104 protein-coding genes, 3 tRNA genes and 2 pseudogenes are annotated in these 114,728 nt (G+C 62.6%); 23 read left to right on the top strand and 86 right to left on the bottom strand.

The window, feature by feature from the left end:
- The coding region (locus CZ322_RS05935; RefSeq protein ID WP_087071181.1) for a UvrD-helicase domain-containing protein at window positions 1–2,471 on the bottom strand (2,471 nt) is incomplete at its 3' end.
- Window positions 2,472–2,633: 162 nt separating this feature from the next.
- Entirely contained in the window at window positions 2,634–4,013 is a 1,380-nt protein-coding gene (locus tag CZ322_RS05930) for an aldehyde dehydrogenase family protein (RefSeq protein ID WP_087070582.1), read from the bottom strand.
- A 147-nt stretch (window positions 4,014–4,160) separates the two neighbouring features.
- Here CZ322_RS05930 and CZ322_RS05925 point away from each other — a divergent pair, with 147 nt between their 5' ends.
- Window positions 4,161–4,715, top strand: a complete 555-nt coding sequence (locus tag CZ322_RS05925) for a DUF981 family protein (RefSeq protein WP_200807176.1) — start codon at window positions 4,161–4,163, stop codon at window positions 4,713–4,715.
- A 183-nt stretch (window positions 4,716–4,898) separates the two neighbouring features.
- On the opposite strand, the gene pflA is transcribed toward CZ322_RS05925, so the two are convergent.
- The 3 genes and pseudogenes from pflA to guaA all read right to left on the bottom strand — a co-directional run bounded on the left by pflA (window position 4,899) and on the right by guaA (window position 10,169).
- Window positions 4,899–5,777, bottom strand: coding sequence for a pyruvate formate-lyase-activating protein (pflA, locus tag CZ322_RS05920; protein ID WP_087070580.1), 879 nt, complete (start codon window positions 5,775–5,777; stop codon window positions 4,899–4,901).
- A gap of 6 nt (window positions 5,778–5,783) precedes the next feature.
- Window positions 5,784–8,171: pseudogene (pflB, locus tag CZ322_RS05910) on the bottom strand (formate C-acetyltransferase); the annotation flags it as partial.
- Window positions 8,172–8,591: 420 nt separating this feature from the next.
- Window positions 8,592–10,169: a glutamine-hydrolyzing GMP synthase gene (guaA, locus tag CZ322_RS05905; RefSeq protein ID WP_087070578.1), complete on the bottom strand. Its 1,578-nt coding sequence runs from the start codon at window positions 10,167–10,169 to the stop codon at window positions 8,592–8,594.
- Window positions 10,170–10,390: 221 nt separating this feature from the next.
- Between guaA and pta the strand changes: the two genes are divergently transcribed.
- Window positions 10,391–12,019 (top strand): phosphate acetyltransferase, encoded by a 1,629-nt coding sequence (pta, locus tag CZ322_RS05900; RefSeq protein WP_180948664.1) that lies wholly within the window; start codon window positions 10,391–10,393, stop codon window positions 12,017–12,019.
- Between the two features lie 130 nt (window positions 12,020–12,149).
- Window positions 12,150–13,325, top strand: a complete 1,176-nt coding sequence (locus CZ322_RS05895; protein ID WP_026428236.1) for an acetate/propionate family kinase — start codon at window positions 12,150–12,152, stop codon at window positions 13,323–13,325.
- A 173-nt stretch (window positions 13,326–13,498) separates the two neighbouring features.
- Here the strand turns inward: CZ322_RS05895 and CZ322_RS05890 are convergent, their stop codons facing one another.
- From CZ322_RS05890 to CZ322_RS05875, 4 genes are read right to left on the bottom strand one after another with little or no spacing between them, the layout of a single operon-like run.
- Window positions 13,499–15,415 carry an FAD-binding protein gene (locus CZ322_RS05890; protein WP_087070576.1) on the bottom strand — a complete coding sequence of 639 codons (1,917 nt, stop codon included), beginning with the start codon at window positions 15,413–15,415 and terminating at the stop codon, window positions 13,499–13,501.
- 39 nt (window positions 15,416–15,454) lie between these two features.
- Window positions 15,455–15,874 carry a hypothetical protein gene (locus CZ322_RS05885; RefSeq protein WP_087070575.1) on the bottom strand — a complete coding sequence of 140 codons (420 nt, stop codon included), beginning with the start codon at window positions 15,872–15,874 and terminating at the stop codon, window positions 15,455–15,457.
- Window positions 15,875–17,575, bottom strand: coding sequence for a sodium:solute symporter family protein (locus CZ322_RS05880; RefSeq protein ID WP_087070574.1), 1,701 nt, complete (start codon window positions 17,573–17,575; stop codon window positions 15,875–15,877). It lies immediately after the preceding gene.
- A gap of 3 nt (window positions 17,576–17,578) precedes the next feature.
- Window positions 17,579–18,598, bottom strand: a complete 1,020-nt coding sequence (locus CZ322_RS05875; protein WP_087070573.1) for a Gfo/Idh/MocA family protein — start codon at window positions 18,596–18,598, stop codon at window positions 17,579–17,581.
- 141 nt (window positions 18,599–18,739) lie between these two features.
- Here CZ322_RS05875 and CZ322_RS05870 point away from each other — a divergent pair, with 141 nt between their 5' ends.
- The 6 genes from CZ322_RS05870 to CZ322_RS05845 all read left to right on the top strand — a co-directional run bounded on the left by CZ322_RS05870 (window position 18,740) and on the right by CZ322_RS05845 (window position 24,753).
- Entirely contained in the window at window positions 18,740–19,108 is a 369-nt protein-coding gene (locus tag CZ322_RS05870) for a GntR family transcriptional regulator (protein WP_087070572.1), read from the top strand.
- Window positions 19,105–19,986 (top strand): ATP-binding cassette domain-containing protein, encoded by an 882-nt coding sequence (locus CZ322_RS05865; RefSeq protein WP_087070571.1) that lies wholly within the window; start codon window positions 19,105–19,107, stop codon window positions 19,984–19,986. The genes CZ322_RS05870 and CZ322_RS05865 overlap by 4 nt, the downstream gene beginning before the upstream one ends.
- A complete protein-coding gene (locus CZ322_RS05860; protein WP_087070570.1) occupies window positions 19,979–20,884 on the top strand; it encodes a hypothetical protein in 906 nt (301 codons plus the stop codon). Before CZ322_RS05865 ends, CZ322_RS05860 begins: the two co-directional genes overlap by 8 nt.
- A gap of 101 nt (window positions 20,885–20,985) precedes the next feature.
- The gene (gene ald, locus CZ322_RS05855) at window positions 20,986–22,125 is read left to right on the top strand and encodes an alanine dehydrogenase (protein ID WP_087070569.1); all 1,140 of its coding nucleotides are present in this window, start codon (window positions 20,986–20,988) and stop codon (window positions 22,123–22,125) included.
- A gap of 4 nt (window positions 22,126–22,129) precedes the next feature.
- Window positions 22,130–24,325: an NAD(+) synthase gene (locus tag CZ322_RS05850; protein WP_087070568.1), complete on the top strand. Its 2,196-nt coding sequence runs from the start codon at window positions 22,130–22,132 to the stop codon at window positions 24,323–24,325.
- The gene (locus CZ322_RS05845; protein WP_087070567.1) at window positions 24,322–24,753 is read left to right on the top strand and encodes a GNAT family N-acetyltransferase; all 432 of its coding nucleotides are present in this window, start codon (window positions 24,322–24,324) and stop codon (window positions 24,751–24,753) included. The genes CZ322_RS05850 and CZ322_RS05845 overlap by 4 nt, the downstream gene beginning before the upstream one ends.
- A gap of 61 nt (window positions 24,754–24,814) precedes the next feature.
- On the opposite strand, the gene CZ322_RS05840 is transcribed toward CZ322_RS05845, so the two are convergent.
- The 4 genes from CZ322_RS05840 to CZ322_RS05825 all read right to left on the bottom strand — a co-directional run bounded on the left by CZ322_RS05840 (window position 24,815) and on the right by CZ322_RS05825 (window position 28,981).
- A complete protein-coding gene (locus CZ322_RS05840) occupies window positions 24,815–25,930 on the bottom strand; it encodes a GuaB3 family IMP dehydrogenase-related protein (RefSeq protein ID WP_087070566.1) in 1,116 nt (371 codons plus the stop codon).
- Between the two features lie 147 nt (window positions 25,931–26,077).
- The gene (locus CZ322_RS05835) at window positions 26,078–27,331 is read right to left on the bottom strand and encodes a lipid II:glycine glycyltransferase FemX (protein WP_087070565.1); all 1,254 of its coding nucleotides are present in this window, start codon (window positions 27,329–27,331) and stop codon (window positions 26,078–26,080) included.
- A gap of 123 nt (window positions 27,332–27,454) precedes the next feature.
- Window positions 27,455–28,111, bottom strand: a complete 657-nt coding sequence (locus CZ322_RS05830) for a response regulator (protein ID WP_087070564.1) — start codon at window positions 28,109–28,111, stop codon at window positions 27,455–27,457.
- 36 nt (window positions 28,112–28,147) lie between these two features.
- Entirely contained in the window at window positions 28,148–28,981 is an 834-nt protein-coding gene (locus tag CZ322_RS05825; protein ID WP_234984479.1) for a sensor histidine kinase, read from the bottom strand.
- Window positions 28,982–29,164: 183 nt separating this feature from the next.
- Here CZ322_RS05825 and CZ322_RS05820 point away from each other — a divergent pair, with 183 nt between their 5' ends.
- Both CZ322_RS05820 and CZ322_RS05815 read left to right on the top strand, forming a co-directional pair.
- A complete protein-coding gene (locus tag CZ322_RS05820; protein ID WP_159455009.1) occupies window positions 29,165–29,914 on the top strand; it encodes an ABC transporter ATP-binding protein in 750 nt (249 codons plus the stop codon).
- Between the two features lie 94 nt (window positions 29,915–30,008).
- A complete protein-coding gene (locus CZ322_RS05815) occupies window positions 30,009–30,671 on the top strand; it encodes a hypothetical protein (protein ID WP_143231863.1) in 663 nt (220 codons plus the stop codon).
- 470 nt (window positions 30,672–31,141) lie between these two features.
- Here CZ322_RS05815 and CZ322_RS05810 read toward each other — a convergent pair whose 3' ends face one another.
- The gene (locus CZ322_RS05810; RefSeq protein ID WP_087070560.1) at window positions 31,142–31,438 is read right to left on the bottom strand and encodes a hypothetical protein; all 297 of its coding nucleotides are present in this window, start codon (window positions 31,436–31,438) and stop codon (window positions 31,142–31,144) included.
- Window positions 31,439–31,564: 126 nt separating this feature from the next.
- Here CZ322_RS05810 and CZ322_RS05805 point away from each other — a divergent pair, with 126 nt between their 5' ends.
- A complete protein-coding gene (locus CZ322_RS05805; RefSeq protein WP_087071180.1) occupies window positions 31,565–32,251 on the top strand; it encodes an exonuclease domain-containing protein in 687 nt (228 codons plus the stop codon).
- A 221-nt stretch (window positions 32,252–32,472) separates the two neighbouring features.
- Here the strand turns inward: CZ322_RS05805 and guaB are convergent, their stop codons facing one another.
- The 3 genes from guaB to glmS form a co-directional block, all read right to left on the bottom strand.
- Entirely contained in the window at window positions 32,473–33,981 is a 1,509-nt protein-coding gene (gene guaB / locus CZ322_RS05800; protein ID WP_026428247.1) for an IMP dehydrogenase, read from the bottom strand.
- Between the two features lie 274 nt (window positions 33,982–34,255).
- Window positions 34,256–36,931 carry a 5'-nucleotidase C-terminal domain-containing protein gene (locus tag CZ322_RS05795; RefSeq protein WP_087070559.1) on the bottom strand — a complete coding sequence of 892 codons (2,676 nt, stop codon included), beginning with the start codon at window positions 36,929–36,931 and terminating at the stop codon, window positions 34,256–34,258.
- Between the two features lie 104 nt (window positions 36,932–37,035).
- Entirely contained in the window at window positions 37,036–39,102 is a 2,067-nt protein-coding gene (gene glmS, locus CZ322_RS05790) for a glutamine--fructose-6-phosphate transaminase (isomerizing) (RefSeq protein ID WP_234984478.1), read from the bottom strand.
- Window positions 39,103–39,455: 353 nt separating this feature from the next.
- Between glmS and CZ322_RS05785 the strand changes: the two genes are divergently transcribed.
- Entirely contained in the window at window positions 39,456–42,437 is a 2,982-nt protein-coding gene (locus tag CZ322_RS05785; RefSeq protein WP_159455008.1) for a LamG-like jellyroll fold domain-containing protein, read from the top strand.
- A 513-nt stretch (window positions 42,438–42,950) separates the two neighbouring features.
- On the opposite strand, the gene CZ322_RS05775 is transcribed toward CZ322_RS05785, so the two are convergent.
- The 3 genes from CZ322_RS05775 to CZ322_RS05765 all read right to left on the bottom strand — a co-directional run bounded on the left by CZ322_RS05775 (window position 42,951) and on the right by CZ322_RS05765 (window position 45,655).
- Window positions 42,951–43,655 carry a hypothetical protein gene (locus CZ322_RS05775; protein ID WP_143231862.1) on the bottom strand — a complete coding sequence of 235 codons (705 nt, stop codon included), beginning with the start codon at window positions 43,653–43,655 and terminating at the stop codon, window positions 42,951–42,953.
- A 608-nt stretch (window positions 43,656–44,263) separates the two neighbouring features.
- The gene (groES, locus tag CZ322_RS05770) at window positions 44,264–44,560 is read right to left on the bottom strand and encodes a co-chaperone GroES (RefSeq protein ID WP_016443059.1); all 297 of its coding nucleotides are present in this window, start codon (window positions 44,558–44,560) and stop codon (window positions 44,264–44,266) included.
- 264 nt (window positions 44,561–44,824) lie between these two features.
- Entirely contained in the window at window positions 44,825–45,655 is an 831-nt protein-coding gene (locus tag CZ322_RS05765; protein ID WP_087070555.1) for an aldo/keto reductase, read from the bottom strand.
- Window positions 45,656–45,747: 92 nt separating this feature from the next.
- Here CZ322_RS05765 and CZ322_RS05760 point away from each other — a divergent pair, with 92 nt between their 5' ends.
- Window positions 45,748–46,989, top strand: a complete 1,242-nt coding sequence (locus CZ322_RS05760; RefSeq protein ID WP_087070554.1) for a class I SAM-dependent methyltransferase — start codon at window positions 45,748–45,750, stop codon at window positions 46,987–46,989.
- A 3-nt stretch (window positions 46,990–46,992) separates the two neighbouring features.
- Here CZ322_RS05760 and tsaD read toward each other — a convergent pair whose 3' ends face one another.
- The 3 genes from tsaD to CZ322_RS05745 are packed head-to-tail and all read right to left on the bottom strand — an operon-like array spanning window position 46,993 to window position 50,279.
- The gene (tsaD, locus tag CZ322_RS05755) at window positions 46,993–48,033 is read right to left on the bottom strand and encodes a tRNA (adenosine(37)-N6)-threonylcarbamoyltransferase complex transferase subunit TsaD (protein WP_087071178.1); all 1,041 of its coding nucleotides are present in this window, start codon (window positions 48,031–48,033) and stop codon (window positions 46,993–46,995) included.
- Between the two features lie 18 nt (window positions 48,034–48,051).
- Window positions 48,052–49,278, bottom strand: a complete 1,227-nt coding sequence (locus tag CZ322_RS05750; protein WP_087070553.1) for an AMP-binding protein — start codon at window positions 49,276–49,278, stop codon at window positions 48,052–48,054.
- A gap of 23 nt (window positions 49,279–49,301) precedes the next feature.
- Window positions 49,302–50,279 (bottom strand): 1,4-dihydroxy-2-naphthoyl-CoA synthase, encoded by a 978-nt coding sequence (locus CZ322_RS05745; RefSeq protein WP_087070552.1) that lies wholly within the window; start codon window positions 50,277–50,279, stop codon window positions 49,302–49,304.
- 118 nt (window positions 50,280–50,397) lie between these two features.
- On the opposite strand from CZ322_RS05745, the gene CZ322_RS05740 reads away from it, so the two are divergent.
- On the top strand, window positions 50,398–51,114 hold the full coding sequence (locus CZ322_RS05740) for an enolase C-terminal domain-like protein (protein ID WP_087071177.1): 717 nt from the start codon (window positions 50,398–50,400) through the stop codon (window positions 51,112–51,114).
- A gap of 55 nt (window positions 51,115–51,169) precedes the next feature.
- On the top strand, window positions 51,170–51,823 hold the full coding sequence (locus tag CZ322_RS05735) for a thiamine pyrophosphate-binding protein (RefSeq protein ID WP_087070551.1): 654 nt from the start codon (window positions 51,170–51,172) through the stop codon (window positions 51,821–51,823).
- 59 nt (window positions 51,824–51,882) lie between these two features.
- Here CZ322_RS05735 and CZ322_RS05730 read toward each other — a convergent pair whose 3' ends face one another.
- The 6 genes and pseudogenes from CZ322_RS05730 to CZ322_RS05705 form a co-directional block, all read right to left on the bottom strand.
- A complete protein-coding gene (locus tag CZ322_RS05730; RefSeq protein ID WP_087070550.1) occupies window positions 51,883–53,241 on the bottom strand; it encodes an isochorismate synthase in 1,359 nt (452 codons plus the stop codon).
- A gap of 68 nt (window positions 53,242–53,309) precedes the next feature.
- Complete coding sequence (locus CZ322_RS05725; RefSeq protein ID WP_087070549.1) at window positions 53,310–53,927, bottom strand: GNAT family N-acetyltransferase; 618 nt, start codon at window positions 53,925–53,927, stop codon at window positions 53,310–53,312.
- A 19-nt stretch (window positions 53,928–53,946) separates the two neighbouring features.
- Entirely contained in the window at window positions 53,947–54,663 is a 717-nt protein-coding gene (gene tsaB, locus CZ322_RS05720; RefSeq protein WP_087070548.1) for a tRNA (adenosine(37)-N6)-threonylcarbamoyltransferase complex dimerization subunit type 1 TsaB, read from the bottom strand.
- On the bottom strand, window positions 54,660–55,187 hold the full coding sequence (gene tsaE / locus CZ322_RS05715) for a tRNA (adenosine(37)-N6)-threonylcarbamoyltransferase complex ATPase subunit type 1 TsaE (RefSeq protein ID WP_257960033.1): 528 nt from the start codon (window positions 55,185–55,187) through the stop codon (window positions 54,660–54,662). The genes tsaB and tsaE overlap by 4 nt, the downstream gene beginning before the upstream one ends.
- Before the next feature lie 50 nt (window positions 55,188–55,237).
- On the bottom strand, window positions 55,238–56,431 hold the full coding sequence (alr, locus tag CZ322_RS05710) for an alanine racemase (RefSeq protein ID WP_087070547.1): 1,194 nt from the start codon (window positions 56,429–56,431) through the stop codon (window positions 55,238–55,240).
- 131 nt (window positions 56,432–56,562) lie between these two features.
- Window positions 56,563–57,318 (bottom strand): annotated as a pseudogene (locus CZ322_RS05705) (NAD(P)H-hydrate dehydratase); the annotation flags it as partial.
- On the opposite strand from CZ322_RS05705, the gene coaA reads away from it, so the two are divergent.
- Window positions 57,243–58,316, top strand: coding sequence for a type I pantothenate kinase (gene coaA / locus CZ322_RS05700; RefSeq protein ID WP_412459460.1), 1,074 nt, complete (start codon window positions 57,243–57,245; stop codon window positions 58,314–58,316). The pseudogene CZ322_RS05705 and the gene coaA sit on opposite strands and share 76 nt — an antisense overlap.
- A 111-nt stretch (window positions 58,317–58,427) precedes the next feature.
- On the opposite strand, the gene glmM is transcribed toward coaA, so the two are convergent.
- From glmM to CZ322_RS10465, 5 genes are all read right to left on the bottom strand, one after another.
- Complete coding sequence (glmM, locus tag CZ322_RS05695) at window positions 58,428–59,774, bottom strand: phosphoglucosamine mutase (RefSeq protein WP_087070546.1); 1,347 nt, start codon at window positions 59,772–59,774, stop codon at window positions 58,428–58,430.
- 380 nt (window positions 59,775–60,154) lie between these two features.
- Complete coding sequence (gene rpsI / locus CZ322_RS05690; protein WP_016443070.1) at window positions 60,155–60,643, bottom strand: 30S ribosomal protein S9; 489 nt, start codon at window positions 60,641–60,643, stop codon at window positions 60,155–60,157.
- Window positions 60,644–60,687: 44 nt separating this feature from the next.
- Window positions 60,688–61,131 (bottom strand): 50S ribosomal protein L13, encoded by a 444-nt coding sequence (rplM, locus tag CZ322_RS05685; RefSeq protein WP_087070545.1) that lies wholly within the window; start codon window positions 61,129–61,131, stop codon window positions 60,688–60,690.
- A 364-nt stretch (window positions 61,132–61,495) separates the two neighbouring features.
- Window positions 61,496–62,920, bottom strand: coding sequence for an LssY C-terminal domain-containing protein (locus CZ322_RS05680; RefSeq protein WP_200807175.1), 1,425 nt, complete (start codon window positions 62,918–62,920; stop codon window positions 61,496–61,498).
- Entirely contained in the window at window positions 62,883–63,248 is a 366-nt protein-coding gene (locus tag CZ322_RS10465; protein WP_459543378.1) for a hypothetical protein, read from the bottom strand. The genes CZ322_RS05680 and CZ322_RS10465 overlap by 38 nt, the downstream gene beginning before the upstream one ends.
- A 634-nt stretch (window positions 63,249–63,882) precedes the next feature.
- On the opposite strand from CZ322_RS10465, the gene CZ322_RS05670 reads away from it, so the two are divergent.
- Entirely contained in the window at window positions 63,883–64,734 is an 852-nt protein-coding gene (locus CZ322_RS05670; protein ID WP_180948666.1) for an ROK family protein, read from the top strand.
- A gap of 171 nt (window positions 64,735–64,905) precedes the next feature.
- Here CZ322_RS05670 and rplQ read toward each other — a convergent pair whose 3' ends face one another.
- From rplQ to rpsJ, 30 genes are all read right to left on the bottom strand, one after another.
- Window positions 64,906–65,493 (bottom strand): 50S ribosomal protein L17, encoded by a 588-nt coding sequence (gene rplQ / locus CZ322_RS05665; RefSeq protein ID WP_087070544.1) that lies wholly within the window; start codon window positions 65,491–65,493, stop codon window positions 64,906–64,908.
- Between the two features lie 29 nt (window positions 65,494–65,522).
- Entirely contained in the window at window positions 65,523–66,524 is a 1,002-nt protein-coding gene (locus tag CZ322_RS05660; protein WP_087070543.1) for a DNA-directed RNA polymerase subunit alpha, read from the bottom strand.
- 190 nt (window positions 66,525–66,714) lie between these two features.
- A complete protein-coding gene (gene rpsK, locus CZ322_RS05655; RefSeq protein ID WP_016443077.1) occupies window positions 66,715–67,125 on the bottom strand; it encodes a 30S ribosomal protein S11 in 411 nt (136 codons plus the stop codon).
- 29 nt (window positions 67,126–67,154) lie between these two features.
- On the bottom strand, window positions 67,155–67,529 hold the full coding sequence (gene rpsM / locus CZ322_RS05650) for a 30S ribosomal protein S13 (protein WP_026428270.1): 375 nt from the start codon (window positions 67,527–67,529) through the stop codon (window positions 67,155–67,157).
- A 126-nt stretch (window positions 67,530–67,655) separates the two neighbouring features.
- A complete protein-coding gene (rpmJ, locus tag CZ322_RS05645) occupies window positions 67,656–67,772 on the bottom strand; it encodes a 50S ribosomal protein L36 (RefSeq protein ID WP_016443079.1) in 117 nt (38 codons plus the stop codon).
- A 19-nt stretch (window positions 67,773–67,791) separates the two neighbouring features.
- On the bottom strand, window positions 67,792–68,013 hold the full coding sequence (infA, locus tag CZ322_RS05640; protein WP_016443080.1) for a translation initiation factor IF-1: 222 nt from the start codon (window positions 68,011–68,013) through the stop codon (window positions 67,792–67,794).
- Window positions 68,014–68,283: 270 nt separating this feature from the next.
- On the bottom strand, window positions 68,284–69,108 hold the full coding sequence (map, locus tag CZ322_RS05635) for a type I methionyl aminopeptidase (RefSeq protein WP_087070542.1): 825 nt from the start codon (window positions 69,106–69,108) through the stop codon (window positions 68,284–68,286).
- A gap of 8 nt (window positions 69,109–69,116) precedes the next feature.
- Window positions 69,117–69,692 (bottom strand): adenylate kinase, encoded by a 576-nt coding sequence (locus CZ322_RS05630; protein ID WP_026428272.1) that lies wholly within the window; start codon window positions 69,690–69,692, stop codon window positions 69,117–69,119.
- A 71-nt stretch (window positions 69,693–69,763) separates the two neighbouring features.
- Window positions 69,764–71,059: a preprotein translocase subunit SecY gene (secY, locus tag CZ322_RS05625; RefSeq protein WP_026428273.1), complete on the bottom strand. Its 1,296-nt coding sequence runs from the start codon at window positions 71,057–71,059 to the stop codon at window positions 69,764–69,766.
- A 300-nt stretch (window positions 71,060–71,359) separates the two neighbouring features.
- Window positions 71,360–71,836: a 50S ribosomal protein L15 gene (gene rplO / locus CZ322_RS05620; RefSeq protein WP_087070541.1), complete on the bottom strand. Its 477-nt coding sequence runs from the start codon at window positions 71,834–71,836 to the stop codon at window positions 71,360–71,362.
- Window positions 71,836–72,018, bottom strand: a complete 183-nt coding sequence (gene rpmD / locus CZ322_RS05615) for a 50S ribosomal protein L30 (RefSeq protein WP_026428275.1) — start codon at window positions 72,016–72,018, stop codon at window positions 71,836–71,838. The genes rplO and rpmD overlap by 1 nt, the downstream gene beginning before the upstream one ends.
- Complete coding sequence (rpsE, locus tag CZ322_RS05610) at window positions 72,018–72,722, bottom strand: 30S ribosomal protein S5 (RefSeq protein ID WP_026428276.1); 705 nt, start codon at window positions 72,720–72,722, stop codon at window positions 72,018–72,020. Before rpsE ends, rpmD begins: the two co-directional genes overlap by 1 nt.
- 23 nt (window positions 72,723–72,745) lie before the next feature.
- Window positions 72,746–73,117: a 50S ribosomal protein L18 gene (gene rplR, locus CZ322_RS05605; protein ID WP_016443087.1), complete on the bottom strand. Its 372-nt coding sequence runs from the start codon at window positions 73,115–73,117 to the stop codon at window positions 72,746–72,748.
- Window positions 73,117–73,653: a 50S ribosomal protein L6 gene (gene rplF / locus CZ322_RS05600; RefSeq protein ID WP_026428277.1), complete on the bottom strand. Its 537-nt coding sequence runs from the start codon at window positions 73,651–73,653 to the stop codon at window positions 73,117–73,119. Before rplF ends, rplR begins: the two co-directional genes overlap by 1 nt.
- A gap of 18 nt (window positions 73,654–73,671) precedes the next feature.
- On the bottom strand, window positions 73,672–74,070 hold the full coding sequence (gene rpsH, locus CZ322_RS05595; RefSeq protein ID WP_026428278.1) for a 30S ribosomal protein S8: 399 nt from the start codon (window positions 74,068–74,070) through the stop codon (window positions 73,672–73,674).
- A 54-nt stretch (window positions 74,071–74,124) separates the two neighbouring features.
- Window positions 74,125–74,310 carry a type Z 30S ribosomal protein S14 gene (locus CZ322_RS05590; RefSeq protein ID WP_016443090.1) on the bottom strand — a complete coding sequence of 62 codons (186 nt, stop codon included), beginning with the start codon at window positions 74,308–74,310 and terminating at the stop codon, window positions 74,125–74,127.
- Window positions 74,311–74,312: 2 nt separating this feature from the next.
- Window positions 74,313–74,864 (bottom strand): 50S ribosomal protein L5, encoded by a 552-nt coding sequence (gene rplE, locus CZ322_RS05585; RefSeq protein ID WP_016443091.1) that lies wholly within the window; start codon window positions 74,862–74,864, stop codon window positions 74,313–74,315.
- Entirely contained in the window at window positions 74,861–75,202 is a 342-nt protein-coding gene (gene rplX / locus CZ322_RS05580) for a 50S ribosomal protein L24 (RefSeq protein WP_016443092.1), read from the bottom strand. Before rplX ends, rplE begins: the two co-directional genes overlap by 4 nt.
- Window positions 75,202–75,570, bottom strand: coding sequence for a 50S ribosomal protein L14 (rplN, locus tag CZ322_RS05575; RefSeq protein ID WP_016443093.1), 369 nt, complete (start codon window positions 75,568–75,570; stop codon window positions 75,202–75,204). Before rplN ends, rplX begins: the two co-directional genes overlap by 1 nt.
- A 157-nt stretch (window positions 75,571–75,727) precedes the next feature.
- A complete protein-coding gene (gene rpsQ / locus CZ322_RS05570) occupies window positions 75,728–76,003 on the bottom strand; it encodes a 30S ribosomal protein S17 (protein ID WP_026428279.1) in 276 nt (91 codons plus the stop codon).
- 11 nt (window positions 76,004–76,014) lie between these two features.
- The gene (rpmC, locus tag CZ322_RS05565; protein WP_016443095.1) at window positions 76,015–76,242 is read right to left on the bottom strand and encodes a 50S ribosomal protein L29; all 228 of its coding nucleotides are present in this window, start codon (window positions 76,240–76,242) and stop codon (window positions 76,015–76,017) included.
- Complete coding sequence (gene rplP, locus CZ322_RS05560; protein ID WP_016443096.1) at window positions 76,242–76,658, bottom strand: 50S ribosomal protein L16; 417 nt, start codon at window positions 76,656–76,658, stop codon at window positions 76,242–76,244. Before rplP ends, rpmC begins: the two co-directional genes overlap by 1 nt.
- Before the next feature lie 3 nt (window positions 76,659–76,661).
- Complete coding sequence (rpsC, locus tag CZ322_RS05555; protein WP_087070540.1) at window positions 76,662–77,489, bottom strand: 30S ribosomal protein S3; 828 nt, start codon at window positions 77,487–77,489, stop codon at window positions 76,662–76,664.
- The gene (rplV, locus tag CZ322_RS05550) at window positions 77,489–77,869 is read right to left on the bottom strand and encodes a 50S ribosomal protein L22 (RefSeq protein WP_016443098.1); all 381 of its coding nucleotides are present in this window, start codon (window positions 77,867–77,869) and stop codon (window positions 77,489–77,491) included. The genes rpsC and rplV overlap by 1 nt, the downstream gene beginning before the upstream one ends.
- Window positions 77,870–77,903: 34 nt before the next feature.
- Entirely contained in the window at window positions 77,904–78,185 is a 282-nt protein-coding gene (gene rpsS / locus CZ322_RS05545; protein ID WP_026428282.1) for a 30S ribosomal protein S19, read from the bottom strand.
- 14 nt (window positions 78,186–78,199) lie between these two features.
- Window positions 78,200–79,036 carry a 50S ribosomal protein L2 gene (gene rplB / locus CZ322_RS05540; RefSeq protein WP_026428283.1) on the bottom strand — a complete coding sequence of 279 codons (837 nt, stop codon included), beginning with the start codon at window positions 79,034–79,036 and terminating at the stop codon, window positions 78,200–78,202.
- 33 nt (window positions 79,037–79,069) lie between these two features.
- A complete protein-coding gene (rplW, locus tag CZ322_RS05535; protein ID WP_016443101.1) occupies window positions 79,070–79,381 on the bottom strand; it encodes a 50S ribosomal protein L23 in 312 nt (103 codons plus the stop codon).
- Window positions 79,381–80,028, bottom strand: coding sequence for a 50S ribosomal protein L4 (gene rplD, locus CZ322_RS05530; protein ID WP_087070539.1), 648 nt, complete (start codon window positions 80,026–80,028; stop codon window positions 79,381–79,383). The genes rplW and rplD overlap by 1 nt, the downstream gene beginning before the upstream one ends.
- A gap of 2 nt (window positions 80,029–80,030) precedes the next feature.
- Window positions 80,031–80,696 carry a 50S ribosomal protein L3 gene (gene rplC, locus CZ322_RS05525; protein WP_016443103.1) on the bottom strand — a complete coding sequence of 222 codons (666 nt, stop codon included), beginning with the start codon at window positions 80,694–80,696 and terminating at the stop codon, window positions 80,031–80,033.
- A gap of 11 nt (window positions 80,697–80,707) precedes the next feature.
- A complete protein-coding gene (gene rpsJ / locus CZ322_RS05520; protein WP_016443104.1) occupies window positions 80,708–81,016 on the bottom strand; it encodes a 30S ribosomal protein S10 in 309 nt (102 codons plus the stop codon).
- A gap of 294 nt (window positions 81,017–81,310) precedes the next feature.
- Between rpsJ and CZ322_RS10335 the strand changes: the two genes are divergently transcribed.
- The 3 genes from CZ322_RS10335 (at window position 81,311) to CZ322_RS05510 (ending at window position 84,054) form a co-directional block, all read left to right on the top strand.
- Window positions 81,311–81,442 (top strand): hypothetical protein, encoded by a 132-nt coding sequence (locus tag CZ322_RS10335; RefSeq protein ID WP_257960040.1) that lies wholly within the window; start codon window positions 81,311–81,313, stop codon window positions 81,440–81,442.
- A gap of 84 nt (window positions 81,443–81,526) precedes the next feature.
- The gene (locus CZ322_RS05515; protein WP_087070538.1) at window positions 81,527–82,951 is read left to right on the top strand and encodes an aldehyde dehydrogenase family protein; all 1,425 of its coding nucleotides are present in this window, start codon (window positions 81,527–81,529) and stop codon (window positions 82,949–82,951) included.
- Between the two features lie 2 nt (window positions 82,952–82,953).
- On the top strand, window positions 82,954–84,054 hold the full coding sequence (locus CZ322_RS05510; protein ID WP_087070537.1) for a zinc-binding dehydrogenase: 1,101 nt from the start codon (window positions 82,954–82,956) through the stop codon (window positions 84,052–84,054).
- 23 nt (window positions 84,055–84,077) lie between these two features.
- Here CZ322_RS05510 and CZ322_RS05505 read toward each other — a convergent pair whose 3' ends face one another.
- From CZ322_RS05505 to CZ322_RS05430, 16 genes are all read right to left on the bottom strand, one after another.
- Window positions 84,078–84,791, bottom strand: coding sequence for an HAD family hydrolase (locus tag CZ322_RS05505; protein ID WP_159455007.1), 714 nt, complete (start codon window positions 84,789–84,791; stop codon window positions 84,078–84,080).
- Window positions 84,792–85,047: 256 nt separating this feature from the next.
- On the bottom strand, window positions 85,048–86,238 hold the full coding sequence (gene tuf / locus CZ322_RS05500) for an elongation factor Tu (RefSeq protein WP_087070535.1): 1,191 nt from the start codon (window positions 86,236–86,238) through the stop codon (window positions 85,048–85,050).
- Between the two features lie 104 nt (window positions 86,239–86,342).
- Window positions 86,343–88,469: an elongation factor G gene (gene fusA, locus CZ322_RS05495; protein WP_026428289.1), complete on the bottom strand. Its 2,127-nt coding sequence runs from the start codon at window positions 88,467–88,469 to the stop codon at window positions 86,343–86,345.
- Window positions 88,470–88,511: 42 nt separating this feature from the next.
- A complete protein-coding gene (rpsG, locus tag CZ322_RS05490; RefSeq protein WP_016443110.1) occupies window positions 88,512–88,982 on the bottom strand; it encodes a 30S ribosomal protein S7 in 471 nt (156 codons plus the stop codon).
- Window positions 88,982–89,356 carry a 30S ribosomal protein S12 gene (rpsL, locus tag CZ322_RS05485; RefSeq protein WP_016443111.1) on the bottom strand — a complete coding sequence of 125 codons (375 nt, stop codon included), beginning with the start codon at window positions 89,354–89,356 and terminating at the stop codon, window positions 88,982–88,984. Before rpsL ends, rpsG begins: the two co-directional genes overlap by 1 nt.
- Before the next feature lie 302 nt (window positions 89,357–89,658).
- Window positions 89,659–93,546, bottom strand: a complete 3,888-nt coding sequence (locus tag CZ322_RS05480) for a DNA-directed RNA polymerase subunit beta' (RefSeq protein ID WP_087070534.1) — start codon at window positions 93,544–93,546, stop codon at window positions 89,659–89,661.
- A gap of 45 nt (window positions 93,547–93,591) precedes the next feature.
- Entirely contained in the window at window positions 93,592–97,089 is a 3,498-nt protein-coding gene (rpoB, locus tag CZ322_RS05475; protein ID WP_026428291.1) for a DNA-directed RNA polymerase subunit beta, read from the bottom strand.
- 437 nt (window positions 97,090–97,526) lie between these two features.
- Entirely contained in the window at window positions 97,527–98,615 is a 1,089-nt protein-coding gene (locus tag CZ322_RS05470; RefSeq protein ID WP_159455006.1) for a GNAT family N-acetyltransferase, read from the bottom strand.
- 428 nt (window positions 98,616–99,043) lie between these two features.
- Window positions 99,044–99,433, bottom strand: coding sequence for a 50S ribosomal protein L7/L12 (gene rplL / locus CZ322_RS05465; protein ID WP_026428293.1), 390 nt, complete (start codon window positions 99,431–99,433; stop codon window positions 99,044–99,046).
- Between the two features lie 182 nt (window positions 99,434–99,615).
- Entirely contained in the window at window positions 99,616–100,137 is a 522-nt protein-coding gene (gene rplJ / locus CZ322_RS05460; protein ID WP_026428294.1) for a 50S ribosomal protein L10, read from the bottom strand.
- Window positions 100,138–100,492: 355 nt separating this feature from the next.
- Window positions 100,493–101,824, bottom strand: a complete 1,332-nt coding sequence (locus CZ322_RS05455) for a glycosyltransferase family 39 protein (RefSeq protein WP_087070532.1) — start codon at window positions 101,822–101,824, stop codon at window positions 100,493–100,495.
- A 174-nt stretch (window positions 101,825–101,998) separates the two neighbouring features.
- Window positions 101,999–102,700 carry a 50S ribosomal protein L1 gene (gene rplA, locus CZ322_RS05450; protein WP_087070531.1) on the bottom strand — a complete coding sequence of 234 codons (702 nt, stop codon included), beginning with the start codon at window positions 102,698–102,700 and terminating at the stop codon, window positions 101,999–102,001.
- 175 nt (window positions 102,701–102,875) lie between these two features.
- Window positions 102,876–103,310 carry a 50S ribosomal protein L11 gene (gene rplK, locus CZ322_RS05445; protein WP_016443119.1) on the bottom strand — a complete coding sequence of 145 codons (435 nt, stop codon included), beginning with the start codon at window positions 103,308–103,310 and terminating at the stop codon, window positions 102,876–102,878.
- Between the two features lie 237 nt (window positions 103,311–103,547).
- Window positions 103,548–104,399: a transcription termination/antitermination protein NusG gene (gene nusG / locus CZ322_RS05440; protein WP_087070530.1), complete on the bottom strand. Its 852-nt coding sequence runs from the start codon at window positions 104,397–104,399 to the stop codon at window positions 103,548–103,550.
- 42 nt (window positions 104,400–104,441) lie between these two features.
- The gene (secE, locus tag CZ322_RS05435; protein ID WP_016443121.1) at window positions 104,442–104,681 is read right to left on the bottom strand and encodes a preprotein translocase subunit SecE; all 240 of its coding nucleotides are present in this window, start codon (window positions 104,679–104,681) and stop codon (window positions 104,442–104,444) included.
- 55 nt (window positions 104,682–104,736) lie between these two features.
- A tRNA-Trp gene (locus tag CZ322_RS05430) sits at window positions 104,737–104,809 on the bottom strand.
- Between the two features lie 195 nt (window positions 104,810–105,004).
- On the opposite strand from CZ322_RS05430, the gene CZ322_RS05425 reads away from it, so the two are divergent.
- Complete coding sequence (locus tag CZ322_RS05425; RefSeq protein ID WP_159455005.1) at window positions 105,005–106,219, top strand: pyridoxal phosphate-dependent aminotransferase; 1,215 nt, start codon at window positions 105,005–105,007, stop codon at window positions 106,217–106,219.
- Window positions 106,220–106,355: 136 nt separating this feature from the next.
- Here the strand turns inward: CZ322_RS05425 and phoA are convergent, their stop codons facing one another.
- Window positions 106,356–110,132 (bottom strand): alkaline phosphatase, encoded by a 3,777-nt coding sequence (phoA, locus tag CZ322_RS05420; protein ID WP_087070528.1) that lies wholly within the window; start codon window positions 110,130–110,132, stop codon window positions 106,356–106,358.
- 195 nt (window positions 110,133–110,327) lie between these two features.
- Window positions 110,328–111,662, bottom strand: coding sequence for an aminoglycoside phosphotransferase family protein (locus tag CZ322_RS05415; RefSeq protein WP_234984476.1), 1,335 nt, complete (start codon window positions 111,660–111,662; stop codon window positions 110,328–110,330).
- A gap of 126 nt (window positions 111,663–111,788) precedes the next feature.
- Between CZ322_RS05415 and CZ322_RS05410 the strand changes: the two genes are divergently transcribed.
- A complete protein-coding gene (locus CZ322_RS05410; protein ID WP_087070527.1) occupies window positions 111,789–112,808 on the top strand; it encodes an adenosine deaminase in 1,020 nt (339 codons plus the stop codon).
- On the opposite strand, the gene CZ322_RS05405 is transcribed toward CZ322_RS05410, so the two are convergent.
- The 4 genes from CZ322_RS05405 to CZ322_RS05390 form a co-directional block, all read right to left on the bottom strand.
- On the bottom strand, window positions 112,805–113,971 hold the full coding sequence (locus tag CZ322_RS05405) for a UDP-N-acetylmuramate dehydrogenase (protein ID WP_087070526.1): 1,167 nt from the start codon (window positions 113,969–113,971) through the stop codon (window positions 112,805–112,807). The genes CZ322_RS05410 and CZ322_RS05405 overlap by 4 nt on opposite strands.
- A 176-nt stretch (window positions 113,972–114,147) precedes the next feature.
- A complete protein-coding gene (rpmG, locus tag CZ322_RS05400) occupies window positions 114,148–114,318 on the bottom strand; it encodes a 50S ribosomal protein L33 (RefSeq protein WP_016443127.1) in 171 nt (56 codons plus the stop codon).
- 39 nt (window positions 114,319–114,357) lie between these two features.
- Window positions 114,358–114,431, bottom strand: a tRNA-Met gene (locus CZ322_RS05395).
- A 27-nt stretch (window positions 114,432–114,458) separates the two neighbouring features.
- Window positions 114,459–114,531, bottom strand: a tRNA-Thr gene (locus tag CZ322_RS05390).
- Window positions 114,532–114,728: the final 197 nt, after the last annotated feature.

Genomic DNA, 114,728 nt, shown 5'->3' with positions numbered 1-114,728 from the left:
CCCGCCGCGCTAGGTGCGCCCGCTGCGCCTGAGGTGCCTCGGGTGCCGCTCGAACCGCCAACCGCGGAGCCACCCGAACCGTCGGCAGCAGGATGCGCACTACCGGCGGAATCCGCCCGGGAGGCCGAGCCCGCCGTGGCGGGCACCCCGAGTTTCCCGGGTTTGAATGTACCTGAGCCGATGACAGGCCCGGCGTCGTCGTCAAAGAAAGAAGGCGCGCGCCGCTCACGGCGCCCCCACCCGTAACCGGAACCAATGCCGGAACCAATACCACCACCGCGCACCAGATCCTGGGAGGATTGTTCCCGGCGCCAGTTAATAAGTTCGGGCGGGATTTCTTCAATGAAACGCGAGGGCGGGAATTCCTGGGGCGCCCCCCACGAGGAGCGCGCTGCCGCGCGCGAAATATAGAGGCGTTCGCGCGCGCGGGTGAAAGCCACGTAAGCGAGGCGGCGTTCTTCGGCGAGTTCGCGCCGATCATCCAGGGAACGCATATGCGGGAAAGTGCCGTCTTCCAGGCCGGTCACGAAAACAACCGGGAATTCCAGACCTTTGGCAGTGTGAACCGTCATGAGAGTGGTTTCCCCTTCGGATTCGCTCCCCTCGGGAAGCCGATCCGTATCCGAGACGAGCGAAATCTGATCGAGCCACTCCCCCAGCCCGGCATCCGGATTCTGGGCGGAGAACTCTACCGCCACCGCGTGTAATTCGGCCAGGTTTTCCACCCGGCTGAGATCCTGCGGGTCTTTGGATTCTTGCAGCACGGCCAGGTACCCGGATTCATCCATGAGGTAATCGAGGATATCCGCGGGTTTGCCGCCCGCGGCGGCATCCTGACGCGCCGTTTCGAGGATGCGAGCCAGATCGGCGACGGCGCTGCGGGCCCGAGCCGTCAACCCCGCAACTTCGCCGCGCTCCGGGCAGGGGGTAGCCACATCGGCCACCGCGGCACCGAAGGAAATATTCCAGCGTTGGGCGTGGGTGGCCAGGTGGCCCTGCGCGGTATCCCCCACCCCGCGTTTTGGTTCATTAATGATGCGGCGCAGCGAGACGGTATCATCCGGATTGGCCACCGCGTGCAGGTACGCGAGGGCATCCTTGATTTCTTTGCGCTCATAGAAGCGGGTGCCGCCGATGACCCGGTAGGGAATCCCGGAGCGCACGAACATTTCTTCCAGGGCCCGCGCCTGGGAATTGGTGCGGTAAAACACCGCCACATCGCCGTAACGCACCCCGCTACTATCCCGGAGCCGGTCAATTTCCGTGACGACGAAATGGGCTTCGTCGCTTTCCGAATCAGCCACGTAGCCGGTGATCTTTTCCCCGCTCCCCGAATCCGTCCACAGCTTTTTCGGCCGGCGCCCTTCATTATGGGAAATGACGGCATTGGCGGCAGAGAGAATATTCTGGGTGGAGCGATAGTTTTGCTCGAGGACCACGCTGGTGGCATCCGCGAAGTCCTTCTCAAAATCCTCAATATTGCGGATGGTGGCCCCGCGGAAGGCGTAAATGGACTGATCGGCATCGCCCACCACGGTGAGCGCGGAGCCTTCCGGGCCCTGCCCGGCCAGGGTGCGTACCAGGACGTACTGGGCGTGGTTGGTGTCCTGATATTCGTCCACCAGAATGTGGCGGAAGCGGGTGCGGTAGCGCTCAGCTATATCCGGGTGGGAGGTGAGCACCTCCACCGTGCGCATAATAAGATCATCGAAATCCAGCGCATTGGCGCGCTCGAGGCGATCCTGGTAGGCGGCATAGGCCTGGGCCAGCACCTGGCCGTCCCTATCGGTTGCGGCCGCGGCCTGCGCGGCTGGGGTGACCAGTTCATCCTTGAGATTGGAGACCTGGCGGCTGAGCATTTTGGGCGGGTAGGCCCGAATATCGATGTTTTCTTCCCGGCACACCATGGTCATGAGGCGCTGGGAATCCGCGGCATCGTAAATGGTGAAGGTGGAACGCATCCCGAGCGCGCGGTGTTCGGCCCGCAGAATCCGCACGCAGGCAGAATGGAAGGTGGAGATCCACATGCCGCGGGCCAGGCCGCCGAGCATCCCTTCCAGGCGTTCGCGCATTTCCCGCGCCGCCTTATTGGTGAAAGTGATGGCGAGGATATTGGCCGGGTGAGCCTGCCCGGTGGCGATGAGGTAGGCGATGCGCGAGGTGAGCACCCGGGTTTTACCCGAGCCGGCCCCGGCGACCACGAGCAGCGGGCCACCGCTGTGAATCACGGCTTCCCGCTGGGCGCTATTGAGGCCGGTGAGAATACGCGCCGCCGCGCCCGAGACCTCCGCCGCGCCCGAAACCTCCGGCATGCTCGCAGCCGCCGCCCCGCCCTGACCTGTAGGCACACTTTCAGCGGCCTGAGCCGGCGCGGGCACACCCGGGCGCCGCCCCACGGTAGCCCCGGCTTGCTGGGCGGCCGCCACGCGTTCCCGCAGCCGCGCGATTGTTGCTTTGTACGATTCCTCCATAGCCCTTCTAGGGTACGACACCACCCCGACACAAAAAACGCCCCCGAGCTTCGCGTTGCTCTCACTCCGGGCACCGGCCGAAGGCATGCGGCACCTACCTGCCCGGCCGGCCCCGCGCCAGCTAAGCTGCGCCGTCGTACCACCTAAGCTGCGGCGTCGTACCTATCGCGCCGGATGGACCCGCACCGCATGCTCGTTCGTGAAGGCGCGCAAGCCCCAGGCACCCTCCTCGCGACCGTAACCGGAACGATTAATCCCACCAAAAGGCCAGGTGGGCGCCGATTCACGGTGCTTATTGATAATGGTCATACCGGCCGCGAGCCGCGCCGCGAAACGCTGCGCCTTCTCCAGATCCTGGCTCCACACCGAGGACTGCAAACCATAAGCGGTGCTATTGGCCAGCTTGAGGGCTGCTTCCTCATCCGCCGCCCGGTAGAGCGCCACCACCGGCCCGAATAATTCGTTGCGAGCGATATCGTGGTCCGCGGGAATATCGGTGAGCAAGGCCGGGGTCATAAAAGCGCCCGGCCGGTCAATTTTGTGACCTCCGTAATGGCGGTGCGCTCCAGCGGCGACGGCGCTCGCCACCCGCCGCACCACCTCGTCCCTGGCGGCAATCGAGGACAGCGGCCCCATATCCGTGGCCGGGTCATCATAGGGACCCACCACGATGCTCGCGATCTCCGCGCGGGCCGCCGCGAGGAATTCCTCGAAAACGCTATCCAGCACGATAATGCGCTTATTCGAGGTGCAGACCTGCCCGGCGTTGAACACGCGCGTGCGCACCGCCGCGCGGGCCACCGCCGTGATATCGGAGGCGCCTAGCACCACCATGGCATCATTGCCGCCCAGCTCCAGGAGGGAACGTTTCGTGTACTTCCCGGCCAGCTGCGCAACCGAGGATCCCGCCCGCTCCGAGCCGGTCAGCGATACTCCTTTGACGCGCGGGTCCGCCAGGACTTTCTCCGTATCCGCAATATCCAGGTAGATATTCTGGTACACCCCATCGGGCAGGCCGGCCTCGCGCAGCAGCGCCTCGAACGCGGCCGAGGAACGCGGGCAGATCTCCGCTTGTTTCATGAGAATCGTATTGCCGACCATGAGTTGGGGCAGCACGAAGCGGGCGATCTGGGAATAGGGGAAGTTCCAGGGCATGATGCCCAGCAGCACGCCCAGCGGCTGGTGGAGCACGTAGGTGGGGATGCCATCGCCGGCATCCAGCGTGGTGGGTTCCAGGTAGCGCGGGGCGTTATCGGCGAACCAGTGGGCGTGCTGGCTGACGGTGGCGAGCTCGGCGGCGCCATCGCGCAGCGGTTTGCCCATTTCCCGCCCGATAATATCGGCGAGCTCAGCCGAGCGTTCCGTGATGAGCTCCCCGAAGCGGTGCAGGACAGCGGCGCGGGTGGCCATCGGGGTATCCCGCCAGCTGGTGAAGACATCCCAGGAAGCGCTGATCACGCCGGGGATCGCGGCGGCGGGCAGGGAGGGGAAGCGTTCTTCCACCTCGCCGGTATTGGGGTTATGCACGCGGTAGTGAGTCATGAGTCTAGCCTACTGTGTTGCGGCCCACTGTGCCGGGCGAACCCGGCTATCATGGGGACATTAGTCCTAAATTGAGAAAGGAGTGGTGAACGTGGGAGATTTCTTCACCGGGGAAAGCGCCCCGGGAATGATTGATTGGGATTCTTCGTGACCGGCCTGATCCAGACGCTCACCGGCCTGCACATGTCCCTCACCTGGCCGCTGGCCGCCGGCGGCTTCCCCTTCGACAATATTATCTTCGGGGAAACCTGCCTCGGCTTCGGCGTGCTCCTGCTGGCGGCGAGTTTCATCCTGTGGAAGCGCGGGGATCGCATCCTCGCATCCAGCTCGCCCTTCCACACTTTCGCGCGGATCGCCCGCCCGGTCTCCATTTTCGCGTTGGCAATGGGCTTGGCGCTGCTGGCGATTATGTGCGCCGGGATGGTCTATCAGTTCTTCGCAGCCCCTCCCCAGGAACCGATTTCCGGGTCCTTCGCGGCCTACCCCTGGCTGGAGTCGATTGCTCTCTCCGCGGTCTTTGGCCTGGCCGGTGTGGGTGCGATTCTTTTCTTCGCCGCGGTGCGCCCGGACGCCCGCGGGCAGGTGCGCGGCGGCGTGGTCAGCGCCGCCTACTGGTGCCTGGTCATCAGCGGGGTCATCTTCATGCTCTTCGGTGCCATGAACTTCTATACCCATATCGGGCTCGTGGTCAATACCATGTAGCGCCGCCACGCCGGCGCGCGGCCCGGTGAAGCTGCGGCCGCCCGCGGTGGCCGCAGCGGCGTCGTCGTACTTCACGTTTGTGGTACGACGACGCAACACCGTTCCATCAGCACACCACGCAAGCACGCACACAAAAGGGCCGCATCCCTTTCGGGACGCGGCCCTTGGCGTCATCCGTAGCGTTTAGAAAGCCGGGGTGTTCAGCCCCAAGCGCCGGAAGTGCTCCCGCGCTTCTTCCACGGCTTGTGGTGACGGCGGTACGACGTCTTCCAGTTGGTAGTCATAGCCAAGTGAATGCCACTTGTCTCGCCCCATCTGGTGGAACGGCAGAACCTCAACGCGGCTCACCGCGTTCTTCCACCGTGCAACGATCTTCGCAACGTTCTCCACGTTCTCCGGATCGTCTGTCAGCCCGGGCACGAGTACGAAACGTACCCAGATTTCCTTGCCCGCGGCAGCCAATCGATCACCAAAATCAATGGTCGGTTGCAGTTCGCGGCCGGTCGTGCGCTTATATACTTCCTCGGATCCCGATTTCACGTCGAGCAACACCATGTCGATGTAATTCATCATTTCGTCGTCGACGTTACGGCCGAGATAACCGGAGGTATCGATACACGTATGGATTCCCATTTCTTTGGCGCCGCGAAGCACGGTCTTGAGGAAGGCGGGCTGCATTAAGCATTCGCCACCCGAGATCGTGATTCCGCCGCCCGTCGCCTTGAACATGCGACGGTAGCGCTTCCAGCGCCGCAGCAATTCATCGGAATCCACCGGCTGACCGTCCTTCATAATGAAGGTGTCAGGGTTATGACAGTACAGGCACCGCAGGGGGCACCCTGCCATGAAGACTGTCATTCGGGTCCCGGGCCCGTCCACCGCGGTCACAAGTTCCCACGAGTGGACGGAACCGAGGGTTCCCTCGCGCATCTTGCGAAGCCGTTCTTTGCGTTCGATGTCGTCGAGGACATCGATGCCTCCCAGACCGGCCCCCTGCAACCGACCGGTCGGCGCTTCGAAATCTTGAAGGCCGACCGGTGCTAGTCGCAACTCAGCAGACAATGGTTATGCCGAGTGATGGAAGGTACGCGACAGAACGTCGAGCTGCTGTTCGCGGGTCAGCTTCACGAAGTTCACGGCGTAGCCGGAAACGCGAACGGTCAGGTTCGGGTACTTCTCGGGGTGATCAATCGCGTCCTCGAGGGTGGAGCGATCCAGCACGTTGATATTGGCGTGGTACAGACCCTGCACCCCACCGTTATCTTCGCGAGCAGCCTTCATCGACTCGAGACGCTCTTCGTAGGTCTTAGCCATTTTTTACCTTCTTTTCTTTGTTGGGGGTTGAATCTTAGAGTTTTAGTCTTCTTCAGCCATGAAGCCGGCGTCCATAATTCCGACCAGGTTCTTGACCTGCTCTTCCTTATTGCGGCCGAGGCCAGCCGGCGTAATGGTATTCGTCAAGGAAATACCATCGAGGGCATCCTTGTAATCCAGCTTACCAACGGACATCATGGACGCCACCATACCGTGGGTATCCATGCCGTTCTCCGGGTTCGCGCCCGGGGAGAACGGGGTGCCGGCCTTGTGGCCGGACGGGAAGGAACCCGTGGCCTTGCCGTACACCACGTTGGAGGTAATGGTCAGCACCGACTGGGTCGGGATGGCGTCGCGGTACATCGGGATCGCCTTGATCTTCGACATGATGGTGTGAACCACGGTTGCCGCGATGTCATCAGCGCGGTCATCATCATTACCGTAGATCGGGAAGGTGCCTTCCGTCTTGTAATCGACAACGAGGCCGGTCTCATCGCGAACCGGGTAGACCTTCGCGTACTTGATCGCGGAAAGCGAGTCCGCCACGATGGACAGGCCGGCAATACCGCAACCCATGGTACGGATGATCTCCGAATCGTGGAGAGCCATCTCCACCGCTTCGTAAGCGTAGCGGTCATGGCAGTAGTGGATGATATTGAGAGCTTCAACGTAGGTGCCAACTACCCAGTCAAGCATCTCTTCGTACTTCTGCCAGACTTCGTCGAAGTCGAGCGGGCCATCGCCTTCGAGCGGGGTGAACAGACCCGGTTCGGTCACCTGCTTGCCGGTCATCTCATCGCGGCCGCCGTTGATGGCGTAGAGCAGGGCCTTAGCGGAGTTCACACGAGCCCCGAAGAATTGCATCTGCTTGCCCACCCGCATCGGGGAGACGCAGCACGCGATGGCGGCGTCGTCGCCCCACTGGTTACGAATCTGTTCGTCAGATTCGTACTGGATGGACGAGGTTTCGATGGAAATGGCCGCGCAGAATTCCTTGTAGCCTTCCGGAAGCGCCGGATCCCAGAAAATGGTGATATTCGGTTCCGGAGCCGGACCCAGGTTACGCAGGGTCTGGAGCAGGCGGAAGGAGGTCTTGGTGACGAGGGTACGCCCGTCATCACCGAAGCCGGCATCCGACCAGGTGGCCCAGTAAGGATCACCGGAGAAGATCTGATCGTAATCGATGGTGCGCAGGAAGCGGACGATACGCAGCTTCATGACGAGGTTGTCAATCATTTCCTGCGCGTCGGTTTCCGTAATGGTTCCGGCGGCCAGATCGCGCTCGAAGTAAATATCGAGGAAGGCGGAGAGGCGGCCAATGGACATGGCCGCGCCGTCCTGGCTCTTCACGGAAGCGAGGTAGCCGAAGTACAGCCACTGCACGGCTTCGCGCGAATTCTTCGCCGGGCCGGAAATATCGAAGCCGTAGATCTCACCGAGGGTCTTGAGCTTCTTCAGAGCCTTGATCTGCTCGGCGTGTTCCTCACGGAAACGAGCCCAGTGCTCGGAGAAGGGCTGATCGGCCACGGAATCCTTCATGGCCTGCTTCTCTTCGATGAGCTTATCCACACCGTAGAGGGCCACGCGGCGGTAGTCACCAATAATGCGGCCACGGCCGTAAGCATCCGGAAGACCGGTAATAATGTGCGAGGAACGGGCCGCGCGAATACGCGGGGTGTAAATATCGAAGACCGCGTCATTGTGGGTCTTGCGGTAGCGGGTGAAGATCTTCTTGATCTCCGGGTTGACTTCCTTGCCCGCTTCCTTGATGGCGGTTTCCACCATGCGCCAGCCGCCATTGGGCATCATCGCGCGCTTGAGCGGAACATCCGTCTGCAGGCCGACGACGACGTCGTCGTCTTCGGAAATGTAGCCGGCGGGGAAAGCGTCAATATCGGCCGGGGTGTCGGTGTCGACGTCGTACACGCGACGGCGGCGCTCCTCGGAGAGGTAATTTTCCTCAAGAGACTCCCACAGCCGGGTGGTCTTCTCCGTCGGGCCGGCCAGGAACGAAGCATCCCCTTCGTAGGGGGTGTAGTTCTTCTGGATGAAGTCACGAACGTCAATGGCTTCATTCCAGATGCCGGACGTGAAACCCGCCCAGGCTTCCTCTGTTGGGGTATCGGTAGCAGTGCGCTCCATGTGCGTCTAACTCTCCTTGTGTCGTGTCAGTACCCGTTATTATCCAAGCATAAAGCAATTTGCAAGCGGAACGGATGTTCCGTAAGAAATTGCCGCACGCTTGCGTCCGCACCGTATCCACGCCTTCGCGTGAATCGCTACGGCACCGAGGTAACAAGTCCTGATTCTTTTACCTGTTGTCCGTATCAATCGGTCAGGCACAAGCGACTCTCGATTGTATTGTCCGGCACGGGCGGCGGGCGTATATCACTCGCTGTCCGCGCCTACATTTATCCTAACGCGCTTGCGTGAAAAAACATTCCCAGACACGTGAGATGAGCGGCGCACATTCCCGCGACGCCCCCGGCGGGCGCGCCGATACGCGACTTCACGTCGCCACCCCTCTCACATGTGTGAGGAATCACTTTTTAACTGCGAATGTTACTCCCATTCAATTGTTGCCGGCGGCTTGGAGGTCACGTCCAGAACCACGCGATTAACTTCCGCCACGGAGTTCGTGATGCGGTTGGAGATATGGGCGAGCACATCGTAGGGAACCCGGGCCCAATCGGCCGTCATCGCATCTTCGGAGGAAACCGGGCGCAGCACGATGGGATGCCCGTAAGTGCGGTGGTCACCCTGCACGCCCACGGAATGCACCTCGGCGAGCAGCACCACCGGGCACTGCCAAATCTCAGCATCCAGCCCGGCCGCGGTGAGTTCTTCGCGGGCGATGGCATCGGCTTCGCGCAGGATACGCAGGTTATCTTCAGTGACTTCACCGATCACGCGGATCGCCAGGCCCGGCCCCGGGAAGGGCTGGCGGGCCACGATTTTCTCCGGCACGCCCAGTTCGCGCCCGATGGCACGCACCTCATCCTTGAAGAGGCTACGCAGGGGCTCGATGAGTTCGAAATTCATATCTTCGGGTAGGCCGCCCACATTATGGTGGCTCTTAATATTGGAGGCGCCTTCTCCCCCACCGGATTCCACCACGTCCGGGTAGAGGGTTCCCTGGACAAGGAATTTCACATCTTCCCCGCCGCCGAGCTTATCTACCAGCTGACGCTGCGCGCTTTCGAAGGAGCGGATAAATTCGCGCCCGATAATCTTGCGCTTTGTTTCCGGATCGCGCACGCCGGCCAGCGCGGAGAGGAAGCGCTGGGATTCATCAATGGTGAAGATGCGAATGCCGGTGCTTTCCGCGTAATCGCGTTCTACCTGCTCGCGTTCGCCGGCGCGCAGCAGCCCGTGGTCAATAAAGAAGCAGGTGAGCTGGTCACCAATCGCTTTGTGCACGAGCGCCGCGGCAACCGAGGAATCCACCCCGCCCGAGAGCGCGCAGATCACCTGCGCGGAGCCGACCCGCTCGCGAATCTGAGCCACCTGCTCATCAATGATGGAGGACGGAGTCCAGTTCGGGCTAATTCCCGAGCCTTCGTAGAGGAAGTTTTCCAGAGCGGCCTGGCCGCGCTGGGAGTGGAGCACTTCCGGGTGCCATTGCACGCCGAAGAGCCGGCGCTTGCGATCTTCAAAAGCGGCCACCGGGGTTTCATCGGTGGCGGCCGTGACGGTAAAGCCTTCCGGGGCTTCGCTCACGGCATCCCCGTGGCTCATCCACACGATTTGCTTATCTTCCAGGCCGGCGAAGAGGCAGGAATCGCCGGCGGTGCGGGCTTCGGTGCGCCCGTATTCGCGGGTGCCGGTACGCCCCACGCGCCCGCCCAGGGCCTGGGCCATCGCTTGGAAGCCGTAGCAGATACCGAGGATAGGCACCCCGGCCTCAAAAATGTCCTTATCGATTGCGGGCGCACCTTCCGCGTACACGGATGCCGGGCCGCCGGAAAGGATAATGGCCGCGGGCTTTTTCGCCAGCATATCCGCGGCGGACATGGTGTGCGGAACAATTTCTGAATAAACGTGTGCTTCACGAACGCGCCGCGCGATGAGCTGAGCGTACTGCGCACCAAAATCGACAACAAGAACCGGGGAATTATCGCTGGTATTCACGCTGTTCATTCTAGTGATTAAAACGCGCCGGCGCCTACTGGGAGCCGGCCCGCACCCGGAAGGGTTCTAGGACCTTCGTCACCGGATAGGAACGACGACGCCCACCCGCCCGCGTGGACCTGAGCTGGGCATGCACATCAGCTCGCAAGATGTGAGATTATTTGAAGGGATATCCCGGCGTGGATACGCCTATTTTTTCAAGGGTCCTCACGGGCCGGAAGGATAAGAAAGTGACCTACAGCGTATATTTCACCGCGGTAGAAGGTAATGCGGGCACCCAGGCGGTGGCCAGCGCCTACGTTGATGTACTCACCTCTACTTACAAGAACGTCGGGGTGTTCCGGGCGTTCACCAACGGAAATATCGAAAATGACTCCGCCTTCCTTCAGCTGCTCGACCAGGTTGGCCGCGGCGAGGATCGCGATATTGCTTGGGGTTCGAGCCGGCAGGCCTACGTGGCTGACGAAGAAGAAGCCATGACCCAGCTGGTGAATCGCTACACCGATTACGCCCAGAATTTCGATGCGGTTCTCATTCTCGGCATTCTGGATGGGGATCCCATTAATCCCGGGATGCTTTCGCGTACCGGCCGCACCATCGCCAACCTGGGCACCACCGGCATCGTCGCCGTGTCAGCGGCTCAGCGCAGCGCCGCGCAGGTGGAGGTTGTTGCCCAGCTTTCCGCGAAGGAAATCAAGGATCGGTACGGCACCCTGAGCGCCCTCATTGTTATTGACGCTGATGAGAACGTCCCCACCACCATGCGTGACCTGGGTATTCCTACTATTTATCTACCCGATGGCGAGGCGCGTTCCTTCACCGATAAGGATCGGGCCACCCTCGTTGCCGCGATGGAAGAGGAATCCTCGGTTATTACCCCGCTGTCCTTCCAGGCTTCCCTGGCGGCCCGGGCCCGCAAGGCAAAGAAGCGCATTGTTATGCCGGAGGCCGAAGATGACCGCATTCTGCTGGCCACCGCCCAGATTCTGGCCCGCGATATCGCGGATATTACCCTGGTTGGGGATAAGGATGAGGTTCTCGCCCGCGCCGCTGAGCTTGGCGTGGATGTCTCCGGTGCGGAAATTATTTCGATTGATGATCCGGAGCGGGTGCGCCGCTACGCGGAGAAATTCGCTGAATTGCGCGCCAAGAAGGGCGTGACCTACGAGCAGGCCGTGGAGAAGATGAAGGATCCTTCCTACTACGGCACCATGATGGTCTACATGGGCGATGCCGACGGCATGGTTTCGGGTGCGAACCACACCACCGCAAATACCATCGTTCCCTCCTTCCAGACCATCAAGATGAAGCCCGGCACGAAGACGGTTTCCGGTGCCTTCCTCATGCTCATGGATGATCGCGTCTACGTGTACGCCGATTGCGCGGTCAATACCAATCCCACCCCGGAAGAGCTGGCCGGCATCGCTATTGATTCGGCCCGCACCGCCCAGCAATTCGGTATTGAGCCGCGCGTGGCCATGCTCTCCTACTCTTCGGGTACCTCCGGCAAGGGCCCGGATGTGGATGCGGTGCGCGAAGCCACGGAGCTCGCGAAGAGCCTGGCACCCGAGGGCGTGCTGATTGACGGCCCGCTCCAGTATGACGCTTCGGTGGATGCTGCGGCCGCGAAGAAGAAGCTGCCGAATTCCCCGGTGGCCGGCCGCGCCACGGTTTTCGTTTTCCCGAACTTGAATGCCGGCAATATCGGCTACAAGGCCGTGCAGCGTTCTTCGGGCGCGGTCGCCGTGGGCCCGGTGCTCCAGGGCCTGAATAAGCCGGTGAATGATCTTTCCCGCGGCGCGCTCGTGGAGGATATCGTCAATACCGTGGCGATTACCGCGATCCAGGCGCAGGAATAACCAGCACCAACCGGAAACAACCTGCAATTCGCGGGAATCCGCAGGCATGAGCCGGAACAACCCGTATCCGGCATTACACTGAAGTTATAGGGGTGGGCCTCCACCCGGTCACAGACACAAGGAGATCATTTTGTCCGTTCTCGTAATTAATTCCGGCTCCTCCTCGATCAAGTACAAGGTCGTGGATCCCGAATCGGGTGAGGAACTCGCCTCGGGCCTCGTGGAGCAGATTGGTCTGCCCTCCGGTCACGTCAAGCACGAACACGGCGAGGACGTGCGCGAATGGGAAGGCCCCATTCCCAACCACGAAGTCGGTATGGAGAAGGTGCTCGAGTTCTTCGACGCCGCCGGCCCGTCCCTGCATGATGGCTCCATTCGCGCCGTCGGGCATCGCGTGGTCCAGGGTGGTAAGTACTTCGATGGCCCGGCTCTTATTACCGATGCGGTGCGCCAGAAGATCGAAGAGCTCCAGCCGCTCGGCCCGCTGCACAACCCGCCGGCCCTGGAGGGCATCAAGGTGGCGCAGCGCCTGCTGCCGAATGTCCCGCACGTGGCGGTTTTCGATACCGCGTTCTTCCAGAGCCTTCCGGAAGAAGCGGCACGCTACGGTCTCAACCGCGAGATTGCCGATAAGTATGAGATCCGCCGCTACGGCGCGCACGGCACCTCGCACCAGTATGTTTCCGGTGAGGTAGCGAAGATCCTGGGCCGCGATGATCTCAAGCAGATCGTGCTGCATATCGGTAACGGTGCCTCGGTGTCCGCGGTGGATTCGGGCCGCGCGGTGGAGACTTCCATGGGCCTGACTCCGCTGGAGGGCCTCGTTATGGGTGGGCGCACCGGCGATATTGATCCGGCTGCCGTCTTCCACCTGGCTCGCCAGGCGAAGATGTCCATTGATGAGATAGATAAGCTCTTCAACCGCCAGTCCGGTATGGCCGGTCTGACCGGCTCTTCCGATCTGCGCGATGTGCACGCGATGGTGGAGAAGGGTGATGAGAACGCGAAGGAAGCGGTAGATATTTACGTCCATCGCATCGTCAAGTACATCGGCTCCTACACCGCGATTCTTGGCGGCCTGGATGCCCTGACCTTTACCGCCGGTGTGGGTGAGAATGACGATATCATCCGCAAGGAAGTCCTTGACCGCCTGGCTCCCTTCGGTGTCAAGTACGACGCCGAGAAGAACGCCACGCGCTCGAAGAACGCGCGGGAGATCTCCACGGAGGATTCCACGGTGCATGTGCTCGTGGTCCCCACCAATGAGGAGCTGGCCATCGCCCAGCAGGCTATGACGCTCGTCTAAGCACGCGCCCGTTATTTTCGGGTACGACGACGCAGTGGGGGGAGCAACCGTTCCGGTTTCTCCCCCCACTTATTGGGCTACGTGGTGATTGAGGAGTGATTGCTAGCCGAGGCTGGCCCCCATATCCGGGGCTGAGGCTGGCACCTATTTTCAGGACCGGGGCGACTAACTAGCTATTGGTTTTCGGGGGCCGGGGCTGCGACCCGCTTCCGGATGAGGGTAATGAGCTCGGGAAGCACCGTGTAGAGGTCTCCGACAATTCCGTAATCGCAGAATTCGAACATTTCCGCTTCGGGATCATTATTGATCACCACGATGACTCCGGAATCCGTGACTCCCGCGGTGTGATGCGGCTGGCCGGAAATACCGATGGCGATATACAAATCCGGGGCGATAACCGTGCCCGAGAGCCCCACGTAGGAATCGCGCGGGAGCCAGGCATCCCCTTCGGCCAGCGGGCGGGTTGCGCCTTCCGCGGCATCGAGCACCTCGGCGAGTTCGTGGAAGAGCCGCAGGTCCTCCTTGGCGGCGAAACCGCGGCCGGCACCGACCACCCGGGTGGCGGTGGCCAAGCGCCGTTCGGACACATCTTCCGATTCGGCTGCCGTGATCCGCGCCGGCGCTATCGCGCCGGCCGGAGCCGCCACCTCAGCTACCGAGGTGCTGCCAGCACCCGCCGCATCACCAAAGCCCGAGGCAGCTCCAGCACAAGCCGCCGTACCGGGCAGCGAACCGATCACGCCCACGAAGGTTACTCCCGCGCGCGCGTAGGTTTCCAGGGAAATAGCCCCGAAACGCCCGCTGACCACGTGTTCGGCGCTGACTTCGCGCACGTCGGTGAGGATGGGCCAGCCGCGCCGGCCGGCGATCTCCCCGCCCAGCGCGCGTTCGCTTGGCTCATTGGGAACCAGCACAATATCCCCGGGCTGGGCATCCACGAGCTCCGTGAGCGCGGCGCTCAGGGCCTCGGCCGGCGCATCACTCGGGTGCGTGATGACCTGCACGCTGGTGGCATCCGGGAACGCGGGCAGCTGCGCGCTGTCTCCCGCTTCTCCTTCGGGAACGAGGGCGATCACGTGAACCGCGTCGTAGCGACGCAGGGCCGGAAGGAAAGGCGAAATAGTCGCGCCGGCGCTAATAATCCACACCGCGTGTTCCGGAGCCGAACCGGTGGAGGAAGAAGCTTCCGCGCCCGAAGTACCAGCGGCGTGAGGGGCGGCGTCGTCGCCAGAAATAACGGGGGCGCCGGTGCTCGCGTTGCTAGCGATTCCGGTGGCAGCGATTCCGCCGGCAGCGTCGCCAGAAATACCCGTGGAACCGGCGTTCGGCAGCAGGCCGCGCCGATCCAAGATCCCGACGAGTTCAGCCACGGCGCCGGGGCCGTCGAGGATTTGGTGGAGGCGGCGCTGGACGGGCGGAACCGCGCGCGCGATGGGGTCGAGGGTGCGCCCTTCCATATCGCCGAGGTCGGCGGCGGTGAGGAGCTGGGCGGGTTTCTTGGCGGCGTCGAGGATATCTTTCATGGCCGGGACTTTGACGGCCGCGGCGTCGGAGGTGACCGCGATGACCACAGGGCCGGCCACGCGCACCTCGCGGCGCTGCCCGCCGGTGTGCTGGGTAAGGAGGAGTTCCTCCCCTGCGGTGCGAATCGCGGAAACATCCTGGAAAGACGGCCAGCCCAGCGCCCCGGCGATCACACCGGAGACCATTTTCGAGCCTTCGTCGGTGGAACCCGGGCCGGTGATAAGCGCTGTGATGGTGCCGTCGCGCTGCACTACCCGCGCCAGGGCTTCGCCCACCGCGGTGGAATTCCAGCTGGTGGTGGCATCATCACTCACCACGAGCAGGCGGTCCGGGCCTTTGGACAGCGCGTTTTTGCGCAGCGCCGGGGTGCCGATGGAGTCGGGGCCCAGGGTGATACCCACAACCTCGGTGCCCAGGGAGTCGCCGAGTTCCCGCGCTGCCCGCATGGCAACGGCGTCGTCGTCGCTAATGGAGAGGCGCGCGCCGCTCCAATCCACCACACCGGAATCCAGTACGTGCGCTGAACGTGGATCGCCGGCAATTTTGTAGGCAACCGCAATGGTCATAAGTGTCCCCTGACGTAGGCGTTAGGCTTGCACATAATCTTAGCTCTCCCGCGGCGCGGTGGGCTGCGCATCCTCATCGGGCAGGCGCGAGCCGAGCGCTTCGGAGAGCACCTGCGGGGCGGCGGCGCTGCGGCCGGCAAAGAAGAGCGCCACGATCATCATGGCCAGGCCGGTCCACAGGTTGAGGTTGATGCCCGCGGCTTTGGCCAGGTCCTCCTCGGTCACGAAGAAGAGCCCGTAGCCGGCCAGCATCGTTCCGAAAACCCCGAACATGATGGCGATCCAGGTGCGCAGGTCGAAAAGCGAGAGCCGCCCGAGGCGCGCCTCGGGGAGGTGCGGCGCCGGCGCCGAAGCGGACTCGCCGCCCGCTGCACCCGCGTGGCCCGATTGCACGGGCGCCGAAGCTGGCGCGGCGCTCCGCCGAGCTGCGTCGTCGTTCATAGATTCGTATCCCTTCATTTACAGCACCACATTGAGGACCGTGCACACCGCGAGCACCGCGATGCCCAGCGGCACCGGTTCTTCCCACCAGTGCAGTTTTTCGCCGGTGAGGGCGCGTTCGCGGGCTTCGGCCACCCGGGCTTCGTGCAGTTTCGGGGCCGGCTGGGCGCCCTTAATATCCATCTTGACGCGCCCCCACACCAAGCCGTCGAGTTCCTCGATGGGCTTGGGGCGCGTGACCTTCGTGACGAGCACCGACACGATGAAATCGGCAATAAAAGCGACACCGGAAGCCGTGAAGGAAGCCGCCTGGGAAGAATTGAAGTCCAGCAGCCCGTTCGCGTAGCCCAGCTGGATAAACCCGGCTCCGGCCGCGCCGGCCACCAGGCCCCACAGCCCGGCCTGCGGGCTCATGCGCGCCCAGAACATTCCCATAATGAAGGTGGCGAAAAGCGGGGCGTTGAAAATGGACTGCAACATCTGGGTGTAGTCCTGAATATTGGAGAATTCCGCCGCGATAAAGGCCGCCCCGATGGCGATAAGCACCCCGATAATCGTCAGGCGGCGCCCGATTTTAATGTAGTAGGTGTCCTTGCGGCCCGGGCGCACGTACGTTTCCCAAATATCGTAGGTGACCACGGTATTGAAAGAAGAAACATTCGCCGCCATTCCAGCCATAAAGGCCGCGATCAGCCCGGCCAGCGCCATGCCCAGCAGCCCGTGCGGGAGCACCTCCCCCATAAGCGCCGGGAAGGCTTCGTTATGCGTGATCTCGCCGGTGTGCAGCTGCGGGATGAGAACCGCGGCAATCAGCCCGGGCACGATAATAATGAGCGGCAAGAACATTTTCGGGATCGCCGCGAGGATCGGGGTCAGGCGTGCGGAACGCATATCTTTGGCGGACAGCGCGCGCTGCACCTCGGTGAAATTTGTGGTCCAATACCCGAAGGAATTCACGAAGCCCATCCCCAGCAGCAGCGCGATCCAATTCCCGTACGGGTTCGTGGTGTTCCCGAGTCCGGTTCCGCCCCACACATCCAGGCCGTTCGGGCCGAGCACCTGGGTTTCGTTGAGGGCGTTGACCAGCCCGGCCGGTCCGCCCACCCGCGCCAGCCCGGCGATGGTCAGCGGGGTGAGCACCGCAACGATGAGCAGGAATTGCAGCACCTCGTTGTACATGGTGGCGGTGAGCCCGCCCATCACCGTGTAGACCAGCACCACGCCGGCCGCGATAATAATCGAAGCCCACAGCGGCACCCCGATAAGCACATTAATGAGGAGGGCGAGGGCGAAAAGATTGATGCCGGCCACCAGGATGGTCGCCACCGAGAAAATCACCGATTGGTAGAGGTGGGTGGGCCGGTCGAAACGCAAACGCAGGTATTCGGGAACCGAACGGACCCGCGAGCCGTAATAGAAGGGCATCATAATGAGCCCGAGGAAGATCATGGCCGGCACCGCGCCGATCCAGTAGTAATGCACCGTGGGCAGGCCGTATTGGGAGCCGGAGGCCGCCATCCCGATGAGTTCTACCGCCCCGATATTCGCGGAGAGGAAAGCCAGCGCGCAGATCCACGCCGGCAGCGAACGCCCGGAGAGGAAAAAATCCTCCGAGGTAGTGACTTTGCGCCGGGTGACCACGCCGATGACGAGGACCAGCACCAGGTAGAGCACCACGAAGCTGTAGTCGAAAGCGCTCGCGTCGAGCCGCAAATCCATGTTTTAGCCCTCAATTTCGGCCAGGGATACCACGCGGTGCTCGCGTTGCGATAACCGCACGGCTTCCGCGATGCGCAGGGAGGCGACGGCATCGTCCACCGTGGCAGGAATCTCCCCGCGGCCCGCAACCACCTCCAAAAACGCCTCGATTTCGCGTTCGTAGCAGGCGGCGAAACGGGCGATGAAATCCACCCAGGCGGACTCCTCCGGATAGGACACCCCATCCTCGAGGGAGCGCACGGGGAGTTTGCTATCGAAGCCGACCGCGAGGGTCTGCTCGGTGCCGTGCAGCTCCATGCGCACGTCGTAGCCGTGGCCGTTGAAACGCGAGGATTGCGCGGTGGCGAGCACATCGCCTTCCAGGCGCAGCACCGCCGCGGTTTCGCACACATCGCCGAAGTCACGGAAATCGGCCAGGCCCAGATCGGTGCCGAACGCCATGACCTCGGTGACTTCGCGCCCGGTGACCCAGCGCAGCATATCGAAATCGTGGATGAGGCAGTCGATGTAAATTCCGCCCGAGGCCGCCAGGAATTCGCGGGCGGCCGGGGCCTGATCCATGGTTCCCATGCTCAGGCGGCGCAGCTCGCCCAGGCTTTTTTCGCGCACCGCCGCGCGGGCCCGGGTGTAGGCGGTATCGAAGCGGCGCTGGAAGCCGACTTGGATGCGGGCTCCGCGCGCGCGGGCGGCTTCGCGCACTTTCAGGGTCGAGGCCAGCGAGGTGGATACCGGCTTCTCGGTGAACATAGGAATGCCCAGCTCCATGCCGCGCAGCAGCTGTTCGGCATGCACATCCGTGGGGCTGGTGAGGACCAGGGCGTCCAGGGTGACATCCGTGAGGGTAGCCTCCACGCTGGCTTCACTGATGCGGGCGCGAGTTGCAGCCTCACCTTCCAGTTCGGAAACGACGGCGGCACTGCGCTCAGGTTTCGGTTCGGCAATAACAAGTTCATCAACACGGTGGGCGAGAATGCGCGCGTGCATCAACCCGGCGCGGCCCGCTCCCAGTAAACCAATTTTCAACAGGGATTCCTTCCAAACGTGTCATTAGCCTAGATCAATTCCCCCGAGGCGTGCGAGATGTGAGTCATACCTCATAGCACTTGCAGCAGAGTCGGTTCTGTGGTTCATTAGTTATGTAACTAACCAAGGAGGGAGGGCGTGATGGAGTTCAGTTCAGCGGTGCCAATCTATGTGCAGCTGGCCGAAGATCTGCGTCGTCGTATTCTCTCCGGCGAACTCGGGCCCGGAGAAAAGGTCATGTCTACCACCGAATACGCCGCCACCTACCGCATTAATCCCGCCACCGCGAACAAGGCTTTTTCCCTCCTCGTGGAGGAAGGAATCCTGGAAAAGCGCCGCGGGATCGGCATGTTCGTGACCGCGGGCGCCCAGGCAGCCCTGCGCGAGCGCGGGCGCGCCACCTACCTGAGTGACACCCTCGCCCCGGCGCTCGCCGCGGGCCGGGCACTAGGGCTCAGCCCCGCGGAAATATCCGCACTCGTCTCGACCTATTGGGAGAAGAACCAATGATTAGCATCGAGAACCTGAGTTTCAGCTACCGGCGCGGGGCTCGCGCCCTCGATGATCTCAGCGTGGAGATCGGCCACGACACCATCACCGGCCTTTTCGGCCGCAACGGCTCGGGCAAATCCACGCTCGGGATGCTCATCGCCGGGCTCCTCCCGATTCGGCGCACCCGTGGGCGCGCCGCGGGAAGCATTTTTATTGACGGGCATCCGGTGGATGAAAACCCGGAGGTCATGCCGGGGGTGGCCTATATTCCGGCCCGCGTGGAGGTGATTTCCGGTTCCCCGCTCGCCATGACGATGGATCTGTGGCGCATGGCCCGCCCCACCTGGGATGAGGATTTCGCCCGGGAGCTATTCGAGCTTTTCGAGCTGGATCCCACCCGCGTGATTGACGGGCTATCCGTAGGCCAGCGCTCCACATTTTCCGCGATTCTGGGCCTGGCATCCCGCTGCCCCATCACCATTTTCGATGAGGTCCACCTGGGGATGGACGCGGTGATGCGCGAACTGTTCTACCGGGTTTTGCTCAGTGATTTCGCCGAGCACCCCCGCACCATCATCCTCTCCTCCCACCTGCTCGAGGAGGTGGAGAACCTGGTGGATACCGTGGTGTTCCTGCACCGCGGGAAACTGCTCGAGGCCGGGGACGCCGATGAGGTTCGCGCGCGCCACTCCACGGATAGCCTCGCTTCCCTCACCGATGTTTTAGTTACGACGACGCTCTCCCCCGCCCAGCGCGCCCGCCTGGCACAGCCGCTGGGCGCGCAGGCGCCCCGGGCCGGAAGCCTGCTGGCCCCCGCGGCGGCTGCCGGGGAAGGCACCCAGGAAGCCACCGCGGAAGCATCCACCCGCACCCAGATTGGAGTCGATCATGATTAAGCTGTATCGCCGCGCGAACGCTCTTATCTACCTGGCGGCGCGCCGCGCGATTGGGCGGCGCGGACCTTTCTCCTATTTTTATCGCAGCTTCTGGTTGATTGCGGGATGTTTCCTGGTCGTGGCAACACTGTGGCTCCCCTTCACCAATACCGAGACGCATCTACCCATCGGAGGCATCGACAACCCCGTTCTCAACTGGGTTGCGCTGGCATGGTTTGTGCTCAGCGGGAGCCTGATCTTCGGTGGGGTGATATGCACCCTCTCCATGCGGGCGCATCTGCAAGCGGGGAGCACGCGGCGGCAATTCTTTAGCAACCTGACGCGCAGCGCCGCGCGGATGAGCGCCGAATACCTGGCGGTTACCGCCGTGATTATCCTCGTGGTGCTCACCATTGTGCGCCGCCCGGATGGTTCCTGGGCTCTGGATGCCGCGTTTTCCCCTGAAGGTACCGCTATGCGATCGGGCAGTGTGTGGTTCATGTTCCTACCTACCTGGCTCTGCTGTATGGCCGTGTTCTTCGGGGCGGTGCTGGTGACCACCTTCTTGCTGCGCTGGTCGCTGAGCACGGTGGTACTGGCTGTCGCGGTGGTTATCGCTTTCTTCGCCGGGCTCTCCCTGGTGGGCTACCTTGTTGGTATCACCGGGCTGGCCGGATTCATCTACCGGCTCTGGATTCCCCATTGGGAAAGCTTCTACGCCTGGGCCGCCCGCACCGGCACCGATTTCGCGCATTGGGTGGGGCGGGTGAGTGACTCGACCGGCTTCACGGATTTCCTTACCGCCAATCAGGGCTTCATCGGGCTCCTCGCCTTCTCCCTCATCTTCGGCACCTGCGCGGTGATCGCCTGGGCGCTGGCGCGGCGTTCCACCGGCCGCTTGCATCTACTGCGGCTCTAACTGGGAGCGGGACCGTGCTGCGGGGCGCGCGGTGGCGCGGCCCGCAGCGCCGTCGTCGTACTACCTAGGAGCAGCGCGCACGCGCGCCGTAGACTAAGCACATGATTATTGGCGTTCCCACAGAATTGAAGAATAACGAATACCGGGTCGCGCTCACCCCGGCCGGTGCGCGCGAACTGGCCGCGGCCGGGCATACCGTCCTGGTGCAGGCCGGGGCCGGGGCAGCCTCCGGATGCGCCGACGCCGCCTACGCCGCCGCCGGGGCCCGTATCTGCCCGGACGCGGCCGAGGTGTGGGGCGCCGACGCGGTTCTCAAAGTCAAGGAACCCGAAGCCGAAGAATACGGGTATTTACGCGAGGACCTGGTGCTTTTCACCTATTTGCACCTGGCTTCCCAGCCGAAACTGGCCCGCGCGCTCCTGGATGCCGGCACCACCGCCATCGCCTACGAAACCGTGCGGGAACGGAAAGCGCTGCCGCTGCTCGCGCCTATGAGCCGGGTGGCCGGGAAACTCGCCCCCATTGTGGGTTCGCATTACCTCCTCGACGCGCAGGGCGGGGCCGGGATTCTCATCGGCGGAGTGGCCGGAACCCGCAAAGGCAAGGTGACCGTGATCGGCGCGGGTATCGCCGGGGAATCCGCCGCGGTGATGGCCGCCGGTATGGGCGCGAACGTGACGATTCTGGATATTAATATCGAGCGGCTCGCCCAGCTGGAAATGCGCCACGCCGGGATGCTCACCACCCTCGCCTCCACCGCGCAGACCATCGAGGAGCAGGTGACGGATGCCGATTTGGTGATCGGCACGGTGCTGGTGCCGGGTTCCTCCACCCCCAAGCTGGTGACCTCCGCGATGGTGGAGGGTATGCGCCCGGGCAGCGTGCTCGTTGATATTGCTATTGACCAGGGCGGATGCTTCGAGGATTCCCATCCCACCACCCACGATGAGCCCACGTTCACCGTGGACGGCAAGATTTTCTATTGCGTGGCTAATATGCCCGGTGCGGTTCCGCGCACCTCCACGGAAGCTTTGACGACGGCGACACTCCCCTATGTGGTGCGCCTGGCCGCCCAGGGGTGGCGCGCGGCCGCCAGCGCGGATCCGGGTTTCGCTAGCGGCGTGAATATTAGCGGCGGGAAAATCACCCACCGCGGGGTTTTTGATTCGCTGAGCGGGGCGCTGGGACTGCCCGAATCTGAGTTTGACGATTCCTGCGTGTCGAAGGCAATGGCAGACTAGACCCATGAGCGATTTCTCCTCGATTTACAGTCACGGTTACGTGCGCGTGGCCGCCTGCTCCCCGGAAGTGGTGGTGGCCGATCCGCAGCGCAACGCCCAGGCCATTATTGCGGCCGCCCGGGCGGTGAGCGCGCGAGGTGCGGTGCTGGCCGTGTTCCCGGAGCTGAGCCTCACCGGGTATTCCGCGGAGGATCTGTTCCTCCAGGATGCACTGCTGCGTGCCACCCTGGAAGCCCTGGAAACCGTGCGGGCGGCCAGCGCGGAATTCGACGCGGCCCTCATTGTGGGGGCGCCGCTGCACTGGCGCAACCGCCTCTATAATTGCGCGGTTGTGCTCCACCACGGGAATGTGCTGGGCGTGGTTCCCAAGTCCTATATCCCCAACTACCGGGAGTTTTACGAAAAGCGCCATTTCGCTTCCGGGGCGGGACTGCGCAATGCGGATATTGAACTGCCCGGGGTGCGTACGGATGCAGCCTGGAGCACCGGGCTTAGCGAAGAGCAGCGGGCCGAATTCGCCCACACTGAGGAAGCCTGGGCCTATACCCTGGGGCGGAATACTGTTCCCTTCGGGCCGGATCTGATTTTCTCCGCCAGTGATATTCCCGGTTTTGATTTCCACGTGGAGATCTGTGAGGACATGTGGGTGCCGATCCCGCCCTCGGCGCGCGCGGCCCTGGCCGGGGCGCAGGTGCTCGTCAATCTATCCGGCTCCCCGGTCACGGTAGGGCGTGAAGATGACCGCGATCTGCTGATCCGCGGGGCTTCGGCGCGCTGCGCGGCCGCCTATATCTACGCGGCGAATGGCGAATGGGAATCCTCCACGGATCTGGCCTGGGATGGCCAAACCGTCATCTACGAATGCGGGGAGAAAATCGCGGCCGGGCAGCGTTTTTCGGCCGGCCACAGCGCCACCCTGGGTGATATCGACCTGGATCGTATCCGCCAAGAACGCCAGCGCAACGGCTCTTTTAATGACAATGCGCTCACCCAGGGCACCGAGCGCGATGAGTATTCCAACCCGGGCACGGATTCCTTCCGCACTATTAACTTCACCGCCGGCATCCCGGATATGAGCGCGCTTGACGCCGCGGAGCAGCGCCTGCACCGCGAAGTGGTGCGTTTCCCCTTCATGGGCGGCAGCGAACGCAATCCGGATCGCGATTGCTTCGAAGCTTTCTCCATCCAGGTGTACGCGCTCATTACTCGGTTGCGGGCCACCGGCTCCGCCAAGGTGATTATCGGGGTGTCTGGCGGGCTGGATTCCACGCACGCGCTGCTGGTGGCCTGCCGGGCCATGGATCTTCTGGAGCGCCCGCGCACGGATATCCTCGCCTATACCCTGCCCGGTTTCGCCACCTCCCAGCACACCAAGAACAACGCCTATGCGCTATGCGAAGCCCTGGGGGTGCCGCTGGAGGAGATTGATATTCGCCCGGCGGCCCGGCAGATGCTGGCCGATATGGGCCATCCCTTCGCGGCTGGCGAGCCGGTCTATGACCTCACTTTTGAGAATGTGCAGGCCGGGCTGCGCACGGATTATCTGTTCCGGTTGGCCGGTTTCCACGGCGGTATCGTGCTGGGCACCGGGGATCTTTCCGAGCTCGCCCTCGGGTGGTGCACCTTCGGGGTGGGTGACCATATGAGTCACTACAACGTGAATGCCGGGATGCCGAAAACCTTTATGCAGCACGTGCTGCGGTGGATGGCTCGCCAGGACTTCCTAGCCGGCGCGGCGGCGCAATCTCTTATCGATATTCTCAATACGGAGATTTCCCCGGAGCTGGTTCCCGCGGATGCCGGCGGGGCGCTGCAATCCACCCAGGAGAAAATCGGCCCCTACGAACTCCAGGATTTCACCCTTTATTTCGCTTTGCGCTACGGCTTCCTGCCCTCGAAAATTGCTTTCCTGGCTCGGGAAGCCTGGGGGGATGCTTCCCGCGGCTTCTGGCCGGAAGGTATTGAGGGGGATGCCCGCCACGCCTATAGCCTGGCGGAGATCAAGACGTGGATGGAGCTGTTCTACCGCCGTTTCTTCTCCCAGCAATTTAAACGTTCCACTCTCCCCAACGGCCCGAAGATTCTTTCGGGTGGCTCGCTTTCCCCGCGCGGGGATTGGCGCATGCCTTCCGATGCCACCAGCCGGGTGTGGCTGGCCGATCTGGAGAATATCCCCAGCACTCCCACGGAGGACGCATGATTTCCCTGCAAGAAAATGTGACCGAGGATTTCCTGGCTGCCTGCCAGCGCCTCATCCCCCAGCTCTCCTCAAGCAGCGCGCCGCTTTCGCGCGCTGCTGCGGAGGAATTGCTCGCCCAGCCCGGGGTGTACCAATTGGTGTACCGGGTGGAGGAAGGTGCCCCGATCCTCGGGATGCTCACCCTCGTTACTTTCCAGATTCCCACCGGAACGCGGGCCTGGATTGAGGACGTAGTGGTCGACGACGCCGCCCGCGGCCACGGCGCCGGCCAGCAGCTCGTGGAAGCTGCCCTGGCGCACGCTGCCCAGCTCGGCGTGAAATCGGTGGATTTGACTTCGCGGCCCAGCCGGGAAGCCGCCAACCGGCTCTACCGGCGCTGCGGTTTCGAAGCGCGTGATACCAACGTGTATCGGTATCACGCGCAGTAAAGGCGGAGCACAGGAGCGCGCGGCCGCGTGGTGAGTAGCGCCATCGCTGCGAGAAGCGCGCCTAGCGCGGGGTGACCACCAGCTGGGCGCGCTGGAATTCCTTGCAATCGGAGTAGCCGTTAGCGGCCATGGCGTGGCGCAGCGCCCCCATGATATTGGTATGCCCGCGGGCGCTCGAGGTGGGCCCGACCAGAATTTCTTCCAGCGTGCCGGCGGTGCCCACATAAACGCGTTCCCCGCGCGGGAGGCGCGGGTGGCGGGCTTCCGGTCCCCAGTGCCAGCCGCGCCCGGGTGCTTCGCTGGCCCGCGCCAGAATGGTTCCGAGCATCACGCCGTCCGCCCCGCAGGCCAGGGCTTTAATGAGATCCCCGGAGCTGCCCACCGAGCCGTCCGCGATCACATGAACGTAGCGCCCGCCCGATTCATCGAGGTAGTCCCGGCGGGCGGCAGCGATATCGGCTATCGTCGTCGCCATCGGGGCAGCAATCCCCACGGTACGTAACGTCGCAGAAGCGGCCCCTCCCCCGTAACCGGCCAGCACCCCGGCCGCGCCGGTACGCATGAGGTGCAGCGCGCTCTGGTACGTGACCGCGCCGCCCACCAGCACCGGAATATCAAGATCGTAAATAAGGCCGCGCAGGTTGAGCGGTTCGCGGGTGGTGGACACATGCTCGGCGCTCACCGTGGTGCCGCGGATGACCAGGAGGTCCAGGCCGGCATCGGCGGCCGGCGGCACAATTTCTTTGGCGTGGCCCGGCGAACAGGCCCCGGCCACGGTGATCCCGGCGGCCCGCAGTTGCGCTACCCGGTAGCGCACCAGGCCGGTATCGATGGGGCGCTCGGCGTAGATCTGCTGGAGGCGCGCGGTAGCGGATTCGGGCGGCAGCGCGGCAATTTCTTCGTACAGCGGGGTGGGATCCTCGTAGCGAGTCCACAAGCCCTCAAGGTCCGCCACGCCCAATCCCCCGGCCCGCCCCAGGCGGATCATCATATCCGGGGAAGCCACCGAATCCATGGGGGCGCTGAGCACCGGAATATCGAGGTGGTAGGCATCCAGCTGCCAGGCAGTGGAGACTTCGCGAACGTCCCGGGTGCGCCGGGTGGGCACGATGGCGACGTCGTCAAAGGTATAAGCTATCCGCGCGCGTTTGCCGCGCCCAATCTCGATTTCGCTCACGTTCTCCACTTTACCGGCAAAGAAAGGCGCGCGACCGGGCCGCGGCGCACATCCGCGCGGCTAAGGCAGCGAAGCGCGGGGCCGCAACCGTTCTGCGCTGCTCCCGTGTCAAGGTCCTACCGCGTCACGCTCCACCACATCACGCGCTTACCGCGTTTCCGCACCCAGCGCGCGGGCGAGGAAACGCGGCGCGAACGTCTTTTCATAGGTGCCCACAAATTCTTCCACCTGCCCGTTGAGCCAGCGCTTGAAAGCGAGAATATTGGCATCGGCCGCGTCCTCGGAAAAGTCCCCGGAAATGCCGAACGTATTGTAGGTATCCAGGCTCTCATCGCAGGCGTATTTGAACATGGCGCGCTCAACCGGATAATCCCGCGCGTAGGCGGATAGCGTTTTATCCATCCCACCGAGCAGCAAAATCAGTTCGGAACCGACCCGGAATCCGAGCGCCGCGTTGAAGGGAATCTCCGCGTCGCCGCGCTCGGTCAGGGTTTCGCGTGCCATTTCTTCCTGGCCGTCGAGCACTTCCAGGCGCTGGGCGGCCTGCTCAAGTTCGCGCTCCCGCGCTTTCGTTTCTTTACGCCCGCGCAGCACCTCGATCCGCTCGTGTACTTCCGCGCGCTCAATCGCGATCTGATCGAGGTAGCGGCGCGGAGACACATAGGCCACCGCGAGCAGCGCGCGTTCGGGACCCATGTCCGCCATGAGATCGCGGTAGAAACGCACCGCGGAAGCCGAGAGAGCAGGCATGCCGTCGGTACGGTCGCGGGTACTCGCGTAGAGCTGCGCGAATACATCGAAATCTTCCGGCCCGAGGAAACGGGTCTGCACCCCGTAGCGGTTTTCGTTATTGAAACGACGACGCAGCCCCTTGGCGAGAGTTGCTTTGGCTTCTTCGAAGTTCATCCCGGAGATCGTCTTGGTGTAAATCCAGCGCAGTTGAATATCGGAGCGCTCCCCGAATTCATAAGGAAGGTGGCGCCAACCATCGCGTTCCAGAGCTTGGGAGACCGCGCCGGCCACCGGATTGTCCTTGAGCGGCGTAATATCCGTGTACCAGCGCCGTGCCAGAATCGGGTTAATCCGGGCGGTGAGCAAGCGCGGCTGGGAAGCGAAATGCCGGTTGAGCCCGCTGAAGAAAGCGGAAACAACCTCGCTGCGGCTCCAATCCAAGGTGGGCCCGTAGGCGAGGGAAGCCCGTGTGAAGATCTTCTTCCAGGGTTGATACATAACGAGGCCGGCCCCGCAAATATTTCCGGCATTGTTACGCACGCCCACGTATTCCACCCGGTATCCTTCGGCCGCACGCACCCGCCCGTAGCTCACCGTTTGGGAAATGAAACACCGTTGCGTGGTCATGTAGTCGTTGTACTCATTCTCGGATAACACCGCGAACTGCATTGTGTTCCTTCCTGCCGGGCAGCTCAGAGCTGATTCGCCACCTGCCTATTAGAGTAACTTAAGCTGAAACAGCCCTGGAAATGGGGGCGGAAAGCTTCCTCAGTTCGGTGCGAATAATCCGTCTTAGCTAAATGTCACCAATCCGGCTCGGAAGGCCAGGACGATGGCCGCCGAGCGGTCGCGAGCGCCCGTCTTGCGCAGTATTGCGTTGATGTGGCTTTTGAGAGTACCTTCCGAAATATAGAGTTGCCCCCGAATTTCTAGGTTAGTTAAACCGCTACCGATGAGGGTCAAGACTTCTAGTTCCCGTGCGGTCAAATTCTGTAATTCAGGTACCTCACCAGGCGACCGGCCCCTTTCGTGGAGGTAACACTGTACTACGTGGTCTAGGACCTGGCGGTCGAGCACTCTGTTTCCCACCGATACCTGGCGGATTGTCGAGATAATCGTCTCGGATTCGCTATCTTTGAGAAGGTACCCGTCAGCGCCCAGGCTCAAGGCCTTTCGCAGATACAGGTCATCCTGATACATGGTCAGCATGACAATGCGCCCAGGGAAGCCATTCCGTTTCAGCTCCTTGAGTACGTCCAGTCCGTCCATGAGAGGCATGCGAATATCCAGCAGCAGAACGTCAATATCCGTCTCACGCACCATACGGCAGGCTTCCACGCCGTCTCCGGCGCTGCCCACCACGCGAAAGTCCTCCTGCTGCTCGAGGAGAACCGCGAGGCTTTCCCGAAGTAGTCCCTGATCATCTGCAATCGCAATCCGAATCATCATGTGCTACCTCCTCATACATACCGGGTATTACCGTTCTCACTCGGGGTACATGCATAGTTTCCACCCGGCGCCCACTGGCCCGGCGCCCACGACATAGCCGCATTCGGCGGCGCGTTGCCGAAGGTGATCCAAGCCAATCCCGGAGCCGATGATGGGCTGCCAATCCGGTGCCGGCCCCTGATCTACTAGTTCGAGGCTCACGCCCTTGCCTTTTTCTTCAATCTGGAAGGTGACGGTGGTGGGTCCGGCATGGCGGGCGGTATTCGCTAATCCTTCCCGGCAAGTTGCGATGAAGAGCTTACGCAGCTGCGGATTCAGCCTTTGGATAGTTGCGAGCACTTCGGCAGTGCCCCTGAGTTCCATACCGTGCCGTTGCGCTGCCGCAAAAATTTGTTCTAGATCCGGCATCCCGGGAGGACTAATATCACGGCCCTGCAATCGGTCAAGAACGGTACGCATCTGAGCGATAGTTTGCTTATTAGAGTCCCGAATATCACTCAACGCTGCCAATGCTACCGGATCAGTCACTTCTTCGAGAGCCCGGGTGAGTCGCAAATGCTGTAATCCCAAGCCGTCGGAAACTATATCGTGCAACTCCGCGGCGAGAGCTAAGCGATCTCCCGATAGGATTTTTTCAGTTTCCGCCTGTGCTTGTAACTCACTATTGCGTCTTCTTTGCACAAGCCACTGCCAATACCACCACCCCAGCAGCGCCCCGCAGAGCGCAAATATCGCTAGGCGCCACCAGATTTCGTATTTTTCCGGAACTGCCACAAAAACCATAAGTCCCAGAACAAGCAGCGGTAGCACCGCCCTGCCCAGCACTCCCCAGCGGTTTTCCTTCTTCTGCGCCGTGTGACCGGCGGTCACGCGAATGGACGCGGGACGCGATGGAGAGGTGGTAGCGCACATAGCGCATATGCTACCCGTGCAGCGCTCCCATTCCATCGGCCCGCGGGCTGATTTTTCCCTCGGAACCCAGGCTGAGCTAGGGCCGCGAGTATCGAACACGAGGCCGATGTGCTCCGCATGATGAGTCGCCAGCATAGAAGCATGACAACACTTCCCATAGAAACCAAGGATTTATCCAAAATTTATCGTGGTCAAAGTGCGCTCCATAATCTAACGCTGAGTTTCCCTCCCGGCCAGATCGTGGGTTTAGCTGGCCATAACGGTTGCGGAAAATCCACACTCATACGCCTCTTAGTTGGCCTGGAACCACCCACCCATGGACAAGCTCTCATCTTTGGGCATCCCTACCGACAACTGGACTACCCGCTTCGCTACGTGGGAACCCTCCTGGGTGGTTCGGGGGCAACTCGCTCGCGTACTGTGCGCCAGCATCTGGCATGGATCGCAGCGACCCATCACTTCGCGAGCCAGCGCATTGACGAGGTACTGCATACGGTTGGTTTGGATCGCGTGGCCACTCGAAAAGCCGGAAAGCTCTCTCTGGGCATGAATCAGCGTCTCGGTTTAGCGGCCGCGCTTCTCGGCGACCCTCCTGTGCTGCTACTAGACGAACCTTCCAATGGTCTTGACCCGCAAGGAATCGAGTTACTGGCGCAGCTGATTGCAATGTGGCGGCGTGAGGGAAAAACGGTTGTGCTCTCCAGTCATCTGTTGGATTTCCTTGCCGATACCTGTGATCGTCTGGTGGTCCTGGAACAGGGCAGCGTGGTGTACGACGGCGCAGCCACGTTGGCTCACGGCAACCTGGCATCCGGCCGATGGCCGTCCCACCCGAATACAACCGAAAAGGCTACCGGAGCCGCGAAGCACGAAGGAGACACAGATGCTTAGGTCATTTTCGCGGTTAGTGCGCGCACAATGGGTACTCTGGTGGACCTCACGATCTGTCCGAATCGCATTGTTGGCATGTTTCCTGCCTGCGGCATTGTTCTTATTCGTACAGTACAGCGACGGGAAACTCTGGCACGCCGATTATTCTCTATTCTCGCAGGCGCTCCTTATGCTCTCCCTTGCCCCCATTATTTCCGGGGTGGGATCCATCTCCGAAAACTTGGTTCCCCTGGAGCCCCACCACGCTTCCACCCGAACTCTCATCGCGGTAGCGGTGCCACGTCGTTTCGCCTGGGCGGCTGCTCATCTACTGGTAGGTTTCTTCTTTGTCGTCATCTACCTCAGCCTTGCCCTGCTTGTCGGCTTTGGCGTGGGTGCCTTCCAGTGGAGCAGCTTCAATGTACAAGCTTTATGTGGCCTCCTCATCTACTGGAATGTACTGTGCTGGTTAGCCTCCTTCCTCGCCTCAGTATTCCAATCCGGGACGATCCCTCTTCTCTTCCTCCTGCTCAATCAGTCAGTTGTTCCACTGTCGTTCCTTTTATCTCGGGTAACGCCCCTCGCCCGTTGGAGTCCGGACCTGGCTGCTTACGGCCTTATTTTGCAGGGTGATATGCTCGCCAATTCGGCTATGTCACCAGAACTTGCTGCGGATGTAGCCGCTCATTGGAGCACAAATATCTTCGTTCTGCTCGCGTGGATGATTGTCATTGCACTCGGATTTTTCTGGTCCGAACGCCGTAAGGCCGCGGCATGATTAGCTCTTTGCGTGCCCACGATAGGGCGATCTGGCACCTGCGCGGTGCGCTCATTCAGGTGGCTTCACAGGTACGAATCGGTGTCGTTCTCGGGCTGTGTGTAGTTGCCGGGAACATGATGACCGCACTGCAACTACTCCCCCGCGCCGGCGAACTTCCCGCTGGTTGTGCAGGTTTATCTACCGCCATCGCGGTCAGCATTGTTTTTGCGCAGCCCATTGCGGCTGTCCTACCGTGCGTGTTGCTAAATTTCGATGATCAACCGCGTTACCGCGATATCACTACCTTGGTTCTCCCCGCCACACCACTGACCCTGCTCGCCCGAGCCATATGCAGTGGCGTGACTGTGTGTTTGTGGGGATCGGGTCAGGCCATTGGCGCCGTGGTGATGTATAGATTTCTGGCACCGCGCGGTATAGATGCCTCAACTCTAAGTGCCACAGAGTATCGCGAGCTGTTGTTAGCCTCGCTACCTTCGGTAGGCGCGGTACTCGTGTATCTTGCCACCCTGTGCATATTCTGCGTGAGTATCTGCCTTATTTTCCGATCCCGATATTCCAGCGTGGCCGTTCTGCTCACGATTGTGGCGATTATCGCTCCGCTTGTCCAAACCCTTCTTCCCGAGGTAGGAAAGTACCTTCCCGGAATTGCCGGTATCAGTATCCTCAGGGGTGACGATTCCGGGAATATGCTTCCACCCGGAATCGGGCTTCTCGTACTGCTCTTCTCCAGCTTGCTGCTCATCGGTGTCGCCGCGTTGAAACATTGGATACCCTTACGCCGCGGACGTAGCCGCAGATAGGAACCGGTACGTTTTCGTGTCGTAGGGGCGGATTAGACTACGAAGCACCAGCACAGAAGCGCGGCGCGGGCCGCGGAAAGGATGGGAACCGTGTGGACCACGCTGCCGCTTATCGGCTTTGATACAGAAACAACCGGGGTGGATCCCCGGCGCGATCGCCTCGTCACCTGCTCGCTCGTGCGGGTGGATAGTGAGGGAACCTCGCGGCGGTATTGGCTGGCGGATCCCGGGGTGGATATTCCGGAAGCAGCCAGCCAGGTGCATGGCATTACCACGGAGCAAGCCCGCGCGGAGGGCCAGCCCATCGCGGAAGTCCTCGGTGAGATCGCGGATATTTTGGGGGCGCAACTAGCGGCCGGCCAGCCGGTGGTGGCTTTTAATGCCTCCTATGATTTCACCCTGCTCGAAAGTGAGCTGGCCCGCCACGGGCTGCCCACCCTCAACCAGCGCTTGGGCGGTGAGATTTTCCCGGTTATTGATCCCTATCTGCTGGATCGCGGGGTGGATCGCTACCGCAAGGGGAAGCGGCGCTTGGAAAACCTCGTTATGCATTACGGGGTTTTCCAGGATGATTCTTTCCACAATGCGGAAGCTGATGTGGTGGCCACGCTGCGGGTACTCGGGGCCATGTTGGAGAGATTCCCCCAGCTGCGGGAAAAGGAACTGCGGGAAATCGTGGATATTCAGATCGCGGCCGAACGCGAATTCCAAGAGTTTTTGCGCAAAGTAGGCCGCTCGGATGGCCCCAAGGAAGGCTGGCCCGTCCCGCGCAACTAGTACTCGCTAGTTACGTTGCTGGTCCGGCTGGGCGAACCCAAGCGGACAACGCATCATCCAGTATGCGCATAAACCCAGCCACGCGGGAGCCGGGCTGCGGCGTCGTACTTTGCGGTACATAGCGAAAGGCCGGGAACGCGCTCTTACGTTCCCGGCCCTCGTTACCACCCCAGCGCTGCCACGCGTGGCAGCGAGCTAAAGGAGATTATGAGTAGGAATATTTAGGACTTGAGCCCGGAGTAATTCGGGGCTTCCACGGTCATTTCCACGTCGTGGGGATGCGATTCCTTGAGGCCGGCGCCGGTCATGCGGACCATGCGGCCCTTTTCCTTGAGCTCGGCAATGGTGGAGGCACCCGAGTAGAACATGGTCTGGCCCAGGCCGCCCACCAGTTCGTAGAGCACGGAGGCCAGCGGGCCGCGGAAGGGAATCTGGCCTTCGATGCCTTCCGGAATGAGCTTCGCATCGGAGGTGACGTCGGCCTGGAAGTAGCGGTCCTTGGAGTAGGACTTCTTGCCACGCGAGCTCATCGCACCCAGGGAGCCCATGCCGCGGAAGTGCTTGTACTGCTTGCCGTTCACGAAAATGACTTCGCCGGGGGTTTCCACGCAGCCAGCAAGAAGCGAACCGAGCATCACGGTATCAGCACCGGCCACGATGGCCTTGCCGATATCACCGGACCAGTGCAGGCCGCCGTCCGCAATCAGCGGGATACCGGCCGGCTTGCAAGCGCGCGCCGCATCCACAATCGCGGTCACCTGCGGTACGCCCACGCCGGCCACCACGCGGGTGGTGCAGATGGACCCGGGGCCCACCCCGACCTTGACCGCGTCCACCCCGGCGTCGATGAGTGCCTGGGCGCCGGAGCGGGTGGCGATATTGCCACCGATAATCTCCACGCCGTCAAAACCGGAATCGGCACGCAGGCGACGAATCATATCGAGGGCGAGCTTCGCTTCCCCGTTCGCGGAATCAATCACAAGCACGTCCACGCCGGCATCGGCAAGCATCCCGGCCCGCTCCCAGGAGTCGGTCAAGTACCCAACGCCCGCGCCCACGAGAAGGCGGCCCTGGGAATCCTTGGAAGCATTGGGGTACTGCTGGGTTTTGACGAAATCTTTGACGGTGATAAGGCCGGTGAGGCGCCCATCCTCATCAATAAGGGGAAGCTTTTCAATCCGGTGGCTCTTGAGGAGCGCCCGGGCATCCGCGCGGGACACACCCGTGGGTGCGGTCACCAGCGGCATGCGGGTCATCACATCCTCGACCCGGGTGGTGGCGTACTCATCTTCCGGAACGAAACGCAAATCACGGTTGGTAATAATGCCGAGCAGGTGCTTCTGCTCATCCACAACGGGAAGGCCAGAGACCCGATACTGCCCGCACAGGGCATCAAGCTGGGCGATCGTGGCATTCGGGGCTACGGTCACCGGGTCGGTGATCATGCCGGATTCGGAACGTTTGACCTCGCGAACCTGCTGGGCCTGATCTTCCGGGGAGAGATTGCGGTGAATAATCCCAATACCGCCCTGGCGTGCCATCGCAACAGCCATATCGCGCTCCGTGACCGTATCCATAGCCGCGGAAGCCATGGGGGTTTTCAGCACAATATTGCGGGTCAGGTGGGAAGAGGTATCGACTTCGGAAGGAATAACATCAGTTGGTTGCGGAACAAGCAACACATCGTCATAGGTTAGAGCAAGAGGAGCAAAATCGTTCACGAAATCCATTTTCCCATGTTATCGCGCCAAGCTGATAACTCCAATGTGGCCGGCACGCGAAAATCGACACAGCTCGCGCGCGCATACCCAACCGGCAGGCACATATACATAAGCCCAGCTCACAGGCCCGTGACTAGCAAGTCACCCGTGTGCAACTAGCCCGCACGCCGCACGGCTCACTCATGAGCACGGCAGCATGCGGGCTAGCGATGCACAGCACTACCGGCAAATATTGCTCAGCGGCGCTGCGCCGGAATTCCTTAGCGAACCCTCCGCAGAATCCTTAGCGGACCCGGTGGACGGCCGGAGTATCGACGCCGTCGCCATTCCAGTCACCCAGGAGGTGCGTATCGGTGTGCTTCCCGAAGGAGTACACCGCGCTGGCCGGCCCGGAGCTCAAGGAGCCGGCAACGTAGTAGGCGTTACCGCGGACCACCACGATGGTGTCCTTCCCGTCCCCATCGGTATCACCGGCAAGGGCAATATCCGAGGCACGGCCGAAGGAGAAGGCGGCACCGGCAGCCCCGCCCAGGGAGTCCTGGACGAAGAAAGTATTGCCGCGCTGGACCGCTACTTCGTCACGGCCATCGCCGTTGAAATCACCAGCCAGGTAGGTATCCCCGTGGCGTCCGAAGGTGAAGACGTGGTCCGCCGCGCCGCCGCGCAGGGAATCCACCGCATAAATGGTGTTTCCGCGCACCACGGCCACGGTGTCCTTACCGTCCCCGTTCCAGTCGCCGACGAGTACCCGGTCACCGGCCTTCCCGAAAGCGAAGACCTCGGTGGCATTCCCGGCAAAGCCGTTGCTCAGGAGGAACTGGTTACCGCGCACGACGCCGAGGCTATCTACGCCATCGCCATCCCAATCCCCGTAAATGAAGCTTTCGCCAGCGCGCCCGTAGGCGGCATCAATGCTGCCAGCACCCGAGTTCCAGTTATTGGTGGCGATGAAGCGGTTACCCGTCGGAGCGCCCGGCTTCGCGGGTTGTTCCGGGGTGGGGTTCGGGGTTCCGGGCTCCGTGGGTTCCGGTTTGCCCGGTTCCGTAGGTTCCGGCTTACCAGGCTTACCCGGCTCCTCGCCCGCACCCGGATCCGGCGTCACCGCTGCGGGAGCAACGGCCACCTGGAAGGACAGATCGGTGGGCCCGGCCACCACCCGCAGCACGGAATCCGCGGGGGCATCGGCAGGCACCGTGACCTTCACGGTGGCACGGCCGGTGTTATCCAGCGAGGGCGTCACGGTGGTATCCAGCGCGCCGCTGCCCACTTCCACCCCGTTGAGGTACACGGTGACTTTCTCACCCTTGGGCTCGGTGGAGGTGTGAGCCAGCGAGGAGAAGCTCAGCTCCGCGCTTTCCCCAGCCTTGAGAGCCTCTTCCCCGGTGATACCCACCGAGGTCTGGTTATAACGCACCTGATAGCCGGGGTTGGCCTTGAGGAAAGCGTTGAACACATCGTTATCGATCAGCCCGGTATCGGCGTAATTGCTACCCTCGCCGAGCACCGTGAAACCGTCACCACCGGCCAGGATGAACTGGTTGGAGGCCACGGTATAGACCTTCTCCCCCGCCCGATCCAGTTTTTCACCGTTGATGTACACGGCCTTGACGCGCTGGCCCGGGGTGGCATCCGCGGCGGCGTCGAAAACGTAATGCATATTGTAGGAAAGCCCGAGGCGCAGCATGGGCCGGGAGGCGCCTTCCTTGTCATTCCACTGCTGTTCGAGCATGGTGTAGATCTGCGCTTCGGTCAGGTCCACAGTGGCGTAGGAATTCCCGAAAGGCTGCACTGTGTAGGACTCTTCCAGGGTGACGATGCCGTCGCCGTTGGGGTCCAGATCCGCGCGAATACCGCCCGGGTTAATAATCCCGAAATCGGCCTTCTTTTCCATGCCCTGGGAGTACTGGTAGAACGCTTCGGCGATCATATTGCCGGCCGAGGATTCGGTCCCGCGATTCGCCCCGGTATCGGTGCCGTTATTGGTGCCGCGGTTCGCGATTCCCTTAATGGTTCCGATCTGCTGGGCGCCCAATTCCTTCGCTTTCGTTTCGGCAGCCTGGTACATCGCCTCAATATCGGCGGACTTGGGGGCCTGGGCATTCTTGTAGTCAATAGCAACGTTGGCGGCGGTGGCGCTCACGAGCTTCTTAGCTGCGGCGTCGTACACAAAAGTGTAACGGCCGTACGTGCGCCCGTATTCGCCCACTTCCAGAACCGGTGCGCCCGAAGGCGTGGTCACGCTATCCACGGTGAGGTGCGTATGACCTGCGACGACGGCGTCCACATCGCTTCCGAGCGTTGCCGCTACCGCATTATTGGCATGCATGAGGGCGACGACGATATCCGCCTCGCCGTTGCTTTCGTCCCCATCCTTGAGCAGGGCAGCCTGCGCATCCACGGCCTTGACGGGATCCTTAATATCCAGGCCGGTGATCGCGGTGGGAGACACCAGGGTATTGAGCTCATCGGTCACGCCGGATACGAAAGCCACCCGTACCCCGCCCACGGTTTTCAAGGCGTAGGGGGTGATCTTTGCAGTGTCGATCCCGCCCACGCTCGCCAGGGTCCACGGGAATTCAGAGGCCGGGACGATGCGGTTTTCGAAATCCTTGACGCCCTGGTCGAATTCGTGATTGCCCGCCCCGGAGAGGTCAAGCTGCATGGCGTTGAGAATATCGAGGGTGGGCTGGTCGTTCGCGATGGAGGACACGTAGGCCGAGCCGCCCACCAGATCGCCGTTCCCCACGAAAATGGTATTCGGGTTGGCCTTGCGCAGCTCATCGATCTGGTAGTCGAGGGCAGCCGCGTTCTCGATATGGCCGTGGAAATCGGAGATCGCCGCGATATCGATAGTGACGTGGTCGGCTGGCGCGGCCTGGGCCGGCGTGGTGAGCACGCCCGCGCCCAGCACCGCGACCGCACCGAAAGCGGTCATGCGCCGCAGGGAAAATATGGTCATGGTGTTCCTTCATCCGAGGGAAATAGGACACCGTCACCATAGGAAGCGCGGGTAAACACCCGGCTAATTGAACGTGACTGGAAAGTGAGCGCGGGGTGGCGCGATTATTCGACCGTCACGGATTTGGCCAGGTTGCGCGGTTTATCAACGTCGTAGCCGCGCACCGCCGCCATCTCCGAGGCGAAAATCTGCAGGGGGATCACGGTGACGAGCGGCATCATGAGGGTGGGCGTGCCGCGGGGTGCCCAGAATACCGAGGTGGCGAAATCGCGCACGGCGTCGTCGCCCTCCTCCGCAACCACAATGGTGCGTGCCCCGCGCGAACGGACCTCTTGCAGATTCGACAGCGTTTTCGCGTGCAGCTCGGGGCGGCGCGGGGTGGGGACGATCACGAAAATCGGCAGGTTGTCGGTCACGAGCGCGATGGGGCCGTGTTTGAGTTCCCCGGCGGCGAAACCTTCGGCGTGCACGTAGGCGATTTCTTTGAGTTTGAGGGCGCCTTCCAGGGCGATGGGGAAACCGACGTGCCGGCCGAGGAAAAGCACCGAGTTTTCGCCCTTGAGTTCGCGGGCCATGGCGCGGATTTGCGGTTCTTGGGCGAGCATTTTTTCCATGCGCGCCGGCATTTTTTCGAGTTCGTCGAGGTAGCCGGTGATTTCGTCGCGGAATTTATTGCCGCGGATTTGGGCCAGGTAGAGCCCGAGCAGGTAGGACGCGGTGATCTGGGCAACGAAGGCCTTCGTGGAAGCCACCGCGATTTCGGGGCCGGCGTGGGTGTAGAGCACCGCGTCGGATTCGCGTGCGATGGTCGAACCGTAGGTATTGACGATGGCGAGGACTTTCGAGCCCTGTTCGCGCGCGTGGCGCACCGCCATAATCGTGTCCATCGTTTCCCCGGATTGCGAAATGGCGACGACGAGCGTCTTCTCCCCCACCACCGGGTCACGGTAACGGAATTCGGAGGCGAGTTCCACCTCCACCGGGATGCGGCACCAATGCTCGATGGCGTAGCGCGCCACCTGCCCGGCGTAGGACGCGGTTCCGGCGGCGATCACGATGATTTTATCGATGGTGCGCAGCACCGCTTCGCTGATGCGCATTTCGTCGAGTTGGAGGGAATCATTGACCACGCGCCCGCGCAGGGTATCGGCGACGGCGCGCGGCTGCTCGTGGATCTCTTTGTCCATGAAGGTGGTGTATCCGCCTTTGACAGCGGCCGAGGCGTCCCAATCCACCGTGAATTCCTTGCCCGCGCGCGGCGAACCGTCGAAGCCGAGGAGCCGCACGGTATCCGCGCTGATTTCCACCACGGTATCCTGCGGGACTTCCAGGGCGCGCTGGGTTTCGGAGATGAAAGCGGCCACGTCGCTACCCAGGTAGTTCTCCCCCTCGCCCAGGCCGATGACCAGCGGGGAGTTCCGCCGGGCCGCCACCACGGTATCGGGGTGATCGCGGTCGATAGCGACGAGCGTGAAGGAGCCGTCAATGATATTCGCGGTAGCGAGCATGGCGCGGAAGAGGGCGGAGCCTAAGCCGGGCTCCGTGGTGGTGGCGGTGCTGGCCGCAGCACCGGCCGCGGCGTCGTCGGAACCGGACTCCGCAACGCTCGCATCAACCGTGGCGCCATCTTGTTCAACCGCAGCATTCGCATCAACCGCGGCGAGCTGCTGGGCGAGGATATGCGCCGCGATTTCCGAATCGGTATCGGAAACGGGCGTAATGCCCGTGGCCGCGAGGCCCTCCGCGAGTTCGCGGTAGTTTTCGATAATGCCGTTGTGGACGATAGCAACCCGGCCATCAAAAGAAACGTGGGGGTGGGCATTGGTATCCGAGGGCGAACCGTGAGTCGCCCAGCGAGTGTGCCCGATAGCCACCTGCGCGGGCGGCAGCGGGGTGTCCTGCAGGGCCTGGCGCAGGTTATCGAGGCGCCCGGCGCGCTTGACCGCACGCAAGCCCTCCGGCCCGGCCACCGCCACCCCGGCCGAGTCATAGCCGCGGTATTCCAGGCGGGCTAGGCCTTCGAGCACCACCTGCAATCCGCGTTGCGTGGCGCCGGTCGAGGCGCCCGTGGTGGCTTCGTTTGTGGCGCTGGTGCCTGCCGTTTCGGCGCCGTTCGTTCTTCTCTGTTCTGCTCGCGAGCGCGGGCCCGCGTACCCAACAATTCCGCACATGGAAGTTAAAGTACTGCGCCGGCGGCTCCGAGAAAAGAGTCAACACCCGCACAGCGCGCACATTTGCGCAGGTCAGACAAATTTCGCTCACGGCCCCCGGGGTCTTTTCGAACGACGACGCAGCTACATGCCTTCCCCGCCACCACACAACCCGAGTGTATTTCACCTCACAAAAAGTTGTCAGACTTTAGGACCAAAAGGCACTTACTCCCGCCCGGCCACGCTCCTAGTATGTTCAGAACAAGAACCGGTGATCTTGTACACGAGCACGGCAACCCCTGGCCTGGGTTGCAGCGGAAGCAATGTCGCGGAAGCTCCGTGCTCAGAACTGTCAAATTCATCGAAAGCGAATAGTGGTGAAACGTTTATACCAATTTATATCTGTTGCCGGTGCGTTACTCCTTACCTTGCCGGGCGGCGGTACCCTCATCGCCCACGCATCACAGGCAGCTACCCCCATTCATAAGTACACCTTCGATACGGATCTCGCGGATTCCGCGGGGCAGCGCAATCCAGATCAGGCACAGGCGCCGCTGGTGGATGGCGTGTCCGGCACTGCCTTGCGGGTGGAGAATGGCCACGGCCTCAGCTTTTCCCAGCCGATATCGATTTCTGAAAATGACCCGTGGTCGGTGAGCTATTGGGTGCGCTCGGATGCAGCACCCCGGGAGCGCACCTCGGTGCTCATGGATAACAAGAAGGATTTTTCTTTCGATCTAAAATTGGCTGCGAACCGCCAGGCTGGATTCCATGTAGGTAAGGGCCGCGGCGATGTGCTGACCTTCAAATACGATTTTTCCGGTGGTACCTGGTATCACCTTGCGTGGACGCAATCGAAAACCGCTGGGATGACGATGTACGTCAATGGCCAGGCTGTTGATAAGAATTCCTGGACGAAGAACCATCGCGTGCTCATCCCCGCGGATGTTATTGGTGGAACTGGTTTCACCGGTGCCATTGACGAACTGGCCGTCTACAACTCCGCGCTGAGCGCTGCTGAGGTGAAAGCTCTCTACGATAAGGAACGGCCGCAGGATTCCGCGCAAGGCAATCCGGACCAGGGAAAGCCGACTCCCGGCCAGCCCGGTCAGCCCGGTCAGCCCGGTCAAGATACCCCCGGCAAGGGCGAGCCCGGCAAAAACGAACCCGCCCAGCCCCAGCTCCCCCTACGCAATACGATCCCGGAATACAAGCTCGATGATGCCAATATCAGCACGGTGATGCGCCAGCCGGGTGGAAATCGCCAGTATTTGGGGCAACCCGATCTGGTGCAAACAAAAACCGGGCGGCTGATTTCCGCGTTCCCGGCCGGGCACGGCAAGGGCCCGCTGGTCATGATGATCTCGGATGATCAGGGGAAAACGTGGACGGAAAAGACCGATACCCCGAAGTCGTGGACGGGTTCGCAGGAAACTCCTACCCTGTATTCCCTCATCCGGGAGGATGGCGCGGAGCGTCTCATGCTTATCACCGCTAATCCGGGGTGGGGTGTTGATAATGCCGGCCACCGTTACGGGTGGAATACCTCCTATTCGGATGACAATGGCGAGACGTGGAGCGAGTACACCAATTTCCACCCGGTGCGTCAGCATGATGGGAAGGATAATGCCGCGATTGTTGCCATGGCTTCCCTGGTGCAATTGCGCGACGACGCCGGCCAGCCAATCCAAAAATGGATGGGTGTCTATCACGATTACGATTTCGTCAATTACAAGACCTACCTCACTTTCGAGGACGGCGTGGAGAAGTGGTCTGATCCGGTTCCCTACCTGGCCGAACACCGCGATATCGAAAAGTCCCATCAAATGTGTGAGATCGGGATGTTCCGTTCTCCGGATGGCAAGCAGATTGTTGGTTTGGCGCGCAGCCAGTCCCATGCACATCTGCCCACGATGATCGTGTCCAAGGATGAAGGCAAGACCTGGTCGAAGCCGGTGGAGCTTCCCGGTTCCCTTGCCGGCGAGCGGCATAAGCCGGCCTATGATCCCGTCTCTGGCCGGGTGGTGGTTCCCATGCGGGAAATCCGCTATGACCTCAATGGCAATGGCCGCCACGATGGTGCCAGTGATTGGAAGGCCGGGAACTGGGTGGCCTGGGTCGGCACCTTCGATGATTTGATGCACCAGCGCCCGGGCCAGTATCGCATCCTGCTGGAGCGGGACTGGTCGAATAATCGTTACGGCGGGGATACCGGGTATACGGGTATCACCGCACTGCCCGATGGCACGTTCATCATGCACTCGTATGGCCACTGGGATAAGGACTTCTCGCATTCCTGGAAGGGAACGGCCGGGCGCGGGTACGATGTGCGCACCGATCTTGCGTATATCAAGCAAGCGAAATTTACCTTGGCCGGCCTTGAGCAATCGGCAGGTATTGCGCAGCAAGATCCAAAACCCACTCCTTCAGTAACGACGACGCCCACCGAGAAACCGGCCCCTTCGCCACAGCCCGTTCCCACGGCCACGCCCACTCCCCCGGTGAAGCCGACGCCAACGACCGAGCCGACGCCTACGGCCGAGCCGACGCCAACAGTAAAGCCAGCGCCTACTGAAAAACCGGATCCGACAGTGCAGCCAACTCCTACGGTGGCCCCAGATCCGACACCGGCGCCTACCCCGAGCACAACTAACGTTCCGGCGAAGCCGGGTAACACCGGCAATACGTTCTATCTATCCAACGATTGGGACTCCATAGCAACCCAACCCGCTTTTTCCTACGGGCGAGCCGGTGACGAAGTCCTGGCCGGGGACTGGAATGGTGATGGTCAGCAAACCTTGGCTGTCCGCCGCGGTAACCAGATCTTCATTCAGAACAGCCTCACCGGTGGAGTGGCCGATGAAGTGATTTCCTTCGGGCGCGCTGATGACACCATCGTGGTTGGTGACTGGGATGGCGACGGTAGGGATACCTTCGCGGTACGCCGCGGCAACCAGGTATTCGTCCTCAACTCGATCCGTTCGGGGGATGCCGACCAGGTATTCAGCTTCGGGCGCGACGGTGATGTGTTGCTCTCCGGTGATTTCGACGGGGATGGCAAGTCCAGCTTCGCTCTCCAGCGTGGGAATGTGTTCTTCGTGAATAACACCCTCGCGGGCGGCAAGGCTGAAACGTCCTTCTCCTACGGCAAGGCCGGTGACCAGATCTTCGTTGGTGATTGGGATGGCGATGGTAAGGATACCTTCGCGGTCCGCCGTGGTAACCAGGTGTTTGTGGCGAACTCGCTCAAGAGCGGGAACGCTGATATCACCTTGCATTATGGCCGGGCTGGTGACCAGATGCTGGTTGGTGACTGGGACGGGGATGGTGTTGATACCCCCATCGTCCGCCGCTAACACAGCACTGTTTGCAACCCGCTAACAAGTAACGCCCGCGGGATCCTGGCCCACCGGCCAGTATCCCGCCCCGGGCAAGCGAAAGGGGAGGCCCCGGAATTTCCGGGCCCTCCCCTTCCTTCATTTCAGCCGGGAAACAAAGTGTGCGCGACAGACAGTTTTCCTCTGTCGTTCTGCCTTGCCGCCGCGTGCTTGCTAAATATCCCCGTACCAGATTACTTATTCTTACCCAAATGCTCGATTCCCTTAGTGATCACAGATGCGACTGCATAGATCCCTAAACATAACATGGCCAAGTAAATCATGTCGGAGTGCCCCATCAGGCTCATAACCGCGAAAATAACGCTGAGCAAGGCGACGATGAGCTCCAAACCGACTAACGCATATTCAACTAGCTGAAGCACTGTTCTTTCACTTCCTCAATCCCAAGCAATTCAGTCCTCAATTCTACCTGTGAAGCACAAGCGCCACCGAAGAGCTGGGAGCCCAGCTACGCCGCAATTAACTGCCGAGCTAACCTCGGTCCTCTTGAGAATGTGGATCTGAGTGCGCATCAGGCTGCTCCGCGCCGTCGGGCTCGGCGCGCGGCGCAATAAAGTTCACGCGATGCGGCCGGAATTCGAAGCCGCCCGGCTTGACCGTAATAATCGGACTGGTGTCCTCCGGTAAGCCGAGCCGCTTGTGGCGCTCGGCCGCTCTGCGCCGAGCTATCTCCCGCCGCTCTATGCGGGTTTCTATAATGAGTTCTTGAAGCGCTTTCTTGGCTTTCAGGGTGGCTTCTCTCTCCTCTGCTATGGTCAAGCCGGATTTCCACTGCCGTATCCCGATCACCTCAATGATCGCGACCGCGGTAGCCAGGCCACCACAGATGAGTGCCTGCCGGGAGTTCCACGTCAGTGCCAGCGTGACAAGAAAATAGACCCCTGCGAAGAACGCAATCCGGCTCAGCGGAGGAAGCCATCCTCCCGGGTGGGGATGATGATACCTTTGCTGTTGCCACAGGTGAGGGATGGTCGAAAGGAATTCAACAGCCACGGTGCTCAGCACCACGATGAGCAGCAGTGCGAAAAAATTCACCTGATGAGGGAGGAACAACCGGCTCAGCGCCAGCGCAATCACAATACCTATTGCGGTCAGCGTGCCAACGATGAGGTGACCGCTCCACGACTGGCGGAAAGGCACCGGCGTCCAATCCGGATCCGGAGAAACACGAACCATGGTTGTCCTTTTAGCCGAAGCATTCGGCTACAACACCCTCTAAACCGAGAAGCACCTCAAGGAAACTAGCACCCTCTTCTCCGATTTCAACGAACGCGCGCTTGTCGAAAATAGCTTCCCAAATTCCTGAAATCGATCCGTACATTCGCCCTCGTTCATTCCCTGTATTCCTTTCGTTGCACCACCGTCTTTGGTGGCGAATTGCCCAGCCCGGAAACGCGGGCGGAGATCTCCATTCAGATACGCCTCCAGTTAACCAGTTATTTCTAGTACCACAACACCGTCATTTGTCGGTATTTCACACTGACGTTCGTCGGTAGAAAAGCATCGTTTCAAGACAGTAGGTTATTGGTACCGCCCAGTTTTCAGTCTTCCCCTGGGTATGAGACCTGTTCCCGATGGCGATCACGATCTGTGGAAATGCCTGTAACCAGAGGTGGCGCACCGGGTTGTGGCAGAGCCGCCGAACGCAAGGTTATGCAAAAACGTGGTGGGGCCGGCCCAAACGAGCCAGCCCCACCACGTACTACGCTGCCGCCGAATCGCGGCGCTACTAGCTACCGCAAAAACGGCGCTGCCTAGCGCTATCTAGCGCTGCCTAGGTGATGTTACTTTTCCACCACGGCGAGCACGTCACGCGCGGAGAGGATGATGAATTCATCCCCGCCGTACTTGACTTCGGTGCCACCGTAGCGGGAGTACACCACAACATCCCCCACTTTGACATCCATGGGAACGCGGTTGCCCTTGTCATCAATACGGCCCGGGCCCACCGCCAGAACGGTGCCCTCCTGGGGCTTTTCCGAAGCGGTATCGGGAACGATCAGACCGGAAGCGGTGGTCGTTTCTGCTTCAGCTTGACGGATAACAACGCGATCCTCAAGCGGCTTAATGGAGACCGACATGCGGCTCCTCCTTACTTCTCAACTCGTGCACTACAAACGCGCTCAGAACCGGGACCCGCCGTCGCGGGGGCCGGGCCCGCACTAAGCACAAGCCGTAGCATGAACTACGTCCGCTATTAAAGGTAAGCCGCACTTAGCACTCAGTCAAGGTGAGTGCTAAGGATTTGCGAAAAGCGAAGTTTCTCGCACGGCGCGCGCTCGTCCGCAGGGCTCCGGGCACTCACACCTACCGCGCCACACCCACGCTCGCGCCGTTTCGCGCGCCTAGTTCACCTCATCGGGATGGGAGCTCACCCGCCCGGCTTCCCCGGCATCCAGCCCGGCAATCGCCTGCATTTCCGCGGCGCTGAGCTCGAAATCGAAGAGGTCGATATTCTCCTCCATACGCGCCCGGTGCGTGGTTTTCGGGAAAACAATATGCCCGCTTTGCAGATGCCAGCGCAACGTGACCTGCGCGGCGGTTTTCCCGTGCGCGCGGGCCGCGGCCGCAATCGGCTCCAGTTCATCAAGCCCGTACTTAGACTGCCCCAGCGGCCCCCACGCCTCGATCTTGATATCGCGCGCGGCGCAATACTGGGAAACTTCGCGTTGCTGGAAACGCGGGTGCAGCTCAACTTGGTTCACGGCCGGTACGACGCCGCCATCAGCCACGATGCGATTGAGATGCGCAGGTTGGAAATTGGATACACCCACCGAACGGACCAACCCGGCCTCCCGGAAGCTCACCAGGTCCTTCCACGCCTCCCCGTACAGCCCCTGCTGCGGTGCCGGCCAGTGAATGAGATACAGATCCACGTAATCAAGCCCCAGTTTCTCCAGGGATTGCGCCAGCGCGGCCGGGGCATCGGCCTGCCGGTCATTCCACAGTTTCGTGGTGATAAAAAGTTCCTCGCGCGGGATACCGGAGGCCGCAATCGCGCGCCCCACCTCGGCTTCGTTGCCGTAAATGGCTGCGGTGTCAATATGCCGATAGCCGGTGGCCAGCGCCTCGCTCACCACGCGCTCTGCCTCCTGCGGCTCCACCAGGAAAACGCCGAAGCCGAGCTGCGGGATGGTGTGCCCGTCGTTCAATGTCAATGTCGGAATATTAGCCATATCACATAGTGTGCCAGGCGCGGGCAGCTCGCGCCAGGCACTCCCCCAGACGCGTTAGGCCCCGCCCGCCCGGGCACGCTAGGCTTGGAAGCGTGGAACAGCTCGACGTCGCCCACTGGCTCACCTCCCCCGCCGGGCAAGCCCTCCTCGCCACCATGCCGGCCCATAACGTGGCCGATGCTTTCAAACTCTCCACCGAACTGCGCGAACGCGGCCTCACCCCCGAGCAAAGCTCCGCTCTGCTCACCCAGACCCGCCTGCGCGATGCCGCCCGCGCCAAATTCGGCGAGCGCGCCACCCGCATGTTCTTCACCGACGCCGGCCTCCAGCAATCCACCCGCGCCAGCGTGGCCCGCCAGCACGCCTCGGTCTTCCAACGTGCCGGCGTGCGCGAAGTGCTCGATTTCGGCTGCGGGATCGGGGCGGATTCCCAGGCCTTCACCGACGCCGGCCTGACCGCCCTGGGAGTGGAGCGTGACCCGGTTACCGCTCATTTCGCGCAGGCTAATGCCGGTTGCGCCGTCGTACCAACAGACGGATACGCCCTGCTCGGTAGCTATGAGAGCCGCGAGGGGCTGTGGCTCGACCCGGCGCGGCGCGATGCGCGGGGCAAGCGGATTTCGCATCCCGAGCACTGGCAGCCGGCGCTCAGCGATGCCATTGCGCTGGCGCGCGAATTCCGGGTGACCGGGATTAAGCTCGGGCCCGGGATTCGCTGGGCGGATTTGCCCGCCGATGCCTTCGTCGATTGGGTGAGCGTGGACGGGGACCTCGTGGAGGCGGTGGCGTGGTTTGGGACGCGCGATCCGGGGCGCGGCGCCACGATCCTCACCGAAAAGCCCCGGCGCGAGGAGGGCGACGACGCCGCCACTTCCGCCACCGGGAACTTGGTCGGCTACTATCGCACCTGGCGCGGGGATCCGAGCCAGTCCGCCGCTTCCCTGCCGGCCCGGCCCCTGGATGCGTACCTGTACGAACCGGATCCGGCGCTTATGCGCGCGGGCGGCCTCGACCAGGTGTGTAGCGATTTTGATTTGGCTCCGATTTCGCCCGGGCTGGCGTATTTAAGCGGCGACGCCGTCGCCTCCCCGCTCCTCGCCCGTTTCAAAATACTGGATGTGCTCCCGCTGCACGCCAAAACCGTGGCTGCCGAGCTGCGCAAACGCGGCGTCGTGCGGGCCGAAATCAAAAAACGCGGAACCGATATTGACCCGGCGCTCTTCCGCAAACAACTCAAGTTGCACAAGAACGCCGGGGACGGCGCCGCCACCGTGATCCTCACCCGGATCCTCGGCGAGCACCGCGCTATCGTCGCCGAACGCGAAGGGTGGTAGGCGCTAGAACGCTACCAGATCGAGGGGCATATTCGTGTCCACCGTTATATCGAGGGGCGACGGCGCCCGCCCGCTGACCGCCACGCTGTACCCGAGGGCAGCAATCATGGCGCCATTATCGGTGCAGTAGCGCAGCGCTGGGATGCGCACGTTGATCCCGCGTTCGGCTCCGCGCTGGGCGGCCAGTTCCCGCAGCCGGGAATTCGCGGAGAATCCCCCGCCCACCACCAGGGTGTCACAGCCCTTATCTTCGCAGGCCCGCAGGGCTTTATCCGTGAGGGTATCGGTAATAGCTTCGGTGAATCCGGCGGCAATATCGGGAACATTGACTTCTTCGCCGCGTTCTTCCAGGCCCTCAATATAGCGGGCCACAGCGGTTTTCAGGCCGGAGAAGGAGAAATCGTAGCGGTGGCGTGCCTTATTTTTCCCGCCTTCCAGGCCGCGCGGGAAGCGAATGGCATCCCGGTTGCCGGTCCTGGAGAGGCGGTCAATATGCGGGCCGCCCGGGTAGGGCAGGCCGAGGAGGCGCCCCACTTTATCGAAGGCTTCACCGGCGGCATCATCCAGGGTGCCGCCCAGCTCCGTCACATCCCCGGCAATATCGCGCACGTGCAGAATCGAGGAATGACCCCCGGAAACCACCAGTCCGATAAAGCTCTCCGGGAAGGGCCCGCTGGCCAGCTGATCCACCGCCAGGTGCCCAATAATATGATTAACGCCGTAGAGCGGAATACCCAGCGCCAAGGCCAGGGATTTCGCCGCGGAAACCCCAACGGTCAGCGAACCGATGAGCCCCGGGCCTGCGGTTACCGCAATCGCATCCAAATCGCCCAGCCCCACGCCGGCCTTCTCCAGGGCCGCGTTCAGGGTGGGGACCATTTGCTGGAGGTGAGCACGCGAGGCAATCTCCGGGATAATGCCGCCGTAGCGGGCGTATTCATCCATAGACGTGGCGGTTACATCCGCCAGCAGCTCGCCGTCGCGTACGATCCCGATCCCCGTTTCATCACACGAGGTTTCGATTCCCAAAACTGTTGTACTCACGCCCGGCAATCTTACTCCTCACTTTTCCCATGTGGGAGTGCGCAGCATCTCCAGCGCGCGCAGGCGATCCACTTTCCCGGAGGCCAGCATGGGGATAGCTGCTTGCACCACCCGGCGCGGCGCGGCGGCCTTCCCCATCCGCACGCGCACGTACTCACGTACCTCCTCCGCGCGCTGCGCGAAAGGGAACTCTGCTTCCAGAATTACTCCCACGATCTGCCCCCAGCGCTCATCCACCACCGGAAGAACTTCCGCGCGCCGCACCCCCGGGAAACTGCACAGCACCTCGCTGACCTGCCGGGCATGCACCTTCACCCCGCCGGAAATGATCACGTCATCCAGGCGCCCCGCGACCTGCACTCTCCCCTCAATAACGCTCCCGGCATCATTCGTCACGTGCCAGCGCCGGCCGCCACTCGTTATAAAAGCCGCAGATTCTGGTTCGTTCAAATACCCTGCGGCCAGCATCGGCCCGGATAATTGCAGCCGCCCGGAGGGCGCGGCCACCTGCACCCCGGGCAGCGGGATACCGTTATAAACGCAGCCGCCCGCGGTTTCCGTCATGCCGTAGGTGGTCACCACCGGGAGCCCCAATGCTCGGGCACGGGTGATGAGCGACGGCGCAGCCGCCGCCCCGCCCACCAATATGGCACGCAAGTTCCTCAAGGCCGTGGTGCCCGCCTGGCCGGATTCCACAATATCGGAGAGCTGGGTGGGAACCACGGATAGGAAGCCGCCCTCCGGCATATCCACCATATCCACGCCGCCATGATCGCGTAGCGATAGCCCGGGTGGGAGCTCCACCGGATAGCTACCGGCCACGCAGGAGCGTGCCACTACCTGGAACCCGGCCACGTGATGCGCGGGGAGGGCCAGCACCCAGCGGCCCCGGCCCCCGAAGAATTCCGCGGTGGCAGCTTCCGAAGCGAGGAAAGCCCGGGCGGAAAGCCCGACCAGGTGCCCCTTCCCCGTGGTGGAACCGGAGGTTTGCAAAATAAAATCAATATCCGGCCGCCAGCGGATCCGCCCCGCCACCGCCGCCGCATCGGCCGCTGCATCCGCGGCCGTAGTCGCATCAACCGCCGAATCCGCCGCTGCATCGGCCGCCGAAGAAGCCAGCGGCATGAGCGGGCGGTGGCTACCGGGTGCTTCCAGCCGCGCCGCTATCGCATCGTATAGCGCGCGTATACCGCTCCGGGAAGGAACAATGAACTCAATATCCTCCGGGCTCAGAACACTGGACATGCGCGAACCTCAACCCGCCTGTTTTAGAAGTAGCGCGGGTAGGGATCCCAATTGGGGCTGCGATGCTCGAGGAAGGCATCCCGGCCTTCCTGGGCTTCCGGCGTCATATAGGCCAAACGGGTGGCTTCACCAGCGAATACCTGCTGGCCGGCGATACCGTCGTCGACCATATTAAAAGCAAATTTGAGCATACGGATGCTTTGCGGTGATTTCGTGGCAATAATACGCGCGTACTCGAGAGCGGTTTCTTCCACCTGCGCGTGCGCCACCGCTTCGTTAATAACACCCCAGGCCGCGGCCTGGTCCGCGCTGTATTCGCGGGCGAGGAAGAAAATCTCGCGAGCGCGCTTGTCACCGGCCTGGCGGGCCAGCAGGGCGCTGCCGTATCCGGCGTCGAAGGAACCCACATTGGCGTCGATCTGCTTGAAGCGGGCGTGTTCGCGGGAGGCGACCGCCAGATCGCAGACCACCATGAGGGAGTGCCCGCCGCCGGTCACCCACCCGGTGAGCGCCGCGATCACCGGTTTCGGGGTGGTGCGGATAAGGCGCTGGAGTTCGAGCACGTGCATGCGGCTGGCTTGGGCGTGGTCGATTTGGGCGCGGCGCTGAGCCACCCCGGCGCTAGAATCCGCGCCGGCCGTTTCGTACTGGTAGCCGTCTGCCCCGCGCACCCGCTGGTCGCCGCCCGAGCAGAAAGCGTAGCCGCCATCGCGCGGGGAGGGACCGTTCCCGGTGAGGATAATGGCGGCCACATCGGAACTCATGCGCGCGTGGTCGAATGCCCGATAGAGTTCGTCCACGGTGAGCGGGCGGAAAGCGTTACGCACATCGGGGCGGTCAAAGGCGATGCGCACCACCGGGAGGTCCTCGCCCGCGGGTCGGCCATCCACCTCCCCGCGGGAAATACCACGATGGTAGGTAATATCTTCAAACTCGAAACCGGGGACCGTGCGCCAGCGCGCGGGATCGAATGTATCTGAAACCGAAGGAAGCATACTCATGGGGGACAGTTTAGCCGGCAGGCGCTAGTATGGGGTCTGTTTCACACTCTCGGCGGCGCGGAGCCACGGCCTAGCGGCCCGGGCCCGCGTGCCGTACCGCGTACTTGTCAACGAGGCCATGCTTACTGAATTAGTCAATCCTTTCCCCGAACTGTCCCGGGTGCTCGCCTATTCGATTCCGCTCAAGCGCCGCTTCCGGGGGATTACCGTGCGGGAGGGACTGCTCCTGGAGGGCCCGGCCGGTTGGGGTGAGGCAGCTCCGTTTTGGGATTATGACCCGCGGGAATCAGCCCCGTGGCTGCGCGCCGGAATCGAGGCGGCCACCCGGCCCTTTCCGCGTCCGCTGCGCAGCCATATCCCCGTGAATGTGACGATCCCGGTCACCACGCCTGCGGATGCAGCCCGGCTGGTTCGCGACGCGGCCGGCTGCACCACCGCGAAAGTGAAAGTTGCCGATCCGCGCTCGACCCTACGCGAGGATTGCGAGCGGGTGGCCGCGGTGGCGGCGGCGCTCGGGCCGGCCGGGAGGGGACGCGTGGATGCGAACGCGGCCTGGGATACCGATACCGCTATCCGGGCCATCACCGAGCTTGACGCGGCGGCCCGCGCGGGCGGGCTGGCCGGGCTGGAATACGTGGAGCAGCCCTGCAAAAAGATCGCGGAGCTGGCCCGGGTGCGCTCCCGGGTTGCCCCCAAAATTGCCGCGGATGAATCGATTCGCCGCGCCAGCGACCCGCTGGCGGTGGCTCGCGCGGGAGCTGCCGATNAGCGGTTACTATTTCGATCCTTTCGGAACGGTTCGCGCCGTGCTACCGGCACTGCCGCCCGCACCTGAAACTACGGGTACGATTCCACCGTTGTGGCGCGCAGCGGAGGAACGGAGCGCCACGATGATAAGCCGACGGCGCAGCCTAGCCGCCCGCACCCCCGGCGCACCTTTCGATCCCCTGCATATTGCCTGCACTATCTGGGATAGTCACAGCGAGCATCCCGAGAGTGCCCCGCTGCTCTTCGTGGGGGCTTCGGCTTCTATCCGGATCCTCGACCGCGCGGCACGCACCCCGGCCCGCCCGCTCCGCGTTCTCAGTAACCGCGGACTGGCGGGGATTGACGGCACCATCAGTTGCGCGCGCGGTCTGGCCACCGCCACCGGGGAACCGGTGCGGGTGCTGCTGGGCGATCTCACCTTCCTCCACGATATGGGCGGCTTGCTCCGCGGGAGCCACGAGCCGGAGGTGGATCTGCAAGTCATTGTCCTCAACGATGCGGGCGGTTCAATTTTCGCTGGCCTGGAGCACGGCGAGCCGCAGCACGCGCAGGATTTCGGGCGTTATTTTGCGACGCCGCAGCGCTGTGACATCGAGTACCTTGCCTACGGTATGGGAGCTGATTATCTGGAGGTGCGCAGCCTTGACCAGCTCGATGATCTCCTGGCGCGCCCGATCCGCGGGGTGTCGGTGGTTGAGGTGCGTACCGATATTCCGGATCTGCGCGCTCGCGATGCGCAGGTGCAAGCGGAAATTAGTGCTGCCCTAGGTGCATAACTCACGCGATGCACGCGCGAAGCACCGCATGAGCTAAGTGCGCCGGCGTGGTGCGGGGCTTAGCGGCTTTCCGCCACCGCGCTCAGCATAGGGAGCATTTTCGCTTCGGTTTCCGCGAATTCTGCCTCCGGGATAGATTGCGGCATAATCCCGCCTCCCGCGTACAGAGTGATGAAGTTTCCGGTGATGTGGCCCCCGCGCAGCGCGATCCCGAATTCGCCGTTGCCGGCCGCGTCCACCCAGCCGACCGGACCGGCATACCGCCCGCGGTCCATATGTTCCACATCGGTGAGAATATCGCGGGCCAGAGCGGTGGGCTGGCCGCACACCGCCGCGGTGGGATGCAAAGCGTAGGCCAGGCCCAGTGCGGAATGCTCGCTGCGCCCACGCACATCGGTCGCTAAATGGCACACGTTCGGGAGCCGGAGCAGCTCCGGTTGCTCGGGAATATCCAGCGAGCTCGCCACGGGAGTAAGCGCGCTGCGCACCGATTCCACCGCGATCTCATGTTCGCGGCGGTCTTTTTCCGAGGCGAGGAGCACCTCCCCCTCATCCGCTGTGGCTGTTCCCGCGAGCACCCGGCAGGAAAACTCCCCCGCCCGGGTGCCAACCAAAAGTTCGGGGGTGGCGCCCACCAGGCCGCGCACCGCGTATATCCAGCAGCTCGGATAGGAACGCGCCAGGTGAGCGCACAGCAGGCGCGGATCGAAATCCCGTTGCGCCCGCAGTTTTTTATCCCGGGCCAGCACAACTTTGTCCGCTTGGCCCGCGCGGAGCATATCGCGCACCGTGGCCACCGCCGTGCACCATTCACTTTCGCTCAGGCTCCCGCCTTCCGAGTGCGTGGCCCCGCAGCCGGGAATGCTCGCTAATGCGGCGCGGCCCGCCGCGCACACCGCCGCCCCGTCCAGGGAGTCCAGGCGCCGAGCCAGCTCCCCGCAATCCACCCCGATCACCCAACTGGCTTCCTTGGTGATCACCAGGAGAGTTTCCGGGATCAGGAGCATTCCGCCCCGGAGAAACCCGAAAGATCCGAAGGCGAGCGGGAGGGCGCAGGGCAGCTCTGCGTCGTCGTACTTCTGCGTATTCTTGTGCCCGGTTCGCGCGGTTCGCGCGTTGTGCCCGTTTCGCTCGGTTTGCCCGGTTTGCCCACTGCGCCGTGCCGCGGCGCTCAGCTGCGCCCAGCGCGCGGCCGCGCGTTCGAGAGTATCCGGGGCCTCGCTTTCTACCGCTACGTATTCGCCCCAGCCGAGGAGCGCCAGGTGCGGGCCGACCCACGCGCTGATATTCGGGGAGGGGGCGAAGCCGAAAAGTTCCGGGCAGATCGGGAGGGGCTGGCGCAGCCGGTGGACCTCAAAGTTTGCATAATCCACAGCATCCGCGCTACCCGTCATATTCGCGCCGCTGCATTCCGCCATCCCCGTTTCCTTTCCGCTTTCACTACGCTGTGCCGGCGGATTCTCCCGCGAGCCCGCAAAGGGATAGTTTAGGCCGAAGCGGCGGCTAATGAACAGCGCATAATCGTGGCGTCGCGCCCGTGATAGTAGCCAGGGCGCCGCCCCACCGCGGTAAAGCCGCGCGAGGCGTAGAGTCCGGTGGCAATCGGGTCGTCCGAGCGGACCTCCAGGAACATGGTTTCCCCGCCCGCGTCGCGCGCCAGGGTCATGAGGTCGTCAAGAAGCGCACCGCCCAGGCCCTGCCCGCGCACCGCCTGCGCCACCGCGAGAGTGAGGATTTCGGCTTCCACTCCCAGGCTCACCCCGCCGGCCGCCAGGATGGGCGGGTGAAGATCGTCAAGCGCATTAATGGAAGGAGCGTTTGGTGTGGCGGCACCGGGCACGGCCGCAGTGGCGCCGTGCTCTACCGAATTTGCGGCAGTGCCCGGGAACACCGCAGCTTCGCCCCGCTCCATCACTTCCCGCGGAGGTTCCACCGTGTAGAGCAGGTAGGCTTCGCTACTGGCCCGCAGCGCCTGCTCCCAGGCCCCGCGCGGCCAGGCTTCCCGCGCGCCAAATTGGGCGGCGTCGAAACGGGCCAGGTCACGCGCCCAGGACGGATCAGCTACCACGCGCCGCATCGGCACATCGCGCCAGTGCCGCGGCATCTCACTCCCCACCACGCGCCTAGCTGCCGAGGTAACCGCTGCCCGCCGGCTGGGCCACGCCCTGCGCGATATCGGGGCGGCGCAAATATTGCGGCTCGGTATCGAGCGCCTCGCCCGCCGCCAACTTCGCGCCCGCGCGCGCCACCATGAGCTCCGGTTCGCATTCCACCACGCGCGCCCCGCTCAGTTCCGGATACATATCCCCATGGGATACGACGACGCTGGTATGTTCGCCGCGCAGCGCAGGTACCTCGGCCGGGCGGATAATGCGGGGGCCATCCGTGACGGTGAGTTCGCCGCGCGCCGCGCTCTGGGCAGCCGGTGCTACTTCTGCGCTCAGCACATACAGTTCCTTACGCCGGGCATCGATAACCGCGAGCGCGCGGGTAGCTCCCTCGCGCAGCGTGCCCAGGGCCCGCACTTCCAGGGAGGAAACGCCGTAGAGGGGCACATCCCAGGCGAAAGCGAGGGTGCGGGCGGTCACCAAGCCGGCACGCAGCCCGGTAAAGGCCCCGGGCCCGGTTCCCGCCACGATGGCATCGGCGCGTTCCACCCCGGCTGCTTCCAGGACTGCCTTGACCATCGGGGTGAGAGTTTCAGCGTGGTGGCGCGAATCCGGGGACACCTCGCGGGCCAGAGTGGCGATCTGCCCGGCGGCGCCGTCGTTCCCAAAATGTTCCACGCGGACCAGGCCCACCACGGATAGGTCGCTGGTATCAATGGTCAAAATATTCATGAAGCATTCTCCTGGTGGTACGAGGCGAGCAGGTCGGCGGCGAGCTGGCGCGAACGCGGGCCGGAAGCGCGCAGGCTGAGGGTGCGGGGCGAATCGACGTACAGGTCGAGCACATCGCTGCCGGCCGCGGCGCCGACGGGCCGTTCAATATCAATATCGAGGCGGTCATTGGTGAGGACCTCGGTTTTGCCTTCGCCCCATTCCACCACGGTGGCGGATTCTTCCAGGGAGGAATCCAGGTCCAGGGCGTCCAGTTCTTCCAGGGAGGTGAGGCGGTAGGCGTCCACGTGGACGAGGTCGGGGCCGCCGGCCCGCGAGCGGTGCACATTGGCGATCACGAACGTCGGGGAGGTGACGCGCCCGCCCACGTTCATGCCTTCCGCGATTCCGCGGGTCATTGTGGTTTTTCCGGCGCCCAGCGGCCCGTTGAGCATGATGAGGTCGCCGCCGCGCAGGAGCTTTCCGAGGGCGCAGCCAACGGCGTGCATCGCCTCGGCGTCCTCAATAAGGATCTTCTCAGTCACCGTGCTATTCTACGTCGCTTCGCGGGCGCGGGCGTAGGGCGTGCGGGTGCCTACTTCACGTACAAGCGCGGGACCCGGGCGGCCACGCGGGTAATAATCTCATAAGAAATCGTGCCGCTGGCCAGTGCCCATTGCGCGGCGCTCACTTCCCCGCGGGCCGGGTCGCCGAAGAGCACCACGGGGGTGCCGGCCGGCAGCGGCCCATCCAGGCGCACCACAAACTGATCCATGCACACCCGCCCGGTGATGGGCGCGCGCTGAGCGGCCGGCCCCTCCCCGACCGTCACATAGCCCTTATTGGACAGCGCCCGCGGAACCCCATCGGCATATCCGAGCGGTACGACGCCGAGCACGGCCCCGTCCTCAACAACGGCCGTGTGCCCGTAAGAAACGCCGGCGCGGTGGGAAAGCTGGCGGGTGGTGAGAAGCTCGGATTCCAGGCGCATGGCGGGGCGCAGGCCCAGGTCGGAGGCGAGGGTGCGGCGCGGTTCGGGGCTGAGCCCGTAGAGGATAATGCCGGGGCGCACCATATCGTAGCGGGCTCCCGGGTGCCAGAGCACCCCGCTGGAGGCGGAAAGGTGGGCCAGGCGCGGGGTGAGGCTGGCGCGGGTGGCGAGGCGGCGGGCTTCGTCGAAAACGGCGATTTGGCTGGTGGTGGCATCGCTATCCGGGTCATCCGCGCAGGCCAGGTGGCTCCAGATGCCAACGACTTCGAGGCGCCCGGCCTGTTGGTGTGTGGCGAGGAGTTGTGCGGCCGCGGGGATATCTTCCAGGTTGAAGCCCTCGCGGGTCATGCCGCTATCCACGCTCAGGTGAACCCGGGCGGTGTGGCCGGTAGCCTGAGCGGCCCGCGCCACCGCCTCAATCATCCAGGTATCCCCCACCGAGAGTTCAATCCCCGCTTCGAGTGCTGGGGCGAGATCACTATCGGGGGTGTAAATCCAGGAGAACACCGGGGGCAGGGCCGGGTGGCCGGCTAGTGCTTCACCTTCGGTAGGCTGCTCCCCCCATTCCCGGACCAGCGCGAGCGCTTCGGCAACTTGGGCAACCCCCAGGTAGTCCGCTCCCGCGCGCGCGAATGCGCGCGCGGCGGGAAGCAACCCGTGGCCGTAGGCATCACCTTTGATAACCGCCATGATTTTCTGGCCCGTGAGATGGGCCCGTACCCGGGTGAGGTTCTGCTCGAGCGCACCCAGGCTGATGGTAGCTCGGGAGGTGAAAACTGCGGGATCAAGGCTAAACATGGTGTTCTTCCTGTTGAGGCGCGGATAGGAGTGCGGGGCGGGACTGGCGAGCTNGCCGCCAGAGCCCGCGCGGCCGCCACCGGGCAGGACTCAATCACCGCGCGGCTAAAAGGCCTGCCATCCCCGTCGCGGAGATCCAGTTGCGCGGCGAGTAGGGCGGCTTCCCCGGCGTGCGGGGTGAGCACCACGTGCTCGCCGAACCGCACGCCCGCCCGCGCCGCCATATCGGCGATGGTGGGCAGAGCGCCGGCATCCACAACCACCGGGGACCCGTCTTTAAGCGCGGCGTGCAGGAGGGCCGGTGCTCCCGGAGGATCGCCCGAACCAACCGCGAGGGCCTGGATCCGCCCCGGGGCCGCCACCACTTCCGGATGCGCGGTGATAACCAGCTCCGCGACCTCATTCTCACCGAGGTAACGTACCATCCCGGGTCCCGCCGCGAGAGCGGCCGTCGTCGTTAATAAACCCGCACCCGGGTACTGCACCGAACCGGACACGATCCCCACCACGCCGCGGGTGTATTTGTGGTCGTCCGCGCCGGGGACCTGCCACAGGTCCGCCACATCGGAATCACCCAGGCGCAGCACGGATGGTTCGCCCAGGTGAGGGGCGAAGCCGAGCTCCACCACCTCGATGCGCCCCGCGGCCCGGCGGGCCGGGTCGAGCACCAGCCCGGCCTTGGCTGCTCCCATGGTCACGGTGAGGTGGGCGGAGAGGTAGGGGCCGGGCAGGGCGCCGTCGTCCACCCCGATCCCGGAGGGAGTATCCACCGCGACCACGAGCGGTTCCACCGGGCTGGCCAGACGCTCGGATTCCAGCGCGGCAAGCCACGAAGCCAGCGGTTCGCGCGCCGGCCCACGCGCCCCGATGCCGAGCAGCCCGTCCACCCAGACGGCGCTGCGNGAACGCGCCCCTCCCCCTCACGCACACGGATGTGCGGCACCTGAAAGCCCTGGGCGACCCGATTGACCTGGCCGAAGCGGATGCTATTTACCGCCCGCTCTCCGCGCTGCTGCAAATGTACGCCCAGGAAATCGGCGATCTGCACCGCAAAACTTCGGATTTTTTGGGTTTGCGCGAACAGCGCACGCCTTTTGTGATCGGTATTGCCGGTTCGGTTGCGGTAGGAAAATCGACGACGGCGCGACTTCTCCAAGAGTTGCTTCGGCGCTGGCCCTACACACCCCGCGTGGACCTGGTGACCACGGATGGCTTCCTCTACCCCAATGCGGTGCTGGAAGAGCGCAGCCTCATGGACCGCAAGGGTTTCCCGGAATCCTATGATCACGCCGCGCTTCTTGATTTTCTGCGGCGGGTCAAATCCGGGGAGGACCGCGTGGAGGTGCCCCGCTACGATCACGTTATTTACGATATTGTGCCCGGTCAGCACCAGGTGGTGGCCCACCCGGATATTCTCATCCTGGAAGGGCTCAATGTGCTCCAGCCGCCACTGCTGGCAGCCGGCTGGCCGAACAGGAATGCCGGGGACGGCACCGCGGCCGGCAAGCGAGCTGATTCGCGGCCCGGCGCCCCCGCGCGCGTGACTCCCACGGATGCCGCTTTCTACACCGGGAACCTCACCGCCGTTTCCGATTTCTTCGACGTCTCGATTTACGTGGACGCTTCCCCGGAAGATCTGGAAACCTGGTATCTCTCGCGTATTTTCAAATTGCGCGACGTCGCTTTTAATCTGCCCGGCGCCTATTTCCACCAATTTGCGGATATGCCGGACGCCGAGCTGCGGGCCCGCTCCCTTGACATCTGGAACGCCATCAACCTGCCCAATTTGCTGGAGAATATTCAGCCCACCCGCGAGCGCGCCGATATTATGCTCTGCAAGGGCGCCGACCACCGGGTCCAGCGCATTCACCTGCGTAAGTTGTAGCCGCCCGGCCCATAGCTAGGCTGCGCCCCGGCCAGCAGCGTAGGCGGGCCGGGGCGCAAGCTACCTGGCGGCGGCGTCGTAAAAAATACTGCGCGGCGCGCACCGCAAAAGTTATAGCGCGAGGTTCGTGGCGACCACGTCCGCGAGTTCGTGCGCCACGGCGTCTGCCTCCTCCTGGGTGGCGGCTTCGACCATGACGCGCACCAGCGGCTCGGTGCCCGAGGGGCGCAGCAGCACCCGGCCGGTCTCCCCTAGGCGCTCCTCGGCCTCGCGGACCGCGCGCTGGACCTGCTCGTTTGTGGAAGCCGCGGCTTTATCCACATTTGGCACGTTGACGAGGATTTGCGGGAGGCGGGTGACCACGCTGGCCAGCTCTTTCAGGCTGCGCCCGGATGCCGCGACCTGCTGGGCGAGGAGCAGGCTGGTGAGGGAGCCGTCACCGGTGGTGGCTTTTTCGAGGGAGATGACGTGGCCGGATTGTTCGCCGCCCAGGCTGTAGCCCCCGCGGCGCATTTCTTCGAGGACGTAGCGGTCCCCGACCCCGGTTTGGATCGTGCGCACGCCGTGCTCCTTCATGGCCAGGAGCAGGCCGAGGTTGGACATGACCGTGACGACGAGGGTGTCTTTCGCGAGTTTGCCGGCGTCTTTGAGGGCGAGGGCGAGGATCGCCATGATTTGATCGCCGTCCACAAGCTCGCCTTCGTGATCGACCGCGAGGCAGCGGTCCGCGTCGCCGTCGAAAGCCACCCCGAAATCGGCGTCGTTATCCACGACCGCGCGCTGGAGGGCTTCCGGGTGGGTGGAGCCGCAGCCGTCGTTAATGTTGTATCCGGAAGGATCGGCGTTAATAACAATAACCTTCGCTCCGGCGCGGCGCAGCGCCTCGGGTGCGATAGCGGAGGTGGCACCGTTCGCGCAATCGGTGACGATGGTCAGGCCGTCCAGCCGGGTGGTGATCGCGGTGGTGAGGTGGTCGAGGTAGAGGCGATCCCCGAATTCCGCGGTATCGCTAATGCGGCCGATGCCGGCGCCGGTGGGGCGGCCCCAGTCCGTGCCGAGGAGTTCTTCGATTTCGTCTTCGAGGCTGTCTTCGAGTTTGAAGCCGCCTTTGGCGAAGAATTTAATGCCGTTGTCCTGCATGGGGTTGTGGGAAGCGGAGATCATGACGCCCAGGTCATAGCCGCCTTCCGCGGTGAGGAAGGCGATGCCGGGGGTGGGAATAACGTCCACGTGTTCCACGTCCACCCCGGCGCCGGCGAGCCCGGCCGCCACCGCCTGGGACAGCATCCCGCCCGAGACGCGCGAATCCTGGCCGATGACCGCGCGCGGGCGGCCTTCCCCGTCGAATTCGCGGGTGAGGACCCGGGCCGCGGCTTCACCCAATTTCACGGCGAGGTCCGCCGTGAGTGCGCGGTTTGCGAGTCCGCGGACGCCGTCTGTTCCAAAAAGTCGTGGCATTACTCAGCCTTTCGCCGGGGCGCGGCCGGTGCCGCACCTATGTGCTTCCCTCTGTTCTACTTCGCCCGCGGGGCCCGGAACCGGGGCGGCTGTGGAGCTTGTTGAAGCTGGCCGGCCTGGTTGGCACCGCGGGTGCGCTGTGTTCTACTGTAACGCGCGCGGCCGGCCGGCGGAAAAAGGAACGCGGGGTGGACGCGGGGTGGCCAAACGGCGCGCGGAGCACAGCGAACCGCGCACCGCGAACAGCAAACAGCGAACGGAGCACAAGCACCCCTCACACAAGCACCTCGAGCACGCCATATACAACAAGGGAGGCCCCGAAGTAGGACCTCCCTTGTAAAAACTGAGCGCTGCGCCGAAGTGGCGCATAACGCCGAAGCTTAACGCTTGGAGAACTGCGAAGCCTTGCGGGCCTTCTTCAGGCCGGCCTTCTTGCGTTCCACCGCGCGAGCATCGCGGGTGAGGTAACCGGCCTTCTTGAGGGCCGGGCGATTCGCTTCGCGGTCAATTTCGTTGAGGGCGCGGGCGATGCCAAGACGCAGCGCACCGGCCTGGCCGGAAATGCCACCGCCGTTGATACGGGCGATAACATCGAAACGGCCTTCGAGATCGAGCAGGGTGAAGGGGGACTTCACGAGCTGCTGATGGATTTTGTTGGGGAAGTAATCGGCCAGGTCGCGGCCGTTCACCTTCCATTCCCCGGAGCCGGGGACGAGCCGGACGCGGGCAACGGCTTCCTTGCGGCGGCCGAGTGCCTGACCCGGGACAGCGGCGGATACACCCTGACCGACCTTGGGGGTTTCGGTCTCTGTGGTGTAGGAGCCGCTGAACTCCTCCTCCACCTGGGTGTCAATTTGAGTTTCTGACATTGATGTAAATCCTGTTCCGAAAAAAGCGGCCGAACGCGACTCGCTTATTGGGCGATCTTCTTCAGCTCGTAAGGTTCGGGCTTCTGAGCTCCGTGCGGATGCTCAGCGCCGGCGAAAACCTTCAGCTTCTTCAGCTGCTGACGGCCGAGAGATGTGTGCGGAAGCATGCCGCGCACCGCCTTAATAACGGCCTGCTCGGGATTCGAGGCAAGGAGTTCGGCGTACGAGGTGGCCTTGAGGCCCCCCGGGTAACCGGAATGCCGGTAAGCCATCTTCTGCGTTGCCTTGCTTCCCGTGAGGGTCACCTTGCTCGCATTCGTGATAATAACGAAATCGCCGGTATCCATGTGAGGAGCAAAATTCGGTTTGTGCTTCCCACGGAGCAGGGCGGCAACCTGAGCTGCCAAACGCCCGAGGACAACATCGGTGGCGTCAATGATGTACCACTTCTTCTCAATGTCGCCGGGCTTAGGAGTGTACGTGCGCACGTGCGTAGCCTTCGTTTCTGATATTGGTTCCGAACATCCGCCGTGGTGGCGGGCGAAACCGTAACGGTCAAAAGTTAGATGTGCCCTTCACAGCGCGCGACGAGTGGGAATAAGCATCGCGCCGATGGTATGGACAACAACGCTCTATCATACCCGTAGCTCCTATGTCGGTCAAAGCTTTGCCGGCGCTGTGAGGTACTCCACCGGCGCTTTAGCGCGGGAAAGTACGACGACGCCGCACCGGCCCGCCGCCTCGCTTTCTTGCGCGCCGCGGCAGTGCGGGTGGGCGCTAGAGAAGCGGGCATGACAGAAACGGGCATGACAGGATCTGGCATGACAGGATCTGGCATTACAGGATCTGGCATTACAGAATCGGGGTGGGCAGGTCCACCACGGGTTCGGCCCGGCCTTCTGTGACCCACAGGCGCACATGCGGCGCGGTGATTGCCAGCACCACCAGCACCGAGATCCCGGCCGGGTACATGGCCGCGGTTTCCCCCGTGGTTGCAAGCAATAGGTAGAGCAGGGCGATACCCGCTTCGCAGGCAAGGAAGAGTACCCAGGCCACTCGGGAATGGTTGGCCACCCCGAACAGGAGCAGCAGCATAACCAGGTAGAGCACCACATCCACCGCGGAAGCCGGAAGCATATCGGTGACCAGCGCGGCGCCCAGCAGCACCGTGATCGCGACAGCGGAAAAGAGCAGGGCCCCGGGCGGGACGCGGTGTTCAGCCGCGATGCGCGCCAGCTCGGTGGCTTTTTCCGCCATGGCACTGGAATTGCGCCACCCGGGTTTGCCAGCCGGGCCGGTTTGCCGGCGCCGGCCCTGGTATCCCGAACCCTGCCGACCCGCGCGCGGATGGCTAGAGCGCCCGCGGCCCGGCTGCGCCGTCGTACCATTACCGGAACCGCGCTCACCGCACGTTCCCTCACCGCATGCTTCCTCACCGCACGTTCCCTCGGCATCGGGGAGGGCCAACTCTAGCTCCTCTTCCAGTTCCAGCCCCTCCTCCAGGCGCGCGGCCGCGCCGGTGACATCGAGGATGGGAAGATCGCCGTCGGTTTGAATCTCATCCCCGCCGCCGTTACGCGAGCTATAGGCGTTGAAATACTGCTCGATCACGCTCACGTGACTATCGGGATCCGCGTAGCGCACCGTATTGATAATGAAATCCCGCTCCGCATCAATATTCGGATCGATTTTGTGGGTGAATTGCCCGGTGAAAATAGACAGACCCACGCTGCGATCAAAGGTTCCGGCGGCGAGCCAGGTGATGCGTTCCCCACCCGGAAGCGTCCAATCCGGCGGGCAGCGCCAGAAGCGCACATGGTGGCGCCGGGCCGCATTGCCATCCACTTCCTGCTGGTAGGCGAATTCTTGTTTCCGGGAAAACAAATACAGATCGGAGACCGGTGCGGAAGGATAGGAGCGGCGCAGTACCGCGGCCACAATTATCCGCCAAGAGGTGCGGAAAGTAATGGGTTCGGCTTCGATCCAGCCGGCGGCCCGCATGGCCGCGTGAATATCCGCCTCGCTGCCCTCCCAGCCGATATTGACCGGGTCCCCGAGGATGCCGTCCGCCGTTTTGGTGCGCCCGAAGAAATAATCCGGCACGTACATGAGCGAAAACAGCTGGTGGAGGCGCGGGAAAGCGAAATACGCCGCGAGCGCCCAAAATACCAGCAGGTGCAGCCACCACAGCGGTTGCCCGGGGAGCCCGCGCAGCAAAAGCAGCACGGCCAGCCAGAAACTATAAATCAGGGCGACGACGACGAACAGCCCCGCCAAGACCGCATACAAAGGGAAGCCGCGCCGCAGCCGCTGCCGGGGCAGGCGGGGATAGGCGGGGGGGGGCGCGGGGGGACGCCTCTTCTTCAAACCCTGATGTGGGTAAAAAAAAGGGAGGGTGTCCAANGCCCACCCGGAGCAGCGAGCCGACCAGGGTCCGCACCATCGAATGGCAAAAAGCATCGGCCACCGCGTGGATGGTTACCAGCTCGCCTGCTTCAGCCACGTCCAGGGCCAGGAGCTCGCGAACCGTCGTCGCCCCCGGGCGCGGTTTGCAATAGGAGAGGAAATCGTGTTCGCCCAGGAGGGAGGCCGCGGCCTCCCGCATCGCGTTGAGGTCGAGCGGGCCGGCCAGCCAGAGGACGTCGCGTCGTCGTAAGGGATCAAAGTGACCCACCGCAATGCGGTACGTGTATTCGCGCGAAACCGCGGAAAAACGGGCCTCGAAATCGGGGGAGACTTCGCGGGCGCTGTGGAGCACAATATCGGCACTCCCCCGGGGGCCGCCCGCATCGCGCGCGAGCAGGCCCTGCACGCGCCGCACCAGTACCCGGGTCGGGTCATCTTGAGAGCGCCCCGCCGCCGCGGCGAGCGCCCCGCGCGGCACATCCATATGGGCGACCTGCCCGCGGGCATGCACCCCGGCGTCGGTCCGCCCGGCAACGGTGAGGGTGACCGGCACGCGCAACACCGTGGCGAGGGCTTCGGTGAGGGTGCCTTCCACGGTGCGCAGGCCGGGCTGCGCCGCCCAACCGTGAAATTCAGTACCGTCGTAGGAAAGATCAAGCCGAAGCCGAAGGTTTTGCGCTAGCGTGTCACTCATGGATCCAGTTTCCCATGCCGAGCCCTCCGCCCGCATACCCGCGAGCCGCGCGCCAGAAGGCCGCGGGCTCGAGGGGCACGTAGCCGAGGGCCGTGTACTCGAAAATGAGGAGCCGGCGCTCCCACTCGGCACCGCACCGATGTACGCGAGTGCGCCCAGCCCGGAGGACGCCGCGAACGCCACCACCGCGGCCGCTGTTTCCGGACCGCGCACATTCGCGGTTGATTGCGGCGGGGGCGGTATCAAAACGGCGCTGCTGGACGCGGCCGGCACCCAGATCGGACCGGCCCGGCGCACCCCGGTCCGCTACCCCTTCTCCCCCGCGGCCCTGGAACATATCATTGCTGCGGATGCCGCCGCACTGCGCGCCGAGGGCTGCGATTTCGAGCGCCTCACGGTGGGAATGCCGGGGATGCTCCGCCACGGCGTGGTGGTTTATACCCCGCATTACATTCGCCGCGCCGGCCCGCATACCCGCCTCGACCCGGAGATGGAGGTCGCCTGGAACGGCCTGGATATTCGCGCTGCCCTCGCCGCGCGTTTTTCCCGGCCCACCCTGGTGCTCAACGACGCTGAGGTAGCCGCTGCCGCAACCGTGACCGGCCAGGGTCTGGAAGTGGTCCTCACTTTCGGAACCGGACTGGGCAATGCCATTGTTGATAACGGGGTGCTGGCCCCGCACCTGGAGTTTTCACATGCCCCGCTGCGCTGGGGCCTCACCTACGATGATGTGATCGGCGAAATTGAGCGCATCCGCCTGGGCGATGCCGCGTGGAGCCGGCAGGTGGCCCGCGCTATTGAGTCCCTCTACCCGGTAATTCGCTGGGACACCCTCTACCTCGGAGGCGGTAACGCGGCGCGTATCACCGAGAGCGTGCGTGAACGCCTGAGCGGCTCGGTAGTCTTTATTCCGAATGCCGCCGGGATGAGTGGCGGGGTGCGCGCTTGGGATCTGGTGGCCGCCTCCGAGCGGGCTCGTGCGGAACAGTAGCCCCGCTCCCGCAGGCAATAGTAGATCCGCTTCCTGCGGGCAACAGTAGCCCCGCGTCCTGCGGGCAGCGAAAAGGGCTCCGGAAACTCACGTTTCCGAAGCCCTTCTCTCAAGCTTCCCGGCGGTTCGGTTTACTCACGTGACCGAACCAACCGCGGGCGCTTATCTAGCTTACTTAGCTTCTTCGGCCTTCTCGGCTTCCGCAGCTTCGTCCGCGCTGGGAGCCGATTCAGCAGATTCGGCACTTTCCGCCGAAGCGGCGCTTTCAGCAGATTCAGCAGATTCCGCGCTTTCGGCCGACTCAGCGGATTCCGCCGACTCAGCCGACTCGGCTTCTTCCGCGGCAGCGGCACGCTCAGCGGCCTTTTCCGCTTCCTTGACAACCGCCTGCTTCGGGGAAACCTTCTCGGTCACCAGCGAAATAACGGCCATCGGGGTGTTATCACCGCGGCGGTTGCCCACTTTGGTGATGCGGGTGTAGCCACCCTCGCGTTCCGCGAACAGCGGGGCGAGTTCCTCGAAGAGGATGTAGGCGGTTTCACGATCGCCCAGCACCTTGAGGGCCAGGCGGCGATTGTGGGTATCCCCCTTCTTCGCCTTCGTGATGAGCTTTTCGATGTGGGGACGCACCGCGCGAGCCTTCGCTTCGGTGGTCTTGATCGACGTGTGATGAATAAGTTCCTTGCACAGGTTGGCAAGAATCTTGCGCTGGTGGGCGGGGCTACCGCCGAGGCGCGGACCCTTGGTGGGCTTAGGCATTGTCTACTCCTAGTAAATTATGTGGCTGCTCAGGCCTGAGAATCGTCGCTGAACTGCATCCCGAAATCATCGAATCCGCCACCGAGGAAGCTCGATCCGGAATCCTTGAGGCTCAGGTCCATCTTCGCCAGTTCATCCTTGACATCATCGATGGACTTCGCCCCGAAGTTGCGAATATCGAGCAGGTCGGCTTCCGAACGCTGCACCAGTTCCCCAATGGTGTGGATACCTTCGCGCTGCAGGCAGTTCTGGGAACGTGCGGGCAGGTTGAGGATGGTGATCGGACGCTGCAGATCCGAGGAGCGCTGCTCGGTCACCGGTGCCGGACCAATTTCGATGCCTTCGGCTTCGTCATTGAGATCCACGGCCAGGCCGAAGAGCTCCACGAGGGTCTTGCCGGCAGAGGCGAGAGCGTCCCGCGGGGTCGTCGATTCCTTGGTTTCCACATCCACCACGAGGCGATCAAAGTCGGTGCGCTGTTCCACACGGGTGGCTTCCACCTTGTAGGAAACCTTGAGCACCGGCGAGTAGATCGAGTCAATCGGAATGCGGCCGATCTCATCGTTATCGCCCTTGTTGAGAGCCGCGGAAACGTAGCCGCGCCCGCGTTCAACCGTGAGGTCGATTTCGAGCTTGCCCTTGTCATTGAGGGTGGCGATATGCAGATCCTGGTTGAGGATCTCCACGCCCGCCGGCGGGGTGATATCCGCGGCGGTTACTTCGCCCGGGCCGGTCTTCCGCAGGTACATGAGGACCGGTTCGTCGTTATCCGAGGAGACAACAAGTTCCTTGAGGTTGAGGATGATTTCCGCAACATCTTCCTTCACACCGGGAATGGTGGAGAACTCATGGAGCACCCCATCGATGCGAATCGAGGTGACCGCAGCACCGGGAATGGAGGACAGCAGGGTACGGCGCAGGGAATTGCCCAGCGTGTACCCGAATCCGGGTTCGAGCGGTTCGAGGACGAACCGGGACCGGAATTCGGAGATCTTATCTTCACTCAGAACGGGACGTTGTGCAATAAGCACGATTCTTTCCTTTCCGCAAACAACCGCTATATGAGGTTTGCGTAGCCTCGCGAAACTCCGTCTGTCCGCGAGGTTCGGGCGCGGTTTTTCCTGTCAAAGCCCGCGCCCTGGGAGGGGTGCCGCAGCGGCCGGGGCCGCTGCGCGCGGCGTCGTCGTTAAGAACGACGACGCAGTTGCGGCCAAACGCGTATTAGACGCGACGGCGCTTGGGCGGGCGGCACCCGTTGAAGGCCTGCGGAGTCACATCGGAAATGGAGGTGACTTCCAGCCCGGAGGCGGTCAGGGAACGGATCGCGGTTTCGCGCCCGGAACCCGGACCCTTGACGAATACATCAACCTTCTTCATGCCCTGTTCCATGGCCTGGCGCGCGGCGTTTTCCGCGGCGAGCTGCGCGGCGTAGGGAGTCGACTTACGCGAGCCCTTGAAGCCAACCATCCCGGAGGACGCGGAAGCGATCACCGCGCCGGTGGGGTCGGTGATGGACACGATGGTGTTATTGAAGGTGGACTTAATGTGGGCCTGACCCACGGTGACATTACGACGCTGATTGCGACGCGGACGGCGCGCACCGGCGTTAGCAGAACGAGTCTGACGAGCCATAATCTATTTCTCCTGAACTACGACGAAGCCTACTTGGCCTTCTTCTTACCGGCCACGGTGCGCTTGGGGCCCTTGCGGGTGCGCGCGTTGGTCTTGGTGCGCTGCCCGTGCACGGGCAGGCCGCGACGGTGACGCAGGCCCTGGTACGAACCGATTTCGATCTTGCGGCGAATATCGGCCTGGACTTCGCGGCGCAGGTCGCCTTCAACCTTGTAGTTCTCGTCGATATGGTTCTTGAGTTTCACCAGATCGTCTTCAGTGAGATCACGCACGCGGGTATCCGGGTTCACCCCGGTAGCGGCGAGGGTCTCGTGGGCGCGGGTGCGTCCAATGCCAAAAATGTAAGTGAGCGCGATCTCAATCCGCTTTTCGCGGGGGAGATCAACGCCGGAGAGACGTGCCAATTTCTTAGCTCCCTTAGTTATGCCGGAGGTGTCGGGCACTGCTGTTCCCACGGGTCTCTAATCCGTGAGCCCCGGCCTCCGGACCGGGGGTTGCCTTGCGGCTAACAGTGCTGGTGCAACGGGGCTTTAGCCCTGACGCTGCTTATGGCGCGGATTCGAGCTGCAGATCACCATGACGCGACCGTGGCGCCGAATGACCTTGCAGTTATCGCAAATGCGCTTAACGCTCGGCTTGACCTTCATGAATAACTTTCCTTGTTGATCACTTGTAGCGGTAGACAATCCGCCCGCGGTTCAGGTCATAGGGCGTGAGCTCTACAACCACCCGATCCTCGGGCAGGATACGAATGTAGTGCTGACGCATTTTGCCGGAAATATGGGCCAGAACTTCGTGCCCGTTTTCCAGCTCGACCTTGAACATCGCGTTGGGCAGCGCTTCGATCACGCTACCTTCAACTTCGATGACGCCGTCTTTCTTCGCCATGTTCCTCGCTAACAGTGTTGCCCGCACCGGATTGTGCGGGACATCAAAATCGGTGCGCAAGCGTGCGCCATACGGGCACACGGCACCGACGTTCAATACTACTGCACGAAGCCGCCCCTACGTAAGGGGCGGCAGCGATGTTATGGGTCACGTGTAGTGCGAGAATTGCGCGGGGAACGGTTGTGCGCGGTGCACTTTTAGTACGACGGCGCAGCTGCGGCGCGCAGGCCCTTAGCCCAGAACCGCACACCTTCAGTACGACGGCGCGGCTTAGTCCCCGAGGGGTACCGGCACCACGCCGTACTTAGCGAGGCGGGCCGCTCCCCCATCGGGCTCGTTGAGCACCCAGATACCTCCGGCGTGCTTGGCGATTTGGCTTTCCCAATGGCAGGCATCCTGGCCGTCCGCGGTTTTAACCGTCCAGCCATCGGCCAGGGTGATATTCTCCTGGGAGCCTGCGGTAAGAATCGGTTCGATGCACAGCACCATGCCGGCCTTGAGCCGGGGCCCGCGCCCGCGGGTGCGGTAGTTGAAGACCGTGGGGTCTTCGTGCATGGCCCGCCCGATGCCGTGCCCGGTGAATTCTTCCACGATGCCCGGTTCGGGATCTTGGGCTACCACGAAATCGTCGATAGCCGCCCCGATATCGGATACAAATTTTCCGGTGGCCATCGCGGCGATACCCACCCACATGGATTCTTCCGTAATATCGGAGAGCCGCTGGCGGGCGGCCATCTGCTTCTCATCCCCACCCGGAAGAACAATGGAGAAACAGGAATCCCCATTCCAGCCGTTGAGGAGCGCCCCGCAGTCGAAGGAGACCAAGTCTCCCGGCTCCAGGATTTCCTCTTCGCTGGGGATACCGTGCACCACGGTGTTATTCACCGAGATGCAGGTCTGGGCCGGGTAATCGTAATACCCGTAAAAATTCGAGACGGCCCCGTGTGCCTCCAAGACGGCCTTGGCGCGCTGGTCGAGCTGCGCCGTCGACATTCCGGCTTTCACGTGGGCGCGCAAGTCATCGTGAATCGCGCGCACCACGAGCGCGGCCTGGCGCATGCCCAGGATATCCGCCTCGCTGCGAAGATTAATCATCGGTGCGCCTACCGGCCCAGGAAATCGCGCAGCGCGCTATCAATCGCGGCCGCGACTTCCTCCACGGTACCCAGGCCATTGACGGAGACCACGAGCCCGCGGCTGGCGTAGGCGTCGATAATCGGCTTGGTGGTGGCGTGGTACACCTCGATGCGGTGGCGGATAACATCCTCGGTATCATCGGCACGGCCCTGCTCGAGGGCGCGCCCGAGGAGGCGCTGGACCACCACGTCGTCGTCGGCCTGCAATTCCACCACGGCGTCCACGTTCTTCTCACCGAGCATGGCATCCAGGGCGCTCACCTGGTCGAGGTTGCGAGGGTAGCCATCCAGGAGGAAACCGGCGGCCGCATCGGCTTCGCCCAGGCGCTCCTCCACCATCTGGTTGGTGACGGAATCAGGAACCAGCTCGCCCTTTTCCGAATAGGAGGCCGCCAGGCGCCCGAGTTCATCCTGGGCCTTGGCGTGCGCGCGGAACAGGTCACCGGTGGAAATCGCCGGGATACCGTAGCGCTGCGCGATACCGGCCGCCTGGGTGCCTTTGCCCGCGCCCGGGGGGCCAACCAAAATCAAACGTACTGACATGAGTGGCACCTTTCTGTGTTATCGATGCGGAGCGCCCGCGCGCCCCGCCTGAAAGAAGGGGCGAGGCCGCGTTAGCGGATACCGCCGAGGAAGCCTTCGTAGTGGCGCTGCTGGAGCTGGGCGTTGATGTCCTTGACGGTCTGGAGGCCCACACCCACCAGAATCATGATGGAGGTACCGCCGAAACCGGACTGTACGATGCCGAGCGCGCTGAAGAGCAGCAGCGGGATGAGGGCCACGATGGTGAGGTAGGTGGCGCCCACCCAGGTGAGGCGATTCGAAACAAAGTGGAGGTAATCCGCGGTGGGTTTGCCGGCGCGCACATTCGGAATGAAGCCGCCGTACTTCTTCATATTGTCCGCCACTTCGTCTGTATCGAAGGCGATGGAGGTGTAGAAGAAGGTGAAGGCGAAGGTGAGAAGCGCGTAGGTGAGGATATAGGCCCAGCCATTGTGCTGGAAATTGCGCTGGATCCAGATCACCCACGAAGAGTTCTGATTCCCGAAGGTGGAAATCATGGTGGGGAGCATGAGGATCGAGGAAGCGAAGATCACCGGGATAACGTTCGCCATATTGATCTTGATGGGCAGGTAGGTGGTGGACCCGCCGTAGGTGCGCCGGCCGATCACACGCTTGGCGTACTGGACCGGAATGCGGCGCTGGGACTGCTCCACGAAGGTAACAACCAGGGTGATGAGCGCGAAGACCACGATCACGATGAGGAGGGTACCGATGCCGTGCCCGGCGTAGATCTGACCCATCATCGAGGGGAAGCCGGCGCAAATACCCGTGAAGATGAGGATGGACATACCGTTACCCACCCCGCGTTCGGTGATGAGTTCGGCCATCCACATGATGAGGCCGGTGCCGGCCGTCATGGCGAGGATGGTCATGGTGTAGGTCCACCAGGTGGCATTCGGGATCACCGGTTCTTTGCAGCCGGCGAAAAGCGTGAAGTTCGCGGTGGCCACCACAACCGAGGACTGGAGCAGGCCCAGCCCGATGGTGAGGTAGCGGGTGTATTCCGTCAGCTTCGCGGTACCCGACTGCCCCTGCTTATGCAGTTCCTGGAAGCGCGGGATCACCACGCGCAGCAGCTGCACAATAATCGAGGCCGTAATATAGGGCATGATTCCGAGGGCGAAAACGGAGAGCTGCATCATCGCGCCACCTGAGAACAGGTTGAGCATATCGATGAGATCCTGCGCGCCCGACTGCTGCGTGGTGCACTCCCGAATATTACTCAGGCTCACGAACGGAGCCGGGATGAAGCTGCCCAAGCGGTAAATCACCATAATCATCATGGTGAAAAGCAACTTGCGGCGCAGATCCGGGGTGCGGAAAGCAGCTGCGAAAGCCTTAATCAAGATTCCTCCTGATGGTGACGGATCGCGCGGGGCAGTCCGTTATCGTCGAGAACCGTCGGGTGACGGAAATGGGGACAAGCGTATTTTCTGGGAAAGTACGTACGACGGCGCACCGGCCACGCTGCTTATTCGCCACTGAAAGCAATCTTTCCGCAGCAAAGCAATACTTCAGCAGGGCTGCCTGCGCCCAGAAAAAAGCTCGCCCCCGCCATAATAGCGGGGACGAGCAAATTTCGCACTGTTCATCCACAGAGTGTGGGTGAGTGCTCAGTCAAACGGTGGCCGTGCGGCCAGCGCGTATTACTTGGATTCGACCTGCGGCGCGGAGATAGAACCCCCGGCAGCCTCGATCTTTTCCTTAGCCGAATTCGACCACGCTTCCACTTCGACGTCGAGCTTGACGGAAATCTCACCGGTTCCGAGAACCTTGACCGGGGAGTTCTTGCGAACCGCGCCCTTGGCGACGAGATCCGCCGAGGTCACCTTCCCACCTTCGGGGAAGAGCTCGCCGAGCGCCGAAACGTTAATGACCTGGTATTCGACCCGGAACGGGTTCTTGAAACCGCGCAGCTTCGGAAGGCGCATATGCAGCGGCATCTGGCCACCTTCGAAGCCGGGACGCACGGTATTACGTGCCCGGGTACCCTTGGTACCGCGACCGGACGTCTTACCCTTGGATCCTTCACCGCGACCAACGCGAATCTTCGCCTTGTTCGAACCGGGAGCCGGACGCAGGTCGTGCAGCTTAATGATGGAATCCTTTTCTGCTTCCGCCATTAGTCAACCTCCTCCACCGTAACGAGGTGAGCCACGGCGCGAACCATGCCCTTCACCTCGGGGGTATCCTCGCGCACAACGGACTGACCGATCTTGCGCAGACCGAGCGTGCGCAGGGTGTCCTTCTGGCGCTGGATCGCACCAACAACACCCTTCACCTGGGTGATCTTAAGATTTGCCATTACGCACCAACTCCCGCGGCCGCGGCCTCATTTTCCGCCTTGGCGGCTTCGGCCTCTTCGATCTCGCGTTCCTTGGCTTCCGCTTCGGCGCGGGCCCGCAGCATAGCTTCGGGAACGACGCGCTCGATGGGGAGCCCACGCCGGGCGGCAACCGCTTCGGGCTGCTCAAGCTGCTTGAGGGCAGCCACGGTGGCGTGCACGATATTGATCGCGTTCGAGGAACCGAGCGACTTGGAGAGCACATCGTGAATACCCGCGCACTCCATAATGGCGCGCACCGGGCCGCCGGCGATAACGCCGGTACCGGGAGCGGCCGGGCGCAGCAGCACAACGCCGGCGGCGTCTTCGCCCTGCACCACGTGCGGGATGGTCCGCGCGATACGCGGGATGCGGAAGAAGTTCTTCTTCGCTTCCTCGGTACCCTTGGCGATAGCGGCGGGAACTTCGCGGGCCTTGCCGTAGCCGACACCCACGAGGCCGTTGCCGTCGCCCACCACCACGAGGGCGGTGAAGGACATCCGGCGGCCACCCTTGACCGTCTTCGCAACGCGGTTAATGGTCACCACGCGCTCGATATAAGCGTTCTTTTCTTCACCGCGACGGTTGTCACGGCGGTTCTCACGACGGTTGTCGCGGCGGCCGCGACGACCTTCGTTGCGATTTTCCCGGCCGTTCTGGGCCGGATCCTGCTGCTCTGCAGCCATTTTCCTCTGCCTTTCCTCAGCCGTTAGAAATCGAGTCCTGCTTCGCGCGCACCTTCGGCGACAGCTGCAACGCGACCGTGGTACTGGTTGCCACCGCGGTCGAAGACCACGGCGCTGATCCCAGCGTCCTTGGCGCGCTGACCGACGCGTTCGCCGACCTTCCGCGCGATTTCTGTCTTGGTACCCTCCGCTTCGCGCAGGTCAGCCTCGTAGGACGAGGCGGCCGCGAGAGTGCGGCCCACGACGTCGTCGATAACCTGGGCGTAAATATGGCGGTTGGAACGCGAAACCACGAGACGCGGCCGCGCGGCGGTACCGGAAATACGCTTGCGCAACCGGAAGTGGCGGCGCGCACGAGCGATGTACTTGCCCTTGCCCTTGATGGTAACAGCCATCACTTACCAGCCTTTCCAGCCTTGCGACGAATAACTTCGTCCGCGTACTTGACACCCTTGCCCTTGTAGGGTTCGGGCTTACGAAGCTTGCGAATCTTCGCTGCGGTTTCACCCACGAGCTGCTTATCGATACCCGAGACCGTGAACTTGGTCGGGGTCGTCACCGTAAAGGTGATACCCTCGGGAGCTTCGAAAAGAATCGTGTGGGAGTAGCCCAGCGAGAATTCGAGATCAGAACCCTTGGCGACCACGCGGTAACCGGTTCCGACGATTTCCATCGCCTTGGTGTACCCGTTGGTGACGCCCTCGATCATATTCGCGACGAGGGTGCGGGTCAGGCCGTGCAGCGAACGCGATTCGCGCTCGTCATTGGGCCGGGTCACCAGAACCGTATTGTCATCAACATTCACCGCGATCGGCTCGGCCACGGAGAGCGCGAGCTGACCTTTGGGGCCCTTGACGGTGACGTCCTGGCCGGAAACCGACACGTCGACGCCGCCGGGGATAGCGATGGGAAGCCTACCAATTCGAGACATTATTGCACCTACTTCCCATTACCAGACGTAAGCGAGGACTTCCCCGCCAACGCCCTTATCCTTGGCCTCGCGGTCCGTCATGAGGCCGGAGGAGGTGGACAAAATAGCCACACCCAGGCCGTCAAGAACGCGCGGCAGGTTCGTGGACTTCGCGTAAACGCGCAGGCCCGGCTTGGAGATGCGCCGGACGCCAGCAAGGGCGCGCTCACGGTTCGATCCGTACTTCAACGTGAGGGTGAGAGTCTTGCCCACCTGGGCACTCTCCACCTCGTAGGAGTCGATGTAGCCTTCGCGCTTCAAGATGTCCGCAATATGGGACTTAATCTTGGAGTACGGCATAGACACCGACTCATGGAACGCCGAATTGGCGTTACGCAGACGCGTCAGCATGTCTGCGATTGGGTCAGTCATTGTCATTTTGGGCTGTGGCCCTTCCTCGTCGCGGTTTCCGATGGACCTGCGACGTAGTCTTTACCAGCTGGACTTCTTAACACCGGGGAGTTCGCCGCGCAGGGCCAACTCACGCAGGCAAATACGGCACAGGCCGAACTTGCGGTAAACGGAATGCGGACGGCCGCACCGGTTGCAACGGGTGTACGCACGAACGGCGAACTTCTGCTTACCGGCGGCCTTTTGCTTCAGAGCGGTCTTTGCCATATTTAGGCCTCCTTGAAGGGGAATCCGAGATGCTTGAGAAGAGCGCGCCCTTCGTCGTCGCTCCCGGCAGAGGTCACCACGGTGATGTCCATACCGCGCACGCGATCAATCTTGTCCTGGTCGATCTCGTGGAACACGGTCTGTTCGGTCAGACCGAAGGTGTAGTTCCCGTTGCCGTCAAACTGCTTGGGCGAAAGGCCGCGGAAGTCGCGGATACGCGGCAGCGCGGTGGAAATAAGCCGGTCGAGGAATTCCCACATGCGGTCACCGCGGATGGTGACGAAGCACCCGATGGCCTGGCCTTCACGCAGCTTAAACTGCGCGATGGACTTCTTGGCCTTGGTGATCATCGGCTTCTGGCCGGTAATCGCCGTCATATCGGCGACGGCGCCGTCGAGTACCTTGGAGTCACGCGCAGCATCACCCACGCCCATATTCACCACGACCTTGACGATCTTGGGAACCTGGTTGACATTGACGTACTTAAATTCTTCCTGGAGTTCCGGGATGATGTGTTCCCGGTACTTCACCTTGAGACGGGGGGTATCGCTCACAGTTCGATTTCCTTCCCGCCGCGGCGTCCGATGCGCTCACGGACAATCTTCTTCTTGCCGTCGCGCTCCACCTCTACCTCGCGGTAGCCCACGCGAATCGGCTTGCCATCGTGAACGAGGGCAACGTTCGAAATGTGAATCGGTGCTTCAACGGTTTCAATACCGCCGGTGGTGCCGCCCCGCGAGGTCTGCCCCACACGCACGTGCTTCTTCACGCGCTGGACGCCTTCCACGATGACGCGATCACGCTTGGTATCAACGGAAAGCACGCGCCCCTGCATACCCTTATCGCGCCCGGCGATAACTTGGACGAGATCATCCTTCTTAATCTTCGCCATTAGATCACCTCCGGAGCCAGCGAAATGATGCGCATGAACTTCGCGTCGCGAAGCTCACGCCCAACGGGCCCGAAGATACGGGTGCCGCGGGGTTCGCCGTCGTTCTTCAACAGCACGGCTGCGTTTTCGTCGAACTTGATGTAGGACCCGTCCTTGCGGCGCGTTTCCTTAACTGCACGGACGACGACCGCCTTGACGACGTCGCCCTTCTTTACGTTTCCGCCCGGAATAGCATCCTTGACGGTGGCGACGATGGTGTCACCAATTCCGGCGTAGCGCCGGCCGGAGCCGCCGAGCACGCGGATGCACAAAAGTTCCTTGGCACCGGTGTTATCGGCGACGCTAAGCCGCGTCTCCTGCTGGATCATGTGTTTCTATCTCCTATTGTCGTGCCGGTTCTCGGATTCGAGCCTTGCCGAACGAATGGGTTCGCGCGAACTGCGCCGGCCCAAACGCCTTTGGCCCACATGCGAGGGCCGCCTGCGTTCAGGCCGGTCACATTCGCTCAAGCTAGGAAAGCCCTAACTACTTCGCCTTCTCGATGATCGTAACGACCCGGAAGTGCTTGGTCGCGGAGAGCGGGCGGGTTTCCATAATGGAAACCAAATCGCCTACGCGAACTTCGTTATTTTCGTCGTGCGCCTTCACTCGCTTGGTGCGGGTAATAACTTTACCGTATAGCGGGTGCTTTACGCGATCTTCAACTTCAACAACAACGGTCTTGTCCATTTTGTCGGAGACCACGTAGCCGCGCAGCGACTTGCGATGATTACGTGTTTCGGTGCTTGCGTTCTCGCTCATCTCATCCTCACTTACTGAGCGGCCGGAGCGGTTCGAATGTTCTTCTCCCGCTCGCTCTTAATGGTGTAAATGCGAGCAATCTCGCGACGAACTTCCCGCAGGCGGCCACTGTCCTCCAGGCGGTGAGTCACCGCCGAGAAGCGGAGGTTGAACAGTTCCTTCTTCGACTCGGCAAGCTTCTCGAGAAGCTCCGCGTCGGTCATCGCGTCGAGTTCCGCGGTGGTCAGTCCCTTAGCCATTACTCAACCTCCTCACGGGTGATAAAGCGGGTCTTGATGGGCAGCTTGTGCTGGGCGCGGCTCATGGCCTCACGGGCGAGAGCCTCATCCACGCCGGCCATTTCGAACATGACCCGGCCGGGCTTGATATTGGCAACCCAGGTTTCCACCGGGCCCTTACCCGAACCCATACGCACGCCGAGCGGCTTCTTGGTGAGCGGGCGATCCGGGAAGATATTGATCCAGATCTTACCGCCACGCTTGACGTGACGCGTCATGGCAATACGGGCTGCTTCAATTTGACGATTGGTGATGTAGGCCGGCTCGAGCGCCTGGATGCCGTATTCACCGAAAGCCAGCTGAGTTCCGCCCTTGGCCATACCCTTACGGTGCGGACGGTGCTGCTTGCGCCATTTAGTACGACGAGGAATCAGCATGAGTTATGCCTCCGTTCCGGTTGATTCCGGCGCGGCCACCGGAGCTTCGGCTCCGGCCGCCGGGCTCTGAGCCTGTTCGCTGCGGGCTTCCCCACGCTGGCCACCGCGACCGCGACCNCGGCGACCGCGACGATCCGAACGGCCCCCGCGCCCACCGCGCGGAGCTTCCGCGAGGCTGCGGTAGTACTCAGCGTCGGTCAGATCACCGCGGTAGATCCACACCTTCACGCCGATGCGGCCGAAGGTGGTACGCGCTTCGTAGAAACCGTAGTTGATATTCGCGCGCAGGGTGTGCAGCGGCACGCGCCCTTCGCGGTAGAACTCGCTGCGCGACATTTCGGCGCCACCCAGACGGCCCGAGCACTGCACGCGGATGCCCTTGGCACCGGCGCGCTCGGCGGACTGGATACCCTTGCGCATGGCGCGGCGGAAGGACACGCGCGAGGCGAGCTGTTCCGCGATACCCTGCGCCACGAGCTGGGCGTCAGCTTCCGGGTTCTTCACTTCGAGAATATTGAGCTGCACGGCCTTACCGGTCAGCTTCTCCAGATCAGCGCGGAGGCGATCAGCTTCCGCACCGCGCCGGCCAATGACGATGCCGGGGCGAGCGGTGTGGATATCCACAACCACGCGCTCGGCGCGGCGCTCGATGTGCACGCTGGAAATCCCGGCGCGCTCGAGCGTCTTTTCGATCATGTCACGGATTTTGACATCTTCGAGGACGTAGTCCGAGTAGCGCTGCCCCTTCTTGGTGGAATCAGCGAACCACTTGGAGCGGTGGTCGGTCGTGATGCCGAGACGGAACCCAATAGGGTTGACTTTCTGTCCCACTAGCGGGCCCTCCTCTGGTTCTTGGTCTTGGGCTTCTCGTCGGTAACGATAACGGTGATGTGACTCGTCCGCTTGTTGATGCGGTTCGCCCGGCCCTGGGCACGCGGCTGGATACGCTTCATCGTCGGGCCTTCATCGGCGTAAATTTCGCCAATGAACAGCTCGGACTCATCGAAGCGCTCCCCCGCCTGCTCGGCGGCGTAGCGCGCGTTGGCGATGGCCGACTCCACGATCTTACGAACCGGAGTGGCGGCCGCAAACGGTGCGAACTGCAGTACGTCAATAGCGTCCAGGGCGCGCCGGCCGCGGATGGTGTCCACGACACGACGGGCCTTCATGGGCGACACGCGCACGAAGCGCGCCTGCGCCTTTGCTTCCATAGTTCTGCCTTACTCTCTCGCTCGAGGCCCCGGCTTAGCGCCGGCGGCCCTTTCGGTCGTCCTTGTCGTGCCCGCGGAAGGTGCGGGTCGGGGCGAACTCCCCGAGCTTGTGGCCAACCATGGATTCGGTAATGAATACCGGCACATGCTTGCGTCCATCGTGCACTGCAAAGGTGTGACCCAGGAAATCGGGGGTGATAACCGACCGACGCGACCAGGTCTTGATTACGTTCTTGGTGTTCTTCTCGTTCTGCTCGTCGACCTTCTTGTAGAGGTGCTCGTCGACGAACGGACCCTTCTTCAAACTGCGGGGCATCAGCTAATCCTTCCTCAGCGCTTCTTGCCGGTCTTGCGACGGCGCACGATGAGCTTGTCGCTGGCCTTGTTCGGACGGCGGGTACGGCCTTCCTTCTTGCCCCACGGGCTAACGGGATGGCGCCCACCGGACGTCTTACCTTCACCACCACCGTGCGGGTGGTCCACCGGGTTCATCACAACACCGCGGACGGTCGGGCGCACGCCCTTCCAGCGCATACGGCCGGCCTTACCCCAGTTGATATTCGCCTGCTCGGCATTGCCGACTTCACCGACGGTGGCGCGGCAACGCACGTCCACGTTACGGATTTCACCGGAGGGCATACGCAGCTGCGCGTACTTGCCTTCGCGGGCAACCAACTGCACGGAAGCGCCGGCGCTGCGGGCGATCTTGGCCCCGCCCAGCGGCTTGAGTTCCACATTGTGCACCGTGGTACCGAGCGGGATATTGCGCAGCGGCAGGTTGTTGCCGGGCTTGATATCCGCATTCGGACCGGTTTCGATGAGATCGCCCTGCTTCACGCCGCGGGGAGCAACGATGTAACGCTTCTCGCCATCAACGAAGTGAAGCAGCGCAATGCGCGCGGTGCGGTTCGGATCGTATTCAATGTGCGCAACCTTGGCCGGCACGCCGTCCTTATCCCAGCGACGGAAGTCGATGAGACGGTACTGGCGCTTGTGCCCACCGCCCTTGTGACGGGTGGTGATGCGTCCCTGGTTGTTACGCCCACCGGTCTTCTTCAGGGGACGAACGAGGGACTTCTCCGGGGTCGAACGAGTGATCTCGGCGAAGTCGGCAACGCTCGCACCGCGACGACCCGGGGTCGTCGGCTTGTACTTACGAATTCCCATGAGTTCTTATTCCTCAGTTCCTCGAATCGCCTATTAGACGATTTCGCCGTAGATGTCGATGGAGCCTTCACGCAAGGTGACGATGGCCCGCTTGGTATTCTTGCGCCGCCCGATGCCGTTGCGCGTACGCCGGGTCTTGCCCTGGCGGTTCTGCGTATTGACGGAGGCAACCTTGACGCCAAAAATCGCTTCGACGGCCTGCTTGATTTCGGTCTTATTCGAACGCGGATCAACGAAGAAGGTGTACTTACCCTGTTCTTCGAGCAGCGCGCTCTTCTCCGACATCACCGGGGCGAGGATGACATCGTGCGGGTTCTTATTCCAGAAGTTACCGTTCTCAGTCATTACTTCTCATCCTTCTTGGTGTTCTTCTCCACGAACGCGCCGAGCGCGGCTTCGGTGAAGATAACGTCGTCAGCAGCAAGAACGTCGTAGCTATTGAGCTGATCAACGTAGAGGACGTGGATCTGCGGGAGGTTGCGCACGGAGAGCACCGAGGCGTCATCTTCACGCTGGACCACGACGAGCGCCTTGCGCCCCTCGTTCATCTTCTCGATGAGCGTACGCGCCGCCTTGGTGGACGGGGTCTCATCGGCAACAAAAGCGGTCACGGCGTGAATACGCTCGTGGCGAGCCCGGTCCGAAAGGGACTGCAGCAGCGCGGCCGCGATCATCTTCTTGGGGGTGCGCTGCGAGTAGTCACGCGGCTGCGGGCCGTGGACAACGCCGCCACCGACCCACTGCGGAGCGCGGATCGAACCCTGGCGGGCCCGGCCGGTCCCCTTCTGGCGCCACGGCTTCTTGCCGCCGCCGGACACCTGACCGCGGGTCTTCGTGGCGTGGGTACCGAGGCGAGCGGCAGCTTGCTGCGCGTTAACGACCTGGTGGACCAGCGCCATATTGAAGTCGAGATCAAAGAGCTGAGCCGGGAGGGTGGCCTGCGAGGTCACCTTGCCGGTTTCATCGAGAACGTCAATCTTGAAGTCTGCCATTGTTAGGCTCCCTTCACGGACGTGCGGACCACAACCGAGCCACCCTTTGCACCGGGGATGGCGCCAACCACGAGCAACAGGCCGTTCTCGAGGTCAACGGAGTGGATGGACAGATTCTGCACCGTGACACGGTCCTGACCCATGCGACCAGCCATGCGCAGACCCTTGAAGACGCGCGAGGGGGTGGCGCAGGCGCCGATGGAACCGGGCTTGCGGTGGTTGCGGTGCGCACCGTGGGAGGCCGACACACCGGCGAAGCCGTGACGCTTCATCACACCGGCGAAGCCCTTACCGCGGGAGGTACCGATAACGTCAACGGACTGACCGGCTTCGAAGATATCCGCGGTCAGTTCCTGCCCGAGCGTGTATTCACTGGCATCGGGGGTGCGGATTTCCGCCAGCTTCTTGCGCGGCGTAACACCGGCCTTAGCGAAGTGGCCCTGGAGCGGCTTGGTGACGTTCTTCGTCTTTTCATCGCCCGAGGCGAGCTGCACGGCGGAATAGCCGTCAACCTCGGGGGTGCGAACCTGGGTCACCACATTGGTGCCCACGCGCACAACGGTAATGGGAAGGAGGCGCCCGTCCTCATCCCAGAGCTGGGTCATCCCCAGCTTCGTGCCCAGCAACGCCTTCACGGGCTTGCTGGCAACAGCTTGCTTGGAGTTCATTGCGTATTACCTCAGAGCTTGATTTCCACGTTGACGTCAGCCGGAAGATCGAGACGGCGCAGGCTGTCAATCGTCTTCAGGGTGGGATCCACGATGTCAATAAGGCGCTTGTGTGTGCGCATCTCAAAGTGATCGCGGGAGTCCTTGTACTTGTGGGGCGAGCGGATAACGCAAAAAACGTTTTTTTCCGTCGGCAGCGGGACGGGTCCCACCACGGTCGCGCCGGTACGCGCAACTTCATCGACGAGCTTCTTGGCCGCGCTATCAATGACCTCGTGGTCATATGACTTCAGCCGAATGCGGATCTTCTGTCCCGCCATGGCGCGTCTACCTCTCTTTAGCTTCGGTGCCCGGTACCCGCACTCGGGCGTGTCGTACCGGAGGTAAATCTAGTAGCCATGCCCTATGTGAGGTTACGGAGAACCCTTTATACGATAATCGGCGTTGGGTAACCGATTAAGTTCCTTCGCTCGTAATCCGAGCAACTTGTTAAGTATGCCAAAAACTTCGGCGTACTTTCAAGACTTTCACGGCGAACGTGCGCCGTTTCTCATTCCCAGCGAGCCCGAAGGCCTGCCGGCACGGGTAAAAATTTTACCGAAAGGCCGCGTTTCGTGCAAGAAACGGTTGCGGTGAAGCGCTTCACGTCGCGGTACGACGACGCCGCAGCCTCCCGGACTCTCGGCCACGCGGGCCGCCAGCGGCGCCGTCGCCCCACCCTTGCCCCGGATGCCGCCACCACCTAGCATGGCCTTAAGTGATCTACATCGCTTAGCAGCGCGGATGCTGCGGGCGGGTGATCATCCACCATACCGAGGAGGTAGACAAAGATGTCCTATCGATCAACAAATCCCTATACCGGTGAGGTGCTCGCCGAGTTCCCCTATGCCACCGATGCCGAGGTGGATAAGGCCCTCGAGCTGGCCCACGAAACATTCCAGACGTGGAGCCGCACCTCCATCGCCGAACGCGCCGCTATTTTGCGCCGCGCCGCGGATATCGCGGAAGAACGCGCGAGCGAACTCGGGGCGCTGGCCACCCTGGAAATGGGCAAACTCATTGGGGAAGCCACCGGGGAAGCCGGCGGCACCGTTCCAACAATGCTGCGTTGGCTCGCTGATGAAGCGGAAAATATTTTAGCTCCGCGCCCTGTCAGCTCCACCGCCGCACCTTTTGAAGGCTATATTGACTATCGCCCGGAGGGCGTCGTCGTCGAAATTGAACCGTGGAACTTCCCGTACTACCAGGCCATTCGCGGTTTCGCGCCCGCAATGCTCTGCGGCAACACGGTTATCCTCAAGCACGCGTCGATTTTGCCGCAATGCGCCGCAGCGATTGTCCAGGTGCTCTACGATGCCGGGCTGCCGCGCGGGGTATGGCAAAATCTCTACGCCACCCACGCGCAGGTGGAGCGGCTCATCAGCGACGACCGGGTACGCATTGTTACGCTCACCGGCTCAGAAGCTGCGGGAGCGAAAATCGCGCAGCTCGCGTCCCGGCACCTGAAGAAATCCGTGATGGAACTGGGTGGTTCCGATCCCTTTATTGTTTTGGACGACGCCGATATTGAGGCCACCATCCAGCTGGCAATTATGGGACGCTGCTTCAATGCCGGCCAGGTATGCGCCTCCCCCAAACGCATGATCGTTCCCGATGCGCTCTATGACCGTTTCGTTACCGGCCTCAAGGAGAGCACCGCGCAGCTGCGGCCCGGGGACCCGGCAGCAGAAGACACCACCGTGCCGCCCATGTCGTCCCGCGAGCAGGCCGCCACGGTCAATGATCAGATTCGGCGGGCTATCGAAGGCGGGGCGAGCGCCACTCCCCTGGGCCATATCGTTCCCGAGGGAGATACCTGGGTGCAGCCCACCCTGCTCGAAAACGTGGAGCGGGATAACCCCCTCTTCTACGAGGAGATTTTCGGGCCGGTCTGGAGCGTGTACCGGGTATCCTCGGAAGAAGAAGCAATCCGACTGGCTAATGATTCGTGCTACGGGCTGGGCGGAACGGTTCATTCGGTAGACGTTGCGCATGCCGCGCGCGTTGCCGCCCGGGTAGATACCGGCACCGTTGCTATTAACTCCCCGGTTCCCGCTGTTCCCGCCGGCATGCCTTTCGGCGGTGTCAAGCGCTCCGGTTTCGGGCGCGAGATGGGCTACGAAGGGGTACGCGAATTCGCCAATATCCAGTCGATTCTTCTCCCGGAGGGAATCTCCGCGGCGGAGTTCCTCTCCTCGCTTTCAGGAAAGGAGTAAGCATGAAAGCAGCAGTAGTCAATTCTGTGGGCGGTGGGTTCACCATCGAAGATATCGAAATTGCCGAACCCATCGGGCGCGAGGTACTTTTCGACGTCAAGGCTTCCGGCCTGTGCCGCTCGGATCTCACGCTCTCCACCACCAATTTCGGTTTCCCCTTCCCGCAGGTGCTCGGGCACGAAGCCGCCGGCGTGGTTACTGCCGTAGGCCCGGACGTGAAGGAAATCAAGGTGGGTGACCACGTGGTTGCCTCCCTCATCCAGTATTGCGGACACTGCCGGGCCTGCCGCGAATCACGCATGTACGAATGCGAATTCCCGGAGGAAACACTACGCGGCCCAGACGAAGCCCCGCGGCTGAGCCGGAAAGGCGAACCGATTTTCCAAACCTACGGCATTGCCGGCTTTGCGGAGCAGGCGCTCGTGCACGAACACCAGATCGCGAAGATCAACCCGGACATGCCTTTCCCGCAGGCCTGCGTGATCGGCTGCGCGGTCATTACTGGCGCGGGCGCGGCTCTCAATACCGCGCGGGTACGCCCCGGTGACACCGTGGCGGTGGTGGGCTTGGGCGGAGTGGGCCTGAGCATCGTCAACGGCGCCCGCATTGCCGGGGCCAGCCGGATTATCGGGGTGGATACCAACCCGGAGAAGGAAGAATTCGGAAAGAAATTCGGGATGACCCACTTCGTGAACGCGGGCGACCGGGATGTTATCGAGCAGATCTTCGCCGCGACCGAGGGGCGCGGGGTGGATAAGTCCTTCGAGGCTCTCGGCATCGTGCCCACGATGGAGACGGCCATCGCCGCCACCCGCCAGGGTGGGGACGTGTACGTAGCCGGGGTCTTCAAGCCGGAGATGGAGTGGACCATTAATCCGCTCAACGAATTCTTCGTGCACCGGCGCCATATCCACGCGGTGTACATGGGGAATACCGATATTAAGACCGATATTCCCCAGTACGTGGAGTTCTACCAGCAGGGCCGCCTCCACCTGGATGACCTTGTCGCCACGGAAATTGCCCTTGATGATATCGACGCCACCTATAAGGCGATGGTGGATCATCACGCCGGGATTGGGCGCGTGGTTATCACGTCCTTCTAGCGGGTGGGCCGCGCGGCGGCGTGCTAGAGCAAAGCCGCGAGTTCAGCCAGGGGGAACTCCCCCACATCCACGGTGAAAGCGCCGGCATTGCGGGCCGCGGCCAGCCCCGGCCCGGAATCCTCGAAAGCGAGGCAGCTCTCAATAGGAACGCCAAGGCGCTGCGCACCCAGGAGGTACGGGGCGGGATTCGGTTTACCGGGGACGTCATCATCCCCGGTAACCGCCGCCTCCAGCCTGCTTCCCGGCCCGGCCAGGAAGATTTCCACCGGGCGGCCCGGGGTGGCCGTAACAAGTGCCTGCGGGATGCCGGCCGCGGAGAAAGCATCGAGGAGCTCAGCCGCCCCGTCAATAAGTTCCGCATCGGCCATATGATCGGCCATGGCCCTTAGCACCTCAGCAAACATTTTCCAGGGGTCCACTTCTCCCCCGCCGCGGCGTACCGCGGCCATCATGCGCCGCCCGTGCGCAATCGTATCCGCACCGCGGATCGCCAGCACATCCTCATCGGTCCAGATTCCACCGTGGGAACGCACCACATTTCCAGATACCCGGGCCCATTCCTCTTCAGAATCCACCAGGGTGCCGTCCATATCCCAGAGTACCGCGGCCGGAGCGACAGATCCCGCCGAGCCTGCAGCACCCACCGCTGCCGGGGCTGCGTTTCCTGCTGCCGGGGCAACGCTGCCCGCCATATCACCGGGAAACCCGATTTTCTTATACACGTCCTCAAGAGCCATAGCGCCACTCTGCCAAGTTCTGCGTCGTCGTGCAAATATACGACGGCGCGCAAGCATCCCCGCGCGGTTGCGCATCGCGCAGCGGCGCACCTGTACGGCACGCAAGCATCAAGCGTAACGGCGCACCGCACAGCGCCCCTAACACCCACGCATAACAAAGGGACCCTAGCGCAGTGCTAGGGTCCCTTCCCGCCTCGCGGCGGACGTTTTGCTCAGTTACCCGGTGACCGGGTAGCTGCGCCCAGATGCATCAAAGTTACTTGATGATCTTGGTGACGCGCCCTGAACCAACGGTGTGGCCGCCCTCGCGAATAGCGAAGCCGAGGCCTTCTTCCATGGCGATGGGCTGGATGAGCTCAACCGACATCTCGGTGTTGTCGCCGGGCATAACCATCTCGGTGCCTTCAGGCAGCGTGATGACGCCGGTGACGTCCGTGGTGCGGAAGTAGAACTGCGGGCGGTAGTTGGAGAAGAACGGGTTGTGACGGCCGCCTTCTTCCTTCTTCAGCACGTAGACCTGAGCTTCGAACTGGGTGTGCGGGGTGATGGTGCCGGGCTTGGCCACAACCTGGCCGCGCTCAACATCTTCACGCTTGGTACCGCGGAGCAGCAGACCGCAGTTTTCGCCGGCTTCGGCGTAGTCCATCTGCTTGTGGAACATTTCGATACCGGTGACGGTGGTCTTCTGGGTATCGCGGATACCGAGAATTTCCACTTCCTCGTTGAGGTTGAGGATACCGCGCTCCACACGGCCGGTGACCACGGTGCCACGACCGGTAATGGTGAAGACGTCCTCAATCGGCATGAGGAACGGCTTATCGGTGTCACGCACCGGATCCTCGAAGTAGTTGTCCACCTGGTCCATGAGCTCTTCGATGGAAGCAACCCACTTCGGATCGCCTTCCAGCGCCTTGAGAGCGGAGATCTTCACGACCGGGAGGTCATCGCCCGGGTACTCCTGGGAGGACAGAAGTTCACGAACTTCCATTTCCACGAGTTCGAGCAGCTCTTCGTCGTCAACCATATCGGACTTGTTGAGAGCAACGATGATCTGGGGCACGCCAACCTGACGGGCGAGCAGCACGTGCTCGCGGGTCTGGGCCATCGGGCCGTCGGTCGCCGCAACCACGAGGATCGCGCCGTCCATCTGGGCCGCACCGGTGATCATGTTCTTGATGTAGTCCGCGTGGCCGGGGGCGTCAACGTGTGCGTAGTGACGCTTCTCGGTCTGGTATTCCACGTGGGACACGTTGATGGTAATACCGCGCTGGCGCTCTTCGGGAGCGTTGTCAACCTGATCGAACGGGGTGTACTCGTTCAGATCCGGGTACTTATCCGACAGAACCTTGGTGATAGCAGCGGTCGTGGTCGTCTTTCCGTGATCGACGTGACCGATGGTGCCAATGTTCATATGCGGCTTGGACTTATCGTACTTGGCCTTCGCCACTGGGCCCTCCTGGGACTCTAGAAATTACTTACAGCTATGTGGATGATGCTCGCGCATAATCCGGTCTGTTCCGAACAGTTACCTATTGTAAACGAAACCGGCGACTATTCACCACGAGATTCCGCGATGATCTGTTCCGCAACGGCCTTCGGGACTTCGGCGTAGGAATCCATCTGCATGGAATACACCGCGCGCCCCTGGGTCTTCGACCGCAGGTCACCAACGTAGCCGAACATTTCGCTCAGCGGCACGTTGGCGCGCACGATCTTGACGCCCGTCGCATCCTCCATGGACTTGATCATACCGCGCCGGGAGTTCAGGTCGCCGATAACGTCGCCCATGTACTCTTCCGGGGTGCGGACTTCCACGTCCATGATGGGCTCCAGGAGCACCGGGTTGGCGCGGCGTGCGCCTTCCTTGAACACCTGGTTACCCGCGATCTTGAACGCCAGCTCCGAGGAGTCGACGTCGTGATAAGCGCCGTCTTCCAGGGTGGCCTTGACGCCCACCACCGGGAACCCGGCGAGGACACCATTCTGCATGGCTTCCTGGATACCCTGATCAACAGACGGGATGTATTCACGCGGAACGCGACCACCGGTCACGGCGTTGACAAATTCGTAAGTATCGCCGTCTTCGTTGGAGTCAAGCGGCTCAAACGTGACGATGACACGCGCGAACTGGCCCGAACCACCCGTCTGCTTCTTATGGGTGTATTCGACGCTATCGACCTTCTTGCGGATCGTCTCGCGGTAGGCAACCATCGGAGCACCGACGTTCGCATCAACCTTGAACTCACGCTTCATACGGTCGACGAGGATATCGAGGTGGAGTTCGCCCATACCGCCGATAACGGTCTGGCCGGTTTCCTCATCCTGACGAACCGTGAAGGTCGGATCCTCTTCCGCGAGCTTCTGAATAGCCACGGAAAGCTTTTCTTGGTCACCCTTCGACTTCGGCTCAATCGCCACGTGAATCACGGGCTCCGGGAAGGACATGGACTCAAGAATAATCGGGGCGTCCTGGGCGCAGAGGGTATCACCGGTGGTGGTATCCTTCAGCCCAATGAACGCGTAAATATGCCCGGCATGCGCTTCTTCAACAGGGTTTTCCTTATTGGAGTGCATCTGGAACATCTTGCCCACGCGCTCCTTGCGGCCCTTGACCGAGTTGAGCACCTGGGTGCCGGCCGAAACCTTACCGGAGTACACGCGGATGTAGGTGAGCTTGCCGTAGAAGGGGTGCACCGCAATCTTGAAGGCCAGCGCGGAGAACGGTTCGTTCTCGCTCGGGTGGCGTTCTTCGGTTTCGCCGTCTTCTTCGTGACCCGGCTTGAAGCCCTTGATAGCGGGAACGTCAATCGGGGCGGGCAGGAAGTTCACCACGCCGTCCAGCGCGGGCTGAATACCCTTGTTCTTGTAAGCCGAACCGGCGTACACGGGGTAGATTTCCGAGGCGATGGTGCGGATACGCAGACCCTTGATCATATCCTCGGTGCTCAGCTCGCCGTCCTCGAGGTACTTCTCCATGAGTTCATCGGAGGCTTCGGCGGCATCTTCCATGGCGGCCATACGCAGTTCTTCGGCCTTGGCCTGCAGTTCCGCGGGGATATCCTCTTCCACCACCACGGCGCCCCAGGTGTCATTACCCTGGGCGTCCTTTTCGGGGAAGCGGATGGCCTTCATCTTGAGGACATCCACCACGCCGGAGAAGTCATTCTCCGCGCCGATCGGGAAGGTGATGACAGTCGGGTGGGCGCCGAGGCGGTCCCGAATGGTCTGGACGGAGAAGTCGAAGTTAGCCCCCAACTTATCCATCTTGTTGATGAGGCAAATACGCGGCACATGGTACTTATCAGCCTGACGCCACACGGTTTCCGACTGCGGCTCCACGCCTTCCTTACCGTCGAACACCGCGATGGCGCCGTCCAGCACGCGCAGGGACCGCTCCACTTCCACGGTGAAATCAACGTGGCCGGGGGTGTCGATGATATTGAACTGCGTACCCTTCCAGAACGCGGTCACAGCGGCAGACGTAATCGTAATGCCGCGTTCCTTTTCCTGTTCCATCCAGTCGGTCGTCGAGGCGCCGTCATGGGTTTCACCCAGCTTGTGGTTGATGCCGGTGTAGAGCAGGATGCGTTCGGTGGTCGTTGTTTTGCCGGCATCGATGTGCGCCATGATGCCGATATTGCGAACCTTGGAAAGGTCCGTAAGCACTTCTTGTGCCACTTTTCGCTCTCTTCTATATCGCGGGTCAGATAACCCTGGTGATTACCAGCGGTAGTGGGCGAAGGCCTTATTGGCTTCCGCCATGCGGTGGGTATCCTCGCGGCGCTTCACAGCACCACCAAGGCCGTTGGAGGCATCGAGGATTTCGTTGAGGAGACGTTCCGTCATGGTGTTTTCGCGGCGCTGGCGCGCGAATTCCACCAGCCAGCGCAGGCCGAGGGCCGTGGAACGGCCAGCCTTGACTTCCACCGGCACCTGGTAGGTGGCGCCACCAACACGGCGGGAACGCACTTCCAGCTGCGGACGAATGTTATCCATAGCGCGCTTGAGAACCGCCAGGGCATCCTGCCCGGACTTTTCCGCCACGCCTTCCATCGCACCGTAGACGATGGACTGCGCCAGGGACTTCTTGCCATCCACGAGCACGCGGTTGACCAGCTGGGTCACCAGCTGGGAATTGTAAACCGGATCGCTAACCAGCGGACGCTTCTTAACCGGACCCTTACGAGGCATTACTTCTTCTCCTTCTTGGCGCCGTAACGGGAACGAGCCTGGTTGCGGCTCTTCACGCCCTGGGTGTCAAGGGCGCCGCGGACGATCTTGTACCGCACACCGGGGAGGTCCTTCACGCCACCGCCGCGAACGAGGACAATGGAGTGTTCCTGCAGGTTGTGACCTTCACCGGGAATGTACGCCGTCACTTCGATGCCGGAGGACAAGCGAACACGGGCAACCTTACGGAGCGCAGAGTTCGGTTTCTTGGGGGTGGTGGTGAACACGCGGGTGCACACCCCACGACGCTGGGGGCTCCCCTTAAGCGCCGGGCGCTTAGGAGCGCGCTTCTTCTTCGCGCGGCCCTCGCGGACCAGCTGCTGAATTGTAGGCACTACTTCTCCTGATAGACAGATGAATATTATAACGTTTGCCAAATCTGCCCGAACGCACACCGCTCATTACGGGACGGCCGAGGGCCGCCACAACAGACCCGCAAACAGGCAACCTAAACAAGAATAGCGGTTAATGCGAGGAGCCGTCAAAGCTTCGCGGGCTGAGGTGTTAGGAAACACACGGGCTGCGGGCCCACCCGGGCCGTTTTTCTGCGCCGCGTTTCTTTTTACGACGACGCCGCAGCGGGGCGGCCACACCGTGGCCGCCCCGCTGGGAACTCCCCCGCTACCGGGGAACTTATTTAGGAGAACATTCCGTAGCCGGCTCCGAGATCGAACTCTTGGAAGTCGGTATACGGGAAGGTGTCATCGAACATGTCGAAATCGGTGGCGGCAAAGCCATTGTTCTTTTCGAACTCCACCCGAGCTTCGGCAGTCGGTTCGATCTTGGCCGAGCGCATCGTCTCCAGGCCGGTACCGGCCGGGATGAGCTTACCAAGGATAACGTTTTCCTTCAGGCCCTCGAGCGGATCGGACTTGGAATTGAGTGCAGCCTCGGTGAGGACGCGGGTGGTCTCCTGGAAGGAGGCCGCCGAGAGCCAGGAATCCGTGGCCAGGGAGGCCTTGGTAATACCCATGAGCTCGGGGCGCCCGGAGGCGGGCTTGCCACCTTCGGCCATCGCCGCGCGGTTCTCATCTTCAAAGCGCGCCACATCCACGAGTTCGCCCGGGAGCAGCTTCGTGGTTCCCGCTTCCAGCACGGTAATGCGGCGCAGCATCTGGCGCACGATGACCTCGATGTGCTTGTCGTGGATTTCCACGCCCTGGGAGCGGTACACCGCCTGCACTTCGGAAACGATATGTTCCTGAGCCACCCGGCGCCCGGAAATACGCAGCACCTTCTTGGGGTCCACGCTACCTTCCACGAGCTGCTGACCAACATTGACGTGGCCGCCTTCGGGAACGAAGAGCTTGGCTCGCTTGGAGACCTGGTAGACAAGGTCCTCTTCGGCGTCGTCGCGCTGAATAATGAGGCGACGTACGCGCTCCCCATCCTCGATCTGGAGGATGCCGGCCGCTTCCGCGATCGGGGCCTCGCCCTTCGGGGTACGGGCTTCGAAGAGTTCCTGCACACGGGGAAGACCCTGGGTGATGTCGTCCGCGGAGGCCGAACCACCGGTGTGGAAGGTACGCATCGTCAGCTGGGTACCCGGTTCACCAATGGACTGGGCGGCCACGATACCCACCGCTTCGCCGATATCCACGAGCTTGCCGGTGGCCATGGAGCGGCCGTAGCACTTGGCGCAGGTACCGGTGCGCGACTGGCAGGTCAGCACGGAACGCACCGAAACCTGGGTCACGCCATTCTCAATGAGATGCTCGATAATCGCATCGCCCAGATCGGTTCCGGCAGCCGCCAGCACTTCGCCATCCTCGGATACAACGTCCTTCGCGAGGGTGCGAGCGTACACGGAAGTATCCAGCTGCGGATCGGGAATGAGGGTGCCGTCGGCGCCCTTCTCCGCGATGGTCTTGGTCAGGCCGCGGCTGGTCCCGCAATCGGATTCGCGCACGATAACATCCTGCGCCACGTCCACGAGGCGGCGGGTAAGGTACCCGGAATCGGCGGTACGCAAGGCGGTATCCGCCAGGCCCTTGCGGGCGCCGTGGGTCGCCACGAAGTATTCCAAAACCGAGAGGCCCTCGCGGTAATTCGAGGTAATCGGGCGGGGAATAATCGCGCCCTTCGGGTCGGCCACCAGGCCGCGCATACCCGCGATCTGGCGGACCTGTTCCCAGTTACCGCGCGCCCCGGAGGACACCATTCGGTTCACGGTGTTATCCGCGGTGAAGTTTTCGCGCATCTCCACGGCAATCGCGTCCGTCACTTCCGACCAGAGGTCCACGAGGTCGCGGCGGCGATCCTCGTCCTCGATACGGCCGGTGAGGAACTGGTTTTCGATAACCGCGGCCTTCTTTTCGGCTTCCGCCAGAATTTCCGGCTTCGATTCGGGTACGACGACGTCCGATACCGCAATGGTGGCGCCGCTGCGCCCGGCCCAGTAGAAACCAGCTGATTTCAGGGCGTCCAGCGAGGCGGCCACGTAGACCTTCTCGTAGCGTTCGGCCAGGCGATTGACGATCCCGCCGAGCACCTTCTTATCGACGGTCTCATTGACGTAGGGGAAGTCCACCGGGAGCGAATCATTAAAGATCGCGCGGCCCAGGGTGGTTTCCAGCAGCAGCCGGTCGCCTTCTTCGAAGTTCTCCGGGGCCTTCCAGCCGCGCGGGGGAACAACGTCCGCTTCGAAACGAATCTTCACCTTCGCATTGAGGTCAAGACTGCCCATGTCATAGGCCATCTGCGCTTCATCAATGGAGGTGAAGTAGCGGCCTTCCCCGGTGGCGCCGTCGACCTGAGATGTCAGGTAGAACAGCCCGATCACCATGTCCTGCGAAGGCATGGTCACGGGGCGCCCGTCGGAGGGCTTGAGGATGTTATTCGAGGAGAGCATGAGGATGCGCGCCTCGGCCTGGGCTTCCACGGAAAGCGGGAGGTGCACGGCCATCTGGTCGCCGTCGAAGTCCGCGTTGAAGGCGGAGCACACCAGCGGGTGCAGGCGGATCGCCTTGCCTTCAATCATGAGCGGCTCGAAAGCCTGAATGCCCAGGCGGTGCAGGGTAGGTGCGCGGTTGAGGAGCACCGGGTGCTCGCGCATAACCTCTTCGAGAACGTCCCATACTTCGGGGCGCTGGCGGTCGATGAAACGCTTGGACGCCTTGATATTCTTGGCGATTTCCAGGTCCACCAGGCGCTTTTGCACGAAGGGCTTGAACAGTTCGAGGGCCATCACACGCGGCAGCCCGCACTGGTGCAGCTTCATGGTCGGGCCCACCACGATCACGGAGCGGCCCGAGTAGTCCACGCGCTTACCCAGGAGGTTCTGGCGGAAGCGGCCCTGCTTGCCCTTGAGCATATCGGAGAGCGACTTGAGGGGGCGGTTGCCCGCGCCCTGCACCGGGCGCCCGCGCCGGCCGTTATCGAAGAGCGCGTCCACGGATTCCTGGAGCATGCGCTTTTCGTTATTGACCATGATCTCCGGGGCGCCCAGGTCCAGCATGCGCTTGAGGCGGTTATTCCGGTTGATCACGCGGCGGTAGAGGTCGTTGAGATCGGAGGTCGCGAAGCGGCCACCGTCCAGCTGCACCATGGGGCGCAGGTCCGGCGGGATCACCGGGAGGGCATCAAGCACCATCGATTCGGGCTTGGTATCCGAGTGCAGGAAGGCGTTGACCACCTTGATGCGCTTGAGGGCGCGAGCCTTGCGCTGGGCGGTACCCGATTCGATGACCTCCACGAGGCGGTCATGTTCGGCCTGCAGATCGAAGGAACGCAGCCGGGCCTGGATCGCTTCCGCACCGCGGGCGGCCTTGAAGTAGTCGCCGTAGTGCGCGTCCATTTCGCGGTAGAGGTCTTCATCGCCTTCCAGATCCCCCACCTTGAGCTTGGTGAAGCGATCCCACATGGTTTCCAGGCGCTCGAGTTCGCGATCCGTATTCTTGCGGATCTTGGCGAGGTCGTTATCGGCCGCGCGCTTGATCTTCTGCTTCTGGGAATCGGTCGCGCCATCTTCTTCGGCCTGCGCGAGCTCCTTTTCGAGCTCCTGCTGGCGGCTTTCGAGGGCAACATCCCGGTTCTTTTCCAGGGCGCGGCGCTCCAGTTCGTATTCGGACTGGAGGGTGGGCATATCTGCGCGGCGGGCTTCTTCATCAACTTCGGTCACCATATAGGCGGCGAAGTAGATGACCTTTTCGAGGTCCTTGGGGGCTACGTCCAGGAGGTAGCCCAGGCGCGAGGGCACGCCCTTGAAGTACCAAATATGGGTGACGGGAGCGGCGAGCTCAATATGGCCCATCCGTTCGCGCCGCACCTTCGAGCGGGTGACTTCCACGCCGCAGCGTTCGCAGACGATGCCCTTGAACCGCGGCCGCTTGTACTTACCGCAGGCACATTCCCAATCGCGGGTGGGCCCGAAGATCTGTTCGCCGAACAGGCCGTCCTTTTCCGGCTTGAGGGTGCGGTAGTTGATAGTTTCCGGCTTCTTCACCTCACCGTGCGACCAGGCACGGATATCATCCGAGGTTGCCAGACCAATGTGGAGCTGGTCAAAACGATTAACGTCGAGCAAGATTCCTACTTCCGATGTTGTGCGCCACTAAGAAGATTTGAGATTTTAGAAGTCGGCTCCGGTGGACAGATCCTCCAGACCGGTCTGCAGCACGGGCTCCTCCGGGCCGGCCGCAGCGCGCATGCGATCTTCTTCTGCATCCTGGAGGTCAATGACCTGACCGGATGCATCGAGAGCTGCCACATTCAGGCACAGCGACCGCATTTCCTGCATAAGAACCTTGAAGGATTCCGGAATACCAGCTTCGGGGACGTTATCGCCCTTGACGATGGCTTCGTACACCTTGACGCGGCCCACGGTGTCGTCGGACTTGATCGTGAGCATTTCCTGCAGGGTGTGTGCGGCACCGTAAGCTTCCAGGGCCCACACTTCCATTTCACCGAAGCGCTGGCCGCCGAATTGTGCCTTACCGCCCAGGGGCTGCTGGGTCACCATCGAGTACGGACCGGTGGACCGGGCGTGGATCTTATCATCCACGAGGTGGTGCAGCTTGAGCATGTACATGTAGCCAACCGAGACCGGATCCGGGAAGGGATCGCCGGTGCGCCCGTCGAAGAGCCGGGCCTTGCCGAAGCGATTGACCAGGGTGTGGCCTTCCGCATCCGGGAGGGTGGACTGGAGCAGTCCGTCCAGCTCATCGGCCTGGAGGCCGTCGAATACCGGGGTGGCAACCCGGGTACCCGGGGCGGCCTTGACGGTATCTTCGGGCAGGCGCAGGGCCCATTCTTCACCCGCTTCCCGGGCGGCGCTGGCATCCCACCCGCGGGAAGCCACCCAACCCAGGTGCAGTTCGTACACCTGGCCGAGGTTCATGCGGCCGGGAACGCCCAGCGGGTTGAGGATGATATCAACCGGGGTGCCGTCTTCCATGAAGGGCATATCTTCCACCGGAAGAATGCGGGAGATAACGCCCTTATTTCCGTGGCGGCCGGCCATCTTATCGCCCACCGTGATCTTGCGGCGCTGGGCGATGTACACGCGAACGGTCTCATTAACATCCGAGGGCAGTTCGTCGTTATTTTCCTTATCGAACTGGCGGATATCGATGACGATGCCGGATTCGCCGTGCGGGACGCGCAGCGAGGTATCGCGAACTTCCTTGGCCTTCTCCCCGAAGATGGCGCGCAGCAGGCGCTCTTCGCTGGTGAGTTCGGTTTCCCCCTTGGGGGTAATCTTGCCCACGATGATATCGCCGGCGCGCACTTCCGCACCGATGCGAATAATCCCGTGATCATCGAGATGCGAAAGCATTTCCTCAGACACATTGGGGATATCGCGGGTGATTTCCTCCGGGCCGAGCTTGGTATCACGCGCATCGACCTCGTGTTCCTCGATGTGGATCGAGGTGAGGAGGTCATCGCGCACGCAGCGCTCGGAGAGGATGATGGCGTCTTCGTAGTTGTAGCCATTCCAGGACATGAAGGCCACGAGCAAGTTCTGCCCCAGCGCGAGTTCGCCACCTTCGGTAGCTGCGCCGTCGGCAATAAGAGTTCCCGCTTCCAGGCGGTCCCCAGCGGAAACGACCACGCGCTGGTTAATGCAGTTGCCGGGGTTGGAACGTTCGAACTTGGACATCTTGTAGATGACGTGGCGGCCGTCGTCCTGTTCCACGTGCACGGCGTCGGCATCCACTTCGGTGACCACGCCGGGGGCCGCGGCCACCGTCACGTCACCGGAGTCAACCGCGCAACGCATCTCCCAGCCGGTTCCCACGTACGGGGAAACCGGGCGGATGAGCGGCACGGCCTGGCGCTGCATATTCGCACCCATGAGGGCGCGGTTGGCATCGTCGTGCTCGAGGAAGGGAATCATGCCGGTACCGATGGAAACCATCTGGCGCGCGGACACGTCCATGTAATCGATTTCGTCCACCGGAACGAGGGCCGGTTCGCCGCCCGGAACGCGCACGAGCGCTTCTTCTTCCAGGAAGTGGCCGTCCGCGTCGATGGGCGCTTCGGCCTGGGCGATATTGTGGTTATCTTCGTCCCCGGCCTGGAGGTAATCGATCTCGTTCGTGACCCGGCCATCGACCACGCGCCGGTAGGGCGTTTCGATGAAGCCGAAGGAATTGATCTGCGCGAAGGAGGCCAGCGAACCGATGAGGCCGATGTTCGGACCTTCCGGAGTTTCGATGGGGCACATGCGCCCGTAATGCGAGGGGTGCACGTCGCGCACTTCCATGCCCGCGCGATCACGGGACAGACCGCCCGGGCCGAGGGCCGAGAGGCGGCGCTTGTGGGTCAGGCCCGCCAGCGGGTTGTTCTGATCCATGAACTGCGAAAGCTGGGACGTTCCGAAGAACTCCTTAATCGCGGCGACAATCGGGCGGATATTGATGAGCGAGGAGGGCGTAATCGCTTCCACTTCCTGAGTGGTCATGCGTTCGCGCACCATCCGGTCCAGGCGCGCCAAACCGGTGCGGACCTGGTTCTGGATGAGCTCACCGACCGCGCGCACGCGCCGGTTGGAGAAGTTGTCAATATCATCGGTGCTCACGCGCACCGGGGTGGCACCTTCGGCGCACAGGATGGTCGGGAATTCGCCGTCCTCCCCCATGCGATCCATGCCCTGGTGGAGGGCAAGCAGGTAGCGCAGCGCCGCGGTGATATCCGTGAGCGTGAGCTGGCGAGCGGTGTTATCCTCCGGCAGGCCCAGCTTCTTGTTGATCTTGTAGCGCCCCACCTTCGCGGTGTCGTACCGCTTGGGGTTGAAGTAGAAGTTATTGAGCAGGGTACGGCCCGCTTCCGCTGTGGGCGGTTCACCCGGGCGCAGCTTGCGGTAGAGATCCTGCAGGGCTTCTTCCTGGTTGTGGACGGTGTCCTTTTCCAGGGTGTCAATGAGGATGGGGAATTCGGAGAAGGTTTCGCGAATTTCCGATTCCGTCATGCCCAGGGCCTTGAGGAATACGGTCACGGACTGCTTACGCTTGCGGTCCACGCGCACGCCCACCGCATCGCGCTTATCGATTTCGAATTCCAGCCAGGCGCCGCGGGAGGGAATCACCTTGGTGTTGTAAATATCCTTATCGGAGGTCTTATCCGCGGTGCGCTCGAAGTACACGCCCGGGGAACGCACCAGCTGGGACACCACTACACGCTCGGTACCGTTCACGATGAAGGTACCGCGGTCCGTCATGAGCGGGAAGTCGCCAATGAAGGTGGTCTGCGACTTGATTTCGCCCGTTTCGTAGTTCTGGAATTCCGCGGTGACGTACAGGGGGGCCGAGTAGGTGAGATCGCGTTCGCGGCATTCGAGGATGGAGTACTTCGGTTCCTCGAGATGCGGGGCGGAGAGCACCAGGCCCATGGTTTGCGCGGCATTTTCGATCGGGGAAATTTCTTCGAAGATTTCTTCGAGCCCGGACTGAACGCCGGGGTTTTCCGCGACCCATTTATCCGAGCCGATCAGCCAACCGAAACTATCGGTTTGGAGGCCGAGCAAATTCGGCACTTGCAGTGGTTCATGGATTTTCGCGAAAGATACGCGGTCAACAACCGGCTTGCCGTTATGTGCAGCGAGCGAGTATGTGCGCGAAGCAGCCAAAGTGGATCCTTCCCTGACGAATCTGGCAGAAGGACAATCCAGTCACCCTCACCGAAAACCGCGATATCACGCCGAAAAGCGCTGCGGAGGTGATCAAGGGCATAGGAGTGTCAACGCAAGTTTCTACACTACACGTTTTAACGGCAAGAACCAAGACCCCAGGCCTATGCGAGGGGTCACACATAGGGATACCAGCGCTTGGCGGTGCCGGTATCTCATCTGAACTTCATCGTCCGAAAGTACTTTCGCACAAGAACGGCGTACATGCAAGTGCGGGCGCGCCGGGGCGCCGGGGCGCGGGGCGTTCGCGCAGGTCTGCGGGTGCGTGCGTATGTGGCGCGGCCCGGGCCGGGTGGCGAGCTTGCGTGCGCCGGGGCGCCGTTGCTCGGGGCGTTCCGGTAGCACGACGACGCCGCAGTCCCGCGTGGTCACCTCCTCTAGCGCAAGCGTTTTTCGAGGGTCACCTCGGCGCAGTAGCCTTCAAACCCGTGGGCGGTGTACAGCCGGCCGGCCCCGGTGGAACTATGGGTATCCACGTCCAGCCCTACGGTGGCATACCCGGCCCGTGCCGCATTGGTGATGACCCGGTCCACAAGCTGGCCGCCCACCCCGCGCCCGCGCACGGCCCGCAGCGAGCCGAGATATTCGATATAGAGCTCGGTGCCGTAGTCATTGGCGAGCGCGTAGCCCACTACCGCGCCGGTTTCTTCGCTGAGCGCCACGACGGAGCAGTCCAGGCGCATGCGCCACCCGGTGAGGAAGGAGTGCCAGGATGCGGCCTCGTAATCGTAACGCCCGTAGTGGTCACGGAAAGCTTCGGCGTGGGCGAGGCGCAGCGGTTCTTCGTCGGCGAGGGTGGGGGCGCGGAAGGTCACGCCGTCGATGTGGACGGTAGGGATTTGCGCGGCCGGGCGGCGCATCACTTCGTATTTGCGGGTGAGGCGGTAGCCGAGCTCTCCCAGCGCCGCGTTGGTTTCTTCTGCGTCATCATCGCGCGCTACCTGCACCGACAGCCCGGAATAGCGGGTTTCGGAGCGTTCGGCGAGTCCGATGGCGAGCTGCTCGCAGCGGCTGAGGAGTTCGGGGAGGTACGTGAGGTCCGGGCAGGCATAGCCGATATAAATATCGAGGTCATCATCTTGGTCGACGTCGCCCATCGTGGATACGGTGGCTCCGGCGAGGAGGTGATCGCCGCGGTACAGCGCGAGGGTTTCAGTGGCCGGATCGACCTCAGGATTGGCGAGGAAATCGCGCAGATCGCGCTCCGTGGCGGAGTGGAGCAGAGAAGGATCCGCGGCGCCCAGCGCGGCCCACGCAGGAATATCGCTCGGGGTGAGGGGGCGCCAACTCAGGGCTTCGCTTGAGCGCTGGTTCGGGCTTTGCTCCGGGGTCTGACTCGGGCTCTTCTTTGAGCCCGGGTTCAGGGTTTGCTCCTGGGGCGATTCGGAGCTCTGGTTTAAGCACGATTCGGGGCTGTGATTCGTCGTTGTTTCCTGCGTCATCTTCACGTTCGTCTTCGTTATCATCGTTGAGTTTGTATCCGGGCTCGTTTCCGGGGCGTTTCCGGGCTCGTCCCGGCTCGTTTCCGGGGCGAGCTGGTATCCGTTTCCGGCCCTGCCTCGGGCCTCGCATCCGCCTGTGCGCCGATGCTCACCCGTGCCAGTGTAGCCGGGAACAACCTTCGTGCGTACCATCGCGACAAAGTGGTACTGGAGAACATCGGGACTGACAAAGTGGTACTCCACGACAGAAAATCGTGGTTTGACTGTAGCTCCAGTACCACTTTGCGATCCAGCACGGCGCCGGACGGCCAATAGCACGGGGTCTCACATCACGGAAACCAAACAAGCGGATACGCCGGGGCGTATCCGCTTGTGGAGTGGAGCGCGGGCGTGAAGCCCGCGCGCCGATGGCTGATTTTTCAGCCGATTAGCCGAGTTTTCGGCGTGCCGTGTTACTTGAGGGTAACGGTGGCGCCGGCGCCCTCGAGGGCTTCCTTGGCCTTTTCGGCGGTGTCCTTGTCCACACCTTCGAGGACGGCCTTGGGAGCCGAGTCCACGAGGTCCTTGGCTTCCTTGAGGCCGAGGGAGGTGAGGGCGCGGACTTCCTTGATGACCGCAACCTTCTTGTCGCCAGCGGCTTCGATAACAACATCGAAGTCGGACTTCTCTTCGGCGGCAGCACCGGCGTCGCCACCGGCAGCGGCCGGAGCGGCAACGGCGGCAACGGGAGCCGCGGCTTCAACGTCGAATTCCTCTTCGAACGCCTTGACGAAATCGTTGAGCTCAACGAGGGTGAGCTCCTTGAAAGCTGCAATGAGCTCTTCGGTCGAGAGCTTAGCCATGATGGCCTTCCTTTCCGCTCTAGCGAGCAGACTCTATCTGATGGGCAGAAATACCTGCCGTGCAGATCTAACTGGGTGCGCGGCTGGGGGCCGCTCCGCGACGCGTATGCCGAGCCGCGAAAACTCCGAAATATCCGTGATAGTCGCTATTCGATACCCGTGATATTCCGAGGTGGAAGTGGCTACGCAGCCGCTTCCTGCTTGGCGCGCAAGGCGTCGATGGTGCGAACGGCCTTGGTGGCCGGCGCGTTGAGTACGTACGCTGCCTGGTACATGAGCGCCTTGAGAACACCGGCGGACTTGGCCAGCAGGACTTCGCGGGATTCGAGTTCCGCGAGCTGCTTGACGTCGTCTGCGGACAGCTGGGCGCCGTCCATCACGCCGCCCTTGAGGATAAGGGCTTCGTTCTCCTTGGCGAAGGTCTTGAGGGCCTTCGCGGCTTCCGGAGCTTCACCGGTGACGAAAGCAACGGCGGTCGGACCCTGGAAGGTCCCCTCCGCTACCTCGACTCCGGCCTGCTTCGCGGCGATATCAAGAAGGGTGTTCTTGGCGACCTTGTAGACAGCTCCACCCTGGAACGACCGGCGCAGATCTTTCATCTGGCCGACCGTCAGGCCACGGTACTCAGTAAACAGCACAGCGGTGGAGTTCTCGAAGAGCTCCTTGAGTTCCGCAATCGCTGCAGACTTATCGGTCCGTGCCATGGGGCCTCCTTCCGGTCTTACCCGCAGGATCGGCAACGAAAAAGCCCCGCGCGGTAAGGCACGGGGCTTGGATGACCTGCCGTGAGCACGGCAACATTTAGCTCTGTTCTTACCTGCGCTGGCCTCGCGGTGCGAGTTTGATCCCGTTGGAACCTGCGGTCTTTGGCATCGGTTAGTCTATCGTTTTCGCGCGGCCACGCCAAGGCCGATCCGCGTGGCTTGCCTCACGGGCGCGGATAGGTGGCCCTCCGCGAAGATCCACTTCCGGCCCGTGCACCGCCGGCGGTCCGGCACACGCACTGAAGGCGTACATATAGCGTGCGCTGGCCCGGTCCATATAGGTACGACGGCGCAGCTACGCCCACACCGGCCCGGCGAGCAAACACAGGTACCCCAGCGCCCCGGCCCCCATGAGCACACCGCGCCAGATGGGCCGGTCTGCCAGGTGGGCGATAGCGGCCAGTGCCCCTGCCACATTGGCGATCCCGTAGCGGCGCGGAATGGAACGGAAGTAAAGACCGCCGTTGATAATTTCCCGCGCCTGGACCACCACGCCCACAATAAGTGGCCCGGTAGCGCCCGATAGACCGAGCACCCGCCCGCGCACCGAGCGCAGCCCCGCCACCAGCGCGAGGAGCGGTCCGACCAGCAGAACAACATAGGCCACCGTGCCCCAGATCTGGGTGGGAGCGGAGATGAGCTCCGGGGAAAAGTGGTATTTCGCCGCGGGATTGGTTAGGCCGTAGGGATTGAGAAGGCTGAGAAGGAGCCGCCCAGTACTGGCCTCGCTTACCGGCGAGGTAGAGATCGCGTTGATGGCGGGCACGTAGCCTTCTGGGGTACGGGCGCCCTGGATAGCATCCCAGCCCAGGTAGCAGGCGGCCACCGTGAGTACCTGAGTACCGAGCAGCACCGCGAGGTGGCGCCGCTGCGCCCGCCCGAAGCCCACCAGGCCCGGCCAACAAATCGCCAAGGTAACCGGCACCAGAATCGCCAAAATTCCGGTGATGGAAATGACCCGGGAGAGGCAGATAGCCGCGGTTATCAGCGCGGGCAGCACCCAGCCGGTTTTCTTACCTACCACGATGCGCGCGCTCAGCCATGCCGCGGCCGCGCCGGCCAGCGGGCCCACGGCATCGTTATGCACCATGGTGGCACTGGCCGCCACCGAGGGCACCGCCAGGAAGAACAGCGCCGCCGCGAAGGACACCACCGGGCTCAAGCGCCAGGCGCGCAGCGCGGCGTAGAAAAGCCCCACTCCGGCGGCTACCAGCACCGCCGACCCCAGGCGGGCGCCCGTGAGGAAGCTCAATCCTGCCAGGCCGGCCAGGCGCGCGATGGCGCCGTCGACCAAAAAATACAGGGGCGGGTGGAAAGCATTGTAGTTTTCCGCGCGATAGGGCCAATCCGCCGGGGCCACCTGATCCCAGGCATCGCAGGGTGGTGGGGTGATGGCAGTACCGGCCGGGGCATGGCAGGCCCAGGCCTGGCGGGCCTGCGGGGCCATCACATCCCCGGGGGCGGGGACGGTGCCACTGGATGCCTTGAGGGAATAGTCCAGGTAGGTCCACTCCCCCACCGGGTTGATGGACGGGTTGTGCGCGAAGGCCCACGCCGCCCACCCCAGGCAGAGCAGCATGAGGAGGCAGGCGAGCAAAGCGTCACGTACGCGCGGATGGAAAGTCACGGCTCTAGCCTAAAGCACGGTTACGACAAGAAAAAACGGCGGAACGCGCGCGCCCGCCACAGCGATGTATGCGCGCAGATACGCGAACCGCCGTACGTATAACAAAGGGCGGAGACCCCTGAGGATCCCCGCCCTTCGCGTTACGCGTATATCCGCTTAATCGCCAACCGGCCCTTAGGCTTCGGCGCGAGTCTTGGTGGCATCAATCGGGATGCCGGGGCCCATCGTGGTGGACACGGTAGCCTTGAGGATGTAGCGACCCTTCGAGGAGGAAGGCTTGAGACGCATGATCTCCTCGTAGGCGGCAGCGTAGTTCTCCAGGAGCTGCTGCTCGGTGAAGGAGGTGTTGCCGATAATGAAGGGCAGGTTGGAGTTCTTATCCACGCGGAATTCGATACGTCCGCCCTTGATATCACTGACGGCCTTCGCCACGTCCATGGTGACGGTGCCCGTCTTGGGGTTCGGCATGAGGCCGCGGGGGCCGAGCACGCGGCCGAGGCGGCCGACCTTGCCCATCATATCCGGGGTGGCCACCGCCGAATCGAAATCAGTCCAGCCACCGGCAACGCGTTCAATGAGTTCGTCGCTGCCAACTTCGTCCGCGCCGGCGTCAATAGCCTGCTGGGCGCGCTCGCCCTGGGCGAAGACGATCACCCGGGCGGTCTTGCCGGTGCCATTGGGCAGGCTCACGGTACCGCGAACCATCTGATCCGCCTTACGCGGATCCACGCCGAGACGGAACACAACTTCCACGGTTGCGTCAAACTTCGTCACGGACGTTTCCTTCGCGAGGCGCATTGCCTCCACGGGGGTGTAGAGCACACCGGGCGCAATCTTTTCTGCTGCGGCGCGGTATGCCTTCGAGCGCTTTGCCATTTCTGCTTCTCCTTTAGTGCAGGTGTGGTCAGCGAGCCTGCGTGGCCCTTCCACGGTTCCACTCGGGAACCTGCGGAGTCTAAGAGCGCGGTTGCTCGATGCTCTTAGCTCCGGTTACGTTGTGGTCTCGGATTGCGGTGGAACGACGGCGCTGCCGCCTTCCAGCACGCGCTATTTAGATAGCGTCCGAGGTGATGCCCATGGAGCGGGCGGTGCCGGCGATAATGCGGGCGGCGTTGTCAATGTCGTTCGCATTGAGGTCCGGCTCCTTGATCTTCGCGATTTCGCGAAGCTGATCGGCCGTGAGGTGCCCAACCTTCTGGGTGTGCGGAGTGGGCGAACCCTTCTGCACCCCGGCAGCCTTCTTGATGAGCTGCGCCGCCGGCGGGGTCTTGAGAACAAAATCAAATGTGCGGTCTTCGTAGACGGTGATTTCCACCGGGACGATGTTTCCGCGCTGGGATTCGGTCGCGGCGTTGTACGCCTTCGTGAACTCAACAATGTTCACGCCGTGCTGACCGAGAGCCGGACCAACCGGCGGGGCCGGGGTGGCCTGGCCGGCAGGAATCTGTAGCTTAATGAAGCCTGCAACCTTCTTCTTCGGTGCCATATCTGGTCCTTTTCTCATTGAACAGCCGTCGCAATGGCTAGCGACGGCACGCCTATCTATATTACGGGAAAGTAAGCGATGCACAAAGCCCCGCCTGTGTGAGACACACCGCGGAGCTTGTGTTACATTGCGCGAGATACGAGCCTGCGTTGCCGGCGTACTCGCGTTTCTACACCCTTACGTCTATGCGTGCGCAGGTTACGGAAGTACGACGCCGCCGCAGCGGCCACGTGGAACTTAGTCTTCCTTGCGCACCTGGGCGAAGGAGAGCTCCACCGGGGTTTCCTGACCGACGAGCGTCATCATCACGGTGAGGCGCTGGTTTTCCGCGTCGATTTCCGAGACGGTGGCCGGCATTCCGGCCCACGGTTCGGCGGTGAGGGTAACCGGATCGCCCACTTCGAAGGGAGCGATGGTTTCCGGAGTGGCGCCGGTGGGCAGGCCCGCGGCGCGTGCTTCGTCTGCCGCGGCGGCTTCCACCACCGGGGTCAGCATGGTGACAACCTCATCGAAGGTGAGGGCCACCGGGGTACGGCCATTGCCCACGAAACCGGTCACGCCATTGGTGGATTGCACCACGCGCCAGGAATCATCGGTGAGGTTCATGCGAATGAGCACGTATCCGGGCATGCGCACCCGCGATACCAGCTTGCGCTGCCCGCGGCGTACTTCGAAGACTTCTTCCATGGGGACTTCGATCTGGAAGATGTAGTCCTCCATATTCATGGAGACAAGGCGGACTTCCAAGTCCTGCTTGACGCGCTTTTCGTAACCGGAGTACGTGTGGAGAACGTACCAGCGGCCTTCCAGGCCCTTGAGCTTGGCCCGCACCTCTTCTTCGGTGACGATGCCGTCCTTCTTCTTGCCCTTCTTGGAGGAAGCCGGAGCGGGTTCCTCAGCGGGCTCGCCAGTTTCAGCAGCGGCTTCGGGCGCTTCTTCGGAAGCAGGGCCGGCGGTTTCTTCCGCGGCTACGCTTTCCGGGGTGGTGGTATCGGTGAGGGAATCCGCGCTGGGAGCAGCCTCCTCAGCGGGCGCGCTTACACCCGGTTCCATAAAAAGATCGTCGTGCGCGGTATTGTTCTCAGACACGCTGTTCCCTCACTGTTCTTGGGGCCGGCCCTGGTTCTGGACCTACCCGAAGATCCAGACGGTGGCGCGACCGAAAATAAGATCGAAGATTCCGATAAAGACCATCACGGCGAGGATGAAGAGCACCACCGTGGTGAACAGCTGCCCCAGTTCCTCCCGGGAGGGGCGCTGGACGCGCTTCAATTCACCGAAGATTTCGTGGAAGAACTGCGCGAGCCGGGCAAAGAAGCCCTTCTTCTCCGCAGCGCCCTTGGAGGACTTGGATGCTGCAACTTCCTTCACAGTGCGTCCTTTTCCTCGTCGTAACAATGCCCCGTCAGTATTGGCGGGGCAGGAGCAGGGTAGGAGGGACTCGAACCCCCAACCGCCGGTTTTGGAGACCGATGCGCTACCAATTGCGCCACTACCCTAGGTTGGCAACTCCACCATTATGCCTGAAACCGGGGTGCTCCGCGAGCTCCGGCCGCCAGGTGGACGTTGGAGTATCACGACCGCAAGGCCGTCATACCCGGAATAGCATAGTCGATAACGCCCCGGCCGTCCACTTCCGCACCTTCCCTTGGAGAAAGGTCACAGCCGCGGCCGGGACAGTGTTTAATGGGAGGGTGAGTACTACACCGAGCCCCCATACCCCGCGCCGCGTTTCCGCGCGCCTGGAAGCCCTTGCTCCCTCCGCCACCCTCGCGGTGGATGCCCGCCAGCGTGAGCTGCGGGCCGCCGGCCGCCCCATTATTTCCTTCGGGGCCGGGGAACCGGATTTCCCCACCCCGGATCATATTGTTGCCGCCGCGGCTGCCGCTACCGGCGATATCCGTAATCACAAATACTCCGACCCCAATGGCTTGCCGGAGCTGCGCGAGGCGATTTGCGCCAAAGTCGCTTTCGATGCCGGGGTGCGGATTGACCCGAGCTGCGTCGTCGTTACTAATGGCGCGAAACAGGCTAATTTCGAAGCGTGGGCGGCGCTCATCGACCCGGGCGATAACGTGCTCCTCCCCTCCCCCTACTGGGTGACCTACCCGGAAGTTATTAAGCTCTTCGGCGGTACCGTCACCGAGGTGTACGCGCCCCCGGCGCAGGGCTTCAAGGTGAGCGTGGAGCAGCTCGAGGCCGCCCGTACCGAGAAAACGAAGGCGCTGCTGCTGTGCTCGCCCACCAATCCGACCGGCGCGGTCTACAGCGCCGCGGAAGTGCGCGCTATCGGCGCTTGGGCCCTTGAGCACGGGATTTGGCTGGTGGTCGATGAAATTTACGAACACCTCACCTACGACGGAGTGCGCACCGCCTACCCGCTGGCCGAAGTGCCCGAGCTGGCCCAGCAAGCCCTGGTGATCGGCGGGGTTTCCAAGTCCTTCGCGATGACGGGTTGGCGGGTTGGGTGGCTCTACGGTCCGGCGGATGTGATGGCCGCGGTCAAACGAGTGCATTCGCATCTGACCGGGAATGTCAATAACGTGGCGCAGCGGGCCACCATCGCCGCGCTCACCGGCCCGCGCGACCGCATCGAGGAAATGCGCGAGGGCTTCGCGCGCCGCCGCGGCCGCATCGTGAGCGAACTGGCCAGTATTGACGGGGTGGAGGTCGCGCCCCCGGATGGCGCCTTCTATGTTTTTGCCGACGTCGCAGGCCTGCTGGGCGGGGCGGGCCCCCGCCGCGCCACGAGCTCCCTGGAGCTGGCCGATCAGCTCCTGAGCGATATTAATGTTGCCGCGGTGCCCGGGGAAGCCTTCGGGGTTGGCGGCTTCCTGCGCTTCTCCTACGCGCTCTCCGATGCGGAGCTAGCCGAGGGCATGGCGCGGCTGCGCGATTACTTCGCCTAGCAGCCGGAGAGCTGCCTAGCCGGCCGGCTGTGCTCCGCATGGTTAATCCGGCACGTTCCCAACACATGTGGGCCGCGACGTTTCCGCCGCGGCCCACAGTGCTTGACCCGTTATTCAGGCAGCTGAGCGTCGGTATTTAGCGCCGCACCGCCGGGGTATCGGTGCCGTTACCGTCCCAGTCACCAACGAAGAGTTCGTCGGCCACGCGTCCGTAGTGGAGCGTGAGATCGGCCGGGCCGGCATTGAGGGAGTTCTTCACGAGCAGCGCGTTGCCGCGGCGCACCGCGAAGGTATCGGTTCCGTTACCGTCGAAATCTCCGGTGAAAACTTCGTCCGCGGCCTTGCCGTAGGAGAACTCGGTATCGGCGTTACCCGAAACAATGGCGTTCTTGACGAAGATGACATTGCCGCGGCGTACCGCGAAGGTGTCCTTGCCATCGCCATCCCAGTCACCGACCAGCGGGGTATCCCCGTAGCGGCCGTAGCTGATGACTTCATCCGCGTTACCGCTCTTGAGGGAGTTCGCCACGTAGAAGGTGTTGCCGCGCTGGACCGCGAAGGTGTCCTTACCGTCGCCATCCCAGTCACCCACGAGCACGGTGTCCCCGGCCTTACCGTAGGAGAATTCGATGGGTGCCTTGCCGCCCGCGAGGGTATCGGAGACGTAGAAGGTGTTCCCGCGGCGCACCGCGAAGCTATCCTTGCCATCCCCGTTCCAGTCGCCCACGAGCACGTCGTCGCCGGCGCGCCCGAAGCTGAAGACAGCCTGGGCCACGGTGGCGGTCCAGTTATTGGATACGTAGAAGGTGTTGCCGTTATCGGAAGGCTCGGCCGGGACGGTGGGATCACCGCTCGGATCCGTACCCGGTTCCGGCGTCGGATTCACGCTCGGGTCAGCGCTGGGATCAACACTCGGATCCGGCTTGGCACCTTCCTTCACGAACTGATTGACCACCGGCTGCGATTCCTTATCCAGGCCGAGCGCATTCGCCACGGTGTAGTGCAGGTCGGTCTGATCGGTACGCCCGATCACGTTTTCCGCACCCGGGCCGGAGGCCGCGATACGCAGCTGGGCACCGGTGTGGCCCTGGCCGCCGCGCGCCACCTCATTGGAGGCCGCGGTGTTATAGGACATCTGCATGTAGTCGCCATCAACCGTCTTGAGGATGGTGTTCACGCCGGAGGTCGTGCTTCCCGCACCCACGATCTGCGAGGTGTGGGCATGATCGGCGGTCACGAGGATAAGAGTGGGTTCACCATTCTCCTTGGCCCAGCGCTGCGCCACCGCAACTGCCTGATCCAAATCGTCCAGTTCGCCAATCTGACCGCAGGCATCCGCCCCGTGATCAGCCTTATCAATCGAGGCGGCTTCCACCTGGAGGAAGAATCCGGCGTCGTTCTTGAGCAGATCCATGGACTTCTGGGTCATGGCCGCCAGGGTGGGAACATCGGCGGTCCGGGCTTCGTTAATCGTGCAGGTCTCGTAGGTTGTCGGCTTGCCTGGGGTGGGCACCGACTCGTTGAACATGCGCGGCATATTGCCCGGGGTGAAGAGACCGAGGACCGGCTTATCCTGGTTGGCTTCGGTCAGGGCAGCCATCTGCTCCGCCGTCGTCACAATCTGGAAGTCATTATCGCGCGCGTTTTCCAGCACGGACTTACCGGCCGTCCACCGCGTCGTCTCACCCCAGGTACCGGACACCTGAACCTCGGCGTCGAAGTACTTCGCGCCGCCGCCCATCGTCACGTCCGCACGGGTATCCACGAGCTGTTCGGAAATCGAACCCATCCCGCCGTTTTCACGCAGATCGGAACCCTTGGCGGGCTTTGCGTTCCCGGAGGGAGCGTAATGCGAGCGGCTGGTCACGTGAGCACCCATGACCGCCGGGGTGGCATCCTGCACTTCCGAGGTGGTGATATTACCGGTCTTGAGCCCGGCCCGCTTCGCCTTCTCCAGGAGGTTCTCCCGGGGCTTCTGGGCCAGGTCCACGCCGATAGCGCCGTTGTAGGTCTTGGTGCCGGTGGCCCAGGCGGTACCCGAAGCGGCCGAATCGGTCACGTAGTTGATGGCGCCGTCGCGATCAATGGAGAAGTGGGTGTAGGACCCGGTGTAGTCGAGGTTATCGATACCGGGCAGGCGCCCGTTCGCCCCGTAAAGGTAGTTACGGGCGGAGGTGATCTCCGAATCGCCCATCCCGTCACCGATGAAGAGCACCACGTTCTTGGCCTTGGCGTCCGAGCGCTGCTCGCCGTCCTTGCCGTACTGGGCGAAATCACCGGGGGCCGGCACGGTCACCTTGCCGTTTTCGTCCACGGCGATGGCCATCTTGGCCCCACCGGCTACCGGCTTGGCCAGATTGGCATCGCTGGCGGCGGTGGAGGCTTCGGCGTTGAGGGAAAGTGCGTTACCGATGGTGTAGAAAAGATCGGTCTGGTCGGTTTGGCCCAGCACATTTTCTTCACCGGGGCCGTAGGCGGCCACGCGCAGCTGCGCGCCGGTGTGCTGCTGGGAACCGGCATTCGTGCCATCTTCAGCGACCTTCGTGGTGCCGTAAAGGATGGACATGGGCGAACCATCGGCGGTGGTCAGGCGGGTCACGGGGCCCACGTGGTCGTCGCCGTCGGACACAATCTGCGCGGTATGCGAGTGGTCCGCGGTCACGATAACGAGGGTCTGCCCGTCCTTCTTCGCGAAGTCCAGGGCAACCTTGGTGGCCTGGTCGAGGCGATCAGTTTCCCCGATCTGCCCGCAGGCATCCGAGGCGTGATCGCGCTTGTCGATAGAGGCGGATTCAACCTGGAGGAAGAAGCCCTTCTCCGCGCTCGGGTCATCGAGAAGTTCAATGGCCTTGCGGGTCATATCCACAAGTTCAGGCTCGGTGCCAATATCCTGCTTTTCGCAGGTGAGCGGATCGGCCTTTGCCCCGCCGACCTTCGCCTGGGAGGACTTGTAGGCCGTGGTCATATTCGAGGGCGCAAATAGCCCGAGAACCGGAGAATCCTGGTTCGCCTTGGTGATTCCCGCGAGTTCATCAGCGGTGGTCACCACCTGGAAATCATTCGCGCGAGCGTTGTCCAGAACCGACTTATTGGCTTCCCACTGGGTGTTGTACTTGGCCGCCCCCTCGAGGAAGGGGTTGGTGTTCCCGGAGGCGGTGGTCACCATGGCGTCGAAGTACTTCGCGCCGCCGCCCAGGGTCACGTCCGCGCGGGTGTCCACAATCTGCTCCGAGATGGAGCCGAGCCCGCCGTTTTCACGCAGGTCCGCGCCCTTGGCCGGCTTCGAGTTACCGGAGGGAGCGTAGTAGCTGCGGCTGGTGGAATGCGCACCCATCACGGCCGGGGTGGCATCCTGAATATCGGAGGTGGTCACGTTGCCGGTACGCATCCCGGCGTTCTTGGCCTGCTCAATGAGGTTCTGCACCGGCTTGCCGGCCAGATCCACGCCGATGGCTCCGTTGTACGTCTTCGTACCGGTGGCCCAGGCGGTTCCCGAGGCGGCCGAATCAGTCACGTAATTGAAAGCACCATCCTTGTAGAGGGAATGGTGCGTGTACATACCTTCGGAGGTGAGTTCGTCAATACCTTCGAAACGCCCCGAGGCGCCCTTGAGGTAGTTGCGGGCCGCGGTGATTTCCGACTGGCCCATGCCATCACCAATAATGAGGATGACGTTGCGGGCCTTGGCGTTGGAACGCCCCTGACCCGCCTTACCGAATTGCGCGCAATCGCCGGGTTTGGGCGGAATAACGTTGCCTTGCGAATCAAAAATAACGCAGTTTTCCGGCCCGTTCGCGGTGCGGTAGGTGGTATTTTCCGCCGAAGCGGCACCTCCCGCGAGCGCCGAGAAGCCGACGGCGGCCACAGCTGCTGCTGCCACCGCGCGCCGGGCAGTGAAATGTGAGGATCCCATTGTCCTTTTATCCCTTCTAACAGAACGTGGGCCCTCTAAGGTTCACTTAACTCATTTACCGGAAAGCAAGCACAATGTAACGAGCGGGTGAACAGTATTGTTTGTGCGTGGTGGGTGCGGCACTGTCAGGTGACGAAAAATCCGGGTTTTAACGACGACGCCGCTCGCCGGGCAGCGGGTGTATCGGGAGCGCAGCTAGCCCCGCGGGTAGGCATTTCCTCCGTATCCGGCCAGGTAGCGCGCTCGGGAGAGCCAGTATTCGGCTTCGCGCAGCCGCCCGAGGGCATCGTGTTCCCAGCGGGTGCCGTCGGTGCGGGCGGCCCCGGCAACGAGGGAGAGCGTGACCCCGGCTGCCCGCGCGTACACGGGCGCGGCAGGTAAACGCTGTTCCAGCAAGGCGCACCACTGCCCCAGGATGGAACGCAGGTGCGGGTAGGCGGCCGGGGCCAGGTGGGGTAGCACGCTCATATGCCCGAGCAGGCAGGCCCAGTCATCAGCGCGGTAGCCCGGCCCGAGGGAATCCACATCAATAACGCCGGCCATCCAGCCGGTAGCGCTGGGCGCGGCGGGCCCCGTTGGCGCGGGCGCGCCTACCGCAGTCCCCATTGGCGCGGGCACGCCTACCGCGGGCCCGCGCTGCACGAAAATATTGGCTTCGTAAAAATCGCCGTGCACGGGCACGATAGGCCCGGGATCGAGGCTGGCCATCATCTCCGTGACTCCGCTGGCTACCGCGTGGGCGCGAGCCGCGATTCCGGGGAGCGCTACCGCGGCGGCGTGCGCGTAGTGGCCCACCCGATCCGCCCAGGCCGGCCGGTGGGTGAGGTGGATGGCCGCGGCCGGCAGGCTTTCTTGCAGATTCCACAGGGTATCGAAAAGCGCGACGCTCTGGTCCCCCAGCCCGCGGGCCAGCCAATTGGCTAGCGGCTCGCCCGGGAGGGTGGAAATAAGAACGAGGCCGCTCGGATCTTCACGCACCACCCGCGGCGCGAGCACCCCGGCCTGGCCGAGCATGCGATGGCGTTTGGCCAGGGACTGCGCGGCCGGTGGGCGCAGCACCTTCGCGAAAGCACTTCCGCCACCCGCGGTGGTGACTTTGACGACGGCGCGCCTGGTGGGCCGGTAGCTTTTGAGCTCCACCGCTACTTTTTCTCCCAGGAATGCCGACATTCGGCTCGGGGTGACGGCCAGCGGAAGCGCGGGAAGCTCGGGATCATGGGGATATTCCCAGACCCACACGGCAGTATCGCGGTGGGTGAGGCGCACGAGGGTGGGGGTGAAAGTTTGGGAGAGCTGCGCGGTGGATGCACATACGTATTTTTCGCGCGCTTGGCCGGTGGGGCGCCCGCCTTCTCCGCGGGCGCGCGCCGTCACGGTGTAGCTCACGGTCACGCCGGCCCCGGGGCGGTGATTGACGCGGTGGACCGCCCAGGAGAGGAGCTGCCAAGCGGGAAGCGCGGTGGCGAGCATCGACCCGGCGTCCGGGCCGGTCAGCAGCGCTAAATCAGCGCTTTCCGAAGATGCAGCCATAGAACAATAGTGCCGCATCCACCCCGGTGGCACAATGCGGGCGCGCGCCACGCGTGCGGATGCTCGGCCGGCACACGCGCGGATACCCGCGCGCCACGCTCGCCGCCGGCGTGGGAAGATGGAGGGGTGCGTGACCTTGCTGCCCTCCCCAAAGCCCATGTGCATCTGCACTTCACCGGTTCGCTGAGCGTGCCCAGTCTCGTCGACATGGCCCGCCACGCCGGGGTGCGCCTGCCCGAGAACCTCACCGATAATGTGGCGATGCAGGTGCCCGCGGACCAGCGCGGCTGGTTCCGATTCCAACGTGCCTACGATGCCGCGCGCGCCGTCGTTCAATCTGAAGAAGCAATGCGGCGGATCGTACGCGAAGCAGCCCGGGCCGACCGGGCGGAAGGATCGCGGCGCCTGGAAATTCAAATCGACCCGACCTCCTACGCCCCCTACGTTGGCGGTATCACCCCGGCCCTCGAAATTGTTTTAGACGAGGCGAAAGCGGCCACCCGGGATACCGGGGTGGAGGTGGGTGTTATTGTGGCGGCCTCGCGCACCCGCCACCCGCTCGATGCGCGCACCCTGGCCCGTCTGGCCGCCCGCTACGCCGGGGATGCTCCCGGTGAGGTTGTGGGTTTTGGGCTTTCCAATGATGAGCGGCGCGGGCGCACCGCGGAATTCGAGGCAGCTTTCCGCATCGCCAGGCGGGCCGGCCTGCGTTCGGTTCCCCACGGCGGGGAGCTGCTCGGCCCCGAGCATTTGCGCGAGGTCATCACGCACCTGAATCCGGACCGGCTCGGCCACGGGGTGCGGGCCGCCGAGGATCGCGCCCTCATCGGTGAGATTGTGGAGCGCGGAATCGCGCTGGAGGTATGCCCTGCCTCGAATGTGTCGCTCGGGGTATTCCGCGAAAATGACGATGTTCCCCTGCGTACCCTGTTCGACGCCGGGGCAATCATCGCCCTGGGTGCCGATGACCCGCTGCTCTTCCTGGCCCGCCTCAATGCCCAGTATGAGATCGCGCGCCGGCAGGGCTTCTCCGATGCGGAGTTGGCCGAGTTGGCTCGCCGTTCCATCCGCGCGTCCTTCGCCTCCGCTTCCTCGAAGCGAGCCTGGCTCGCGGAGGTTGATGCCTGGCTGGCAGAAGAGGACTAGGCTTCCAGGCCGCCGAGCACCACCGGCTCGGGATGGAGCACCACCCCGAAGGCATCTTTCACACCGGCCTGGATTTCCCGGGCGAGGGCACGCAGCTGCGCACCGGTGGCTCCCCCGGCATTGGTGAGCGCCAGGGTGTGCTTGGAAGAGAGCCGCGCCGGGCCGTGCCCGTAGCCCCGGGTGAACCCGGCATGCTCAATCAGCCAGGCGGCTGAGGTCTTGACCAGCCCGTCTACCACGGGAACACCGCCGCTCAGAGTTGCGTGCGCGGCGTCGTGCACCTCGTAACGCGGGGCGTCTTCCGGGAGCCGCTGCGCCTGCGCGGTGGTGAGCACCGGGTTGGTGAAGAAAGAACCGCACGAATACGTATCGCGGTCGGCATTATTGAGGACCATGCCTTTGCTACCGCGCAGCTCCAGCACCGCCTCCCTCACCGTTTCCGAAGGCACCCGCGCCCCGAGCTCCACCCCGAGGTGGCGGGCCAGCTGCGCGTAGCCGATGGGATCGGACACATTGGAGAGCTTCGTTTGGAAGGTCACCTCAAGGACGATATACCGCGGGCTCGGCCCGTATTCCCCGATGGTTTCCTTGAGAATTGAGGTGCGGTAGCCCAGGCGCATATCCGCGAGGAACAGCGTGCGGATGCGTTCTTCGCGCCGGTCATAAACCTTGAGACGCGCGAGGGTCGCAGCGACTTCCTGCCCGTAGGCCCCGATATTTTGCACCGGCGCCGCGCCAACGGTTCCCGGAATCCCGGAGAGCGCTTCAAAACCGCCCCAATCCTGGGAAATCGCGTGGACCACGAGGTCATCCCACGGGGTTCCCGGCAGCGCGGAAAAATTCGCGCCTTCGCAGCTGCCCAGCGAATCCAACACGATCCCGGAGCGCATATCGCGCAGCACAATCCCGTCAAAATGGCTATCCGCGGGCAGGATATTCGAGCCGCCCCCAATAACGAGGAGCGGGGTGCCGGCCGCGTCCGCCCGGCGTACGGTATCCACCACCTCGGTTTCGGTGGTGGCTTCCACGAGTTCGGTGAAGGTTCCGCCCACGCCGATGGTGGTGAGTTCGGCGAGGGTGGTAGCTCCGCTGCGGGCCCGGGTGGAGAGCACCGGCGCGCTCACGTGATGCGGTTCGGGTGGTTCGGGAAGAGTACAGCTCATTGTTCTAGCCTACGGCTTTCGCGGCGACGGCGCAGCTTCAGCCCGCGCGCTAGTGGGACGACGGCGCAGCCGGGGCCATCAGATACGCAAAAAGGGAAGCCCGTTCAGGCTTCCCTTGAGCTGTGCATCCCGGCCGGGGTTCATCCCGGGTGGGATACCGTCACGCTACCGCGCTATTAGCGGGTTTCGCGATGGTTCGTGGAGGCATTGCACCGCGAGCAGTACTTCTTCAGCTGCAGACGATCCGGATCGTTGCGGCGGTTCTTCTTCGTGATGTAATTACGTTCCTTGCACACCTCGCAGGCGAGGGTGATCTTGGGACGCACGTCAGCAGACTTGCTAGCCATTCCTTTTTCTCCTCAAGGTTGTGCCCTACTGGTAGTCAGTAGCGGGGGCGGGGATTGAACCCGCGACCTCACGATTATGAGTCGTGCGCTCTGACCATCTGAGCTACCCCGCCTCATGTCACCGCATGAGGCGGCAACGGAGCCCCGAAAGAGAATCGAACTCTTGACCTTCTCCTTACCATGGAGACGCTCTGCCGACTGAGCTATCGGGGCGATGCCGATTTCGCAACGAGTACCAAGCTTACTCGATTCACGCTGAAAAACCAACAGTGCGAGAAATGTGAAACAGATCAACCATTTCGACATTTCGTGGCGGGGGTAGGATTTGCAGCTACCAAACGGAAAGCATCTGATTTTCAATCAGGGCCCCTTTGCCGCTCGGGGAACCCGCCCAAATAACTTCCGAAGAA

The organism is Actinotignum timonense, assembly GCF_900155575.1.
In the GTDB taxonomy this organism is placed as follows: Bacteria; Actinomycetota; Actinomycetes; order Actinomycetales; family Actinomycetaceae; genus Actinotignum; species Actinotignum timonense.
This window is presented reverse-complemented; position numbering and strand designations above follow the sequence as displayed.

Coding starts and splice junctions, on each gene's coding strand:
- CZ322_RS05930 (WP_087070582.1), bottom strand. CDS start 4,013: ATGACTCACTACCGCGTGCATAACCCCAATACCGGCGAGGTGGAAGAA.
- guaA (WP_087070578.1), bottom strand. CDS start 10,169: ATGAACAGCGTGAATACCAGCGATAATTCCCCGGTTCTTGTTGTCGAT.
- CZ322_RS05890 (WP_087070576.1), bottom strand. CDS start 15,415: ATGACCATTGCGGTTGCCTACAAAATTGCCGGCGATCCACGTTCAGCG.
- CZ322_RS05885 (WP_087070575.1), bottom strand. CDS start 15,874: ATGAAGGGATACGAATCTATGAACGACGACGCAGCTCGGCGGAGCGCC.
- CZ322_RS05880 (WP_087070574.1), bottom strand. CDS start 17,575: ATGGATTTGCGGCTCGACGCGAGCGCTTTCGACTACAGCTTCGTGGTG.
- CZ322_RS05870 (WP_087070572.1), top strand. CDS start 18,740: ATGGAGTTCAGTTCAGCGGTGCCAATCTATGTGCAGCTGGCCGAAGAT.
- CZ322_RS05865 (WP_087070571.1), top strand. CDS start 19,105: ATGATTAGCATCGAGAACCTGAGTTTCAGCTACCGGCGCGGGGCTCGC.
- CZ322_RS05860 (WP_087070570.1), top strand. CDS start 19,979: ATGATTAAGCTGTATCGCCGCGCGAACGCTCTTATCTACCTGGCGGCG.
- ald (WP_087070569.1), top strand. CDS start 20,986: ATGATTATTGGCGTTCCCACAGAATTGAAGAATAACGAATACCGGGTC.
- CZ322_RS05850 (WP_087070568.1), top strand. CDS start 22,130: ATGAGCGATTTCTCCTCGATTTACAGTCACGGTTACGTGCGCGTGGCC.
- CZ322_RS05845 (WP_087070567.1), top strand. CDS start 24,322: ATGATTTCCCTGCAAGAAAATGTGACCGAGGATTTCCTGGCTGCCTGC.
- CZ322_RS05835 (WP_087070565.1), bottom strand. CDS start 27,331: ATGCAGTTCGCGGTGTTATCCGAGAATGAGTACAACGACTACATGACC.
- CZ322_RS05830 (WP_087070564.1), bottom strand. CDS start 28,111: ATGATGATTCGGATTGCGATTGCAGATGATCAGGGACTACTTCGGGAA.
- CZ322_RS05820 (WP_159455009.1), top strand. CDS start 29,165: ATGACAACACTTCCCATAGAAACCAAGGATTTATCCAAAATTTATCGT.
- CZ322_RS05810 (WP_087070560.1), bottom strand. CDS start 31,438: ATGTTTCAACGCGGCGACACCGATGAGCAGCAAGCTGGAGAAGAGCAG.
- guaB (WP_026428247.1), bottom strand. CDS start 33,981: ATGGATTTCGTGAACGATTTTGCTCCTCTTGCTCTAACCTATGACGAT.
- CZ322_RS05795 (WP_087070559.1), bottom strand. CDS start 36,931: ATGACCATATTTTCCCTGCGGCGCATGACCGCTTTCGGTGCGGTCGCG.
- glmS (WP_234984478.1), bottom strand. CDS start 39,102: ATGTGCGGAATTGTTGGGTACGCGGGCCCGCGCTCGCGAGCAGAACAG.
- CZ322_RS05775 (WP_143231862.1), bottom strand. CDS start 43,655: ATGGTTCGTGTTTCTCCGGATCCGGATTGGACGCCGGTGCCTTTCCGC.
- groES (WP_016443059.1), bottom strand. CDS start 44,560: ATGTCGGTCTCCATTAAGCCGCTTGAGGATCGCGTTGTTATCCGTCAA.
- CZ322_RS05765 (WP_087070555.1), bottom strand. CDS start 45,655: ATGGCTAATATTCCGACATTGACATTGAACGACGGGCACACCATCCCG.
- CZ322_RS05750 (WP_087070553.1), bottom strand. CDS start 49,278: ATGTCCAGTGTTCTGAGCCCGGAGGATATTGAGTTCATTGTTCCTTCC.
- CZ322_RS05745 (WP_087070552.1), bottom strand. CDS start 50,279: ATGAGTATGCTTCCTTCGGTTTCAGATACATTCGATCCCGCGCGCTGG.
- CZ322_RS05735 (WP_087070551.1), top strand. CDS start 51,170: ATGATAAGCCGACGGCGCAGCCTAGCCGCCCGCACCCCCGGCGCACCT.
- CZ322_RS05730 (WP_087070550.1), bottom strand. CDS start 53,241: ATGGCGGAATGCAGCGGCGCGAATATGACGGGTAGCGCGGATGCTGTG.
- CZ322_RS05725 (WP_087070549.1), bottom strand. CDS start 53,927: ATGCCGCGGCACTGGCGCGATGTGCCGATGCGGCGCGTGGTAGCTGAT.
- tsaB (WP_087070548.1), bottom strand. CDS start 54,663: ATGAATATTTTGACCATTGATACCAGCGACCTATCCGTGGTGGGCCTG.
- alr (WP_087070547.1), bottom strand. CDS start 56,431: ATGTTTAGCCTTGATCCCGCAGTTTTCACCTCCCGAGCTACCATCAGC.
- glmM (WP_087070546.1), bottom strand. CDS start 59,774: ATGCCACGACTTTTTGGAACAGACGGCGTCCGCGGACTCGCAAACCGC.
- rpsI (WP_016443070.1), bottom strand. CDS start 60,643: ATGTCAGAAACTCAAATTGACACCCAGGTGGAGGAGGAGTTCAGCGGC.
- CZ322_RS05670 (WP_180948666.1), top strand. CDS start 63,883: ATGTACGCGAGTGCGCCCAGCCCGGAGGACGCCGCGAACGCCACCACC.
- rplQ (WP_087070544.1), bottom strand. CDS start 65,493: ATGCCTAAGCCCACCAAGGGTCCGCGCCTCGGCGGTAGCCCCGCCCAC.
- rpsK (WP_016443077.1), bottom strand. CDS start 67,125: ATGGCTCGTCAGACTCGTTCTGCTAACGCCGGTGCGCGCCGTCCGCGT.
- rpmJ (WP_016443079.1), bottom strand. CDS start 67,772: ATGAAGGTCAAGCCGAGCGTTAAGCGCATTTGCGATAACTGCAAGGTC.
- infA (WP_016443080.1), bottom strand. CDS start 68,013: ATGGCGAAGAAAGACGGCGTCATCGAAGTTGAAGGTAGCGTGATCGAA.
- map (WP_087070542.1), bottom strand. CDS start 69,108: ATGATTAATCTTCGCAGCGAGGCGGATATCCTGGGCATGCGCCAGGCC.
- CZ322_RS05630 (WP_026428272.1), bottom strand. CDS start 69,692: ATGTCAGTACGTTTGATTTTGGTTGGCCCCCCGGGCGCGGGCAAAGGC.
- rplO (WP_087070541.1), bottom strand. CDS start 71,836: ATGGCGGAAGCAGAAAAGGATTCCATCATTAAGCTGCACGACCTGCGT.
- rpmD (WP_026428275.1), bottom strand. CDS start 72,018: ATGGCAAATCTTAAGATCACCCAGGTGAAGGGTGTTGTTGGTGCGATC.
- rpsE (WP_026428276.1), bottom strand. CDS start 72,722: ATGGCTGCAGAGCAGCAGGATCCGGCCCAGAACGGCCGGGAAAATCGC.
- rplR (WP_016443087.1), bottom strand. CDS start 73,117: ATGGCTGTTACCATCAAGGGCAAGGGCAAGTACATCGCTCGTGCGCGC.
- rplF (WP_026428277.1), bottom strand. CDS start 73,653: ATGTCTCGAATTGGTAGGCTTCCCATCGCTATCCCCGGCGGCGTCGAC.
- rpsH (WP_026428278.1), bottom strand. CDS start 74,070: ATGACAATGACTGACCCAATCGCAGACATGCTGACGCGTCTGCGTAAC.
- CZ322_RS05590 (WP_016443090.1), bottom strand. CDS start 74,310: ATGGCAAAGACCGCTCTGAAGCAAAAGGCCGCCGGTAAGCAGAAGTTC.
- rplX (WP_016443092.1), bottom strand. CDS start 75,202: ATGGCGAAGATTAAGAAGGATGATCTCGTCCAAGTTATCGCCGGGCGC.
- rplN (WP_016443093.1), bottom strand. CDS start 75,570: ATGATCCAGCAGGAGACGCGGCTTAGCGTCGCCGATAACACCGGTGCC.
- rpsQ (WP_026428279.1), bottom strand. CDS start 76,003: ATGAGCGAGAACGCAAGCACCGAAACACGTAATCATCGCAAGTCGCTG.
- rpmC (WP_016443095.1), bottom strand. CDS start 76,242: ATGGCTAAGGGACTGACCACCGCGGAACTCGACGCGATGACCGACGCG.
- rplP (WP_016443096.1), bottom strand. CDS start 76,658: ATGCTGATTCCTCGTCGTACTAAATGGCGCAAGCAGCACCGTCCGCAC.
- rplV (WP_016443098.1), bottom strand. CDS start 77,869: ATGGAAGCAAAGGCGCAGGCGCGCTTCGTGCGCGTGTCGCCCATGAAG.
- rpsS (WP_026428282.1), bottom strand. CDS start 78,185: ATGCCCCGCAGTTTGAAGAAGGGTCCGTTCGTCGACGAGCACCTCTAC.
- rplB (WP_026428283.1), bottom strand. CDS start 79,036: ATGGGAATTCGTAAGTACAAGCCGACGACCCCGGGTCGTCGCGGTGCG.
- rplW (WP_016443101.1), bottom strand. CDS start 79,381: ATGACTGAGAACGGTAACTTCTGGAATAAGAACCCGCACGATGTCATC.
- rplD (WP_087070539.1), bottom strand. CDS start 80,028: ATGGCAGACTTCAAGATTGACGTTCTCGATGAAACCGGCAAGGTGACC.
- rplC (WP_016443103.1), bottom strand. CDS start 80,696: ATGAACTCCAAGCAAGCTGTTGCCAGCAAGCCCGTGAAGGCGTTGCTG.
- rpsJ (WP_016443104.1), bottom strand. CDS start 81,016: ATGGCGGGACAGAAGATCCGCATTCGGCTGAAGTCATATGACCACGAG.
- CZ322_RS05515 (WP_087070538.1), top strand. CDS start 81,527: ATGTCCTATCGATCAACAAATCCCTATACCGGTGAGGTGCTCGCCGAG.
- CZ322_RS05510 (WP_087070537.1), top strand. CDS start 82,954: ATGAAAGCAGCAGTAGTCAATTCTGTGGGCGGTGGGTTCACCATCGAA.
- CZ322_RS05505 (WP_159455007.1), bottom strand. CDS start 84,791: ATGGCTCTTGAGGACGTGTATAAGAAAATCGGGTTTCCCGGTGATATG.
- rpsG (WP_016443110.1), bottom strand. CDS start 88,982: ATGCCTCGTAAGGGTCCGGTTAAGAAGCGTCCGCTGGTTAGCGATCCG.
- CZ322_RS05470 (WP_159455006.1), bottom strand. CDS start 98,615: ATGATAACGAAGACGAACGTGAAGATGACGCAGGAAACAACGACGAAT.
- rplL (WP_026428293.1), bottom strand. CDS start 99,433: ATGGCTAAGCTCTCGACCGAAGAGCTCATTGCAGCTTTCAAGGAGCTC.
- rplJ (WP_026428294.1), bottom strand. CDS start 100,137: ATGGCACGGACCGATAAGTCTGCAGCGATTGCGGAACTCAAGGAGCTC.
- rplA (WP_087070531.1), bottom strand. CDS start 102,700: ATGGCAAAGCGCTCGAAGGCATACCGCGCCGCAGCAGAAAAGATTGCG.
- rplK (WP_016443119.1), bottom strand. CDS start 103,310: ATGGCACCGAAGAAGAAGGTTGCAGGCTTCATTAAGCTACAGATTCCT.
- phoA (WP_087070528.1), bottom strand. CDS start 110,132: ATGGGATCCTCACATTTCACTGCCCGGCGCGCGGTGGCAGCAGCAGCT.
- CZ322_RS05415 (WP_234984476.1), bottom strand. CDS start 111,662: ATGGCTGCATCTTCGGAAAGCGCTGATTTAGCGCTGCTGACCGGCCCG.
- CZ322_RS05405 (WP_087070526.1), bottom strand. CDS start 113,971: ATGAGCTGTACTCTTCCCGAACCACCCGAACCGCATCACGTGAGCGCG.
- rpmG (WP_016443127.1), bottom strand. CDS start 114,318: ATGGCTAGCAAGTCTGCTGACGTGCGTCCCAAGATCACCCTCGCCTGC.